Source organism: Klebsiella sp. CD33, from assembly GCF_051992865.1.
GTDB lineage: Bacteria > Pseudomonadota > Gammaproteobacteria > Enterobacterales > Enterobacteriaceae > Klebsiella > Klebsiella pneumoniae.
Genome location: NZ_CP197023.1, coordinates 4,029,902 through 4,144,022, shown reverse-complemented (window position 1 = coordinate 4,144,022; position 114,121 = coordinate 4,029,902). Strand labels below are relative to the sequence as shown.

Genomic DNA, 114,121 nt, shown 5'->3' with positions numbered 1-114,121 from the left:
CATCACTTTAGTCAGGTCGTAGACATGCGGCAGGAGCTTCTTACCGGCGGCGGTGAGACACATCCGCCGGCCGATTTTCTCAAATAGCGGGATGGCAAGCTCCTGCTCCAGCTGCTGGATATGAAAAGTCACGGTGGACTGAGTGCAGCATAGTTTCTGCGCCGCGCGCAGAAAGGAACCTTCTTCGACAACAGTTTTGAAGGTGATGAAGCGTCGCAGATCCATATTTCCTCTTTGTATCGATGTTATCGAAGCGAGAATGAAAAAATATTCATTTTTTTAAATTATCAGCTTCGGGTAGTGTCTGCCAGACAAGAGGAGAAAACCCGTGACACCTACCCTGATTAGCGCCTTTTTAACTTACACTTTGATCACCGCCCTGACACCCGGGCCCAACAATATCCTGGCGCTGAGCAGCGTCACCTCCCATGGTCTACGCCGCAGCCTGCGGGTGCTGGCCGGGATGAGCGTCGGGTTTATTATCACTATGCTGATTTGCGCGGCTTTAACCTTTTCGCTGGTTGAACTCGACTCACGCTTTACCCTGGTATTGGGATGGATTGGCGCGGCGTACATCCTGTGGCTGGCCTGGCAGATTGCCAAAAGCAAACCGGCGACAGGGACGCCGAGTGCAGAACCGGTAGGCTTTTGGGCAAGTCTGGGGCTACAGTTCGTCAACGTTAAAATTATTCTGTATGGCATCACCGCGCTTTCTACCTTTGTTCTGCCCGTTACTCGCGAGCCTGTTTGGCTTATCAGCGTGAGTCTGCTGCTGGCGGCGATTGGCGCGCTGGGAAATCTGTGCTGGGCGCTGGCGGGGCATCTGTTTCAGCGCCTGTTTTTGCTGTACGGGCGGCAACTGAACTGGATGCTGGCAGCGTTATTGGTCTACTGTGCTGTGCGGATCGTGGTGGAATAAAAAGGGAGCGCAGCGGCTCCCGAAGGGTGATTAGCCGATCGTGAAAGGATCGGCATCGCGCCAGGCGGGGAATTTTTCACGATATTCCTGAAGGGCGCTCAGCGACAGCTCGGCATCAAGACGAGTGGCCTGATGCGGATCGGCGGTGGCGATAATCTCCCCCTGGGGATTGATAATCCGACTATCGCCGCGGTAATGATGGCCGTTGCCGTCAGTGCCAACCCGGTTACAGCCGGCGACATAGGCCTGGTTTTCAATCGCGCGGGCGATCAGCAGCGACTGCCAGTGCAGCGAGCGCGGCGCCGGCCAGTTGGCGACATACAGCGCCAAATCATAGTCGTTCTGATTACGCGACCATACCGGAAAGCGCAGGTCGTAACAGACCAGCGGCAGGATCCGCCATCCACGCCATTCAAAGACCACGCGCTGGTTTCCGGCCTCATAGTGATGATGTTCATCGGCCATACGGAACAGGTGCCGTTTATCATAATGGTGCACCGTACCGTCAGGCTCGACCAGCAGGAAGCGGTTAACGGCGCCGTGTTCAGTTTGCAGCGCAGCGCTGCCGGCAATCAGCGCCTGGGATTGCGCGGCCCGGGCATGCATCCACTCCACTACGTCGGCCTCGGGTAAAGACTGTTTTGCCGCTTCCATGGCAAAGCCGGTGGTAAACATCTCTGGTAAAACAATCACATCGCGCCCGGTAATTCCTTCCAGTTGGCGATCAAAATGGCGCAGGTTGGCAGGGCCGTCCATCCAGACCAGCGGTTGTTGCAACAGCGAAATTTTCAGGCCAGGCACAATGGTCAACTCCATTCTCATGAGGGGGTTAGGTTAACTGTAACACCATATCAGCCGCGCGGCGGTCCGCGGAATATTTTGTTAAAAAAATGCTACTGATGGAAACGAAAGGGGAGGAGAGGGCGAAAAAAAGGCGGGGAAAGTTCCCCGCCCGGCGTGTGATGTGGTAGTGGTTTTATTATGCAGCTTCAACTTTACGAACTTTTTCCGGCAGCTTTACCGGCTTTGTCGCCAGCTCCTCTGGCGCAAAGTCGTCGACGTTAATGCTGCGCAGACGGCTATGCTCTGCACGGATAAGAATGGCGGCCTCATCCTGACTGATTAATCCTTTGGCCAGCGCGTTGTGGGCCAGCTCATCCAGACGGGTGAACGGCAGATTTTTACCCAACTCTTTGCAGATCCGCTGGTGGATAGGATCGGCCGCCATCACTTCCAGCAGGGCCTCTTCCAGCAGGCCTACCGGGTTATGCTCGCTCGGCGTCAGATACTGACCGCGACCGATGCGGGAGCGCGTGGCGCTGGGCACCTGCAGAATTTTGGCGACCTGGTGGTCCAGCCTATCCGACGGCGCATGATGATGACGGCCGGTCGGGAAGATGACCAGGCGCATTACGCCTGCCACCAGACGGTTCGGGAAATTGTCCAACAGATCGTCAATGGCTTGCTCGGCCTGGTGCAGCGCGTCCTGTACCCCCCAGTGAACCAGCGGCAGATCGGCTTCATTGCGTCCTTCATCGTCATAGCGTTTCAGCACCGCCGAGGCCAGGTACAGCTGGCTTAACACATCCCCCAGACGGGCGGAGATACGTTCGCGTCGCTTGAGGCTGCCGCCGAGCACCGCCATTGAGACGTCTGACAGCAGTGCCAGGTTGGCGCTCAGACGGTTCATTTGCTGATAGTAGCGACGGGTGGCGTCACGGGTCGGCGCGCTGCTGGTGCGCCCGCCGGTCAGGCCCAGCCAGAAACTCCGCACTTTATTACTGCCGACATGGCCGATGTGTTTGAACAGCAGCTTGTCATAGGCGTTCAGGTCATTATTCTGCGCGGCGGCCATCTCCTCCAGTACGTACGGATGGCAGCGAATCGCCCCCTGACCGAAGATCATCATGCTGCGGGTCAGAATGTTTGCGCCTTCCACGGTGATGGCGATAGGCGCGCCCTGATAGGCCCGGGCGAGGAAGTTGCCTTCGCCCAGCATAATGCCTTTCCCGCCGGTAATATCCATCGCGTCGATAATGGAGCGCTGGCCGCGGTGGGTGCAGTGATATTTCACGATAGCGGACAGCACTGCAGGTTTCTCGCCGAGCATGATGCCGTAGGTGATCAGCGACGCCGCAGCGTCCATCACATAGGCGTTACCGGCGATACGCGCCAGCGCCTCTTCAATCCCTTCCATTTTTCCGATGGAGATTTTGAACTGGCGGCGAATATGGGCGTAAGCGCCAGTCGCCATGGCAACGGATTTCAGACCACCGGTGGCGTTGGACGGCAGAGTAATACCGCGGCCGACCGATAGACATTCAACCAGCATGCGCCAGCCCTGACCGGCCATGCTTGGGCCGCCGATGATGTAATCGATAGGCACGAAGATATCTTTGCCGCGGGTTGGACCGTTCTGGAACGGCACATTCAGCGGGAAGTGGCGACGGCCGATTTCCACGCCCGGGGTGGAGGTGGGGATCAGCGCGCAGGTGATACCCAGCTCTTCTTCTCCGCCCAGCAAACGATCCGGGTCAGAGAGTTTGAAAGCCAGCCCCAGCACGGTGGCGATAGGCGCCAGCGTGATATAACGTTTGTTCCAGGTCAGGCGCATCCCCAGCACCTGTTGACCCTGCCAGTCGCCCATGCACACCACGCCGGTATCCGGGATGGCGCCGGCATCAGAGCCCGCTTCCGGGCTGGTGAGAGCGAAGCAAGGGATTTCCAGGCCGCGTGCCAGACGCGGCAGATAATGATTCTTCTGTTCTTCGGTACCGTAATGCTGCAGCAGTTCGCCCGGACCCAGCGAGTTCGGGACGCCGACGGTGATCGCCAGGATGCCGGAGACGCCAGAGAGTTTCTGCAGTACTCGTGCCTGAGCGTAAGCGGAGAACTCAAGTCCGCCATACTCTTTCTTAATGATCATCGCGAAGAAGCGGTGCTCTTTCAGATAGGCCCACAGCTCCGGCGGCAAATCGGCCATTTCGTGGGTGATGGCGAAGTCGTTAGCCATCCGGCAGGCTTCTTCAACTGGGCCGTCGAGGAAAGCTTGCTCTTCGGCGGTCAGCCGCGGCTGCGGATAGTTATGTAACTTTTGCCAGTCAGGATTGCCGCGAAACAGATCGCCTTCCCACCAGGTGGTGCCGGCGTCGATGGCTTCTTTTTCCGTGCGCGACATCGGCGGCATCACCTTGCGGAATGTGCGAAACGCCGGTGCGGAAATCATGGATTTACGCATAGGCGCAAAGTTAAACGGCAACAGTATGATCGCCAGCGGCAGCAGCAGCCAGATATTCCACACTCCGGCCGCGCCGAGCGCCGCGGTCCAGGCGAGCAAAATCACGCTGCTGAGCAGCAGGCTGACCCGGTGATAGAAGAGCGCGCCGAGTAAAACGACGGTTGCAACAATACTCAAAATCATCATAGAGAAATGCTCCCTGAGCTTGTAGGAGGTCTGACCACTTGTGATGTATTGGTTGTAGTGCATGCGTTTTTATTTAGCAATGTGTTTACAAAATAATTACAACCTTGCTCACATTGTTGTATGCAAAAGCGGCACATAAAATCAAAAGAGCGAGGGATAACGCTGCCTGCTGCTTCTCGCTTCGACGGCTATCCGGTACACTGCCGGGGTTATTCCACTCATACTGAAGGATTATCCTCATGTACCAGGATCTTATTCGTAACGAACTGAACGAAGCCGCGGAAACGCTGGCTAACTTTCTGCAGGACGAAGCCAATATCCATGCTATCCAGCGTGCCGCTGTCCTGCTGGCGGATAGCTTTAAGGCGGGTGGGAAAGTGCTGTCCTGCGGTAACGGCGGTTCCCATTGCGATGCGATGCATTTTGCGGAAGAGCTGACCGGACGTTATCGCGAAAACCGCCCGGGTTACCCGGCCATCGCGATCTCCGACGTCAGCCACCTCTCCTGCGTGAGCAATGATTTTGGCTATGAGTATGTGTTCTCCCGCTACGTTGAATCCGTTGGCCGCGCAGGCGATGTGCTGCTCGGTATCTCCACGTCTGGCAACTCCGGCAACGTGATTAAGGCCATTGAGGCCGCGCGGGCGCAGGGGATGAAAGTGATCACCCTGACCGGTAAAGACGGCGGTAAAATGGCCGGTAGCGCTGATGTGGAAATTCGCGTGCCGCACTTTGGCTACGCCGACCGCATCCAGGAGATCCATATCAAAGTGATCCACATTCTGATTATGCTGATCGAAAAAGAGATGGCGAAAGGCTAACAGGCAGGTGAGTGTGTACTGTTGACGGTGGCCTCGCTCCGGCGCCGTCGTGATTTGTGAGGGTGAGGTGATCTATGTGCGAACTGCTCGGGATGAGCGCCAATGTGCCAACCGATATCTGTTTTAGCTTTACCGGGCTGGTGCAGCGCGGCGGCGGGACGGGGCCGCATAAAGACGGCTGGGGCATCACCTTCTATGAAGGTAAAGGCTGTCGCACATTCAAGGATCCCCAGCCGAGCTTTCAGTCGCCGATCGCGAAACTGGTTCAGGATTACCCCATTAAGTCCTGTTCCGTCGTCGCCCATATTCGTCAGGCCAACCGCGGGAGGGTGGCCCTGGAGAACACCCATCCCTTCACCCGCGAACTGTGGGGGCGCAACTGGACCTATGCGCACAATGGGCAGCTAAAAGGCTATAAGTCGCTGAAAACCGGTAATTTTCATCCGGTAGGTGAAACCGACAGTGAAAAGGCGTTTTGCTGGCTGCTGCACCGTTTAACCGAGCGCTATCCGCGCACGCCGGGCAATATGCTGGGCGTTTTCAAGTATATCGCCACCCTCGCGGGTGAACTACGTGAGAAAGGGGTGTTCAACATGCTGCTGTCGGACGGGCGCTACGTAATGGCGTTCTGCTCGACCAATCTGCACTGGATAACCCGGCGAGCGCCGTTCGGCGTGGCAAAACTGCTGGACCAGGATGTGGAGATCGACTTTCAACGCGAGACCACACCCAACGATGTGGTCACGGTTATCGCCACGCAGCCGCTGACGGCCAATGAAACCTGGCATAAGATCATGCCAGGCGAGTGGGCGTTATTTTGTCTCGGGGAGCGTGTAGTTTGAGGCCAGCTGCGGCTGGACAACCTCGTGGCTGAGCGGCTTGCTCACCACATAGCGGCCGTCGGTCACTGATACGACCGGCGGTTTGTGGGTCTGCTGGAAATAGTCATAGCCTGGCTTGAGCTGTTTCCAGAAATCCGCGTAGTAGGAGTATTTGTGGCGTTCCATGTTGGCGTTGGTCATGCGGAACGGATAGATACTCACCTGCACGCTTGGCTGGCCGAAGACTAAGGCGCCGGTCACGAACTGGAAGATCTCATCGATACCGCTGTCGGTCATGGCGTAGCAGCCGACTGAGACGCAGTCGCCGTGGATCATCAGGTATTTCCCTTCATAACCATGGGCGCGATCGTAGGCGTTCGGGAAGCCGATGTTAATCGCTTTATAGAAGCGGCTGTCAGGTTTGAGCTGGCTGCGGGTGACGTTATAGAACCCTTCCGGACTCTTGAAATCGCCCTGGCGCTGTTTCGGACCGAGGCCACCGGAGTAGTTGCAGATCCGGTAGCTGTCGAGGAGCTGGTAGGTTTCACCCATTTTGACGTAAAGGTCGAGCATGCGCTCTTCTTTAAAGATCTCAATGTAAACCGGTGAACCCATTAATTGCTGCTTATATTCTTTGCTAACCGGCGTCGTCGGGCTGTTGCTGCTGAGCAGCCCGGCAAATGACACGCACGGCAACAGAAGCATCGCAATAAATAATGCGATTTTGCGCATACTGCTTGTTCCTTGATAAAACAAAATAGCCACATTGCCAGGACGGCAAGAGAGACCCGAAATCAGAGTTTTCTGGATTTAGAGCGCTCACATTAGCATCACGGCATTTTTTCGCAAGGGCGACGTGGCGGCGTTTACAAATCAGCCTCACTTTATACCCTGCCAGCGACGAAAACACAGTGAGAACTTTGCGCAATAGCTCGCATTTTAGAAGCACTTATCGCCCCTTGCGCTACAGCCGCCGCTCACGAAATGTTACACTTGCGCCGGTTCATCATCAGAGTAAGAAAGGATGCTTCTCTTCCGTCCTGAGCGCTACTGGCGCCGTTTCGCCCTTTCTTCTCTGCCATTCTGTCAATAAGCTGGCCCTGACCTGCGTCGGGGTTGAGGTTACGGATACCTGCTAACGATATGATTAAAATCACGAAAGGGCTGGATTTGCCCATAGCTGGCATGCCATTACAGCAGATTTCTCCCGCGCCAGCGGTGAAGCGCGTCGCGCTACTCGGCGAAGAGTACGTTGGCATGCGTCCCGCGATGGCGGTTAAAGAAGGCGATCGGGTCAAAAAAGGTCAGATCCTGTTCGAAGATAAAAAGATCCCTGGCGTCTGCTTTACCGCCCCGGCGAGCGGGATCGTCAGCGCGATCCACCGCGGCGAACGGCGCGTGTTGCAGTCGGTGGTGATTGATATCGAGGGCAATGACGCGGTGGCGTTTACCCGTTACGCCGCGGACGCGCTGGCCGAACTGCCGCGCGACACCGTACAGCAGCAGCTGCTGGCGTCGGGCCAATGGACGGCGCTGCGTACCCGACCGTTCAGCAAAACGCCGCTCCCGGGGAGCACGCCCGCCGCTATCTTTGTTAACGCCATGGACACCAATCCGCTGGCGGCGGAGCCGCAGCCGATTATTCTGGCCGAACGTGCCGCCTTCGACGCCGGTCTTACCGTGCTCACGCGCTTGACCGACGGGAAAGTGCACGTCTGCCAGCCCAGCGGCGGCAAGCTGGGCGGTCATCCTCTCGGCCAGGTCTGTTTCAATCAGTTCAGCGGGCCGCACCCGGCGGGGCTGCCGGGAACGCATATTCACTTTCTGGAGCCGGTGAGCCTGAATAAGCAGGTCTGGCACCTCAATTATCAGGACGCGATCGCCATTGGTAAGCTTTTCCTCGACGGGGAGCTCTACTGCGAACGGATAATTGCGCTCGGCGGCCCGCAGGTAACATCTCCGCGGCTGGTCAAAACGACGCTCGGCGCCAGCCTGGAGGATCTGCTGGCAGGTGAGTTGCAGGAGGGGGAAAACAGGGTCATTTCCGGCTCGGTGCTTAGCGGCGCCCGCGCCCATGGCCCTCACGCCTTCCTGGGGCGCTTCCATCTGCAGGTGAGCGTGGTTAAAGAAGGGCGGGAAAAAGAGCTCTTCGGCTGGGTGATGCCGGGCAAAGAGAAATTCTCGATTACCCGCACCACGCTGGGCCATTTCTTCAAGCGCAAGCGCTTTCATTTTTCCACCGATACCAACGGCGGCGAGCGGGCGATGGTGCCGATCGGCAACTACGAGCGGGTGATGCCTCTGGATATCCTGCCGACCATACTGCTGCGCGATCTGCTGGCCGGAGACACCGACAGCGCTCAGGCGCTGGGCTGTCTGGAGCTGGATGAAGAAGATCTGGCGCTGTGCACCTATGTATGCCCTGGAAAGTATGAATATGGCCCGGCGCTGCGCAGCGTGTTAACCCGGATTGAGCAGGAAGGATAAGAGATGGGCTTAAAGCACCTGATTGAGAAACTTGAGCCGCATTTCACGCATGGCGGCAAGCTGGAAAAATATTACCCGCTGTATGAGGCGGCGGCGACCATCTTCTACACGCCGGGCCAGGTAACCCGCGGCGCGGCGCACGTGCGCGACGCCATCGACCTGAAGCGGATGATGATCCTCGTGTGGTTTGCCGTATTCCCGGCGATGTTCTGGGGCATGTACAACGTTGGGCTGCAGACCATTCCGGCGCTGCACAAGCTATACGGCGCCGAACAGCTGCAGCAGGCGATCGCCAACAACTGGCACTACAGCGTCGCCCAGTGGTTAGGGGTGAGCTTCAGTGCCGACGCCGGCTGGCTGAGCATGATGACCCTGGGCGCGGTATTTTTCCTGCCTATCTACCTCACCGTCTTTATCGTCGGCGGCTTCTGGGAGGTGCTGTTCGCGATTGTGCGCAAGCATGAGATTAACGAAGGTTTTTTCGTTACCTCTATTCTCTTCGCGTTGATTGTGCCGCCCACGCTGCCGCTGTGGCAGGCGGCGCTGGGGATCTCCTTCGGCGTGGTGATCGCCAAAGAGATTTTCGGCGGCACCGGGCGCAACTTCCTCAACCCGGCGCTGGCGGGGCGCGCGTTCCTGTTCTTCGCCTATCCGGCGCAGATTTCCGGCGATCTCGTATGGACCGCGGCGGACGGTTTCTCCGGCGCCACGCCGCTCTCCCAGTGGGCCAGCGGCGGCGGTGAAGCGCTGGTGAACGTGGCGACTGGCGTGCCGGTGAGCTGGATGGACGCCTTCCTCGGCAATATTCCCGGCTCAATTGGCGAAGTGTCAACGCTGATGATCTTCATCGGCGGGGCGATCATCCTCTTTGGCCGCGTCGCGTCCTGGCGCATCGTCGCCGGGGTAATGATCGGCATGATCGCCACCGCCACCCTGTTTAACGTTATCGGCTCCGACACCAACCCGATGTTCGCTATGCCATGGTACTGGCATCTGGTGCTCGGCGGTTTCGCCTTCGGGATGATGTTTATGGCGACGGACCCGGTATCCGCCTCGTTTACCGATAAAGGGAAATGGAGTTACGGCGTGCTGATCGGCGTGATGTGCGTGCTGATCCGCGTGGTGAACCCGGCTTATCCGGAAGGGATGATGCTGGCGATCCTCTTCGCCAACCTCTTCGCACCGCTGTTCGATTATCTGGTGGTGCAGGCCAATATTAAGCGGAGGAAGTCGCGTGGCTGAGAAGAAAAGTAACGATAGCATCGGCAAAACGCTGCTGGTGGTGCTGGTGCTTTGTCTGGTCTGCTCCATCGTGGTGGCGGGCTCGGCCGTGGGGCTGAAATCCCGCCAGCAGGCGCAGCGGGCGTTGGATAAGCAGCGCAATATCCTGGCAGTGTCAGGGCTGATGCACCCCGGTATGGATGCGGATGCGGTAGCGGACACCTTCGCGGCGCGCATTACCCCGCGACTGGTGAATCTGGCCACCGGCGAACTGCTGGAGAAAGACCCGGGTAAATTTAATCAGGCTCAGGCGCTGAAGGATCCGCAGCAGAGTATGGCCCTGGATGCCAGTCAGGATCCGGCTGGTATAAAGCGACGCAGTAATCTGGCGGAAATTTACCTGGTGCGCGACGCGCAGCAGAAGATTGAGCAGGTGGTGCTGCCCATTTATGGCAACGGCCTGTGGTCGATGATGTATGCCTTCGTGGCGCTGGACGTCGATGGCCGCACGGTAAAAGGCATTACTTACTACGATCAGGGCGAAACGCCGGGGCTGGGCGGCGAGGTGGAAAACCCGAACTGGCGCCAGCAGTTTGTCGGCAAGCAGGTGCTGGATGACAACGGCATGCCGGCGCTGAAGGTGGTGAAAGGCGGCGCGCGCGCAGACGATCTCCACGCGGTTGACGGTTTATCCGGCGCCACGCTGACGTCCAATGGCGTACAGCATAGCTTTGATTTCTGGATGGGCGAACTGGGCTTTGGTCCGTTCCTGAAAAAGGTTCGTGAGGGAGAGCTGAATAATGGCTGAACAGAGCGATATGAAAGAGGTGAAGCGCGTGCTGGTGGGGCCGCTCATCGCCAATAACCCCATCGCCCTGCAGGTGCTGGGCGTCTGCTCCGCACTGGCGGTAACCACCAAACTGGAAACCGCCTTCGTGATGACCATTGCGGTGACCCTGGTGACGGCGTTCTCCAGCATGTTTATCTCGATGATCCGCCACCATATTCCCAATAGCGTGCGCATCATCGTGCAGATGGCGATCATCGCCTCGCTGGTGATCGTGGTGGATCAGCTGCTGCGGGCTTTCGCCTATGAGACCTCCAAACAGCTGTCGGTATTCGTCGGGCTTATCATCACCAACTGCATCGTGATGGGCCGCGCCGAAGCCTACGCCATGAAGTCGCCGCCGCTGGCGAGCTTTATGGATGGTATTGGCAACGGTCTCGGCTATGGCGCGATCCTAATTATCGTCGGCTTCCTGCGCGAGCTTATCGGTAGCGGCAAGCTGTTCGGTATCACGGTGCTGGAAACGGTGCAGAACGGCGGCTGGTATCAGCCGAACGGCCTGTTCCTGCTGGCGCCGAGCGCGTTCTTCATTATCGGTTTGCTGATCTGGGCCCTGCGTAGCTGGAAGCCTGAGCAGCAGGAAAAGGAGTAATCGGTGATGGCTCATTACATCAGCCTGTTTGTCCGCGCGGTGTTCGTTGAGAACATGGCGCTGGCCTTCTTCCTCGGGATGTGCACCTTTCTTGCGGTGTCGAAAAAGGTCTCCACCGCCTTCGGCCTCGGCGTCGCGGTGACGGTAGTGCTGGGGCTTGCCGTGCCAATCAATAACCTGGTCTATAACCTGGTGCTGCGCGACGGCGCGCTGGTTGAGGGGGTGGATCTCAGCTTTCTTAACTTCATCACCTTTATCGGAGTGATCGCCGCGCTGGTGCAGATCCTCGAGATGATCCTCGATAAGTATTTTCCGGCACTGTACAACGCGCTGGGCATCTTCCTGCCGCTGATTGCGGTTAACTGTGCGATTTTCGGCGGCGTGTCGTTCATGGTGCAGCGCGATTACAACTTCCCGGAGTCCATCGTCTACGGCTTCGGCTCCGGCATTGGCTGGATGCTGGCGATCGTGGCGATGGCGGGGATCCGCGAAAAAATGAAGTACGCCAACGTGCCTGCCGGTTTGCGCGGGTTAGGGATCACCTTTATCACCACCGGACTAATGGCGCTGGGCTTTATGTCCTTCTCCGGCGTGCAGCTATAAGGGCGAATAAGTATGGAAATTATTCTTGGCGTCGTGATGTTCACGCTGATTGTGCTGGTGCTGTCGGGGCTTATCCTGGCAGCGCGCTCAAAGCTGGTGAACGCGGGCGACGTGGTTATTGAGATCAATAACGAAGCGGATAAACAGATCCGCACCCCTGCGGGTGACAAACTGCTGAACACGCTGTCCAGCAACGGGATCTTCGTCTCCTCCGCCTGCGGCGGCGGCGGCTCCTGCGGCCAGTGTCGGGTAACTGTTAAAGAGGGCGGCGGGGATATCCTGCCGACCGAGCTTTCGCATATTACCAAGCGGGATGCCAAAGCCGGTTGCCGTCTGGCCTGTCAGGTGGCGGTGAAGCAGAACATGAAGATTGAACTGCCGGAAGAGATTTTCGGCGTCAAAAAATGGGAGTGTGAAGTTATCTCTAACGATAACAAAGCCACTTTCATTAAAGAGCTCAAGCTGCGGATCCCGGAGGGGGAGGTGGTGCCGTTTCGCGCCGGGGGCTATATTCAGATTGAATGCCCGCCGCATAAAGTGGCCTATGCAGATTTTGATGTTCCCGATGAATACCGTTCAGACTGGGATAAGTTCAACCTGTTTCGCTATGTCTCTGAGGTGAAAGAGCCGACCCTGCGCGCCTACTCAATGGCTAACTATCCGGAAGAGAAGGGCATCATTATGCTCAATGTGCGCATCGCGACGCCGCCGCCGAAGGTCCCGGATGCGCCGCCGGGGATCATGTCATCCTATATCTGGTCGCTGAAGCCGGGCGATAAGGTGACGATTTCCGGGCCGTTTGGCGAGTTCTTTGCTAAAGAAACCGACGCCGAGATGGTGTTTATCGGCGGCGGCGCCGGGATGGCGCCGATGCGTTCGCATATTTTCGACCAGCTCAAGCGCCTGCACAGCACGCGCAAAATCAGCTTCTGGTACGGCGCCCGTTCGCTGCGCGAAATGTTCTACGATGAGGAGTTTGAACAGCTGGCGCGCGACAATCCAAACTTTACCTTCCACGTCGCGCTCTCCGATCCGCTGCCGGAAGATAACTGGACCGGGCATACCGGCTTTATCCATAACGTTCTGTACGAGAACTATCTACGCGATCACCCGGCGCCGGAAGACTGCGAGTTCTACATGTGTGGGCCGCCGGTAATGAACGCCGCGGTAATTAAGATGCTCAAAGATCTGGGCGTCGAGGACGAGAATATTCTCCTCGACGACTTTGGAGGCTGACGATGCTGACGGTATTTATCGCGACCTTTGTGATTTTTGCGCTGGTGATCTTCGGCATGTCGCTGGGCTACCTGGTGAAGCGCAAGAGCATCCAGGGCAGCTGCGGTGGGATCTCCGCGCTGGGGCTGGAGAAAGTCTGCGATTGTCCGGAACCGTGCGACGCGCGTAAAAAGCGCCTCGCCCGCGAGGCGCAGCGTCAGCAGCGGCGTATTTTGTAATGCCCGGCGGCGCTGCGCATGCCGGACCTGCTGCTTCAGTTTTGTAGGCCGGGTAAGGCGCCAGCCGCCACCCGGCATAAAGCGGCTCCGTGCCCGGCGGCGCTGCGCTTGCTGGGGCTGCTGCTTCGGTTTTGTAGGCCGGGTAAGGCGCCAGCCGCCACCCGGCAACAACATGCCAGCAATGTGAGGCCGCTTTCGCGGCCTTTTTAGCCGTTGACTCCCTTACTGCCAGCTTTTCGCCTGCGCCGGAGAATCCACCATCACCCCGTCGGCGCCCAGTTCTATCGCCGTGCGGTAGTCTTCCGCACTGTTGATGCCGAAGAAGATAATGTGCGCTTTATCCTGCGAGCGGAAGCAATCCATTGCCTCTTTATCCCAGGTGAGCGTCGCCGGGGAGATCCCTTCGCCAAGGGTGAATTTCTCCACCACCTCGACTTTGCGCTTCAGCTCCAGTCCATACCACTGCTCACCATCGCGTTGACTCGCTGGCTGGCACTGATGGCTGAGCGAAATATTGGCAAGCCTGGTGCGGGTTTCACTGCGAGTGACAAAGCGAGGGATGGCTGGCGGCAGGGCGGCGATATAGCGGTCTTCGGTGGAATAGACCCGCACGCGATCGAGGCTATCGGTGGTTTTTAACACTTCAAGCAGGCGCTGGCCCATCACGGTCGGATCGGCATCCGGAGATTTGATATCAATATAGAAAAAAGTTTGCGGCCATTGCTGTAAAACGCTTTGCAAGGTCGGAATGGTGGCCTGCTTACCGCGCCACGGGTGGCTGTCATCCCCCCATTTCCAGCCGGCGTCGACTTTCGCCAGCTCGGCGGCGGTCAAACTGGAAACTTTGCCCTCGCTATTGGTCAATGCGGAAAGATCGCTTGACCGGTAGAGCACCGGTACGCCGTCGCGGCTTAACTGCACCGTGACCCAGATGGCTTCGGCGTTATTCTCCAGCGCCAGCTTAATGGCCGGCAGGGTATTTTCCGGCGCATCGCCGGTGCCGCCGCGGTGGGCTATCAGCTGTGGAGCGGCCCAGGCGCCGGCTGTGGCCAGCAGGCAAAGCGCGGTAAGTATTTTCTTCATGATTATATCTTCCTGATTTATCTTTTAACTCAATGAAAATAAACATGATTTATTGCAGATTTATGTTTTAACCGCTTTTTTAGCCGATGAAATAAAAAAAGCATAAAATTCGCATCTGTTTTTGCTATGCTGTATGGGTATACAGTGTTGAGTCTGACGATGCGTAAAATTATCCATGTCGATATGGACTGTTTCTTTGCGGCGGTGGAGATGCGCGACAACCCAGCGTTGCGCGATATTCCCCTCGCGATAGGCGGCAGTCGGGTACAACGTGGCGTGATTAGTACCGCGAACTATCCTGCGCGTAAGTTTGGCGTGCGCAGCGCCATGCCGACGGCGACGGCGCTCAAGCTGTGCCCGCATCTCACGCTGCTTCCCGGCCGCTTCGATGCCTACAAAGAAGCCTCGAACCATATCCGCGAAATTTTCTCCCGCTATACCTCGCGCATTGAGCCGCTGTCGCTGGATGAAGCCTATCTTGACGTCAGCGACAGCGAGCATTGTCACGGGTCAGCCACCCTGATAGCCCAGGAGATCCGCCAGACCATCGAACGGGAGCTGCGCCTCACCGCCTCGGCGGGGGTGGCGCCGGTGAAGTTTCTCGCTAAAATCGCTTCAGATATGAATAAACCCAACGGCCAGTTCGTTATCGCCCCCCATCAGGTGGCAGAGTTTGTGCGGGCGCTGCCGCTGGCGAAAATACCCGGCGTCGGGAAGGTATCGGCAGCGAAGCTGGAAAATATGGGCCTGCGAACCTGTGGCGATGTGCAAAACAGCGATCTGGCCATGCTGCTTAAGCGCTTCGGTAAATTCGGGCGTATTCTGTGGGAGCGCAGCCACGGGATTGATGAGCGGGAAATTCATAACGATCGGCAGCGTAAATCGGTGGGCGTGGAGCGCACCTTAGCGGAAGATATCCATGAATGGCCGGAGTGCGAAGCGATTATCGAAAACCTCTATCCCGAGCTGGAGAGGCGACTGGCGAAGGTCAAACCTGATCTGCTGATCGCCCGCCAGGGCATTAAACTGAAATTCAATGATTTCCAGCTGACCACCCAGGAGCACGTCTGGCCGCGGCTGAACAAAGAGGATCTGATCGCCACCGCGCACAAAGCCTGGGATGAGCGCCGCGGCGGACGGGGCGTGCGCCTGGTTGGGCTCCACGTGACGTTGCTCGATCCGCAGCTGGAAAGGCAGCTTTTATTAGGGATTTAGCCATGCATATTCGTGCTTACCGCGACAGCGATTTGCCACTGCTCTGCCAGATCTTTCTGCGCGCGGTGCGGGAAACCGCCAGTCGGGACTATACCCCGGGGCAGATCGCGGCCTGGGCGCAGGTGGATGAGACGCGCTGGCGACAAAAGCTGGCCGACTCAATCGGCCTGGTGGCCGTGGTCAACAGCCAGCCGGTTGGCTTTATCACCGCCATCGGGACGCATATCGATTTGCTGTTCGTCTCGCCGGATCGTGCCCGCCAGGGTATCGGCGGCGCGCTTATCGAGGCGCTCTGCGTTCAGTATCCAGCGCAAATCCTGACGGTAGACGCCAGCATTACCGCAAAGCCCTGTTTTACGGCCCATGGTTTTAAGGTGGTGGCTGAGCAGCGGGTGGCGGCGCGCGGGGAGTGGTTTATTAATTACCGGATGGAAAAACGCGTGGCGCTAAGGTGATGCGGGGTAAAACCGGCGGCGGGCCGCCGCCGGTTGTGGGGCTTATTTAGCCGGAATGGCTTTCAGCAGCTCGGTCAGCAGCGTCCAGTACTGACCGACGCTCTCGATATGGACCTGCTCATCCGGGGAGTGCGGACCGGTAATGGTTGGCCCGATGGAGACCATGTCCATCTCCGGATACGGTTTTTTGAACAGACCGCATTCCAGACCGGCGTGAATGATCTGGATGTTCGGCGTCTTATTGAACAGACGCTGGTAAGTCTCGCGCACCAGGTGCATCACCGGCGAATTGGCGTCCGGTTGCCAGCCAGGGTAAGCGCCTTTGGCTTCGGTTTTCGCCCCCGCCAGCTTACCCAGAGAATCCAGCATGCTGACCACGTAGTCTTTGCCGCTGTCGATCAGCGAGCGGATCAGGCAGTGGATCTGTACGTTGTCATCGGTCATGGTGACGACGCCGACGTTCAGCGAAGTTTCCACTACGCCTTTCGCCACGTCAGAGTTGCGGATAACCCCGTTCGGCGTGGCGTTCAGCAGACGGATGAAAGTGTCGCGGGAAGCCTGAGTCAGCGCCGCTTTGTCGTTATCGACCGCTTCCACGAGCACCACCAGGTTCTTCTCTTTGGCCTCCAGCTCGTTTTTCAGCAGCGCCTGGTAAGTATTCACCAGCGCTTTCAGCGCATCGGCTTTATCCGCGGCGACGGCGACAGTAGCGTAAGCTTCACGCGGGATGGCGTTGCGCAACGTGCCGCCGTTGAAATCGACCAGACGCAGATCCAGCTCATCGGCGTGGCCGGCGAGGAAGCGCGACAGCAGCTTGTTGGCGTTACCCAGACCAAGGTGAATATCACCGCCGGAGTGGCCGCCTTTCAGCCCTTTTAAGGTGACTTTAAAGCTCTGGAACCCGGCGGGAATCGCTTCGCGGGTCAGCGCCAGGTTAGAGGTGAAATCGATCCCGCCGGCGCAACCCATGTAGATTTCGCCTTCTTCTTCGGAGTCGGTGTTGATCAGGATATCGGCCTGTAGCCAGTTGGCCTGCAGACCGAACGCGCCGTCCATGCCGGCTTCTTCGGTCATGGTCAGCAGCACTTCCAGCGGGCCGTGAGCGACGCTATCATCGGCCAGTACCGCCAGTGCGGACGCCATTCCGATACCGTTGTCCGCGCCCAGCGTGGTGCCGCGCGCTTTCACCCATTCGCCGTCAATGTACGGCTGGATCGGATCTTTAACGAAGTCGTGGACGGTGTCGTTATTTTTCTGCGGCACCATATCGAGGTGCGCCTGCAGCGCTACCGGCTTACGGTTTTCCATACCGGCAGTCGCGCCTTTACGAATCAGAATGTTGCCAACCTGGTCGCGTTCCGCATGTAAGCCTTTTTCTTTTGCCCAACCCATAATGTGCTCGGCGAGCTGTTCTTCGTGATAGGACGGGTGCGGGATGGAGCAAATCTTGGCAAAAATATCCCAAAGCGGCTGCGGGGATAGTTGAGACAGTTCAGACACGGTAAGTCTCCTTACAGACTCCTGCATACAGCGGTTGCAGGACGAGGGTTAGCGTTAAAATACACAACAAGCCCGGGCTTGCGCGATGGGATTGAGAATACCACTTTCCACCGCCGCAGGTAGTGTAAACAACGCAAAAAGCGTTGCGCAAACCGCTTAACACTGGTTTTTAGTGCGTCAGATCTCTATAATCTCGCGCAACCATTTTCCCCCTCGAACATTATTTAAGCCGTATTACACAGGCTGGGACACTTCACATGAGCGAAAAATACGTCGTCACCTGGGACATGTTGCAGATTCACGCCCGCAAACTGGCCAGCCGTCTGCTGCCGGTTGAGCAATGGAAAGGCATTATTGCCGTTAGCCGCGGCGGACTGGTACCGGGAGCCTTACTGGCGCGTGAACTGGGCATTCGTCATGTTGATACCGTATGCATCTCCAGCTACGACCATGATAACCAGCGCGAGCTGAAAGTGCTGAAACGTGCGGAAGGCGATGGCGAAGGCTTTATCGTCATCGACGATCTGGTGGATACCGGCGGTACCGCCGTGGCGATCCGCGAAATGTATCCCAAAGCGCACTTTGTCACCATTTTCGCCAAGCCGGCAGGCCGCCCGCTGGTGGACGATTACGTTGTGGATATTCCGCAGGATACCTGGATTGAACAGCCGTGGGATATGGGCGTGGTGTTTGTACCGCCTATCGCAGGTCGTTAATTCTTCAGGACAGTGCTATTTACCACGCCCGGCTTGCCGGGCGTGGTTTTTTTTATCCTTTAGCAGGTTACAATATCCGGAGTGGCACTACGACGGAGACTGCACATGTCACAGGCTAACCTCAGCGAAACGCTGTTTAAACCTCGCTTCAAACATCCCGAAACTTCTACGCTGGTGCGTCGGTTTTCTGCCGGAAAACCCCAGGCGATGCAGTCGGCGCTGAGCGGCAATCACGTCGATCACTGGTACCGTCTGATCAACCGTTTGATGTGGATCTGGCGCGGCGTAACTCCGCAGGAGATCCTCGATGTGCAAGCGCGCATTGTGATGAGCGAGGCCGAACGAACCGATCCTGAGCTGTTCGATACCGTCATCGGCTATCGCGGCGGCAACTGGATCTTCGAGTGGGCGAAAGAAGCCATGCAGTGGCAGCAAAAGGCCGGGCAGGAAGCCGATCCTTTGCTGAGCGGCCGCCACTGGCTGCATGCCTCGAACCTGTATAGCATTGCCGCTTATCCGCATATTAAAGGCGATGAGCTGGCGGAACAGGCGCAGGCTTTAGCCAACCGGGCGTATGAAGAAGCCGCCCAGCGGCTGCCGGGCTCGCTGCGCGAGCTGGAGTTCACCATCCCTGGCGGCTCGCCGATAACCGGCTTTTTGCATATGCCGAAAGGCGAGGGGCCGTTTCCGACGGTGCTGATGTGCGGGGGGCTGGACTCGCTGCAGACCGATTATTACAACCTGTATGAGAACTACTTCTCACCGCTCGGCATTGCCATGCTGACCATTGATATGCCCTCCATCGGCTTCTCGTCAAAATGGACGCTAAATCAGGACACCAGCCTGCTGCATCAGCACGCGCTGCGCCATCTGGAAAATGTGCCGTGGATTGACCATACCCGGGTCGCCGCTTTCGGCTTCCGCTTTGGCGCCAATATCGCGGTGCGTCTGGGCTATCTGGAGCCGCAGCGGCTGAAGGCTGTAGCCTGTCTGGGCCCGGTCGTTCATGGTCTGCTGGTGGATCCCCTGCATCAGGGGCGCGTGCCGGAGATGTATCTTGACGTGCTGGCTTCGCGGCTGGGCATGCATGACGCGTCCGATGAAGCGCTACGCGTGGAGCTCAACCGCTATTCGTTAAAAACCCAGGGACTGCTGGGGCGCCGTTGCCCGACGCCGATGCTCTCCGGCTTCTGGAAGGACGATCCGTTCAGCCCCGAAGAGGAGTCGCGGTTAATCACTTCGTCATCTGCCGATGGCAAACTGCTGGAGATCCCGTTTAACCCGGTGTATCGCAATTTTGATCACGCATTGCGACAGATCGCCCGCTGGATCAATCATAGATTTGGTTAATTTATTGCTAAATTCTATTGGTTTGGTAAAACAGTTGCATCACTAAAGGAGATCGCAATGACGTTACCGAGTGGACACCTGAAAAGTAAGTTGATCAAGAAATTCACGGCGCTGGGGCCTTACATTCGCGAAGAGCAGTGCCATGACAACCGTTTCTTTTTCGATTGCCTGGCAGTTTGCGTCAATGTTAAGCCCGCACCGGAGAAGCGTGAATTCTGGGGCTGGTGGATGGAAATGGAAGCACAAGAGTCACGTTTCACCTATAGCTACCAGTTTGGCCTGTTCAATAAGGAAGGATCATGGCAGGCGGTCGACATTGGCGACCCGGAAGTGAGCGACAGGCTGGAAAAAACGCTGCGCGAGTTTCACGAGCGCGCAGCAGCGCTGCTGACCACCTTTAATCTGAAGCTGGAACCGGCCGACGATTTCAGCGAACCGGTTCGCCTGCGGGCCTGATTGATCTACGGATACGATTTCTCCACGCCCGTGCGGCGTGGAGGAGCGTGACGCCATACCCGTAATTTCAACCCCACCATCTGACTCACCCTGCCTGCGGCGACAGCTTGCCAGCCATCGCCTGTTGAATAATCGGGATCGGAGTCAGTAAGTGCTCACGCATCAGCGCGCTGGCCTGTTCGGCGTCGCGCGCCAGAATAGCGTCCACCAGGGTCTGATGCTGGACATGCTTATCTTCCAGCATCTCCACCGACAGCACGGTGGTGCGCAGCCAGATGAAGCGGTAGCGCGCCGCCAGATCGAACAGCCGTTCGCGCATCTGCAGCAGATACTGCGAACCGCAGCCGGCGACGATGGCGGTGTGAAACGCCTGATGGCGCTGGTCCCATTCATCGAGTAGGTGCTCACTCGCTTCGCACGACTCCAGCTTGTTGAGCAGGTGGGCGCGGGCCAGCAGCTCGGCTTCCCACTCGTCGCCGCCGCGTTCAATGGCGAGACGCACCAGCATGGCCTCCATGTTGGCGCGCGCGTCGAAGATATCGAGAAGCTCCTGTTCCGACATGGGCGCTACCCGATAGCCTTTCTGATTGACCACCGTCACCAGCCGCTCGGCCACCAGCTGCGAAAGCGCCTCGCGCAGCGGACCGACCCCCAGGGCATAGCGCGAGGTCAACAGGCTCATCCGCAGCTTCTCATCGGGGTGGTAAACCCCGCGGATGATGTCGTTTTTTAACCAACGGTATCCGTCAATGGCCGTCGCCTGGGGAATGGCGGTCATGTTCTTACTCCTGAATACTCTTCCCGGCGGGCGCCGGGAACAGGGTTAACGCGTATTTTGCAGCGGCAGTTTTTGCCACAATACCAGCTTTTTCCAGCGTGACATAATCGGTACCGTACAAATAATTCCCAGAGCTAACAGGCCGGTAGAGATCACCTCCAGCTGCTGCGCCGGACGAAACAGCATCACCACCAGCACGAAGGTGATAAAGGCGATCACCAGCCAGGTCAGGTACGGATAGAGCCACATTCTGAGACGGATCTCGCCGCCTTGCGCCTGAAGGATTTTGCGCATCCGCAGTTGTGAAACGGCGATCACCAAATAGACCAGCAGGGCGATGGCGCCAGAGCTGTCGATGAGAAATTTAAACACCTTGGCGGGGGCATAGTAGTTCACCACTACGGTGAGGAACGCCGCGCCGGTAGAGAGCAGCACCGCCACGTATGGCGTTTTGCTGCGGTTGGTCCGGCCCATAATGGCCGGCGCATCGCCGCGACGGCTCAGGGAGTAGAGCATCCGCGAGGCGGTATACAGCGCCGAGTTCAGACAGCTGGTGACCGACAGGAGGATCACGCCGTCCATAATCAGCTTGGCATAGGGAATATGCAGCAGCTCGAGCACCGAGCGGTAGGAGCCGATGCTCTTCAGCCCCGGCATATTCCATGGGATGAGGGCGACGACGATAAAGATCGAGCACAGATAAAAAATAGAGATACGCCAGATCACCGAGTTGGTGGCGCGCACGATATGTTTATCCGGGGTATCCGATTCGGCGGCGGCAATGGTGACGATCTCCGCGCCCATAAACGAGAACATGGTGATCAGCATCGCGCTCAGCACCGCGCCGAAGCCGTTAGGCATAAAGCCGCCGTGATCCCACAGCCGCGAAATGCCGCTCACTTCGGCATAGGGATAAAAGCCGGTAATGGCGACCGCGCCCAGTACGATAAACGCCAGAATAGCGATCACTTTGCACAGCGCCAGCCAGAACTCGAATTCGCCGTAGTTCTTGACGCTCAGCAGGTTACTGCCGGTGAGGGCGAGAGTGATGACCAGGGAGAACAACCACACCGGGACGCCCGGCACCCACGAATGCAGAATAATCGCCGCGATATTGGCTTCCAGCGGAATAACCAGGACCCAGAACCACCAGTACAGCCAGCCGATGGTATACCCCGCCCAGCGGCCGATGGCTTTATCGGCGTAGGTGGAAAAGGAGCCGGTATCCGGCGTGGCGACCGCCATTTCGGCCAGCATACGCATAATCATCACCACCAGCAGCCCGGCAAACAGATAGGCCAGCAGCACCGCCGGGCCTGCCTCGGCAATGGCGACGCTGGATCCGACAAATAAACTCGCGCCGATCACCCCGGCGATAGATAACATCGTGACGTGGCGCGACTTCAGCCCCGCCCCTAAATCCTGTGATTGCGACAGTTGCCCCATCATTTACCCTCTCGAAGTGTGTCACCTGGGAGAGCGCCCCGACGTTCCCGCGCCGGGGCACGCGTATTATTGTTGTTTTGCAGGTCTCGTCTTCATTCCCTTACGAACGTACTTCGCTTCCGCATGTGTTCTGTTCTATGCCTGTTTCGCCTCGCTAAAGCAGTCGGCGATGATCTTGAGCCCCTGCTCGATCTGCGCCTCTTCGATGGTCAGCGGCACCAGGATGCGCAGCACGTTGTAGTACGGCCCGCAGGAGAGCAGGATCAGGCCTTTGTCGCGGGCGCGGGCGACGATATCCGCCGTCAGCCTGGCGTTCGGCCTGCTGTGGTCGCCCTCTTCAAACAGCTCAATGGCGATCATCGCCCCCAGACCGCGCACGTCGCCGATCTCCGGATGATCTTCGGCGATCGCCAGCAGGCCCTGGCGTAGGGTGTCGCCGAGCTGGTTGGCTTTTTCCAGCAGATTCTCCTGCTCGAAAATCTGTAATACCGCCAGGGCGGCGGCGCAGGCGATGGGGTTGCCGGCGTAGGTGCCGCCCAGTCCGCCGGGGGCGATGGCGTCCATCACCTCCGCGCGGCCGGTGACGCCCGCCAGCGGGAAACCGCCGGCGATGGATTTGGCGAAGGTGGTGATATCCGCCGCGACGCCCATCTGCTCCATGGCGAACAGGGTACCGGTGCGGCCCGCGCCGCTCTGGACCTCATCGGCGATGAGCATAATGCCGTGCTCGTCGCACAGGGCGCGCAGGCGCTGCATAAAGGCCGGGGAGGCGGCATAGAACCCGCCTTCACCCTGCACTGGCTCAATAATGATGGCGGCGATATCTTCCGGCGCGGCATCGTTTTTGAAGATGCGATGGATGCTGGCGATCGCCTCGTCATCACTGACGCCGTGCAGCGCGCACGGGTAGAGGGCGCGATAGACATGGCCCGGCATTAAGCCCATACCGGCGGAGTAAGGATTCACTTTGCCGGTCAGCGACAGGGTGTAATGGGTGCGGCCGTGATAGGCGCCGGTGAAGGCGATAGCGCCGCTGCGCCCGGTTGCCGCGCGGGCGATCTTCACCGCGTTCTCCACCGCTTCCGACCCGGTGGTGACCAGCAGGGTTTTCTTGGCGAAATCACCGGGCACCTTTTGATTCATCTTTTCGCACAGCGCCAGATAAGGCTCATAGGCCAGCACCTGGAAGCAGGTATGCGACAGCTTTTTCAGCTGGTCTTCGACGGCGGCGACAATCTGCGGATGCAGATGGCCGGTATTGAGCACCGCGATACCGCCGGCAAAATCGAGATATTCCCGGCCTTCCACGTCCCACACCCGGCAGTTCTCCGCGCGTTCGGCGAAGATAGGGTGGATCTGGCCGACGCCGCGCGGGACCGCGTCGCTGCGACGCGCCATCATTGCTTTATTGCTGTTCATCCGTCGCTCCTGTTAAAGGCCAATGCACATATATTTGATTTCTAAGTAATCTTCGATGCCGTACTTCGACCCTTCGCGGCCGAGGCCGGAGGCCTTAACGCCTCCGAACGGCGCGACTTCGGTGGAGATAATGCCGGTATTGATGCCGATTATGCCGTACTCCAGCGCTTCGCCGACGCGGAAGACGCGGCTCAGATCACGGGCGTAGAAATAGGCGGCGAGACCGAACTCGGTATCGTTGGCCTGGGCAATGACGTCGGCTTCATCTTTAAAGCGGAACAGCGGGGCCAGCGGGCCGAAGGTCTCCTCTTTCGCCACTTTGGCGCTGTCGGGAACGTTGACCAGGATGGTCGGCTGGAAGAAGTTGCCACCCAGGGCGTGCGGTTTGCCGCCGGTGACCACCTTCGCGCCTTTGGCGATGGCATCGGCAATGTGTTCTTCAACTTTGGCCACGGCTTTCTCGTCGATCAGCGGGCCGGTGGTGACGCCGTCCTGCAGGCCGTCGCCAATGCGCAGTTTTTCCACCGCCTGCTGCAGCTTCTCTGCGAAACGGTCATACACCCCGTCCTGGACGTACAGGCGGTTGGCGCAGACGCAGGTCTGCCCGGCGTTGCGGAACTTCGACGCCAGCGCCCCCTCGACGGCTTTATCGAGGTCGGCATCGTCAAAGACGATAAACGGCGCGTTGCCGCCCAGCTCCAGGGAGACTTTTTTGATGTCTTTCGCGCACTGCTCCATCAGCTGGCGGCCAATCTCGGTAGAGCCGGTAAAGGAGAGCTTGCGCACCAGCGGGTTGCTGGTCAGTTCGCCGCCGACCGCGCCGGCGGAGCCGGTGACCACGTTGAACACTCCGGCGGGGATCCCGGCGCGATTCGCCAGTTCGGCCAGCGCCAGCGCGGAAAACGGCGTCTGGCTGGCCGGTTTCAGGACCATGGTGCAGCCGGCGGCCAACGCCGGGCCCGCTTTGCGGGTGATCATCGCCGCCGGGAAGTTCCACGGGGTGATGGCGGCGGTAACGCCGATGGGCTGCTTAATCACCAGCAGGCGCTTGTCGGCCTGGTGGCCCGGAATGGTGTCGCCGTAGATGCGCTTACCTTCTTCGGCGAACCACTCAATAAAGGAGGCGGCGTAGCTGATTTCGCCTTTGGCTTCCGCCAGCGGTTTTCCCTGCTCGAGGGTCATCAGGCGAGCGAGATCGTCCTGGTTCTCCATCATAAGATCGAACCAGCGGCGCAGAATGTTCGCCCGCTCTTTGGCGGTCAGGGCGCGCCAGGCGGGTAGGGCGCGATTGGCGGCTTCAATCGCTTCGCGGGTTTCATCGGCGCCCATTTTCGGCACGCTGCCGAGCTGCTCGCCGTTGGCCGGGTTGGTGACCGCAATCACGTCGCCGTTGGGCGCATCGCGCCACTGGCCATCGATCAGCGCCTGCTGGCGAAACAGTGTCATATCGTTGAGTTGCATAATTGCTTCCTGTCTTCAGGGGGGGTTAACGGGTAAAAGCGGCGTGTAGTGTCTCCACGCTACGTGCCGCACGCAGCGTGCGTCCGGGATTGCTCTGGCTGGCCAGCAGGCTCTGCACCTTGCTGACGATATGCGCGCCGATCGGGATAGCGGAGGTGGCCGCTGGCGATGGCGCATTGCAGGTATGTATCGAACGCGCGGTGGTAACGAAGAGAAAATCGTCGATCAGCTTGCCCTGCGGGGACACGGCCTGCGCCCGCACGCCGGCCGGCCACGGGCGTAAATCGCTCAGCGTCAGGCTCGGGCAGTATTTTTGCACCAGCCGCAGATAGCCGCTTCTGCACAGCGAATTCTTCATTTCGCCCAGTCCGGAGCACAGGTTGTTTTGCAGTACCCGGCGGATGCCGGGCGAGGTGAGGATCTCCAGGGTATCGGCCAGCGAGATATCGCGCTTGCGGTAGCCTTCGCGCTTCAGAGCCAGCACGGCGTTGGGGCCGACGGTGACGCTGCCGTCGATCATGCGGGTCAGGTGGACGCCGAGGAACGGCATCGCCGGATCGGGGATCGGATAGATCAAATGGTTGACGATCTGGTTGTGCTGCGGTGCCAGCTGGAAATACTCGCCGCGGAACGGACAAATGATAAACCCGGGGTCGACGCCGAGCATTTTTACCAGCCGATCGGCCATCAAGCCCGAACAGGCGATCAGCGTCGAGGCCTCATATTCTCCGCCCTGGCGGGTGCGGATCACCACGCCGCTGGCATGTTCTTTCAGGGCGCTGACTTCGGCGTTGTAGACGATCGTTCCGCCTTTCGCTTCGAAGTTCTTCGCCATTGCCGTCGCCACTTCGCGGTAGCTGACGATGCCGCTGGAAGGGACGAAGATCCCGCCGAGCCCGGTAATGTTCGGTTCGCGCTCGCGTAGCTCCCCGGCGCTTAGCCACTCGCGCTGCAGGCCGTTGGCGGCGGTGCGATCCCACAGGGCGCGCATCCGCTCCATCTCCAGCGGTGAGGTGGCGACCAGCATTTTGCCGCAGACGTCATAGCGGATGCCGTTCTGCTCGCAAAAGGCCTTGGTGGCGCGGTTGCCGGCGAGGCAAAACTGCGCCTTGAGGCTGCCGGGCGTGTAATACACCCCGGCGTGGATCACGCCGCTGTTGTGGCCAGTCTGATGGCAGGCCGGGCCGGCCTCTTTTTCCAGCAGCGCAATGCGGGCGTCTGGGTAAATCTCAATTAACTGCATGGCGGTCGACATGCCGATGATGCCGCCGCCGATAATCACGAAATCATACATCCGCTCAATTCCTTCGCCTGAAAACCCTTATTGATGAGTCTGGTAATGATTCGTGGAATACGCAAAGTAGCCGCGCTGGCGCATCAGCTCGCGGCGCAGGTCCGGGTGCGGCGTAAAGCGGTCGCGGCCGTGCAGCCAGAACAGGTTGTTAATGAGCAGAAATTTGCCCACCGGCACCGGTATGGAAAGGATGTTTTTGCTGGTCTCCAGCGCGTCGGAGAGGCGGCTCAGCCAGGTGCCTTCTTCGAAATCTTTCGGCTGGACGAACTGGTCGATATAGCGCATTACCGGGCGGCCCAGCGAATCGACGTCGAACACCGGGTGGAAAACATCCTTGCTGACGTTTTTGCTCGGCGGCGCGGCCCAGCGCATTGGGCGGCGAGCCAGCGGGTCGCGGAAAAATTCGTCGAGATGCTCCCAGTCGTCGAGATGCAGCAGCAGGGAATTGCCGCCCTGTATGTTCTGCTCGTCGATCTTCATCATTAATACGTAGTCGGTTTGCTCTTCGACGTAGGTACCGTCGTTGTGCAGCTCCATCACCCGGTGCGGCTGGCGCAGGTAGCTGTCGGAGTTATCGACATTTTTCACCACGAAGCGGGCGTAATACTGACCGCTCATGGCGTCGAAGTTGGAACGACCAATCAGGTGGGCGACGGCGGTGGCCAGCTTGACCATCTCCTCGGCCTGGCTGACGTGATCGATCCCTTCGCCGTTGATAAGCAGCGCGCCTTCCGCGCGATCGAGCAATGTTTTGATCAGCAACGGCTGCAGCTGATTGCCACACAGATCGTCGAGGATCTTGCCGACCTGGAAGCGTAAGAAAGATTTGTACTCCAGCGCCTGCACCGGCCACTGCGCGACCTGCTGCAGGAACTGCGTGGTCGTTTCGGCGGAAAAGGTGAGCTCCAGCAGGCGCGGCGACTGGGCGGAAGGGGTGAAAGAAAAGCCAGGGTATTGCTGGGCTACCGGCGCGGGTGTCGGTTTTACTGCGGTCAGGGCGTTCATCAGGATCGTTCCTCGCTGTAAGGTCAGGGTGATGTTCATTTCGTAGCCATAAATTAAAAATATCTACATTTTTATAAAATGCGTACGAAATGGCTTTTTTGTTTCCATTTTGTGATCTGACAACAATTATTTAACAATGCGGAAGGGGGGATAAGGTGGTGGTGAAAGTTGCGGAACAGAGCGGGTGGCGTATAGCGCAAAATGGGGATAAGGCCGAGGGAAATCGTAATACCGGTCACAGTTTTTAATCTGCACAATATCCTTACCAGATGAAGGTGTTAATATTCAGCCGGTAAATACCTTTCAATGCTCACTGAGGCTTCGATGCTGGAGAATGTCATTATCAGATAATCAGTTTCCCGACCTGCCCAGGCCGGACTGATTATCGCTGCGCTTAAACCTTACGCACACACCTGCGGGTGTAGGCATGTTTTCGCACATGATAATGAACAGGTTTCAGTATGAATTTATCCCGTCAGGAACAACGGACCTTACACGTTCTCGCCAAAGGTGGCCGTATTGCGCACGTCCGCGATACCTCCGGCCGCATTACCGCCGTTGAATGCTACACCCGCGAAGGGCTGTTGCTGAGCGACTGCACCCTTGCGGTCTTCAAAAAGCTCAAAACCAAAAAGCTGATTAAGTCGGTGAACGGCCAGCCGTACCGGATCAACACGACCGGTTTGAATAACGTTCGCGCGCAAGCGGACAACCGCTGAAATAGCGACCCGGGCAGGGTCGCTGCCCGGGCGTATGGCTCTCAAGGAGAAAACCTCATGATCGATATCCCTCGCATTTTTACCATCAGTGAAAGCGAGCACCGTATCCATAACCCTTTTACCCCGGAAAAGTACGCCACGCTGGGACGGGCGCTGCGAATGGCGCCGGGCACCACCATTCTTGACCTCGGCAGCGGCTCCGGCGAGATGCTCTGTAGCTGGGCGCGCGATCATCAGATAGTCGGCACCGGCGTAGACATGAGCCTGCTGTTCAGTCAGCAGGCGGCCGCCCGGGCAGAGGAGCTCGGGGTAAGCGACCGGGTAACCTTTGTGCACCAGGATGCCAGCGGATATGTCGCCAGCCAGCCGTGCGATGTTGCCGCCTGCGTGGGGGCCACGTGGATCGGCGGCGGGGTGGCAGGCACAATCGAGCTGCTGAAGCAGAGCCTTATCCCAGGCGGCATGTTGCTTATCGGCGAGCCATGGTGGCGCAAACGTCCGGCCACGGCAGAAGAGGCGGTTGCCTGCGGCGCGCAGTCACCCGATGACTTCCTGACGCTACCGGCGCTGGTCGCCCACTTTGGCGAACTGGGCTATGACGTGGTGGAGATGGTGCTGGCCGACCAGGAGGGCTGGGATCGTTATGAAGCGGCGAAATGGCTGACAATGCGCCGCTGGCTGGAGGCCAATCCGCACGATGACTTCGCACCGGAGGTTCGCCAGCAGTTGACCACCGCGCCGCTGCACCACGTCACCTGGACCCGGGAATATCTCGGCTGGGGCGTGTTTGTCCTGATGGCGCGTTAACCGGTATGTCGGTAGCGTCAGGAGGCGCTACCGACCACCTTCAGACCTTCAGTTCGTCGTAGCTGACCATGACGTGTTCTGGGGTATCACAACGTACGGTCAGGAGAGTAGGGGCACAATAGCGATGAGTCGCCTGGTGGTGGATGAGCTGTGGGGGCTGGCTAGCCTTGCGTTAACGCAAATTCATCCCTACAAAGGTATAATGACCATCAATATGGCGCTTGTATAAAATAATGCAGCAATTATCTTTGAACGAGAATAAGGCGCGGGAGTGGAAACGTTAGTTATTCTGGCCGTAGTCGTATGGGTACTTTTCAAACTGGTACAAAAGGTTACGAGCAAACTCTATCCTCCAGACTCGGTGAAGGTACAGGAGAAGCCCGACACAACGCCAGCGACGGATGCCTGGGGAAATTACCCTAAAGCTGAAGGGCATGTCGTTTTATTCGAGCAGTACCGGCGTGAGCAGGCGCTGCGGCAGCAAGCTGCTAAAGAGGCTGATACGTTTTACCGCTCAAGGGAGTGGCGGCGTTTACGTTACCAGGCGTTCCAGCGCTACGGCAATAAATGTTGCGTATGCGGGCGCGGCGCCAGTGACGGGATGGTGATGCACGTTGATCATATTAAACCGCGTTCTCTTTACCCGCATTTAGCCCTCGATATTGCCAATCTGCAAATCATGTGCAACGAGTGCAACGTCAGTAAGGGCAACAGAGATGAGGTTGAGTGGCAATAATAAGGATAAGATGCAAATATCGCAGCAAAACGAACCATTTACTTTCAGACATTTTCCCGCGTACAAATATATGCTTTGAGCGGAGCGTGAATTGCACAGACCGCGCCAGATAACCGCCATAACTGCCATCTGCAATAGAGTGGCAGAAGAGTGAGGCTTCTGATTCACTTTCGGTAATAAAAAATGGCGCTCAAATTTCTTTATCCATAATGGTTGCGGTATAGGTCCGCCAGTTCCCCGAATCATTAATCACCGCATAGTCTACTGTTGACCCCACCGCTGGCATATTAGAAAGCGCGACATCGCGCTGTTCATAGGGCGCGAGCATGATGTTACCGATACTTATTCCCTTTATCGGCGCGACAGCCAGGCTCATATACCACGGGGTCGGATTGGTTATCGTGATGCCCTGCGAAGCGATACTGAAGCGTAATTTCCGCTCATCGTTGCTGGTGGGGGCCTTTAAGCCGTGCGGACGAATAAATACCTTTAACCGTAATCGCAGGGGTAACACTAATTTGCGAGTGACGCTGTCTGTTGCATTCTGCTCGGGGGGGATCTGGTAAATATTAAGCCAGAAAAGGCTTTCCCGATCCCCTGGCAAACTACGGCGCGAGCTCAGCATCACACGAAGCGTTCTCAACTCATCCGGCTGCATTTTAAAGACAGGGGGCAAGACCACCAGCGGCGTGCGGCTACTGTCTGGTGAAGAGGCCGTCTCTCCGGCATCGGTCCAGACCTGTAACAGCATCGGCGTCACGCTATCGTTTGTGAGCGTCAGCGACTGGACAACATCGTTAGCAGCGAAGACGATCCGGGTTCGATCAACGTTAACCGCAGCAAACGGCGCCGGAGTGATGCCTGCCAGCAACAATAGCGCTAACAAAGCCTTACTGAAAACTAACCACTGCCTGTAACTGCGCATTCACGCTCCCTACCGTTACCGTTTGTCCTCCAAGCGCCTCAAGGGAGGCCGTAAAATCACCGTGCCAGATTTCCACCGAACCATGATCTTTTTTGCCGGTTTGTACCGTGAGCTCCTTATACCCATACCAGCCACGGGCATTGCCCGTTCCCGTACTCGTTTTGTCTGGTAACAGGTTAAGCGGCGCACCGCGCTCATCGTAAATCCGTATTCCTACTCCGGAAGCCACGCCCTTTTCGCCATAATGCGTATCCAGTAACCAGGTTAATCCGCCACCGGTGGTCGTCAGGCCCAGGCGGCGCGCGGCGGCAACAGCCGCAGGCTGGTTGACCAAAAAGCCCATGGCGACATTAGCTACCTGGGTTGTGGGGTGAGTTGAAGACATCGCGCCGGCTTCGCACTCAAGCGTTATACTGAAAGGCGCTTCGCTGCTTTCGCCAGAAGTAAGCGCTTCTGCTGATATGGTGGGGAGCAGCACTGTCGCAGGATAATCTTCAATGGTGCAAGCTGCGCCGCGAATATAGGTAACCTGATTATAGCTACTCCATGCACCGGGCCAATAAGCAGGCCAACCATAATAGCTTGAAGCATGATCCATACCTGGCTGAATAGCGGATGTTATTAAGCCCGGCCCTTTAAAGGCGATATAACCGCGCGGCTGGGTATAAAGGTCTTTGTTGATTCTGTCCGAATAAATATACTGATCCGAGGCGGCGATTTTAATCATCTCATACAGGACATTACTAAACGCGCCTGCGGGAATATAGATTGCGTGATCGTCCTGAAACCAACTATCCGCAGTAAGCTGGCGCTGCTTCCAGTAGCGGCTATAGTATTCGCCAGTACTCAGGTTAGTCATCCGTACCGCGACGTTACGTTCCGCGTCATAGTAGGCCCCTTCAACTTCTTTCGCCCGGCGTCCTCCAACAAAAGGGTTATCGGCATTGGTAGAATATAATTCGTACAGTTGCCCGGCATCCTTCAAATCACAGCGGTAAAGCACCTGTTTTGCCGAGTAGGGTGTCTGAACGCCGGCGGTAAGGAAATTAGCCACTGCGCTGGCAAGCACAGTACCTGAAGGCTGGAACTTGTTATTGGCGCTAACGCTAATGACTGACGGCAGACCAAGATGACCGATATTGTCATCATAGGCGCCGCGCCAGTAGCGCGCGGTATAACCCGCTTTAATCGCAGCCTCAGAAAGGAAACTATTATCCGTGACCTTAACGCAGTTAGCCCAGGGCGCGGTGCTGAAAAGCAGGCCAGCTGCAAACAGCAGCGTTCGGCGAAGATGACACATGAGACTATTTCCTCTCGCAGGTAGTCGTGAGATAAATCACGTTTTCAGGAGAATGCATATCGAACTGGTAAGGCACACGGCAACGTCGGTTGGCTCCTTTTCCCCAACGCACCAGTAATGAGCCAGAGGGTGTGCTGATCCGGGCATACACCTGCCCGCCTTGCCCGACCATCCCAATGACGGCCCCTTCGCTGTTCATGACCTCGGCGCCCATTGGCGGTATGCCGCCATCTGCCATTTTCACCGCGATGAGCACCGCTTTGCCGGTAATCGTTGAGAAGTTCACCCGTGCGATCGCGCCAGCATAGGGAACCACCTGTTGACTTCCCCCGGTCAGCTCAGCATCGCTGCGCATCTGCCGGGTATCGAGTGAGACGTTGTTGCGACGATAGGGAGATAGCGAGGGCAAAATGGCATACCCAAAACGGTCGATTACCGCCCCCTGACCGTTCTGTACGACGGCGCCCTGTGCGCCATCGGCGTGAATTAATGCAAACGTGTCGCTGGCGTAGGGGCCGAACGTCACGCCACCGGAATGCAACACCACGGTTCCGGAGGAGCCTAGCGCCACCTGACGATAGTCTTTTCCCTGATCGTAGCCCACGCGCAGCGCGCCAAAACGGGTGTTTTGCTGGACGTTGCCGCCAAAAGTCGTTGCTGTCCCTTCATCCCCATTGCGATAGCGATCATAGCCGCCGTAGACCGACCAGGAGAGTTCGCTCTGCTCGCCACGGGTTCCGTTCATCGACAAGGTTGAGGATCGGTTCGCGCGCGACTGGTTATAATTCATTGCCACGGAGGTCGGATTGTCGCCCCAGTTAAAGGGAATGGATAAAGTGAACGATAGCGTCGTCTCGGTATATTTTTGCCGCTGGTTCAGATCCTGCGGTTCGTTAACGCTGTGGTAGAAGCGGCCATCGTCCCAGGTGGAGCGCTGCCTGGCAAGGTTGAATCCATAACTCACTTTTCGCCACTGGTTGCTATAGCCCAGCTGCAGTTGCGTGATCCGCGACCGGTTATTGTAATAATCAGCGGTACTGGCGCTAAGATTTAGCGTCCCCAACCGACCTAACGGCTGGCTGACGGTTGCAGAAAGACGTTGGCGTTGGTGTAGGGTATCGGAGTAGTAAACAATGCTGTTGTGCTCCTGTTGCCGGACGCCAAACACATCTTCTAAATCGCGGAATCCGCCGGTTGAGTAGCGATAAGCCGCCAGTACCAGATTAGTGCCTGTGGAAAAGGTCTTGCTATAGCTGAACTCCGCGCGCCAGCCCTGCTGCCGATCGTTATGTTCCACTTGTGCGCCAGACCAGGTGGCATTCATCCCGAACGCGCCCAGACGGGTTGCCAGAACGCCGCCAGCCAGCCAGGCCTGATAATCATGCGCCAACCGCGATCCAAGATTAAGCGTGAGATGATTATTCACCCCGTGCTGCAGCGTCCCCTCAAGAAAACGGTTGTCGATGCGGTAATATTGGCGGACCTTGCCTAGAGCAAAAGCGTAGTGCCAGTTACCAGGGCGCACTGAGTCGGGAACGGCGGAATAGGGAACGGTAAAACGAGAAACCTTTCCGTTAGCCTCAATCACCTTAACCTGCAAATCCCCCTGATAGTGGGTGTTGTAAAGATCATCTATATAGAACGGGCCAGGTGGAACATGGGTTTCATAGATAACTTTGCCTAGCTGTTTGATGACCACCCGTGCGCTGCTTGACGCCACGCCATGCACCTCCGGCGCATAGCCGCGTTTGCCCTGCGGCCACATGCGCTCATCCGTGGCGAGTTTAATACCATTGAATGACAAGCTGCCGAATAAACTGGAGTCGGTATAGTTATCGCCAAATGCCATGATGCTGTCGATTGCGGTGAGTGGCCGCTGTACCCAGGTGCGCACGCGATTATAATGCCAGGCGCTACCGCTTTGGTTACTGTCGGCATAGCGCAGATTCCCCTGATGGCGGAGCTGCCACAGGCCAATATTGCTGCCAACGTTGATGCCGCTCCACAAATAGTGGTAGCGGAAGTGCTGGCTGGTGTTGTCTGTGTGGGTCCAGTTGGTGTTATGGCGTAAAAACAGCGCCAGCGCGCCGCTGTCCCACTGCGAAGGCGGGATATAGCCGCGCGGCCTGTGCATCAGCTCGCTCATCGGCAGCGTAAGCCGGAGCTGTAGCGTCGCGCTATCAAATTGCCATTCACCGCGGGATACCCAGCCCCTTAGCGGACGGCAGCTATTTTGCAGCGCGTTGTCCGGGAGCGATTTAACCTGAGCGGCCTGCATCAGCGATAACGGAAGGCAGGGCTCGGTGCGCTGTCCGCCATTGACTGGATTAAAGCGGATTTTTACGCCGGATTTTATCAGCGTTCCATTGACGATAACGTCAACCAGATACTCTCCGGCGGGGGTGTCGGGTCCGTTAACGCTCGCCATACCTTGTCCGTAAGCTGTTCCCTGCAATAGAGAGGGGTCGAAATAATATTCTTCACCGAAAGCCTGGCCAACGCAGGCTACGGCTAAGATAACGAAGATATTTTGGCGTGAGAATTTAACCTTCAGCGACATGATAACGCTCGCTTATCCTTGCACCCTGGTCGTTAACCACCGTCACAGTGACGGTACCGTTAAGTGAATTGGCGCTGACGTTTCCCGGTATCCAGAAAGTGCGACTGGAAAAAGGGGGGACCATGTCGACATTAAGCTCGCGTGAAGTACCATTTACTTTCACGCTCAGATTACTGAGGGAGGCATACCAGGGTTGCGGATTGCTGATGACAATACCGGCGCCTTTTCGGGCATTACGCACCACGGTGATGTGCAGTTTTTTCGCCAGATTACCTGGTGAACCAATGCCTTCCGGCCGATAGAAGAGTTTGATCCGCGTCCTTAGCATCACCAGCACTTTATTTTGCTGGCGGCCACCTATATTGGCTGGCGGTACCTGCAACGCGTTGAACCAGAAAACTGATTCACGATCGTGCGGCAGCGCTTTACGCTGGTTATAGACAACGCGGACGATCTGCCCTGATTTCGGTTGGATTCGAAATACTGGCGGCGTAGAGATAAAAGGAATGCCGCTCGCGTTCTCCGGCCCAATATGCAGATCGCCATTGTCAAACCAGGTTTGTACGATATAGGGAAAGTCATCGTTATTTTTTAGCTGTACATCGACTGAGGCGACGGTCGATGGATAAATAATCCGACTGCCTACAATGGTAACGCTGGCCCAGGCCCCGGTAACGGGAAAGAACAGGGCTATCAGCAGCACCAGATAGCGTAGCCCTGAACGGGGGGCATCCTTTTTCATCGCAACAACTCCATTGCTATCAAAAAGGTCCGACGGCAAGCACCGGACCACGGAGAGTTTTACAGGTAGGAAACGGCGTACTGGAGAGTGGCTTCGACCGTACCAGCCGATGCTGCTCCTGTGGCGTAATACTGCGCAGTGTAGGTGGCGCTGGCTTCCGTCTCTCCAGGCTTCAGTTGTAGATCGCCTTCACCTTTGAAGCCGTTGGTCAAATTGATAACTTTATTTGCGGTATCAAGGAGTTGTACTTCAACGTTGGTCGCGTCTCCCGTATTCCCAAGATTACCGTTGCTGGTCACCTGGTTACCAACGAAGACGGTAGAGATTTTGGTCGCTCTATCGGTATTACCCGTGCAGCCGGTGAGACCAATATCAAATGTCACCTGACCTGCGACATCTTCGCCTTTCGCCAATTCCTTGGCACTCACCGTCGGCAGAATAACTACCGGTTTTGCCTGATTGCCGTTAATCGCCACAGAACAGGTTTCATCGGAAACTTCACCGCGAAAGGTAATAGTATTATTAGATATGGCTAGCGCGCTGGTGGAAATAAAAAGTGAGGCTGTTAATAAAGCCAGTGTGGTTTTCTTGAACATGGTTTTTTATTCCTTTGTTGCTATTCATTTATATATGATGAGGCTCGCTCTGCAGCTAGGGCAGATAAAGACAACGTCCTTTAGTTGATGCAAAACAAAATAGCGTCTCGCCAGGTGATTTTATTGTGCGGTTCCCGGTGATAAGGTTGCATAGCGACGTGGTCAATCGCCGGGCGGCGCCATCATGTTTTAAAGGCAAGATTACGAACCATTTTCTGAAAAGAGCTTACTGATGTGCTGAATATTCCTTAAATTTATCTTACTTGACTGGTGTGTTGATATTCAAAAAAGGTAAGAAAAATTCATAAAGGAAGCTAATCTATTGATTTGGTGAAGAGTAAGCAATAAGGGTAGCAGAGTTGATGTTAGTGACTGTGTTTTGTGAAAAGATTGCGAATGTTAAGGTGGGTGAAATCATTTCACCCTGTGTTAATATGACAGGCGACAGAGTAAGTGTATTGAAGAACGGATTTTCCATGGATGAAGAGTTGTTGTTAATCGCTAAAAAGGTGATATTTGATAGTGCCAGAATGACATTGGCTAATGGTAATAAGATTATTAAAATCTCTGAGTCGGAGACAAACCTACTTCTTGCCTTCCATCGCGGTATATATAAAAAAGAAGATATCATTGATTTCGTCTGGAAGAATCGTGCGGGTTGTGTTTCAGAATCGAGTTATTACAAGCTTATTAATCAAATGCGGAATAATTTTTCGCTCGTTGGTTTGAAAGCGGACGATATTGTTACCCGTCCACGAATTGGTGTTTCGTTGTCACTGCCATTAGAACCGTTCAAAAAACAACGTTCGGAAGCAGGCGAACAGACCAGCGATACAGCGCGGGGTAAAGACAGTCGTCAGACTCATCTCGCGGAGGGTAAAAAATTTACCGCCAAAATACGTCTTCTGGTGCTGACAATGTTGTTGATGCTGTTAACGGCTATAGCGATGCTATTTCAACATGCACCTGTGCAAAATAAACACAAAAGCACCTTCAGGATGCTTGGTGATAAGGATGGCTATATCTTCTTCAAAATGGCGAGCGATAAAGTGACATTTAAGGAGGTGGTTTCGGCCTATAACACCCTGACGCTACCGCTATGTCGCCAGAACGGACATTATCTTTATTACCTCCGGGAGCCGAACATGAATCTTTTTTTGCAGTGCCTGAATCCTGTTGAAACGGCGGTACCAAAATGCATTACCATCAAAGAGCGTTACTAATTATCCTGTGTGGTCTGCTCTGCGCATGTATGGTGCTGGCAACGCAGGTGTATCGGGGAGCCAGACGCGATACGGAAGAAGTGAATAACCTTATTTGCACTGCTAAATCAAATGTTTATATAAAGTCGCGAAAATTAATTTTGAGCGGAACATTGGTGCTGGACTTGAAATCCAATCGGATTGCTATTCATTACGCCGTGCAGGATCAACAGCGGGAGCAGCGGTTATTCTTTCAGGACATCACCATCAGTGCGCCTAACCGCATTGGCCCGAAAACCTACACTTTCCGGATTGAAGCCGTACACAAATTTGATTCGGATACGACGGGGGAGATGTTTTCCTGGCTGCGTCTCCTGCAACCGGCAACCGTGAATGAGCTGACGATAAACAAAGTCGGTCAGCGAACCTATCTTTTTTCACTAAACCGGCAGATCTATAATTTTTGCACAACCAGCGGTAGCACCAAGGCATAATGGGGCTTGCGGTCAGCTATACCACCGCACATCCATTCGTGAATGAGAGGCGCAACCAGTGAAGCTAAAACTATCGTATATAATTTGTGCAGTGCTGGTGCCGCTGGTCATGATGCTTACGTTAGCACTGCTGGTCAGTGTCCTGCAGTTTAAACAGGATGTCGCCCTGAGTGCGAAAACCTTATTACGTTTTAGTGAAGATGTCTCAACTGCTTCGTGGCGGGTCACCGGGCAAGCCGTAAAATTAGCGGACAGGCCCTGCGCTGAAATTTTGTCGGAGCTTAACCGTACCCGCGCCTTTACTCCTTATATTCGTGATATTGGTTTGCTGGAAAAGGGCAATCTGCTCTGTTCCTTTGTTAGCAGAGAGCAGGCGCATCCTTTTCCTCTGCCACCAGGTAAAACGCTCCCAACGCCGCTACCTGCCAGGTGGGTTCGCTCATTTAGCTGGATGGCCGGTGGGCCTGGCAGGCCCGCGGTGGTTTACACACAGCAAGTCGCGGCGGATAAAGCGGCGTTTGTTATCGTCGATTCTCGGTATGTCCAGGAGCTGATGGATGTACTCTCAGAGGAGAGAGAGGCCGTTTTCAGCCTGAGATTTGGCAAAGGCGATGCCATTATCAGTCAACCAGCACAGTATGATCGAATAGTGATGACCCAGAATTACGTCACTGATGACGGAAAGATTTCTCTTACCGTCGCTGCGCCTCTTGGCACATTGACGGCAGTTTGGATGAAATCTCTGCTCATTTTTATCCCTCTCTCGTTTTGCTTCTCATTTTTGACCCTGGTACTTTACCGGCATTGGTCGAAAATGCGGATGTCCATGGCGCGAGAAATTATCCGCGGTATAAAAAATGCGCAGTTCACGGTGCATTATCAACCAGTATTTAACGTCAACCGCGGTAATTGTGGTGAGGTAGAGGCATTAATGCGTTGGCCTCTTCCCGATGGTCGTTTTATTACACCCGACATTTTCATCACCGCCGCAGAAAACGAAGGTATGATCGTTCCGCTTTCGCGGCATCTGTTTAAGCTCATCGCCGAGGATGTCGAAAGGTGGCAGGTCGCCGAAGGCTTTTATATCAGTGTTAATATTTCGCCTGAACACTTGGTGCATGAGAGCTTTATTGAAGACGTTGAGTTGTTACAGGCAAGATTAGGCAATCTGCGTCTGATGCTGGAGCTCACCGAACGCAGCCTCATTGTACAACCAGCACTTGTGTCAGATAAGCTGATACGGCTACGTGAGAAAGGCATATTGATAGCGATAGACGATTTTGGTACCGGCTACTGTTCGCTTTCTTACCTCCAGCAGCTACCCGTTGATTATCTGAAAATCGATCGTACTTTTGTCGATACGATTGATACCAGCGGTAGCGACGTGCCCATTCTGGATACCATTATCATGCTTAGCCATAAACTCGGTCTTAATATCGTTGCGGAAGGCGTGAGTTCAGAACATCAATTGAGCTATATTCTCGATCATAACGTAGGATTTATACAGGGCTATCTTTACGCAAAGCCTATGTGTTCATCTGATTTTACGCGCTGGCTTGATACGCGTGCCAATGAGCAAAATGACAGGATTAAATGCAAAAAATGTTCAATAAATCAGTAACCACTGAGGTAACATAATGGTTTAACCTGAACGACGCATTCTTAACAGAAGGTCTTATGAGTAAGAAAAAATACCTAATTGATAAGAAAGTCATTCTTGATTGCGAAAAGATGACGCTGTCGTGCGATCGCGAAAGCTTGAGAATTTCTGAATCCGAATGCAATTTGCTTATTGCTTTCCATGAAGGGTTATTTAAGAAGGATGACTTAATTGCCTGGGTATGGGGACGAAAAGGCGTTGTGGTTTCCAGTGCGAGCTATTATAAATTAATCAACCAGTTACGCGGTTCATTTGAAAAGGTCGGCCTTCCCCCTTCAGCGGTATTAACGCGTCCTAAGGTCGGCGTAACGCTCTCGGTATCCATCGAATCATTGCCTGATGCTTCAACACCCGCAATGCAAAATATCGCCAGCGATACCGTTGCGCCAGTTGCAGACGCGTCGCCAGAACCAACGCAAATTTCTCAGTTTACCATCAGGAAAGAATGGTTTTTTTTAATCGGCGCAACGTTATTCTTGCTGGTAATGATTTATATATACCACAACAGTAAGCCAGATTATTTTTCTGAATTGGGAACCTATAACGGATATACCTTTTACGGTGTTACAGAGGATAACCGTACTCTTGAGGATGCGGTGGGGGCTTTTTCCGAGTTGAGCCCGCAAGTCTATAAGCAAAATGGCAATTTTATTTATTATATTCGTGTCCCTAATACCAATATTTTTGTTCAGTGTCTGAATCAACTGAATGTTTCGGAGCCCAAATGCATCACTATCAAAGAACGGTACTGAACAGCATTACGCTGCTTATCCTGGCGGTATCCTTCGCGTTACTGATTTTACATGTACGTCAACAACGCTACCCTTTATCAGATTTGAACGCTTTTTTATGTACTACCAGGACGGTAACCTCAGTTCAACCGGGTAATTTTCACGCTGATGGCAATATCGTCCTTGATTTCAAAAATAAACGCATTACGCTTCAATATGACATCATCACCGCACAGCAGATAAAAAAAGTGTTGTATCGCGATGTATATATAAAAAACCTGAAGATGCCGGGGGCCGGAATTTATACATTTGATGTTGATTCGGTAAAGGTGTTTTCTACTGATACTGCCGGTGATTTTTTAGCACATTTTCGCTTGCTGCACCCCGGTGCCGCTAATGAAATAAGAGTCACCAGAGTCGGTAATAGCACCTATTTGTACTCAATAAATCGTAAGATATATAACGTTTGTACCTTGCAGTGAACCTGGGTTTGCGTTGCTAATAGGTTTTTATCTAGTAATATCAATATCTTACTAAATCATACTTTTTCTGAAAGTGACGGTAAAATATATGTAAGACTAATTTCATAATTTTCTCTCGATTTTTATGGTTATATTGCTGCCGCAATCGGTCTTCTACGGTGATTGCTTGTTGATAAGCATTGAGTTATTTACCAGTAAGGAGCTTTACATGCAGCGTATTTTTTCACCATGGATTATGGCAGCACTATTATTTTCGCCCGCATTAGCGGTAGCGATGGAAAATCATACCCTCTCGGTTGGCTATGCCCAAACGCACCTTAGTACGTTAAAGAACTCTGCCAGTAAAGATCTTCGTGGCCTCGCACTAAAATATCGTTATGAGTTCAATTCTGACTGGGGGGTATTAACCTCTCTTACCGCCACTCGTCATGAAGTACAAAATTACAAGTGGGACGCGGGGAAGTTACATAAAGATGGGGATAATACTACCAGCTATAGTTCGTTAATGATTGGACCGACCTATCGGTTTAATGACTACATTAGTTTGTATGGTAATGTCGGCATGGCAGAAATGAAGATAAAAAACCGGGATAATCATTCCTCTTCAGAAAATGCTTTTGCCTATGGAGCAGGCGTTATTTTTAATCCATTAACCAATCTTTCCCTTGGCCTCTCATGGGAAACGGCCAAATTACTTTTCGTTGATACAAATACATTTGGTGTGAGCGTAGGTTATCGTTTCTAATACCTAAAACGCCTCTGTTTATGGCAAGGAATACATTATCTCAAAAAAATAAAATATCATGACGACGATAAGAGATATTATGGACCCTTAAGATAGTTATACTTGATGGTTGTTTAAAACTTAAATCTCCCTGGAGTTCCCTGGGAGGTGTATTTTATTGCCAGCACAATGCGCCTCAACATTCGACTGGTTTCGCAACTATTGGATTATTTTTAGCAGAATTGATTAAGGTATTAACATGAACAAAAAAATGGTCTTTCTGGCCGCTTTTATGCTAACAGCTTGTAGCGCTAACTCCTTACAACATGGCGCTGAAGGAGTACGTATAACACATAACGAACCTGATGCTTCGTGCACCTATTTAGGGGACGTGACTGGTAGCCAGGGTAATTTTTTCACGGGAGGATGGACGTCAAATAGCAACCTCGAGACGGGGGCCCGAAATGATCTAAAAAATAAAGCGTGGAAAATGGGGGGGAACGTCGTGGTACTGTTAACCCAAAGAGCGGGTCAGACCGGTAGCGTCTATCATGGCACAGGTTCAAGCCAGCAAACAAACGTTACATTAAGCGGCACGGTTTATCGGTGTCGGTGATAATTTCTCTATCTTGATAACCTCCTGAGGATAATGCAGGTAGTAAAGTTTAAACTATGCTGCCTGTTCAACTCCCCTTTCTTTATAACTATATAGCGAAGTGGTTAGTAGCGGTGTCATTGATCCATCATTTCTGTCGGGGAATGTTGGAGTGACCACGCTCCGGTAGACAGTTTCTGTCCTCACTGCGAGGCCTTTTCGAAGGCCTCCGGGCTGACGCCGCCGAGATGACTGTGGCGCCGGGCCCGGTTGTAGAACACTTCAATGTAATCGAAAATATCCGCCCGGGCCATGTCCCGGGTTTTGTATATCCGCTTCCTGATGCGCTCTTTTTTGAGTGAACTGAAGAACGATTCTGCCACTGCATTATCCCAGCAGTTGCCGCGACGGCTCATGCTCGGTACCAGATTATTGGCCCGGCAGAACCGCTGCCAGTCATCACTGCCATACTGACTGCCCTGATCGCTGTGCACAATGACGTTTTCTTCAGGTTTACGTCGCCAGACCGCCATCAGCAGCGCATCCAGTGCCAGCTCGCGCGACAGTGTCGGCTTCATCGACCAGCCCACCACATTACGGGCAAAAAGATCGATAACCACTGCCAGGTACAGCCAGCCCTGCCAGGTGCGGATGTAGGTGATGTCGGTGACCCACACCTGATTGGGCTTCACTACAGTAAATTCACGCCGCACGTGATTAGGCGCTATCAGTGACGGTCATCCCCGGCTCCCGCGTGGCACTTTATAACCATGTATAGCCTGAATCCTGTTTTTCCTCATGATTTTGGCAACCCGGTTTCTGCTGCACACTTCGCCAATTTCGCGAAGATCGCCATGAACCCTGCGATAACCGTAAACTCCACCACTCAGCGTATAGGTGTCGCGGATGAGTTCCAGCAGTCGCTGGTTATTCTTTTCTCCGGCAGATACAGGGTTATGGAGCCAGACATAAAATCCGGCACGGGCAACCTTAAGGACCCGACACATTGTAACGATCGACCAGATTTCACGGTGATCGTTGATAAAGCGATACTTCAGTCGGGCTCCCTTGCAAAGTACCGCGCTGCCTTTTTCAGAATATCCCGCTCTTCCTCAGTGCGTTTAAGCTGTGCTTTCAGCCTGAGAATTTCTGTTCTGGCATCCAGTAAATCCTGTGCCTGCTGTCCACTGTTGTCAGGCTTAACAGCCCGGAGCCATTTATATAGGCTGTGCGCCGACACGCCGAGCCGTTCAGATACTTCAGCAATAGAATAGCCCCGCTCGGTGATCTGGCGGACGGCCTCTTCCTTAAATTCAGGGGTAAAACGTGGTGTGCCCATAGACTCCTCCTATGCTCAAACTATAGGGCAGATTTGTCTACGGGCTCGGGGTCACTCCAAACCACCTAGAAGGATGACTACCAAAACAGTGGCAATTCAAATCGTTTACTTTGAGATGAATCACTTGAATGACCAAGGTTGTTTCACTATCAGTGTTCATCACATGGCTATGAATAGTAGAATCCAAGCATAAATTAACGCTTAGAAAAGTTGAGCTTATGAGATTCCACCCTGAAGGGCCTTCCATACCCGATATCCTCTTAGAACGCTGTGATACAGGTCGAGTTGTATTTCTCTGTGGCGCTGGGGTTTCATTACCTTCAGGGATGCCAAGCTTTGTAGAGCTTACCCAGCATGTAATTGAATACTTTGACCCTCCATACGATTCAGAAATCATGGCAGCATTTCGCCCATGGCTTCACGACCAATCTTCGGCAAATGTCCCTCTCGACCAAATTTTCAACCTCCTACATCTGGAATATGGCAAGGATGAGGTGAATGCTTTGGTATCAAAGCGTCTGGGTACTGCAAGAACTGATATAGAGGTTGGACGTGAGCATGCCCTGATTAAAAGAATTTCCTCAAATCAGAGTGGAGTTCCACAGATTGTCACAACGAACTTTGACCGACTGTTCGAGGTTAACCAAGCGCAAGATAATTTAACTCGATATGTGCCGCCAGCTTTCCCAAATCTGAATTTCGGTTCGACAATTGAGGGAATTACATATCTTCACGGTCGCCTGGTCGACGAAAATGCTGTAAACCATCCTTATGTGCTGAGCAGTGCAGACTTTGGACGAGCATATCTTTCAGAAGGGTGGGCGACCAATTTTATTAAGCTTCTTCTGGAACGATACATCGTTGTTTTGGTCGGTTATCAGGCAGAAGACCCACCAGTTAAATACCTCCTTCAGGGTCTCAATCATGATGGCCAGTATGATCGTTCCAGACTTTATGCATTTGATCGCGGCCTTGCTGAGGATATCGAAGCCAAATGGCGTGACAGAGGAGTTACAGCCATAGCCTATTCCGATCATCCAGCTCTTTGGAAGACTTTGGAAGCATGGGCTGAGCGAGCAGATGATCCACGCCGATGGCGAGCTTCTATTATCGCTAAAAGCCAGCAAGATCCGAAAGTTCTAGCACCGTATGAACGTGGTCAACTTGCCCATATACTTCGCACTACACAAGGTGCGAAATTGTTCTCTGAAGCTGTTCCTCTTCCCCATCCAGAGTGGCTTTGTGTGATGGATGCAAATATTCGGTCAGCCAAACAGAAGAAAAGATACTACGAACTTGATGACAATGATGCAGAGACCTTCGATCCACAAGAAGCTTATGGGCTTGATGACGATCTGCAAGATATCTCTGAAGATGAATATAAACGTGGAGTGGTGAGTAACGATAATCTCCTTGAATGGCGCGACGAAGATGATAATCCGTCAGATTACCATCGCTTGGCTGGATGTTTGGAGACAATGCCGAAACGATTGAGCCATCTCATGGCCTGGTTCTGCAAATCTCTTGATAGCCCCGTGATGGCTTGGTGGGCTATCCGAAAAATCAGCATTCATCCTCTACTACTACAAAATATTGAACGCAATATTGAGCATTCAACATCAATCCACAAACGCGCCCGTCAACTGTGGAGCTTAATTCTTGAACATCATAAAGATCCCCGCAATCGTCGTTATGACGTCGATTGGTACGACTTAAAAGATCGAATTACAAACCAAGGCTGGACAACTTGTGTTTTACGAGAGTTTCGTAGAGTAATGACACCCCGATTGGAAATGAAATTGCCGTATGGATTGGGTGAAGTCAGACCGCCAAGCGGCTCCTGGGAGGAAATTCAGTTCAGCGAATTAGGCCAATTTGAAGTTGTGTTCACCGAAAGACATGATGACGATTTAGACGTACCTGATAATGTATTACTACAAGTATTTAGTGCTTTAGAAGCGCAAATAATAATTGCCTCCGGGATGTTAGACGATATTGATACGTACTACTTTCCAAGCCCAAGTTGTTATCCAGAACGTGCGGTTGAAGGAGAAGAACATTTCGCGAAAGGTGCGGAGATATTGACATGGTTTGTCCACCTTTTAGACCGAGTTGTTATGAAGTGGCCAGAATTGGCTAAGGCAAACGTAACAACTTGGCCAGTAAAGGAGCCGTTTTTCTTCCGAAAGCTTAGACTTTATGCATTCAGTAAAACAGGCGTCTTTGAGGCTGACCGTGTTGCCGAAGAGCTTTTGTCTTTGGATCAAAGTGGATTTTGGGACACAAATGTTACCCGCGAACTTCTTTTTCTGCTCACTGATCGTTGGGAAGAATTCTCGCAAGAAAATCAGAATCGAATTAAAGAGCATATTTTAACCGGCCCGAACCATTTACTTTATTTTCCCGAGAACAACATTCCAAAACAAAGGGAGATACTGGCAGCTAGATACGCTCGCTATCTCGAACTAAGCGGCTGTAAAATGTCCACTATTCATCGTGACCAACTAACTGCGATGATTAAAAGAATTCCTGACTGGAATGATGGCTGGGCTACATCTGTTGTCATCAATTGGGGTTCACGGACAGGTTGGGTTCGTACAGACGAAAAGCCAGATATAATCTTAGATCTTCCAGCAAACGAAATAATCCCAAAAGTAAAAGAGATGCTTAAACGAGAAGATGACAGCTTTACTAGTAGGCAACCCTTTGTCGGATTGATAAAAGAAAACCCGCGTAAGGCTTTGTCTGCACTAGCTATTGCAGGGAGAGGCGGTGATTACCCTAAGGAATTTTGGTCGCCAATGATAAGTGAGTTACCTAAAGATCTTAAACCAAGGGTGAGACGAGTATTCCTGAACCGAATTGTGCGGTTGCCAGTTACAGCTTTGGTCGAGTTACGACATACATTAAGTAACTGGCTTGAACAAAATTTAGCTGCGACTCTTGAATTCGATGAGGATCTCGGATGGGCAGTTTACGATCATGTCATAGAGGGTATACTGAGCGGTGGGGCTGATGCAACACGGAGTGGTTTCGGAGAAGTTATCCGAAATGGTGAGGTTGTAATACAGTCTCGGCGTACATTCAGCCATGCAATCAATGGTCCTGTCGGTAAATGTACTCAAGCGCTTTTTCAAGTAATGCCAAGTGAAGAAAAAAAAGCTGGTTCGCTTATTCCGTATTCTATTAAGTCTCGTATTGAACGTCTTTTTACTGCACCAGGAGAAGGTGCGGACCACACTATAGCTATAACGACTCGCAATCTAAATTGGCTAATGTTTGTTGATCCTGCATGGGCAAAAGAATGGCTTATACCTATTTTGGACTTAAAACATCCTGCAGCAGAACCAGCATGGAATGGTTATCTTCATTGCAATGATATGCCTTCGATTGCAGTAGCTGAACTTATTAAACCCTATTTTCTTAACCTTATACCTTGGATCGAATTTCTTTCGTGGGAAAAAAATTATTCAGTTCGAGCTTCGCAATGGCTTGGTTTAATGAGAATGTTTCACCCTGATGAGCCCTCCAGTCCTTCCAGGAATGAAATGCGCTCCATATTACGAGAATTATCTGACGAGGCTCGAAATCGTTTTATTTCCTGGTTAGGATTGGTCGGGCAGAAAAACGAGAGTGGCTGGGTTAAGTATGTGATCCCATTAATCAGAGAGGACTGGCCTAAAGAACGCCAATATAGAACCACGAGCTCTGTAAAAGCATGGGTTGGTTTACTTGACGATACTGGCGATAAGTTTCCGGAGGTTTACGATTCAGTAAAAACATACTTAGTACCAATCGAGACAATTGATCACTTGTTCTACAGATTCACTAGGGAGCTCGGTGGTAAAGAAGCAATTGCAGCTATTTTTCCAGAAACCACACTTGATTTAATGGACAAAATAACACCACAGATATTCACGCGTACATCAGGAGAGCTGCAGAAGATTCTTGAGCTAATTGGAGATACAGATACAAGTCTGATCAAGGATTCTCGGTACTTACGGCTTATTGCACTGGTTGAGAAAAATTAGCATTTATGGTTTTTTACCGTTGTTGATTACTCAGCAATACTTTTCGACATGCCGTAGCGCTTACCGCCTGTTCTTGACTAAGATGAGAAGCAGGCGTTAAAGTTTGGTTAAATGATAACCTCTAACCATTCCTTCTGGTAGAAATAATCTTTGGAGTATTATTGAAATTGCTCAAATATACCATGTAACCCAATAAATTTTATTTTTAGTGCAGGATCATGCCTTAGAACAGTCTCAAGTGAGTTCCGCTCATAAATTATTGATTGTGCTTGTAAGGAGCCGTTCCATGATGGCAAAAGCAGTAAAGCAGATGTTTCCAAATCAATACCCCACCAATCGTTAACATAGCAATTTAAAAAATCAACAAGAGCCTTAATCGCAATAAAAGCATCTTTTTCAGTATATGTTTCGGGATCGAGGGATATACCTGATATATTACTTTTAGCTTGTTCGGAATTAATATTAGACTGGTGTTGATAAGCAATTTTTCCTTCACCCGGTTTAGTTTCTATTGTATCAGTGAAAATTTTAATCTTAGGATGCACCAATGCATTTCGTTGTGCTATTAATTCTTTTATTATTTGTGTTTGAGCGGTCCCACGAGGTAAAGATATGTCTTTATGCCATTGAAGAGTATAGTCAAATTTATCAACTGAAGAGAGCCTGTCAATTTCATCTTTTAACTTTTTCGTTATTTCTATAGAAGATAAAAATGAGTTAGCTGCAGCCTCAATAGCGTAGTTAATTGAAAGTACACTTGATTTGGCAAGTGTTTTTTTGATGTGTGATTTTTTTGTTGCAGCTGATAATTCATAAAGAGTTATTGCATCAGAAAAAAGCTCAAAAAAGCTGTTCTTGGTTATTTCAACTTTTCTTTTCACACGCAGCCCTCTGCATAAAAAATAAAATCATATAGACAGAATACAATTTCCTATAATCTTTATATTCTACTGATTGTTGATATAAATGGCTATCGAGAATAAGAACTGGGTTTAGGGAAACCACCTCTGACGACGACAACAACAATTGCAACTTGAGATTGACCTGTTGGATGTGTGAATACTTCAATATCATCCTCTATTACTCCCACCGGCGCTGATTTTGACGTTGATTCCAGAACAACCAAAATACCGATACGCTTACCTAATCCAATGGCATAAGCTGCTGTTTGATCGAAATATTTTTGAAAATCCTTGGGGAAAAGAACCTTATTATTTTCAACTTTTAGTTCTATCGGAATGTCTTCAAATGTGAGATCCGTTATCCCGCCAGCAGCCTCTGGATGGCCTTGTAAGTTCTCGCCAATCTCATTCCTACTTCTAAGCATTTCGGCTATTTTACGCTGAAATTTTTGCTCTGATGTGCCAGCAATAAATAAACTAGCTTTAAGAGCTTGTGCTGCAACATTTCCTAAGCCGCCAAGTATAACCATTGTATTAGCAATGTCATCTGAGTGTAATCCAGGGAAAGCTCGTAATATGTTACGAATTTTTATAAGATGCCTATCGACGTTTGAAAATCCAGTTAATGGAGCTTGAGCGGAATCACTCCCTTCAAGTAGTAAGCGCCTATGTCCTACGATAGCAAGATTTTGGCAATTACTTAAATTGTCAAACTCGGCAGCATATAGGAATTCGTAAGGTCTCGAGCCAAATGAATTTGCCACTTCCAAGACGACACGACCGATCCCCTTCAGTGTGAAGGGGCCTTCCCCCTCTGGTTTCTCAAATCTAAAATCAGGCAACCAGTCTCGCTCACGAGCATCAATTGTCACTGGCTTTAATGAGAGGAAATTTGCACTTTTTGGCCAATTTGAAACCCTGACCTCTATGTTAAGGTCATAAGCCGTACCCGGTTTAAGATAATTCCATTGCTGAGCTGGTTCCCCATCAATATCAAACTTTAAAAATGCAACTGTTGATTCTTGTGTTTTATTCTCTTTTGTCCCTTTACTAGATATTCCTTGCCTAATCTCCTCAATATTTTTATCGCGAAGATTTGCGAATAAGAGTAGTGGCAATGACCAGCTTGTTAACTGGTCTTGTATTTGTTTTAATGAATCTAATTTACTGATTGAACGGACTTGCTCTATAAATTCATTAAATTGTTTGTTCTCCGAGAGACTCGGCGTCATGTCGATCTCTGATGCTTTTAATTGTGCTGAATTTAAAAACCTTTGAGCATCAGTCTCAGCATTACGTATAGCATGTTTCCACTCAGCTAGAGATACAAATATAGTCATTGCTATGTAATATGCACGATATTGATCTTCAACATATCCCTGACCGAGCTCATCGAGCGTTTCATTGAGCTTTTGACACGCTTCTTTAAGTTTCACCAAGTCATTCGGAATGGACTTGAGTGCACCATCCAACGCTGCTGCAATCTCAACTCTAGGAGAAAAAGCTTGGCGGAAAATCTCGAAATTTGGCTCGTTCTTCATATTCTTTCTCCAACTCAGCCGTAAGGCCATTCCATTTTTCAATTAAGCCATTATAGGGTTCGCAAACACTTATGGCATGTTCAATGCTAGTTGCTTCTGTAACTAAAGCAGCCTTAAGTTTCCATTGTGTATTTCTTTCATCATTTGGAATTTCTTCCAGTAGTTCCTTTAAACAAACATTTGCAGTTACGTTATCACCACACTTACTTAACGCAGCCACGTACACTAATGCTTCAATAAATTGTTGAGGTTTAAATGGTTTCAGAGCATTGAATGCTTTTTGGAGTTCGTCTTTACAATTTCGAAGCTCATCATGTGGCGCTCTTAATATCACTGAGATGCAGTCATCAATAGAAATACTGCGAGTATACTTATCCTGAATTGCTTTGAGTGCGACTTTGACAAAACCGGGAATATCATCAAAATGAAAACGCAATCGATTGATAGCATCATAAAGTGCACTTCCTTCTAAAATTAATAATATATTAGAGAGAAGCAATCCAATTTTTCCCTTTCTATCTTCATCTGATAAGCAAAGAGAAGCAAAAACGTCAATGCATTCTACAATGAAATTATCTTTTTTATCTTGTTGAGTATAATAGCAAATTAGATTCCATAGCCGGGTTCTCACAAGTCCCCGTTTATCCTCAGGAAAAGATCTACGGCTCAAAGCGCGAACAGCATACTGATGCACCATAACATATTGATCTAATAGCAAGACTGAATATGCTTCGAAGAATAAATCTGGGAAATTCTTCACTAAATCATAGGGAACATTTTCCCAAGCTTGTACGGCACGGGCTCGAATCAATGTACTCTCATCCATAAGAGCACGATACCAATCAGAGAGCACTAGTGTTAGGCTGTCAATACCAGTTAATAACTTAGAAACATGGGCAATCATGTTCCCACGCATTTGAGTTTGTTCTTCTGGTAAGCTTCTATAGAGCTGAAGAAAATCATCGATTCCTTCGCTCCCTCTAGATTTAGCTCCAATCGCAGCCCATTCAATCAATGCACCCTGTAAGCCATCAATAGCATTACGCTTATTACTTTTATCTAAATGATCTAGAAAACTCTCATTTATTTCTATGACTTTTTCTTTATTCAACGCCTCAAATTTCTCGCTTAGCGTTGCAGCCGCTCCGATCAAATCGTCAAAATTATCAACTGCAAGCTCAGCAAATTCGTCCCAAGAGTGTCTAAAGAATTGTCCTGCATCATCCATGCTATCCTCTGGATTTTCCACTGCAGCCCAGAGCAAACGCCTAAAAGCTATTTTTTGCGTCTTTCCTATTTTACTTTTTTTTCTATAGTTATTTCGCAGTACAGATCTGTAAGCTCTATTGGCCTCATGTCTCCCAATATCATCTTTGTCAGCAAGATAGGATTGAATAACTTTATCGCTTTCATCGGGAAATCTATCTAAGCATTTCGTAGCAGCCTCCCGAAGAAAGAAAAGAATGCTGCTATCTCTCCGCTCCTCCGGGAGTAGAGTCCGTCGACGCATCAGCTTAGCAAATATACTTCTAATATGTCTTAGAAGCAGCTCATCATCATCCGATGCAATAATTATCTCAATAGCAAATTGAAATTTTCCCCGATGAGTATCTTTTATGTATTCATCAACCACATCACAGATATCAGCTTGTCTTTTTTTAAAAAGTGACTGAATCGGGCCTTTATTAAGTACTTTTCGCTCAAATGTGCCAATCATCATTCCAGGAGGAGATTCAACAGCCATTCTCACAAAGTGGTAAAGGACTTTTAAGAAATCATCTTCAGACAGATTCTCTGCTTCCAAGAGGATTGCTTCTATAGCAGGTGGACAATATTCGAAGTTGTTTATTAAATATACTGAAATTGCCAGTTTTTCCGCTTGTGATAATTCAGTTCTTATTAAAGCTTTTGCTGCTGGCATTGAATATGGTAATTTCTCATGTAACACTGCGGGCAACAAGTGTTCAATTATTTTACTTGTAAATGTCTCAGGTGCCAGATTAGCAAGTTGTTCCAAACGGGGATCGTTGTTCTCTATATCCTCTTGATCGAGTTCATCAAGCAAATCAAGCACAAACGTTTCTTCTAGAGTAAGGGAAAGACGTAATACTGCTCGTTCTTGTTGTCTATTGAGCTGCTTCTGCTTTCTCTGCCTTTCTTCTTCTTTGCGAGCCAAATTTCGTTCTTCGGCAGATTTTTCTCTTGGGCCTACAAACTCTAAAATATTGGGAAATCCCACCGGAACCCGTTGATTACAATGTTTACAGTTCTGTTTATAGAAGCTGTAAACCGAGTCTTCCAGCAGCCAGCTAAGCATTGAACTTTGCTTAACAAATTTGCATTGAACTCCCATGTGACCAATGGGTAACCCTGTTTCAGCCTCAATCATGCCTCTCCCCTCTGATCGAATGAATTCAGAGTGAGAACACCAGTTACTAAGTAGGTGTACAGCACGGAGATTTCGTTGACCAGCTTCGATTGCCTCTTCAAATCTTTTTTTATCTTCAAAATCATCCATTTAGATAACACCCTTATAAGGAACATGTACTCATCTAAAATGCTGTAACCGGATTATTATACCTAAAACAATGAATGCTGTGTATTATGAAATGTGATATAAGTCAATTAGTTACATATAAAAACCAACTCACATCCAAAAGGATAGTATTTCAAGGTTTGTAGCATCATTAAATGTGAACTTATTTATCGCCCCCTCAAGTTAACTAATAAATAAGTTATTATTTACATATACTTCTGGAATTTAGAAACCTTATATTTAATAGTTGAGGAAGTTAATAATCAACTTGAGTGTGATTCATAAAAAAATAATTATTATTTTCAGCCCCTCCATTATGGAGGAGCAATAATAGTATTGTTTTCCTGTATTCCTTACGATCCAGTTAGGCTTAGAGAAATCTAATTATGAAGCACTCCTGAGAGCAACCCTTCCAATTTTATCAATATAATCCGCATACCACTGCATCATCTCTCTCCTGCCTTCCAAATACAGCGCATGGTTGTACATCCCACGAATCGCATTCTTATCGACATGCGCAAGCTGGGTTTCAATCCACGCTGTATTGAACCCTTTCTCATGCAAAATTGTACTCATCGTGTGCCTAAAACCATGCCCTGTTACCTTCCCCGTATATCCAATCCGCTTGAACACCTGATTTATACTCGCTTCGCTCATCGTTTTGCGGGGATCATTTCGCCCTGGGAATACCAGTGGATATTGCCCAGTCATCACTTTGAGCTGCTGTACGATTTCCAGCGCTTGGGTAGAAAGGGGGACAAGATGGGGTCGTTTCATCTTCATACGCTCAGCAGGTATTTCCCACACCGCTTTTTCAAGATCAAACTCACTCCAGGAAGCACCTCGGAGCTCGCCAGTGCGAACTCCCGTAAGGATCAGCAGACGTGCTGCAAGAACAACTAACGGGCTTCCTGTGTAGCCTGCGAGGGCTTTAAAGAAGTCTGGTAGCTCCTCAACAGTCAGGAAGGGATAATGCTTTGATTCATGCCCTGACATCGCGCTGGTTAGATCTGCTGCAGGGTTGTATTCCGCACGGCCAGTAACGATGGCGTAACGAAAAACTTCGCTGCAGCGCTGGCGAACCTTCTTAGCCTTCTCTGTCGCACCACGGCTTTCCATTCGACGCAGCACATTAAGCAGAACCAGCGGTTTGATTTCATTAACCGGTTGTTGGCCGATATAGGGAAAAATATCTTTATTAAAGGCTTCGATAATGTCCGAGGCATAACCTTCTGACCATCGGCTCACCTTCGTTCCATGCCATTCAAGTGCCACAGACTGAAACGTGTTGTTGAGTTGCACATCGCGAACCAGCTTTTCTTCTTTCTTGGCAAACGATGGATCGATACCTTCGGCCAGTTTTTTCTTGGCTTCATCACGTAGCGCCCTCGCTTGTGCAAGAGATACTGCCGGATAGACTCCAAAAGCCAGACGCTTCTCTTTTCCATTGAAGCGATATTTCATTCGCCAGTATCGAGAACCAGAGGGCACAACCTCAAGATACAAACCAGCACCATCTGCCAGCTTGTAGGCTTTCTCTCTGGGTTTAGCAGCATCTACCTGCCGCGCATTTAACTTCATTGGGGGCATCTCCCTGGACCGAACACAGAATGCCCCCACTTATGCCCCCAACTGTAACTTGATTCCGGTTGAGTCCAGTTGATAACAGGAGATAAAATACGGGCCAGAAACCGCAGTATACGGGCTTTAAGTTGATTTCGGTAGACTTGGGAAGAGTTTGAAATGGTGCCGATAATAGGAGTCGAACCTACGACCTTCGCATTACGAATGCGCTGCTCTACCAACTGAGCTATATCGGCCCTGCAAGAGGTGTTCACGAGCGTGAATCACGAGGCAAAAGGTTAGAACTTAGCGGGCGATGCGTCAATAGCCAGTGGAATCAACTGCCTATTTTTGCATCGCCCGTTCTCATTTACGCACGAATGGTATCGTCGCCGAAACCAATCCACTTATAGGTGGTTAACGCTTCCAGCCCCATCGGGCCGCGGGCGTGCAGCTTCTGGGTGCTGACCGCCACTTCCGCGCCGAGGCCGAACTGGCCGCCGTCGGTGAAGCGCGTGGAGGCGTTCACATATACCGCGGAAGAGTCCACTTCATTGATAAAGCGGTTGGCGTTACGCAGGGTGCGGGTCAGGATGGCGTCGGAGTGCTGGGTGCCATGTTCGCGGATATGGGCGATAGCCTCATCCATATCAGCCACCACTTTGACGTTCAGATCCAGCGACAGATACTCGTCGTCATACTGCTCCGCTTTCACCGGCTCGACCTTCGCTGGGCCGTTTTGCAGCGCGGGGAGGGCGGAAGAGGCGGCGTGCAGGGTGACGCCGCTCTCGGCCATCTGCTTGCTCAACGCCGGCAGGAAGGTATCGGCGATGTTGCGGTGCACCAGCAGCGTTTCCACGGTATTGCAGGTGCTCGGCCGCTGGGTCTTGGCGTTGACGATGATCTTCAGCGCGGGGGCGATCTCGGCGGTTTCATCCACGAAGATATGGCACACGCCAATCCCGCCGGTGATCACCGGGATCGTTGACTGCTCACGGCACAGCTTGTGCAGGCCCGCGCCGCCGCGAGGGATCAGCATATCGATGTATTTATCCATCTTCAGCATTTCGCCCACCAGCGCGCGATCCGGGCTCTCGATAGCCTGTACCGCGGCGGCCGGCAGACCGCACTCCTGCAGCGCCTGCTGGATCACCTTCACCGTGGCGGCGTTGGTGCGCCAGGTCTCTTTCCCGCCGCGCAGGATCGCCGCGTTGCCGGTTTTCAGACACAGGGAGGCGACGTCGACCGTCACGTTAGGACGCGCTTCATAAATCACGCCAATCACCCCCAGCGGGACGCGGCGACGTTCAATACGCAGACCGCTGTCCAGCAGCCCGCCGTCGATCACCTGGCCGACTGGATCGGCCAGATTGCACACCTGGCGCACATCGCTGGCGATGCCGCTCAGACGCGCCGGGGTCAGCGCGAGGCGATCGAGCATCGCTTCACTCAGGCCATTGGCGCGAGCTTCGGCTAAATCTTCCGCGTTGGCGCGCAGAATATCGTCGGTCTGCGCTTCCAGATAATCGGCGATCTTTTCCAGTACCTGATTCTTTTCCCGGCTGGAGAGTAACGCCAGCTGCCAGGAGGCCGCTTTGGCGGCAATGCCCATTTGTTCCAGCATTTTCAGCTCCTTAACGGATGATCATATCATCGCGGTGGACGGCCACCGGGCCGTATTCATAGCCCAGAATGGCATCGATTTGCTGCGAGTGCTGGCCGGCGATAAGGCGCAGCGCATCGCTGTTGTAGCGGCTGACGCCGTGAGCGATGTCGCGTCCTTCGCTATTGCGGATGCGGATCACTTCGCCGCGGGAGAAGTTGCCGCTGACGATTTTGATCCCTTTTGGCAACAGCGAGCTGCCTCTTTCGAGGATCGCCTGGGTCGCGCCCGCATCGACGGTGATTTCCCCCGCCGGCGGCGCGCCGAAGATCCAGCGCTTACGGTTCTCCAGCGGAGACTCCTGGGCGTGGAAGCAGGTACCTACCGGCAGGCCTGCCATCGCATGGCCGATGACGTCCGGACGGTTGCCTGCGGCGATGATGGTATCAATCCCCGCGCGGCAGGCGACGTCCGCGGCCTGCAGCTTGGTGCCCATGCCGCCGGTGCCGAGTCCGGAGACGCTATCGCCGGCGATGGCGCGCAGCGCGTCGTCGATGCCGTAGACGTCTTTAATCAGCTCCGCCTGCGGGTTGCTGCGCGGGTCGGCGGTGAACAGGCCTGGCTGGTCGGTTAACAGCAGCAGCTTATCCGCCCCGGCGAGGATCGCGGCCAGCGCGGAGAGATTGTCGTTATCGCCCACTTTGATTTCCGCGGTAGCGACGGCGTCGTTTTCGTTAATGACCGGGACGATGCTGTTATCCAGCAGCGCGCGCAGAGTGTCGCGGGCGTTGAGGAACCGTTCTCTGTCTTCCATGTCGGCGCGGGTCAGCAGCATCTGGCCAACGTGAATGCCATAGATAGAAAACAGCTGTTCCCACAGCTGGATCAGACGGCTTTGTCCCACCGCCGCCAGCAGCTGCTTGGAGGCGATGGTGGCGGGCAGTTCCGGGTAACCAAGGTGCTCGCGCCCGGCGGCAATGGCCCCGGAGGTCACGATGACAATACGGTGTCCCATGGCGTGCAACTGTGCGCACTGGCGCACAAGCTCGACGATATGGGCGCGGTTCAGGCGACGGGACCCGCCTGTTAAAACACTGGTGCCCAGTTTTACCACCAGCGTCTGGCTTTCACTCATGATTCTCTGCCGTTCAAAAGGAATATCGATATCGAGCTGATGTTGTAGCAGGAGTCGGCCCGCTTGCCAACACCCGGGGCGGCGGGCGCGCCATTTTATTGCGCGGGATCGGGCATTCTGGAGAGGGAATGTGACAAAAATATGTCAGATACATTTAAATACCCTTTTTTATAAAAAGTTCCATCTTGTCATAAATATTTAATATCCCGGCGTTAAAAAACCTCCAGTTTTTGATGGGCGAGCGCCCGCAATTGAATAGCGCGTATAAATAAATCACCAGGACTGAATAATGAAAAAGAGTACTCTGGCATTAATGATGATGGGCTTTGTGGCTTCAACAGCGACGCAGGCAGCGGAAGTTTATAATAAGAACGCGAACAAGCTGGATGTGTACGGCAAGATCAAAGCCATGCACTATTTCAGCGACTATGACAGCAAGGATGGCGATCAGACCTACGTGCGTTTCGGTATTAAAGGCGAAACGCAGATTAACGACGACCTGACCGGCTATGGCCGTTGGGAATCTGAATTCTCCGGTAACAAAACCGAGAGCGACTCCAGCCAGAAAACCCGTCTGGCGTTCGCCGGCGTGAAGCTGAAGAACTACGGCTCCTTCGATTACGGTCGTAACCTTGGCGCCCTGTACGACGTGGAAGCCTGGACCGATATGTTCCCGGAATTCGGCGGCGATTCCTCTGCCCAGACCGATAACTTTATGACCAAGCGCGCCAGCGGCCTGGCGACCTACCGCAACACCGACTTCTTCGGTCTGGTGGATGGCCTGGATCTGACCCTGCAGTACCAGGGTAAAAACGAAGGCCGTGAAGCGAAGAAACAGAACGGCGACGGCGTCGGCACCTCGTTAAGCTATGATTTCGGCGGCAGCGACTTCGCCGTCAGCGCAGTCTACACCAGCTCCGACCGTACCAACGATCAGAACCTGCTGGCCCGCGGCCAGGGTTCGAAAGCGGAAGCCTGGGCGACCGGCCTGAAATATGACGCCAACAATATCTACCTGGCGACCATGTACTCTGAAACCCGCAAGATGACCCCGATCAGCGGCGGCTTTGCCAACAAAGCGCAGAACTTTGAAGCGGTGGCGCAGTATCAGTTCGACTTCGGTCTGCGTCCGTCCCTCGGCTATGTGCTGTCGAAAGGGAAGGATATCGAAGGGGTGGGGAGTGAAGATCTGGTTAACTACATCGACGTGGGCCTGACCTACTACTTCAACAAAAACATGAACGCCTTCGTGGATTACAAAATCAACCAGCTGAAAAGCGATAACAAACTCGGCATCAACGATGACGACATCGTCGCGCTGGGTATGACCTACCAGTTCTGATTAACCGCAGAACCACCCGCCGCAGCCCTGGCTGCGGCTTTTTTTTAGCGGCGATTCTTCGCCAGATGCAGGGTGTCGCTGTTCATGGTGATCTGCGCGTTATACTCCTTCGGCAGACGACGTGCCTGATAGAACGCCGATTCCCAGTAAGGGTTGTCCAGCGAAGAGCGCATCACGCCCTGGCTGCTCGAGGCGTGAAGGAAATTATGATCGGTATCGTAAAAGCCAACGTGCATCCCGGCCCGGGTGCGGAAGAACACCAGATCGCCGGGACGTAAATCCCGCTTATTGACCCGCACGCCCATGTGCAGCAGCTCGCGGGTGGTGATCCGCTCCATCGGCAGGTTAAAGCGATCCTTCAGCGTGCGCCAGACGAAACCCGAGCAGTCGACGCCGCTTTGTTCAGTACCGCCCCATTCATAGGGGGTTCCCTGCCAGGTGTGCATCTGATCATGCAGGGCCGCCACCACCGGGATCAGATCGTCCGATCCGCTATCAATGGTCATATCCGCATGAGATTTTGTGTTCTTTGCCTGTTTCGGTGAGGAGGAGCATCCTGCCAACAACAAAAAAGGAATTAAAAAGAGAGCATGCGTCAGTTTTGGCTTCATATCGTTATTTTCGAAGTAGCAAGCAGACTGCTTTGTTTTATAGCCGATTAAAAACCACGGCTGAATAAGCCGAGGCCGCCTTTACGTTTATTTACGATTAAAAATAAACAACCTCGGGCTGGATCAGCCATAAAGGGCAGTTGTCACTCCGCAACGGTCTGTGCCAGGATGCTGACAGGAACATTTCACGAGGCATTCCATGACGCATTACGCCATCTCTAGCGAGACTTTGCCCGGCGCCGCTTTCGACGCGGGGTGGATGACGTCTGCGCCTCATCATCGCTTCGCCACGCTCTGCCCACCGCCTCCCCCTCCAGACCGGGTAGTTTTCGGCGCTTAACGCCGTCTTTAGCAGGCGCTTACCTGCCGGTATGACGCTTGATACCTTGTGTTTGACGTTCTGGAGCATGCTATGCACGTTCGCTATTCTCTGCTCGCCTCGCAGGCGACAACGGCCCTTTTTGTGCTGCTGTGGGGCAGCGCGGCCATCTTCACCCGCTGGGGACTGGATAACGCCTCGCCGATGGCGCTGCTGGTCTTTCGTTTTCTGGTTGCCCTGGTCGCGCTGGCGCCGCTGGCTATCGTCCGTCGGCGCTGGCTGCCCGCGCCGGGCACCCGCCTGCAGACAGCTGCCACCGGTCTGATGCTAATTGGCGGCTATTCGGTCTGTTACTTCGAGGCGATGGCCAACGGCGTGACGCCGGGACTTATCGCCACCATCATGGGGATTCAGCCCATCCTTACGCTTTGCGTGGTGGAGCGCCGCCTGCAGGGGCGGCGGCTGTCAGGACTGCTGCTTGCCCTGGCGGGGCTGGTGCTATTGGTGTGGCGCAGCCTGGCGGCCTCACCGATGGCGACGGTGGGGATCCTGTTTGCGCTGGCGGCTCTGCTGCTGATGACCTTTGGCGCGCTGTGGCAAAAGCGCAACCGTCAGGCGCCGGCGGATGTCCTGCCGCTGCAGTACGCCGTCAGTCTGGGGCTGTGCCTGCTGATCGCCCCGGTCAGCGGCTTCCAGTTTACCGTTAACGCCGGGTTGATTATTCCGGTGCTGTTTCTCGGGCTGCTGATTTCGGTGGTCGCCCAGCTGCTGCTGTATCGTCTGCTGAGCGCGGGAAATATTGTTAATGTCACCAGCCTCTTTTATCTGGTGCCAGTGATCACGGCGCTGCTGGATTATCTGCTGCTGGGCAACCGGCTGCCGGCGGCGGCGATGGTCGGTATGGTGGCGATCATCGGTGGGATCGTGCTGGTGTTCCGCACCGCGAAGATCCGCGCCGGCTGATGGCGAGCCGGGCGCTGCGGCGTCCGGTTCATTTTCCTGTCATCTTTTTTACGCATGCTCCCGGCAGCTTATTTTGACCAGTAAGGGAAAGTACCATGGGCAACACGCTGACGATTTTTGATCTCGATAACACCCTGATACAGGGCGATAGCAGTACGGTCTGGAGCCAGTTTATGGTTCGCGAAGGGCTGGCGACGCAGAAGGGGTATCTTGCCCGCGAGGCGCGGCTAATGGCGGATTATGACCGGGGAGAGATGAATATCGCCGATTATGTGGCCCTGATTCAGGCGCCGTTGGCCGGAATACCGAAATCGGACGTTGACGCGCTGGTGGCCCGCTGCGTGCGCGAGGCGATCCTGCCCCGGGTCTATCCGCAGGCGTGGGAGCTCATTCGTCGTCTGCGGGCCGAGGGAGAGCAGATGCTGATTATCTCCGCCTCGGTTAGCCTGCTGGTGCAGGCGGTGGCCGCCGCGCTGGAGATCGATCAGGCGCTGGGTATTGACGTGGCGATGGTCGACGGCGGCTACAGCGGTGAAATCACCGGGATCCCCAGCTATCAGCAGGGGAAGGTGGCGCGTCTGGCGCAGTGGCGCGAGGCGCATCCGCAGTATGACGGCGAGGTGACGTTCTATACCGATTCCATTAACGATCTGCCGCTGTGCCTGCATGCGGATCGCGTGCGGCTGGTCAATCCCTGTCCGCAGCTGCAGGCGGCCGGTGCCGGATACGGCTGGCCGGTGCTGAGCTGGCGGCTGGAATAGCGGAGCGGATAAATTTTTCTACAGGCCTGTGGGTTCAGTCGTCCCAGTCCGGATAAACCCTGTAGGCCGGGTAAGGCGCCAGCCGCCACCCGGCATAAACGCAGCTCCGTGCCTGATGCCATCGCCCGGCGGCGCAGTTGCTTGCCGGGCCTACAGACAGTCGGAGCCGGACGAGTAGGCCGGGTAAGGCGCCGCCGCCACCCGGCGAAATATCGGCGCAACCGGAAATGTCCCTGCCCGCGCTGCGCTTAGCAGGGCTACAGCTTCTATGTTACTTCCGGGCCGATTGCGCTCCCGGTTAATTGTCTGCGTTATGGCAGTCATGGCGCTGGGAGCGCACAGGGGGCGGCCAGTCGCCGCCGCCCCCTGTACCCCCGGGCTCCGGCCAGCAACATCGCCGCTGCGCGGTGCCTTCGACTTATCCCTGCAGGCTTCGGGTCGGGCCGAGGCAGCGTCCCTGCAAAACACGGCCCTCAGCCCGCATCCATGCGGGCTGCCCCGGCCTTCCGGGAACGTCTCAGCGATGTTGAGGCCGCCAGCACCGGCAGTTTCAGCAGCCCCTGCGCCAGCGGTGATTTGGGGTTGTAGGCCGGGTAAGGCGCAGCCGCTACCCGGCATAAACGCAGCTCCGTGCCTGATGCCATCGCCCGGCGGCGCCGTTGCTTGCCGGGCCTACAGACAGTCAGAGCCGGACGAATAGGCCGGGTAAGGCGCAGCCGCCACCCGGCATAAAAGCAGCTCCGTGCCTGATGCCATCGCCCGGCGGCGCCGTTGCTTGCCGGGCCTGGAGACAGTCGGAGCCGGACGAGTAGGCCGGGTAAGGCGCAGCCGCCACCCGGCATAAAAGCAGCTCCGTGCCTGATGCCATCGCCCGGCGGCGCCGTTGCTTGCCGGGCCTGGAGACAGTCGGAGCCGGACGAGTAGGCCGGGTAAGGCGTAGCCGCCACCCGGCATAAAAGCAGTTCCGTGCCTGATGCCATCGCCCGGCGGCGCAGTTGCTTGCCGGGCCTGGAGACAGTCAGAGCTGGACGAGTAGGTCGGGTAAGGCGTAGCCGCCACCCGGCGCAAAGGCGCGCTAGCGTCCGCCCTGATACAGCGGTACCGCGGCGCCGCCGATATAGCGACGGCGCAGCCAGGCGGAGAGGGTGTCCATGATCATTACCACCGCCACCAGCAGCAGGGTGATAAACATCACCACATCCCAGTTCCACAGACGCATATTCTCGGCATAGATAAGCCCGATACCGCCGGCGCCGACGAAGCCCAGCACCGCCGCGGAGCGGGTGTTGGATTCAATCTGATACAGGCTCAGCGCGAGGAAGGTCGGGAACGACTGGGTAAAAATGCCAAAGCGATGCTTTTGCAGGCCGTTCGCGCCCACGGCGGTCAGCCCGCGCCCGGGAGATCGGTCCACGGCTTCGTGTCCTTCCGCGTACAGCCTTCCCAACAGGCCGGTATCCTGCATGATGATCGCCAGCACCCCTGCCAGCGGCCCGAGGCCGACCGCACGCACGAAAATCAGCCCCCAGATAGCCATGTCGATCCCGCGCAGCACATCAAACAGGCGGCGCATCAGCAGGGCGAGGGTCCCCAGCACCACGCCGCGCATGATGTTGCGGGCGGCGAAGAAGGAGAGCAGCAGCGCCAGCACCGTGGCGGTCAGCGTCCCGGCGAAGACGATGGCCAGGGTGACGCCGATTTGCGTAAAGTAATAGCCGAACGGCCAGTTCCAGAAGTCGTGCCAGACGAACATCCGCGCCAGGTAGCGGCCAATCTGCTGCAGGCCGGTGGTCAGCTGTTCGCCGCTGACGCCGAACTGCAGAAAAAACCAGACGTAATAGAGCAGGCAGGCTAGCGCCACCAGCCCGACGTAGCGCAGGTAGCGCCCCTGGACCTGATAGAGCTGCTTATGTTGCCGCCGGCTGGCGGCGATATCCGGTTGCATGTGCCAGACGCTCATTTTTTCCCCTCCAGTACCCACAGGCGCAGACGACCGGACAGCATGTCCAGCGCCGACACCACCAGAATGATCAGCAGCAGGGTGATGCTCACCTGATCGTAGCGGTCGAGCTTGATGTTGGTCATCAGTTCCTGGCCGATGCCGCCCGCGCCCACCAGCCCGAGAATGGTCGACGAGCGGAAGTTGATTTCAAGCCGCATAAAGCCATAGGAGAGAAACAGCGGTTTCACTTGCGGCCAGAGGGCGAAGCGAATTTTCTGCAGCGGGGACGCGCCGCAGGCCGCCAGGCCGCGTACCGGTTTGTTTTGCGCGCTTTCCACCGCCTCGTAGAACAGTTTGGTCAGGCTGCCGACAGTATGCAGCATCAGCGCCAGAAAGCCCGGGATCGCGCCGATGCCGAACGCCATCACAAAGATCACCGCCCACGCCAGCTCGGGCATGGTGCGTAAAAACGCCACCAGCACGCGAATGGCAAAGCGCACCGGCGCCGGGGACCAGGCGTTATTGGCGGCAAGAAACGCGAAAACCGTGGCGATGGCGACCGCCACCAGGGTCGAGGCCAGCGCCAGCTGCAGGGTTTCCCAGATCAGCGGCAGCTGGATCGGCAGGCGATAGCCCCACCAGGCCAGCGACCCTTTGGTCTGCACATCGGCGAACAGGTTACCAGCGCTCAGGGGCGGAATGGTCTCTGCCATATAGTCAAAGAAGTGGGGCAGCGAGTGCCAGATAGTCAGCAGATTAAATTCCGCGGCGCTGCCGGCGGCAAAATAGAGCGCCAGCAGCAGCAGCGACCAGCAGACGGCATCGCGCTTTTGCCGCGAGCGTACCTGCTGGTAATAGCGTTCAAATTCGGTGTGGGTTGTCTTCATGCGTCGGGGATCTTCAACGTAGCGCCGCCGCTTACCCTGGGGCAAGCAGGCGGCGTTGAGGCAGGATTAACGCGCGCTCACCAGCTCGCGTTTCATATCAATAATCTGCTGGAAGTCAGCCACGCTGCCCGGGCCGATGTGCTGAGTACCGCCCATCGCTTTGATAAAGCAGGCGTGATCCTCGGTGTCCAGCTTTTTCACTGCCGCCACGACCTTCGCCTTAAAGTCCGCCGGCAGCGCATTGCTCACCAGGATCGGGCCGTTCGGGATCAGCGGCGATTGCCAGATAATGCGGATCTGCTTCATCAGATCCGGATGATCCATGCGAATCAGGCGGTTGAACGCGCCGGTAGTGTAGCCGGTGTTGTAATCGCCAACCATCGAGGCCCACGTGACCGCGCCCGCGAACTGGCCATTCAGCACGCCGAGGATGTCCTGCTCATGGCCGCCGGAGAAGGTGACGCTGGAGAAGGTGTTGTTGTATTTGTTGTCGGCGTTACCGCCAAATTTTTCTTTAAACGCATGGTTAGGGATCAGATACCCGGAAGTGGAATCCGGATCGGCGAAGCCGAAGGCTTTGCCTTTTAAATCGTCCAGCGTTTTGTACGGGGAGTCGGCTTTGACAATCACCACCGAGTGATAGCCGCGAGACTGATCTTTGTCGTCCACGGCGATGCCGACGATATCCACCGCTTTCGGATTATTGAGATAAACCGAGGCGTAGGAGGAGGGGGACATGCTCAGCACCACGTCGACTTTCCCTCCCAGCAGGCCCTGGATCACCCCGGAATAGTCGGAAGAGTTGCGCAGTTTGGTATCCACGTTCAGCTCTTTATCGAGGAAGGCCTTCACGCACTGGTTATCGCCGATTTGCTGGGTGGCGTTCTGGCCGCCGAGAATGCCCAGATTGAGCTCTTTCGGCTGCGCCGCCGCTGCCTGCCATGCCATCATCATGCCCGCGACCATTGCGGATAAACGAACTGCGCCAGTCATATATTTTTTCATTATGTTGCCCGTGTGAGTGAAATTAATGCAATTGGCTAACTTCATCGCCGTACAGCCGCTGCAGCACATCCTGCGTCAGCCGGGAGGGGTGATCGTCAAAAATAAGCTGGCCGCTGGCGACGCCGATAACCCGGGTGCAGTAGGCCCTGACCAGCTCCACCGAATGCAGGTTTACCATCACGCTGATGCCCTGCTCGCTAATCTCGCGCAGCACATCCATGATGCGCTGAGTGTTTTTCGGATCCAGCGAGGCGACAGGCTCGTCGGCCAGCAGGATCCCGGGGTTTTGCATCAGCGCCCGGCAGATCGCCACCCGCTGCATCTGCCCGCCGGAGAGGTTCTCCGCCCGCTGCAGCGCGTGCGGCAGCATGTTCATCCACTCAAGCAGCGCAATGGCGCGCGCCCGGTCGGCTGCGGGAAAGATTTTAAACAGCGATTTCAGGGTTGAAGTCTGGCTGAGGCGGCCCAGCAGGACGTTGGTGAGCACGTCGAGGCGCGGCACCAGGCAGAAGTCCTGAAAAATCATTCCGCAGTGGCTACGCCAGGCATTGAGCGCACGGCCTTTCAGCTGTGAGACATCGTGCGGGGTACCGACTTCCGGGTAGCTAAGAATTTCTCCGCCGCTGGCGCTGTGGGTGCCGTTGAGGACATGCAGGAGCGTTGATTTACCGGCGCCGGAGCGGCCTATGATGCCAACCATTTCGCCAGCGTGCAGATCAAAGCTGATGCCGTCCAGCACCTTGTGCTGGGCTTGATAAGCTTTACTCAGATTACGCACGCTTAAGACCTTCCGCTGCCGGCCGGCAGCGAGATCGGTGAACGGTTGGAAATCAGTTTCGGCCACCGCGGCAAGAGAGCTGTTCATAAGAGTGTCCAGGTTCGTCATTAACTGGCCACTATTAATAGGTCTTTATATGAAATTTCGATGACGGTATTGCGAACAAAGCGTGAACTGGCGTGAAAGAGCGACGGCCAGCGGCTCAACGCGTGCGGCATGCTGGCGGCTGGCGAAGCGCCGAAAAGCCGCTATGCTTTGGAGGACGCGGAGGCAGACCGGTTCGTGGGCGTAGGCAGCCTTCGGCAATCTTCGCTTAATCTTGATGAAGAAGACCGTTTAATCGAATAGATAATGCGTCTGCCTTTGTTTAGCATTCAACATCCCGCATGTATTAACATATACATAACTATTTTGTGCGGCAGGTTAATCTATTCATGAGTCTTATGTGTTGGTGAATCATCCTGGTTTTTGTTTATTTGTAGATTTATATCCTTTCTTTTGTGCTAAATCCGGTTTATTTGATAAGCCATTCAAGAGTCCCATTAAGAATATTCCTAACATAATAGGGCGAAGATCCTGGGTAATATAAAGCGCAGATAAGAATTGACGGTTATATTACCAATAACCGTATGAAAATAAATGTCTTTTTCTGGCGCTCAAAAATTTGATATTTTCAGTTTTTGTAAATATTGACCTGGGCGCGAAATTCATTGCCTTTCCGCATGTTGACACTCCATAGGAAAAAACTTAAATTCAACGCCAAGCAGAAAATAATTATAGTTTAATCCCCCGCTTATCCAATATTGATAAGTAATGCGTGTCTTATTTAATGGCGATTTATTAAAGGAAACGAATACGCCAGTAAACTTTATAGGCCTGGCAAGCAGTGACGTTTTAAAAATGATTACTTCAAGGACTATGAGGTTAAAAACTATATGGAATATAAAAGCTGTTCCGATAAGTATATTTGGTCTGCCGATGACTCCTATTTCTATAAAGGACTGTCCGAACTGATTGTAGACATCGACGAATTAATTTATCTCTCACTGGAGAAAATCAGAAAAGATTTTGTGTTTATCAATCTCAATACGGCTTCATTAAACGAATTTATCAGGCGCGACAGCGAATGGCTATCCGCGGTAAAGGGGAAACAGGTCGTATTGATTGCGGCCAGGAAATCAGAGGCCTTAGCGAACTACTGGTATTACAATAGCGATATTCGCGGGGTGGTATATGTTGGTCTGAGTCGCGATATTCGAAAAGAACTGGCCTATGTAATTAATGGCAGGTTTCTCCGCAAAGATATTAAGAAAGATAAAATTACAGATCGGGAAATGAAAATTATCCGCATGACCGCCCAGGGCATGCAGCCGAAATCGATCGCCAGAATTGAAAATTGTAGCGTGAAGACAGTGTATACCCATCGGCGTAATGCTGAGGCCAAACTGTATTCCAAAATATATAAGTTAGTTCAGTAACACCCAGGCAATTCTGTTTTTTAAATGGTTCACCGGGACATCATGTCCTTAATTCAACTCAGGATGAAAAAGCGATGAAAAAAAAGGTTCTGGCAATAGCTCTGGTAACGGCGTTTACCGGTATGGGCGTGGCGCAGGCTGCTGACGTAACGGCTCAGGCTGTAGCGACCTGGTCTGCGACCGCTAAAAAAGACACCACCAGCAAGCTGGTTGTGACCCCGCTCGGCAGCCTGGCGTTCCAGTACGCCGAAGGCATTAAAGGCTTTAACTCGCAGAAAGGTCTGTTTGACGTGGCGATTGAGGGGGACACAACGGCGACCGCCTTTAAGCTGACCTCGCGTCTTATCACCAACACCTTAACCCAGCTGGATACCTCCGGCTCCACGCTGAGCGTGGGCGTGGATTATAACGGCGCCGCGGTGGAAAAAACTGGCGATACCGTGATGATCGATACCGCCAACAATATTATGGGCGGCAACCTCAGCGCGCTGGCTAATGGCTACAACGCCAGCGGCCGTACCACCGCGCAGGATGGTTTCACTTTCTCCATCATCAGCGGCACCACCAACGGCACCACCGCCGTGACCGATTACAGCACTCTGCCGGAAGGGATCTGGAGCGGCGACGTCAGCGTACAGTTCGACGCCACCTGGACCAGCTGATCCTTCTGATGCACCAGCAGGGGGATCCCCCCCTGCTTTTTTCACGGACGGAATTGTTATGAAAAAGCACCTTCTGGCCCTCGGGCTGCTGCTTGCCGGGGTGTCGCCGGCGCAGGCGCTGGATGTCGGCGATATTTCATCCTTTATGAACAGCGGCAGCAGCACGCTGAGCAAAACGATCAAGAACAGCACAGACAGCGGTCGACTGATCAATATCCATCTCGAACGGCTCTCTTCCCCGCTGGACGGCGGGCAGGTTATCCCAATGGACAAACCGGATGAGGTATTGCTCACTCCCGCCAGCCTGCTGCTACCCGCCCAGGCCAGCGATGTGATCCGCTTCTTCTACAAAGGCCCGGCGGATGACAAAGAGCGCTACTACCGCATTGTCTGGTTCGATCAGGCGCTCAGCGATGCCCAACGCGATAACGCCAACCGCAGCGCGGTGGCCACTGCTTCCGCTCGCATCGGCACCATCCTGGTGGTGGCGCCCCGGCAGGTGAACTATCGCTTTCAGTACGCCAACGGCTCTCTGACCAACACCGGGAATGCGACGCTGCGGATCCTCGCCTACGGCCCCTGCCTGAAGGCCGCCGATGGTAAGGAATGTAAAGAGAATTACTACCTGATGCCGGGTAAATCGCGCCGTTTTACGCGCGTGGACACGGCGGATAAAAAAGGACGGGTGGCGCTTTGGCAGGGTGAGCAGTTTGTTCCCGTGAAATAGACAGCTGTGCAGATGGATAACGACGATGCCTCAACGATGGATTACCCCAGGACTGAAAACGCGGCTTGCCTTCGGCATGATCTTTTTGTTCGTTCAGCCCGACGTCAGCGCTGCCGCCGCAGGCGCGCAGCAGATTGGCGGGGTGATTATTCCGCAGGCCTTCAGCCAGGCGCTGCAGGACGGCATGAGCGTCCCGCTCTATATTCATCTCGCCGGCAGCCAGAGCACCCGGGACGATCAGCGGATCGGCAGCGCCTTTATCTGGCTGGACGGCGGCCAGCTGCGCGTCCGGCAGATCCAGCTGGAGGAGAGCGAAGGTAACGCCAGCGTTAGCGAACAGACCCGCCAGCAGCTGATTGGCCTGGCCAACGCTCCGTTCAATGAGGCGCTCACCATTCCCCTGACCGACAGCGCACAGCTGGATCTCAGCCTGCGCCAGCTGCTGCTGCAGCTGGTGGTCAAGCGCGAGGCGCTGGGCACCGTCCTGCGCTCGCGCAGCGAAGATATTGGTCAGTCCAGCGTGAACACCCTCAGCAGCAACCTGAGCTATAACCTCGGCGTCTATAACAACCAGATGCGTAACGGCGGGAGCAACACCTCCAGCTACCTGTCGCTGAACAACGTCACGGCGCTGCGGGAGCATCACGTGGTGCTCGACGGCTCGCTGTACGGCATCGGCAGCGGTCAGCAGGACAGTGAATTATATAAGGCCATGTATGAGCGCGATTTCGCCGGCCACCGCTTTGCCGGCGGGATGCTTGACACCTGGAACCTGCAGTCCCTGGGGCCGATGACCGCTATTTCGGCCGGTAAGATTTACGGCCTTTCCTGGGGGAACCAGGCCAGCTCCACCGTCTTCGACAACAGCCAGTCCGCCACGCCGGTGATCGCCTTTCTGCCGGCGGCGGGCGAGGTGCATCTCACCCGTGACGGTCGGTTGCTGAGCGTCCAGAACTTCGCTATGGGCAACCATGAAGTGGATACCCGCGGCCTGCCGTACGGTATTTACGACGTGGAAGTGGAGGTGATCGTCAATGGTCGGGTGGTCAGCAAACGCACCCAGCGGGTCAATAAGCTGTTCAGCCGGGGACGCGGCGCCGGCGCGCCGCTGGCGTGGCAGGTATGGGGCGGCAGTTTTCATATGGACCGCTGGTCAGAGAGCGGGAAAAAGACCCGGCCGGCGAAAGAGAGTTGGCTGGCAGGCCTTTCGGCCTCCGGGTCGCTCAGCACCCTGAGCTGGGCGGCTACGGGCTATGGCTACGACAACCAGGCGGTGGGGGAAACCCGCCTGACGCTACCGCTGGGCGAGTCGATCAACGTTAACCTGCAAAACATGCTGGCCAGCGACAGCTCGTGGAGCAGCGTCGGCAGCATCAGCGCCACGTTGCCCGGGGGGTTCAGTTCAGTGTGGGTTAACCAGGAGAGAACCCGCATTGGCGATCAATTGCGGCGCAGCGATGCCGACAACCGAGCGATCGGCGGCACCCTCAACCTGAACGCGCTGTGGTCGAAGCTGGGGACGTTCAGCGTCAGCTACAACGATGACCGTCGCTACAACAGCCATTACTACACCGCGGATTACTATCAGACGGTCTACAGCGGCGCCTTTGGCTCGCTCGGCCTGCGGGCGGGGATCCAGCGCTATAACAATGGCGACAGCAGCGCCAACACCGGGAAATATATCGCCCTCGATCTGTCGCTGCCGCTGGGCAACTGGTTCAGCGCCGGGATGACCCATCAGAACGGCTACACCATGGCTAACCTCTCAGCGCGCAAGCAGTTTGATGAAGGCACTATTCGCACCATCGGGGCCAATCTGTCGCGGGCCATCTCCGGCGATACCGGGGATGACAAAACCCTCAGCGGCGGCGCGTATGCCCAGTTCGACGCCCGCTACGCCAGCGGCACGCTGAACGTCAACAGCGCGGCGGACGGCTACGTCAACACCAACCTCACCGCCAGCGGCAGCGTCGGCTGGCAGGGCAAAAACATCGCCGCCAGCGGACGAACCGACGGTAACGCCGGGGTGATTTTCAACACCGGGCTGGAGGACGATGGTCAGATTAGCGCCAGGGTTAACGGGCGGATCTTCCCGCTCAGCGGCAAGCGTAACTACCTGCCGCTCTCTCCCTATGGTCGCTATGAGGTGGAGCTGCAGAACAGCAAAAACTCGCTCGACAGCTACGACATCGTCAGCGGGCGCAAGAGTCATCTGACCCTTTATCCGGGCAACGTCGCGGTGATTGAGCCAGAGGTGAAGCAGATGGTCACCGTCTCCGGCCGTATTCGTGCAGAAGATGGCACGCTGCTGGTGAATGCGCGGATTAACAACCATATCGGCCGTACCCGCACCGATGAAAACGGCGAGTTTGTCATGGACGTGGATAAGAAATACCCCACTATCGATTTCAGCTACGGCGGCAATAAAACCTGCGAAGTGGCGCTGGAGCTCAGCCAGGCGCGCGGCGCCGTCTGGGTCGGGGATGTGGTCTGCAGCGGCCTCTCGTCGTGGGCGGCGGTGCAGCAGTCAGGAGAAGAGAATGAAAGTTAATGCACTGATGGCGCTGGCGATCCTCGCGCTGCTCTGGCCGGCAGCCGCGCTCAGGGCGGCGGTGACCAAGACCACCTGGTCGGATGCGCCGGCGCGCGAGTTTGTGTTTGTGGAAAACAACTCCGACGACAACTTTTTCGTCACCCCCGGCGGGGCGCTGGATCCGCGTATGACCGGCGCTAACCGCTGGACCGGCTTAAAATACACCGGCTCAGGGACCATCTATCAGCAGAGTCTCGGCTATATCGATAACGGCTACAACACCGGGCTCAATGCCAACTGGAAGTTTGATATGTGGCTGGAAAACTCACCGGTTTCACACCCCTTAACCGGCCTGCGCTGCATCAACTGGTACGCCGGGTGCGATATGGCTACCAGCCTGATCCTGCCGCAGACCACCGACGCCAGCGGGTTTTACGGCGCGACGGTGACCAGCGGCGGCGCGAAGTGGATGCACGGCATGATGTCGGACGCCTTCTATCAATATCTGCAGCAGATGCCGGTCGGCGGCAGCTTTACGATGACCATCAATGCCTGTCAGACCTCGGTGAACTACGATGCCAGCAGCGGCGCGCGCTGTAAGGATCAGGCCTCCGGTAACTGGTATGTGCGCAACGTCACCCACACCAAAGCCGCGAACCTGCGGTTGATTAATACCCACTCGCTGGCGGAGGTGTTTATCAACAGCGATGGCGTGCCGACCCTCGGGGAAGGGAACGCCGACTGCCGGACGCAGACCATCGGCAGCCGCGCAGGATTAAGCTGTAAGATGGTCAACTATACCTTGCAGACCAACGGCTTAAGCAACACCTCGATCCATATTTTCCCGGCGATCGCCAACTCGTCGCTGGCCTCGGCCGTCGGGGCGTACGATATGCAGTTCAGCCTCAACGGCAGCTCATGGAAGCCGGTGAGCAATACCGCTTATTACTACACCTTCAACGAGATGAAGAGCTCAGACTCGATCTATGTTTTCTTCTCCAGCAACTTCTTTAAACAGATGGTGAATCTCGGGATCAGCGATATCAACACCAAGGATCTGTTCAACTTTCGCTTTCAGAACACCACCTCGCCGGAGTCAGGCTGGTATGAGTTTTCCACCTCCAACACGCTGATTATCAAGCCCCGTGATTTCAGCATCAGCATTATCTCTGACGAATATACCTCGGCGCCGTCGCGGGAGGGGTATGTCGGCAGTGGTGAACCGGCGCTCGATTTCGGCTACATCGTCACTACCAGCGGTAAAACGGCCGCCGACGAAGTGCTGATCAAAGTGACCGGACCGGCGCAGGTGATTGGTGGGCGCTCCTACTGTCTCTTCAGCTCCGATGACGGTACGGCGAAAGTGCCGTTCCCGGCGACGCTCTCTTTTATCACCCGCAGCGGTGCGACGCAGACCTACGACGCCGGGTGCGATGACAGCTGGCGGGACATGACCGATGCGCTGTGGCTGACCACGCCGTGGACCGATATCTCCGGCGAAGCGGGGCAGATGGATAAGACCACGGTGAAATTTTCGATTCCGATGGATAACGCCATTTCGCTGCGGACGGTAGACGATAACGGCTGGTTTGGCGAAGTCAGCGCTTCAGGAGAGATTCATGTCCAGGCGACGTGGCGCAACATTAACTAAGGCCCTGCTGACGGTGGGCTGCCTGCTGGCAGCGCCGCTGGCGCAGTCGATCTCGGTCGGCAACCTGACCTTTTCCCTGCCGGCTGAAGCGGATTTCGCCAGCAAACGGGTGGTCAACAACAATAAAAGCGCGCGGCTGTACCGCATCGCCGTCAGCGCCATCGATCGCCCGGGCGGCAGCGAAGTCCGCTCCCGGCCGGTGGATGGCGAACTGCTGTTCGCCCCCCGCCAGCTGGTGCTGCAGGCAGGTGAGAGCGAGTATTTTAAATTTTACTATCATGGGCCGCGGGATAACCGCGAGCGCTACTATCGGGTCTCGTTTCGCGAAATCCCCACCCGCAACCTGACGAGGCGCAGCCCGACCGGCGGCGAGGTCAGCATGGAGCCGGTGGTGGTGATGGATACCATTCTGGTGGTGCGCCCGCGCGAGGTGCAGTTTAAATGGTCTTTCGATAAGGTGGCCGGGACGGTGAGCAACACCGGCAATACCTGGTTTAAGCTGCTGATTAAGCCCGGATGCGATTCGACCGAAGAGGAGGGGGACGCGTGGTATCTGCGTCCCGGGGACGTGGTTCGCCAGCCGGCGCTGCGCCAGCCGGGGAACCACTATCTGGTCTATAACGACAAATTTATTAAGATCAGCGATACCTGTCCGCTGAAGCCCCGTCCCGCGGAGTGAGCCTTATCTGGTGGTCGCGCGGCGGGTAAAGCGCCGGCTGGCCAGCAGGCTCAGACCGCAGCACAGCAGGTAGTACACCGCGCCGGTGAAGACGAAGATCGCCAGGGGATAGATCTGCACCCGGTTGTTGACCTGGCCGGCCACGGTGGTCAGCTCCGGGACGTTGACGATAAACGCCAGCGACGTGTCCTTCAGCAGGCCGATAAAGATCCCCACCAGCGACGGCTGAACGTTGCGCAGCGCCTGCGGGAGCAGCACCAGGCGCAGCGTTTGCCCGGGAGCGAACCCCTGGGTCAGCGCCGCCTCATACTGTCCTTTCGGCAGCGACTGCAGCCCGGCCAGCACCGAGTGCATCACCGAGGCGGCGGTAAACCACGCCAGCGCCAGGGTCACGGTCACCGCGCCGGGCAGATCGCCGCCGGTCAGCATCGGCAGCAGATACCACAGCCAGAAGATGACAAATATCAGCGGGATGCCGCGGATAATTTCCGCCCACAGAAACAGCAGACGCCGCACCAGCCCGCCGTAGCGCCAGGCCAGGCCCGCCAGCGCAATGCCTCCCGGCAGCGCCAGCAGGGTGGCGCCGATGGCCATCAGCAGGGTCAGCGCCACGCCGCCGGGCTGGCCCTCCGCCAGCCGGCCCCACAGCAGGTAATCGAGGTTATCGGCGATCACCGCCAGATTAGCGTTCATGTCGGGCGCTCCGTTGCAGTTTTCTTCCCGGGCCGAGACGCGTGAGCGCCACGCCCATCGCCACCCCCAGCGCCAGGTACAGCGCGGTGCCGACGGCAAACGCCTCCAGGGCGTGCGCGTTATAGCTCTCAATCTGCCGCACCTGATAGGTCAGTTCCGCAAAGCCGATGCCGCTGGCCAGCGATGAGAGTTTCATCAGGTTAAGATACTGGCCGACAATCGGCTGCCAGGCGTTGGCCAGCCCCTGCGGCAGGAGGATAAAGCGCAGCTCCTGCCACGGCGTAAAGCCCTGCGACAGCGCGGCTTCCCGCTGCCCGGGGCTGACGGCGCGCAGTCCGGAGGCGATCTCTTCCACCAGAAAGGCGGAGGTAAAGACCCCCAGCCCCCACATTGAGCAGAGGAACTCCGGCGTCAGCCACCAGACGTTGCCCGGCAGAATGGACCAGGCGTGTTCGTCGTTCACCACCTCCTTCACCGCCAGCGGCAGCAGGTTCCAGGCGGCAAAGTACCAGAATAGCAGCTGGACCAGCAGCGGAGTGTTGCGAAACAACGAGACCCACGCGGCCACCAGTCCGCGCCCCGCGCGTCCGCCGCCGAGGCGCAGGGCCAGCAGCAGGACCGCCAGCAGGGTGGCGAGCAGGATCCCGGCGACGCTGACCCAGACGGTGGTGAGAAAACCAGAGATAATCCATTGCAACGGCTGCCCGCTCAGGACGCCGTGCCAGTCAAGCATCGGCGTCACTCGAGGCTCTCCTGGTGCAGCGGATCCAGCACCTTCTGCAGAAAACGCCGCGCGCGGGCATGCTGCGGATGGGCGAAAAACTCAGCCGGCGGGGCGACTTCGAGGATGTCGCCGCCGTCGATAAACACCACCCGGTCGGCAATTTCGCGGGCAAACTGCATCTCGTGGGTCACCACCAGCATGGTGATCCCGCTGTGGGCGAGGGTTTTCATCACCTGCAGCACTTCGCCGATCATCTCCGGGTCGAGCGCCGAGGTGGGCTCATCGAACAGGATAATCTGCGGCGAGGAGGCCAGGGCGCGGGCGATGGCCACCCGCTGCTGCTGGCCGCCGGAGAGCTGCGCCGGCATCTGCTGCGCTTTTTCTTCCAGTCCGACCTGACGCAGCAGCGCCAGCGCCCGCGCCTGAGCCGCGCTTTTTTCCCAGCCATGAACGCGCTCCAGCGCCAGAGTGATGTTCTCCTGCGCCGTCAGGTGGGCATAAAGGTTGAACTGCTGGAAGACAAAGCCGACGCGGCTGCGCAGCTGGCGCAAGGCGCTGCCGCTCAGCCGGCTGGTGGGTTTGCCGTCGATCAGGATCTCGCCGCCGCTTAAGGATTCGAGCTGGTTGATCAAGCGGATCAGCGTCGATTTTCCCGAACCGGAAGGGCCGAGGATCGCCACCACTTCGCCGGGCTCGACCTGCAGGTTGATGGCGTTTAGCACCTGATGATCGCCGTAGCGCTTGGCCACATCACGGAACGTAATGCTGGCGCGCTGCAGACGTGAAAAATCCGCGGCCGGGGCCGCGGAGTGGGAGAGTAAACCCGAGAACATATTATTTCGCTTCTATGGTAAAGGCGCGCGGCTGCGGCGTTTTAGTGGCAGGGCCAAACCAGACATCATAGATTTTCGCGGCTTCGCCGGTTTTCTCCAGCTTCACCAGCTCATCGTTAACGGCTTTCAACAGGGCCGGTTCGCCTTTCTTCACGCCCACGCCAATCTCTTCTTTGCTGAGCAGGTCGGGCAGAATTTTAAACTTGGCTTTATCCGGCGCTTCCGCCAGCAGACCGGCGAGGATGGTGCTGTCCTGGGTGATGGCCTGGACGTTGCCGTTGCGCAGGGCGGTCAGGGCCAGCGGAATATCGTCATAGGAGAGGACGCGAGCCTGCGGGAAACGCTGGTGCAGGGCCTGTTCGCCGGTGGTGCCTTTCACCGCGCCGATGCGCGCTTTGCTGTACTCATCGAGCTTATCCGGAGAGCCGGCCGGCACGAGGAACTGCTGGCCGGTGACGAAATACGGCGTTGAGAAATCAATAACCTGGGCCCGCTCCGGGGTGATGGTAATGTCGGCGACGATCAGGTCGGCTTTGCCGGACTGCAGCAGCGGAATACGGTTGGCCGGGTTGGTGGCCACCAGCTCGAGTTTGACGCCGAGCGCTTTCGCCAGCGCCTGGGCAAAGTCGACGTCGTAGCCGACGATATGGTGGGTTTTGGCGTCCACAGAACCGAACGGCGGGTTGGCGTCGAAGGTGGCGACTTTTACGACGCCGGCGGCTTTGATGTCAGCCAGCTGGTCCGCCTGTGCCTGCGAGGCGAGCAGCAGCATACCCAGCGCCAGTGCGATTTTTGTGGTTTTATTGCGCATAGTTTTTCCCCTGAATCCCTGTTTTGTTTTGTGGACATCACGCTCCCACAAATTGCCCGTCGGCGGCAAAGAAGAAAAAATTCTTATCTATAACCAAAAAGAACTTAACAAACCTATGGGTATTCTTTATGCGCCGCTGGCTTTTACCAGGACGGCAACGACTGCCGGGCGGTCCCCTCTCCCTCAGGGAGAGGGCCAGGGAGAGGGTGATAGGACCGGGGGTAATATGCGCCAGCCAGGATTGCAAATTCGGAATTAATATTTCCCGCGCCCGGCCAACTGTGGTTGAAATAGACCCAGGCGATTCGCTTCCCGACAGAGGAGAAAACGAAAGTGGCATTGTGGCAACGGTTAACGGGCTGGCTGGCTTTTTTGTCCAACGGTGAAGCCGGACAGCAGGATACCCAGCGCGTCATGGAGGCGATCCTGCCGGTAGCCAGCCTCTACGGCGTGGACATTGGCAACGTGGAAACCCGGTGGTTCCGTCATGATAAGACATACTGAGCGACGCAGGACGCGAGAAGCCTACTGGAACGAGGTGTGCTTTGTGTAGCAAGAGACTGCCTGAGGTTGCGGCATCGCGGGAGGCGCCGCCGCAGCCCAGGCAGTTTTGACCATGCCTATCCCCCCAGATACATCCGCTTAATTTCCGGATTAGTCAGCATCTCCCGCGCCGCGCCTGACAAGGTGATCCGGCCATTCTCCAGGACATACGCCCGATCGGCGATCGCCAGCGCGGCCGTCGCATTCTGCTCCACCAGCAGCACCGTCATATTCTCTTCGCGCAGTTGCTTAATGATGCCGAACAGCTCGCCGACAATTTTCGGCGCCAGCCCGAGGCTCGGTTCATCCAGCATCAATAACACCGGCTCGCTCATCAGCGCCCGGGCGATGGCCAGCATCTGCTGCTCGCCGCCGCTCATGGTGCCCGCCATCTGATGGCGCCGCTCCTTGAGCCGCGGAAAGAGGGCGTACATGCGATCGCGCAGGCGGGCGTAGCCGGCGAGATTATTGTAAGCGCCCATGCGCAGGTTCTCTTCGATGGTCAGGTTGGTAAAGACGCGCCGTCCCTCCGGCACCAGCGCCAGCCCGCGACGCACGATCTGGTGGGTCTGGCTGCGTGAGATATCGTCGTTGAGGAAGCTGACGCGCCCACTGGAGCGCACCAGGTTGACGATCCCGTTCAGGGTGGAGGTTTTACCGGCGCCATTGCTGCCGATCAGGGTGACGATTTCCCGGTCATAGACGTCGATATCGACGCCCTTCAGACCCTGGATCACGCCGTAAAAGACCTTCAGTTCCCGGGCGTTAAGCATAATTGGCTTCTCCCAGATAAGCGGAAATGACGTCCGGATGCTGGATCGCCTCGGCCATCAGGCCGCTGAACAGCGGCTTACCGTACTCCAGAACCATCACCCGCTCGCACAGGCGGTTGACGAAGGGCATATCGTGCTCGATTAACAGGACGCTTAGCTGATAGTCATGGCGCATGCGGAAGATCAGCTCCGCCAGATCCTCGGTCTCCTTCGGGTTCATCCCGGCGGCCGGCTCATCGAGCAGGAGCAGCTTCGGCGCGGTGGCCAGCGCGCGGGCGATCTCCACTTTGCGCTGGTTGCCATAGCTTAGGTTTGTGGCCTGCATATGGGCGAAGTGGGCGATGCCGATATCCTCCAGGATGGCCATCGCTTTGGCTTTCGCCGCCCGCTCGGCCGGAAAGTAGCGACCAATATGCAGGGCCGCCTCCAGCAGCGAGTAGCGGCTGGCGCGGTCGAGTCCGACCATCACGTTCTCCAGCACCGTCATGGAGTTAAACAGGCGGATATTCTGGAAGGTGCGGGCGATCCCGGCGTTCACCACCTGGTTGGGCTTCAGCCCCTTCAGCGACGTGCCCGCCAGGGTGACGCTGCCGCTGGTGGGTTTATAGTTGGCGGTAATGACGTTAAACAGGGTCGTTTTGCCCGCGCCGTTAGGGCCGATAAGGCCAAAGATCTCCGCCTCGTCAACATGGAAGCTGACGTTGTCGATGGCCCGCAGGCCGCCGAACTGCATGGTGACGTCCTGCACCTGCAGGATAACGTTATTTTCCGCCATAGCCGCCGCTCCTTCTTCCGGTCTGCCAAATCTCTTTTTTCCCCAGCAGCCCCTCGCGGGCGAAGAGCATGATGATCAGCAACAGCAGGGAGAAGACCACCATTCGCAGGCCCGGGTACGCGCCGAGATCGTGACCGAAGAACTGCAGCGGCTGATCGAGGAAGCGCAGCCACTCGCCGCTGCCGACCACCAGCACGGTGCCGAGCAGGGCGCCGGTGGTGCTGCCGAGCCCGCCGAGGACGATAATAATCAGCAGCTGGAAGGTGAGCATAAAGTCGAACAGCCCCGGGGAAATGGTGGTCAGCAGGGAAGCCAGCAGACCGCCGCCGATCCCTTCGAAGAAGGCGCTGGTGGCGAAGGCGCAGGTTTTAATGCGGAAAGTGTTGACCCCCATGGCGATCGCCGCATCTTCATCGTCGCGAATAGCTTTCATCATCCGGCCATACTTCGACCACACCAGCTGGAGGATCATGCCGGTGGCCAGCAGGGCGAACAGCCCGCACCAGAACAGGAGATGCGGCTGCTGCGGAATATCGTTCAGCCCGATGGCGCCGTTGGTGATTTGCGGGTTGTTAATGGCGAGGATCTTGATGATAAACCCAAAGCCGAGGGTGACAATGGCCAGGTAGTCGCCACGTACCCGGAAGACCGGCACGGCGAGGCACACCGCCAGCGCCGCCGCGCACAGGCCGCTTATCAGCAGGGCGGGGAGGAAGCCCGCGTGCAGGCTGAGGATCCACGGGCTGGGGGCGGCCATTTCAAACATGTCTACCTTGCTGTCGCTGGAGAGGATCAGCAGGGCAGTCACGTAGGCGCCCACCGCCACGAAGCCGTTCGGCTCCAGCGACAGCTGGCCGGTCACGCCGTTGATCAGGTTGTAGCTGACCGCGAGGATCATAAAGATAAAAATGGTGCTGATGACACGAACAATGTAGTCATTGAAAACCACGTTGATTCCGGCCAGCAGCGCGATACAGATGACAATAATGACCAGGTTGCGCAGCTGCGCCCCGGCGGTCGTCGTCGCGTTGAGCATCAAAAACGGCTCCTTTCCAGACGTTCGTCGCCCATAATGCCGACCGGGCGGAACAAGAGGACCAGAATCAAGAACAGGAAGGCGAAAGCGTCTTTATAGCCGCCCAGTTCGGGGAAGATCGCCACGGCGACCACCTCGGTAAAACCGAGGATAAAGCCGCCCAGCACCGCGCCGGTGACGCTGCCGATCCCGCCCAGCACGGCGGCGGCGAAGGCCTTCAGGCCGATAAGCACGCCCATCAGGGGATCGATCGTCGGGTAGCTGATGGAGTAGAACACGCCGCCGAGCGCCGCGAGACTACTGCCGAGGGCGAAGACCAGGGAGATGATCCGGTTGGCGTCAATGCCCATCAGGCGCACGGTGTTGACGTCAAAGGCCACCGCGCGGATCGCCATCCCATAGCGGGTGCGGTACAGCAGCCAGAGGATCGCCAGCAGCAGCAGGACGGTGATCAGCGGCACAATCCACGCCACGTTGGTAATGATGACGCTGCCGAAGGCCCGGGTCTGGTTGAAAAAGTCAGGGGCGGAGAAGAAGCGCGAGCTGCCGCCAAACAGTACGTTAAACAGGTTTTCGAGAAAAAAGCTGACGCCGATGGCAGTGATCAGCATGGAGATTTTCGAGGCCTGACGCAGCGGACGATAGGCGACCCGGTCAATCAGCATACCAAACAGGCCGCACAGCCCGAGGGTCAGGAAAACGGCTACCCCGAAGGGTAGCCCAACCGAAGAAAATAAAAACAGCGTACTAAACGCGCCGACCATCATCACGTCCGCATGGGCGAAGTTGATCAGCCGCAGCACGCCATAAACCATCGTATAACCGATGGCAATCAGGGCGTACATGCCCCCAAGACTCATTCCATTGACCACTTGCTGGAGAAAAATGGCGCCGTCCATTTTGTAGCCTCGTCACAACTTAAGGGTTAACCACGGTACGAAACGCCAGCTTGCCATCTTTCACTTCGTTGATGACCGCGCTGCGAATGGCGTCGCCGTTCTGTAACGTCAGCGTGCCGGTCACCCCCTGGAAATCTTTGGTGGCGCGGATTTTTTCATTTACGCAGACCCGATCGTGGGGATCGCTGCACTGGTTCATGGCGTTGACGATGACGTTATAGGCGTCCGCCGCCATTGCGCCCCAGGTATGGGTCGGCTGCTGGTATTTGGCTTCCCAGGCTTTGATGAAGGTTTCCCCCGCCGGGGTCTGCTCTTTGGCGTTCGGCGAGTAATAATCGGTGGTCATATAGCCGTTGACCGCGTCTTTACCGACATCGAAGAAGACCTGATCCGCGGCCAGACCGTCGCCGCCCACCACCGGTTTGTTGAGCCCCAGCTGTTTAGACTGCACGGCAATCAGCGCCCCTTCGGTGTAGTAGATCGGCATGTAAATCATGTCGACATTCTTCGCCTTGACGCTCGCCAGCTGGGCTTTAAAGTCCTTGCTGCCGCCCGGGGCCTGGACCTCGATGGGAATGGTGCCGCCGTTTTTCAGGAACTGGGTGCGGAACGCTTTCGCCAGGCCGACGGAGTAGTCGTTGCTGCTGTCAAACACGATGGCGGCGGTTTTGGCTTTCAGATCGCGGGAGGCCAGATTGGCCCCGACCACCCCCTGGAAGCTGTCCGAGAAGCAGACCCGGCTGACGTAGGGATGGTTGCGGGTGACGCGGTCGTTGGTGGCGGTGGAGGAGACCAGCGGCGTTTTGCTGTCGTCGGCGATTTTGGTCATCGCCAGGGTGTTGGAGGAAGTGACTTCCCCGATCACGGCATCCACTTTATCGCTGGAGACCAGGCGCTGCATGGCGTTGGCCGCTTCGACTTTGTCGCTTTTATCATCGATAACGATAAGCTTGATGGTATCGCCATTTTTTAACGTCGGGGTAATGGCCTGAATAATGTCCAGCCCTTTCTGCGACGGCTGGCCATAGCCGCTGAGGGCGCCGCTCAGGGGTAATACCACCCCGATTTTAATTTCCCCTGCCTGCGCGCTGCTGGCGCCGACCAGCGCGGCAACCAGCGTGGCCATTAAAGACGCTTTCCCGGAAAACGATTTCATTGGTATTTCTCCGTCGGTCGATTATTTATCTTTAACCATCAATGACTGCATAACATTGAGGAATAATGCGCCAGCGTATCCGGCGAATTATTGGCTGTTATGTTGAATAGATAACGAGATATATACCCTAATTAATTCGAGTCGCATGAAGGCGGCAAGTAAGCGAGTCCCCAGACGCTTACAGAAGTAAGTGACTGGGGAGAGAACGCAGCCAACGCACATGCAACTTGAAGTATGACGGGTATTTTTAATGCGCTGATTTACCTTACAACGTCCGTTTCGTTTTTACTCATGCAATATTCTTATTACCTGCAGGGAAGGGCATAAGGCTGGCGACAACACGGTTTTTGGTACGGTGAAAGCATTTTGCCGGGGGGCGACTGGCGCCTTACCCGGCCTGAAAAATAAGCCATATAAACCGCTGGCACGGCTTCCGTAGACCCGTACCAGCGAAGCGCCGCCGGGCAATTTCAGCACGCGGCGGAATATAAAGTCAGGTGCACAAGATAATATTAAAAATCTATTCTGCTGCTCGCGTGACTTATTATTTTAAAGGGGGCAACGGTTTTATTTTACCATGCAGCGCCGGATTATCGCTTTCATCTTTCAGACCCACCCCGGTAAGCCGGCGCAAAAAAGCCTGCTCCAGCAGCCAGGCCAGTTTAAAGGCGGCGGCGTCATGGCTTAATCCCTCCGGCCGAATATTGGAGATACAGTTGCGCTCAGACTCCAGGCGCTGACGATGGGGCTGCCAGGTGAGGTAGACGCCGAGGCTGTCCGGCGAGGAGAGACCCGGTCGTTCGCCAATCAGGATCGCCACCGCGCGGGCTTTCAGGGTTTCGCCAATATCATCCCCCAGCGCCACCCGTGACTGATGCGCCAGCACCACCGGCGCCAGGCCGATACCCAGCGTCCGCAGATAGGGCAGCAGGGCGCGGATCAACGGCACCGCCTGGCGCTCTACCGCCCAGGAAGAGAGGCCGTCGCCGATCACCAGCAGCAGGTCGGCGGGGCGGACGCCGCTGGCGGCGAGGTCGGCGCGACTCTCATCGGCGAGCTGCCGCCCGAGATCCGGGCGCCGCAGATAGGTATGACGGTCCGGCGCGGCGCTGTGCACCGTCAGGGCCTCGAGGCCGAGCGCCGCCAGCGGCGCCACCAATTGTTGGCTGGCGAACGGCTGATGAATGGCATCCCGCGCTCTGGCGTGGGCCAGACCAAAGTTGAGGACTTCGCGGGTCGGCAGACTGGCGCCGCTGCGCCCCAGGGCGATCCGCGCATCGGTAAATTCACGCAGCGGGTTCCAGGCATCGGGACGGTTCATACGGAGGCTCCTTGCGGCAGGACGGACAGCAGCGGATGGCGGGCGTCGGTGAGCCGCAGCGCGCCGTGCGGATCGATAATCTGCATCTTCGCCAGCCAGTCGGCGAACTCCGGGGCATGCTTTAAGCCCAGCAGACGACGGGCGTACAGCGCGTCATGGAACGAGGTGCTCTGGTAATTGAGCATGATATCGTCCGCTCCGGGCACGCCTATCAGGAAGGTGAGCCCGGCGGCGCACAGCAAGGTCAGCAGGGTGTCCATATCATCCTGATCCGCTTCCGCGTGGTTGGTATAGCAGACGTCGCAGCCGATCGGCAGGCCCATCAGCTTGCCGCAGAAATGATCCTCCAGCCCGGCGCGAATAATCTGCTTGCCGTCGTAGAGATACTCCGGACCGATAAAACCGACCACGGTATTGACCAGTAGCGGTTCAAAGTGGCGGGCGACGGCGTAGGCCCGCGCCTCACAGGTTTGCTGATCGACGCCGTGGTGGGCGTTGGCCGACAGGCAGCTTCCCTGGCCGGTCTCAAAATACATCACATTGCTGCCGAGGGTACCGCGCCTGAGGCTCAGGGCCGCCTCGCGGGCCTCCTGCAGCATGGCAAGATTGATGCCGAAGCCGCTGTTGGCCGCTTCGGTACCGGCCACCGACTGGAACACCAGATCCACCGGCGCGCCGCGCTCAATCAGCTGCAGCGTATTGGTCACATGGGTCAGAATGCAGGACTGGGTAGGGATGGCGAAGCGCTGAATAATATCGTCCAGCATGACGTTCAGCTGCGCCAGCACCGGTAAGCTGTCGCTGGCCGGGTTGATGCCGATCACCGCGTCCCCGGCGCCGTACAGCAGCCCGTCGAGCATACTGGCGGCGATGCCTTTCAGGTCGTCGGTAGGATGGTTGGGCTGCAGGCGTACGCTGAGGTGGCCGGGCAGGCCGATGGTGTTGCGAAAGCGCGTCACCACCTGGCATTTGCTGGCGGCAAGGATCAGATCCTGATTGCGCATCAGCTTACTGACCGCCGCCGCCATCTCCGGGGTGATGGCGCGGGCGACCCGCTGCAGCGTGGCGGTATCGGTAGCATCATCCAGCAGCCAGTCGCGAAAATCGCCGACCGTCAGGTGACGCAGGGCGGCAAAGCCCTGCGCATCATGGGTGTCGAGGATCAGGCGAGTCACTTCGTCCTGCTCGTAAGGGATAAGCGGGTTGTCGAGAATGTCGGTCAGCGGCACCTCGGCGAGGGCCATTTTCGCCGCCATCCGCTCTTCGGCTGAGGTGGCGATAATCCCTGCGAGGGCGTCGCCGGAGCGGGCTGGCGACGCTTTCGCCATCAACGTTTTCAGACTATCAAAGCGCCATACCTGGCCCGATAGCGTGGTTTTATACATGCCGCCTCCTCAGGAGACCGTGCGCAGTTGAGGATCCACTGGCGCCCGTTCACGGGCCGCTGCGGTTTTGCGGAACCACAGGTAGCCGCCGAGCATCATCGCCGCGAAAATCAGCGCCAACAGCAGGTTATACCAGACCATCGCCACCAGGCAGAGCACCGCCATGCCGAGGGCAAAGGCCGGCGCCAGCGGGTAGAGCGGGGCGCGGAACGGACGGATCAGCTTCGGCTCGCTACGGCGCAGTTTGAACAGCGCCGCCATGGAAGTGATATACATAACAATAGCCCCAAATACCGACATGGTGACGATGCAGGCGGTCAGCGGCATGCCGCTGATGGTGATCAGCGAGTCGGAGAAGATCGCGGCGATCCCCACCACGCCCCCGGCAAGGATCGCCAGATGCGGGGTGCGGGTGCGGCGGTTGAGGGAGGCCAGCCCGGCGGGCAGATAGCCGGCGCGGGCGAGGGAGTAGATCTGCCGCGAGTAGCCCATAATGATGCCGTGGAAGGAGGCGACGAGGCCAAACAGCCCCAGCCACACCAGCATATGCAGCCAGCCGCTGCCGTTGCCCACCACCGTCTTCATCGCCTGGGGCAGCGGATCGTTAATATTGGACAGCGCGCGCCAGTCGCCGACGCCGCCGGCGAAGACCATCACGCCGATCGCCAGCACCGTCAGCGTCAGAATGCCGCCGCCCAGGGCGCGGGGAATGGTGCGCTGCGGATCTTTGGCCTCTTCGGCCGCCATGGAGGCCCCCTCAATGGCGAGGAAGAACCAGATGGCGAACGGAATGGCGGCGAACATCCCCGGCAGCGCCAGGCCGCTGAAGCTGTCCGCGCCCGCCCAGCCGTTAGTGGTGAAGTGGCTCCAGGAGAAGCCGGGGGCGACCACGCCCATGAACACCAGCAGCTCGAAGATGGCCAGCAGAGTGACGATCAGCTCGAAGGTGGCGGCGATGCCGACGCCGAGAATATTGAGCGTCATAAAGATCACGTAGGCCCCGCAGGCGACCCATTTCGGATCCAGCGCCGGAAACTGCACGTTGAGGTAGGCCCCGATGGCCATGGCGATGGCCGGCGGGGCGAAGACGAATTCAATCAGGGTGGCAAAACCAGCGATAAAGCCGCCGGTGGGCCCGAAGGCGCGGTAGGCATAGGCGAAAGGGCCGCCAGCGTGCGGGATGGCGGTGGTCAGCTCGGTAAAGCTGAAAATAAAGGCGCAGTACATGGCGGCGACCGCCAGGGCGACGACCATAAACCCCATCGTGCCCGCCTGCGACCAGCCGTAGCTCCAGCCGAAGTACTCCCCGGATATCACCAGTCCGACGGCGATCCCCCATAAACGAAAACTACCGAGCGTTCTTTTTAAGGTGGTGGTTTGCTCTGTCATACGTATTGCCTCGCCAGATAGAAAGGTGCTGAACGACAGGCTGCAAAGAGAGTGCCAGAACGTTGCCTGCCGCGATAAGGCGTCAGTCCGTGGCGCGCCCGCTGGCGCTGCGCAAAAATGGGGCAGGCTGCACGCTGTCGGCGCGCCCGCTGGTGCAGCGGCTTTGCTTTTTCAGCGGCGGCACGGTATAACACTTCTTCTTTTGGATGTTTAGATGTCTATACGTTTATACGCAGCATGACCCGGGCAAGCGGGCTGGCGTGAGAAAATAAAATGCAAAGCACAACACAACAACAAGGTGGGCAGCTGAAGCGCACCATGAAAACGCGCCATCTGATCATGCTGTCGCTCGGCGGCGTGATTGGCACCGGCTTATTCTTCAATACCGGCTATATCATCTCCACCACCGGCGCGGCCGGGACGCTGCTGGCGTATCTGATTGGCGCCCTGGTGGTCTGGCTGGTGATGCAGTGCCTTGGCGAACTGTCGGTGGCGATGCCAGAGACCGGCGCTTTCCACGTTTACGCGGCGCGATATCTTGGCCCGGCGACGGGCTATACCGTGGCGTGGCTCTACTGGTTAACGTGGACGGTGGCGCTGGGGTCGAGCTTCACCGCGGCGGGATTCTGCATGCAGTACTGGTTCCCGCAGGTGCCGGTCTGGATCTGGTGCGTGGTGTTCTGCGCAGTGATCTTCGGCCTTAACATCATTTCGACGCGCTTCTTCGCCGAAGGCGAGTTCTGGTTCTCGCTGGTGAAAGTGATCACCATCGTCGCGTTTATTATTCTCGGCGGCGCGGCCATTTTCGGCATCATTCCGATGCAGGATGGCTCCCCGGCGCCGGGCCTGCGCAATATCACCGCCGAAGGCTGGTTCCCGCACGGCGGCCTGCCGATCCTGATGACCATGGTGGCGGTGAACTTCGCCTTCTCCGGGACGGAGCTTATCGGCATTGCCGCCGGAGAGACGGAAAACCCGCATAAGGTTATTCCGGTTGCCATCCGCACCACCATCGCCCGGCTGATTATTTTCTTTATCGGCACCGTGTTTGTGCTGGCGGCGCTGATCCCAATGCAGCAGGCGGGAGTGGAGAAAAGCCCCTTCGTGCTGGTGTTTGAGAAGGTGGGCATCCCTTATGCGGCGGACATGTTCAACTTCGTGATCCTGACGGCGATCCTGTCGGCGGCTAACTCCGGCCTGTACGCTTCCGGGCGGATGCTCTGGTCGCTATCGAACGAGAAGACGCTGCCGGCCTGCTTTGCCAAAGTCAATAAACGGGGCGTGCCGGTGACCGCCCTGTCGGTGAGTATGCTGGGCGGCGTGCTGGCGCTGTTCTCCAGCGTGGTGGCGCCAGATACGGTGTTTGTCGCGCTGTCGGCGATCTCCGGTTTTGCGGTGGTGGCGGTGTGGTTGAGCATCTGCGCCTCGCACTTTATGTTCCGCCGCCGCCATCTGCAGCAGGGTAAGGCGCTGAGCGATCTGCAGTATCGCGCTCCCTGGTATCCGGTAGTGCCCGTTCTGGGCTTTGTGCTGTGCCTGGTGGCCTGCGTGGGCCTCGCTTTTGACCCGAGCCAGAGAATTGCGCTGTGGTGCGGGATCCCCTTTGTGGCCCTGTGCTATGGTGCCTGGTATCTTACTCGTTCACGGAATATGACTCAGGAGCCCCAACATGTCGCAGACTAATCCGTTTACCGCCCTGCTTGCCGCCCAGCCTTTCGTGCTGCTGGACGGCGCCATGGCCACCGAGCTGGAGGCCCGCGGCTGCGATCTGGCCGACAGCCTGTGGTCGGCGAAAGTGCTGCTGGAGAACCCGCAGCTGATCCGCGATGTGCATCTCGACTACTTTCGCGCCGGGGCGCAGGTGGCGATCACCGCCAGCTATCAGGCCACTCCGGCGGGCTTTGCCGCGCGCGGGCTGGATGAGGCGCAGTCCCGGGCGCTAATCGGCAAAAGCGTCGAGCTGGCGCGCAAAGCGCGCGAGGCGTACCTCGCCGAGAACCCGCAGGCCGGTACGCTGTTGGTGGCCGGTTCGGTGGGGCCGTATGGCGCGTTTCTCGCCGACGGCTCGGAGTATCGCGGCGATTATCAGCGCAGCGCGGCAGAGTTCCAGGCCTTCCACCGCCCGCGCGTCGAAGCGCTGCTGGATGCCGGCGCCGACTTGCTGGCCTGTGAAACCCTGCCGTCATTCGCTGAGATCCAGGCCCTGGCGGCCCTGCTGCAGGAGTATCCCCGCGCCCGCGCCTGGTACTCCTTCACGCTGCGCGACGCCGAACATCTCAGCGACGGCACGCCGCTGCGCGAGGTGATGGCCGCCCTGGCGGATAACCCGCAGGTGGTGGCGGTGGGGATCAACTGTATCGCCCTGGAAAATACGCCCGCGGCGCTGGCGCATCTGCACAGCCTGACGGCCCTGCCGCTGGTGGTCTATCCTAACTCCGGCGAACATTATGATGCGGTGAGCAAGACCTGGCACCATCATGGCGAAGCCTGCGCCAGCCTGGCGGATTATCTGCCGCAGTGGCTGGCGGCCGGGGCGAAGCTGATCGGCGGCTGCTGCCGCACCACGCCGAAGGACATCGCCGCGCTTAACGCGAAGCGCTAAGTTTTTGCCGGGTGGCGCTGCGCTTACCCGGCCTACATATTGCGCGAACCGTCGCCGCCGCCCGGCGCCAACCATCTGCCACTAACTCACCGCACAAAACCAACTATCCTTTCCCGCTTTTGTTCTAAAAACGATTCGCTATTAGCCAGAATTTTTAATTACTTCATCTCCATCCTGATGCCGGAAATACTGCACCTATAACAACTCAGGGGAAGCAGACATTATGGCATTCACATCGCGAATTACTCTTCTGGCGGCGCTGGCTGTTGCCGCCTTCCAGGCGCAGGCGGTCAACGTTACCGTGGCGTATCAAACCTCCGCTGAGCCGGCGAAAGTCGCCCAGGCGGACAACACCTTCGCCAAAACCAGCGGGGCGACCGTCGACTGGCGGAAATTTGACAGCGGCGCCAGCGTGGTACGCGCCCTGGCCTCCGGCGATGTGCAGATCGGTAATATTGGCTCCAGCCCGCTGGCGGTGGCCGCCAGCCAGCAGGTGCCGATTGAAGTGTTCCTGCTTGCCTCAAAGCTCGGCAACTCCGAAGCGCTGGTGGTGAAGAAAAGCATTACCAAACCGGAAGATCTGATCGGCAAGCGCATCGCCGTGCCGTTTATCTCCACCACCCACTACAGCCTGCTGTCGGCGCTCAAACACTGGGGCATCAAGCCGGGCCAGGTACAGATTATTAACCTGCAGCCGCCGGCGATTATCGCCGCCTGGCAGCGCGGGGATATCGATGGCGCTTACGTCTGGGCGCCAGCGGTTAACGAACTGGAAAAAGAGGGCAAGGTGCTGACCGATTCTTCTCAGGTTGGGGAGTGGGGCGCGCCGACCCTTGACGTCTGGGTGGTCCGTAAGGACTTCGCCGAGCAGCATCCGGAGATCGTCAAAGCGTTTGCTAAAAGCGCCATCGACGCCCAGCAGCCCTACATCGCCAACCCGGAGGCATGGCTAAAACAGCCGGACAACATCAGCAAGCTGGCGCGCCTGAGCGGCGTGCCGGAAGCCGATGTCCCCGGGCTGGTGAAGGGCAATACCTATCTCACCGCCGCTGAGCAGGCGCAGGCGCTGAACGGGCCGGTCAATCAGGCCATCGTCGATACCGCGCGCTTCCTGAAAGAGCAGGGCAAAGTGCCTGCGGCGGGAACCGATTATCGTCAGTACGTTACTGACCGCTTTGTGAAGTAAAGGAGGCGGCGATGCTGCAAATCTCGCATCTTTCCGCCGACTACGGCGGTAAACCGGCGCTGGCGGATATCAACCTGACGCTGGAGAGTGGGGAGCTGTTGGTGGTGCTGGGGCCTTCGGGCTGCGGTAAAACTACCCTGCTGAACCTGATTGCCGGATTCGTGCCCTATCAGCACGGCAGCATCACCCTCGAAGGTCAGCGGGTGGCCGGGCCGGGCGCAGAGCGCGGGGTGGTCTTCCAGAATGAAGGTCTGCTGCCGTGGCGCAATGTGCAGGATAACGTGGCGCTGGGCCTCCAGCTGGCGGGCGTGGATAAAGCGCAGCGCCGGCAAGCGGCGGCGCAGATGCTGAAGAAGGTGGGGCTCGAAGGGGCGGAAAAGCGCTTTATCTGGCAACTGTCCGGCGGTCAACGCCAGCGGGTGGGCATCGCCCGGGCGCTGGCGGCGAATCCGCAGCTGTTGCTGCTGGACGAGCCCTTCGGCGCGCTTGACGCCTTTACCCGCGAGCAGATGCAGACGCTGCTGCTGAAACTGTGGCATGAGACCGGCAAACAGGTGCTGCTGATCACCCATGATATTGAAGAGGCCATTTTTATGGCGACCGAGCTGGTGCTGCTGTCGCCGGGGCCGGGACGAGTGGTGGAGAGGCTGCCGCTTGATTTCAGCCGTCGCTTTGTCGCGGGCGAATCCTGCCGCAGCATCAAATCCGACCCGCGCTTTATTGAACAGCGGGAATACATTCTGAGCCGGGTGTTTGATCAACGGGAGGCTTTCTCATGAGCGTGGTACTGAACGACAAACCGCGTCAGTCGACGCTGAAGTGGCGCTGGCCGCTCTCCCGCCAGCTCACCCTCAGCGTGGCGACCCTGGCGGTATTGCTGGCCGTCTGGTGGGCGGTCGCGGCGCTGCAGCTGATTAGCCCGCTGTTTCTGCCGCCGCCGGGCCAGGTGCTGCAGAAGCTTATCACCATCGCCGGGCCGCAGGGCTTTATGGATGCGACGCTCTGGCAGCACCTGGCGGCGAGCCTGACGCGGATCGTTATCGCCCTGCTGGCGGCAGTGCTTATTGGCGTACCGGTGGGGATCGCCATGGGGCTCAACTCGACGGTGCGCGGGATCCTCGACCCGCTGATCGAACTCTATCGTCCGGTACCGCCGCTGGCCTACTTACCGCTGATGGTGATCTGGTTTGGCATCGGTGAAACCTCGAAGATCCTGCTGATCTACCTGGCGATTTTCGCGCCGGTAGCCATGTCGGCGCTGGCAGGGGTAAAAAGCGCGCAGCAGGTGCGGATTCGCGCCGCCCGTTCGCTGGGCGCCAGCCGGGCGCAGGTGCTGTGGCTGGTGATCCTGCCCGGCGCGCTGCCGGAGATCCTCACCGGGCTGCGCATTGGTCTCGGGGTGGGCTGGTCAACGCTGGTGGCCGCAGAGCTGATCGCCGCCACCCGCGGATTAGGATTTATGGTGCAGTCTGCCGGCGAGTTTCTCGCCACCGATGTGGTGCTGGCGGGGATCGCGGTGATTGCCATTATCGCCTTTTTACTGGAACTGGGTCTGCGCGCGCTGCAGCGGCGCCTGACGCCCTGGCATGGAGAAGTACAATGAGTGAACGTCTGAGCATTACCCCGCTGGGGCCGTATATTGGCGCGCAGGTGAGCGGGGCAGATTTAACCCGTCCGTTGAGCGACAACCAGTTTGAACAGCTGTATCACGCGGTGCTGCGTCATCAGGTGGTATTCCTGCGCGAGCAAAATATCACCCCGGCGCAACAGCGCGACCTGGCGCTGCGGTTTGGCGACCTGCATATCCATCCGGTCTACCCTCACGCCCCTGGCGTGGAGGAGATTATCGTCCTCGATACCCACAACGATAATCCGCCGGATAATGACAACTGGCATACCGATGTCACCTTTATCGACACGCCGCCCGCCGGCGCCATTCTGGCGGCGAAAGAGCTGCCGACGACCGGTGGGGACACCCTGTGGACCAGCGGCATCGCCGCCTGGGAAGCGCTGTCAGAACCTTTCCGGCAGCTGCTGAGCGGCCTGCATGCCGAACACGATTTCCGCAAATCGTTCCAGGAGTATAAGTACAACAAGACCGAAGCCGAGCATCGGCGCTGGCAGGAAGCGGTGGCGAAGCATCCGCCGCTGCTGCACCCGGTGGTGCGTACCCACCCGGTGACCGGCAAGCAGGCGCTGTTCGTTAATGAAGGCTTTACCACGCGAATTGTCGAGGTGAGTGAGAAAGAGAGCGCAGCGCTGCTGAACTTCCTGTTTGCTCATGTCACTAAACCGGAGTTTCAGGTGCGCTGGCGCTGGCAGCCGAACGATGTCGCTATCTGGGATAACCGGGTGACGCAGCATTACGCCAACGCCGACTATCTGCCGCAGCGGCGGATCATGCACCGGGCGACGATCCTCGGCGATAAGCCGTATTACCGGGCGGGGTAAGGCTTGTAGCCGGTTAAGGCATCAGCCGCGAGCCGCGGAGAACATTGCCCGCTGCTTTCCGGAGGCGTCGCCTGACGCGCCTTTTCCGGGCTACCGAACCGTCGGAAACGGTGAACCATAGCCCGGCTAAGGCGCAACGCGCCGCAAGCCGGGAAAAAGCGTTTATGCCGATTTTTGCGCACCCAGATGCGCGCCAATATAGCGCTGGTAGCGATTGGCCTTCAGGTAGGTGAGATCCACCAGCACCAGACCATCCACGCAGTTGTTGAAATCCGGATCGCTGCCGAAATCGATAAACTGCACGCCGCCCGGCTCGCACACTTCCGAGTACTGCTTATACAGCGGGGGGATCGCGCAGCCGAGATTGCCGAGCAGGGACTTCAGCCGGGCCAGATCGTCGTTGTAATCCTCCCCGCCAAACTGCGCCAGCACGTCGGGCAGCGACGCCGGATAAGGTCGACGCGACTCCGCCAGCGGATGCGTCGCCGGGAACCACAGCCGGTAGAACGCCACCAGCAGATCGCGGGCGGCGGGCGGCAATCCGCCAGAAATCGACACCGGACCAAACAGATAGCGATAGTGCGGATAGCGCGCCAGATAAGCGCCGATGCCGGACCACAGGTAGTCCAGCCCGCGACGCCCCCAGTAGCGCGGCTGGATAAAGCTGCGCCCCAGCTCAATGCCGTGCTGCAGGACATCGTCCATCCGCCCGTCGTAATGGAACAGACTGTAACTGTAGATCCCCTCCAGGCCGCGCTTTGCCAACTGGATAGCCGTCGGCATAAAGCGGTAAGCGCCGACGATCTCGAGGTCTTCTTCATCCCACAGGATCAGATGCAGATAGTCGTCGTCATACCCGTCGATATCCCGCCTTTTGCCGCTGCCTTCCCCGACCGCGCGGAAGGCGATTTCCCGCAGGCGTCCCAGCTCGCGCAGCAGCGGCGCGTCCTCCTGGCCGTTGCGCTGCCAGAGGTAAATCACTTTGCCATCGGCGGTGCGGCCCAGGCATTCGGCCTTGTGCAGTTCGCGTTTGAGCAGCGCCCGGTCTTCCGGACGGGCGATGGCGCTTTCTGTTTTAAACCGCCCCGGCAGCCCTTTGCGCAGCTGTTCAAGGTGCTGATAGCAGCGGCCGGTAAGCTCGCGAGCGCTGGACTGCGCATCGAACCAGTTCGACCAGGGGATCTGCTGGCCGATACGCACCGGCAGGCTGCTGTTGCGCCGGCGAAACATCTGCTGCATCAGCAGGAGTAGCGGCAGGTCGTCGGAGACCAGCGTGCTGGCGTAAAACAGGGCGCTGTTGCGGGCCTTAATCCACGCCGGCAGCAGCGGGGCGCGATATTTTGCCGCCAGCTTAATAAAGCCGGAGTGCCATTTTTTATCGCGGATACCGTGGCGGGTCAGACGGGAGACTTCCCCCGCCGGGAAGAAGATCAGCACCCCGCCGGCCTGCAGCTGCTGGTCCATCTGCTGCAGCGCCGCTTTAGCGGTGCGGCCATGAATATTGTCTACCGGGATAAACAGCGAGCTCAGGGGCTCAAGGTGGGTGAGCATGCGGTTGGTGACCACTTTGACATCGCGGCGCACGCGGGATACCGCATACAGGAGCGCCAGGCCGTCGAGGGTGCCGGTGGGGTGGTTGGCGATAATGACCAGCGGGCCATATTCGGGGATTTGTTCGAGATCGTGCGCCGGGATGGCACAGCGGATATTGAGGTATTCCAGCACCTGTTCGACCGTATCAAGCCCCTTCAGGTGGCGGTGACGGTCGGCAAATTGTTGAAACTCTTCCTCATAAAATAGCTTTTTTAACAGTTTCTTTTGCCAGGGGGCGGGCCTCGCCTGAGGCCACAGGTCATCGAGTACGTTGTCGAGACTAAACATAGTGGCTCCTCCTCCGTCCTGCCCAGACAGTAGAAGGTGGAGATGTCGTTCAGATTACAGTTGGGTGAAGTTTCGGTCGCAGCGGGGGAGACGACGAATAGGGAGACGTTTTTGTGCCGGGTGGCGGCTGCGCCTGACCCGGCCTACATGCGGGATGGGACTGCGGGCCCGGCAATCTCGTAGGCCCGCGCAAGCGTCAGCGCTGCCGGGCAATGGCAACGGGTAGGGAGACGTTTTTGTGCCGGGGGGCGGCTGCGCCTGACCCGGCCTACATGCGGGATGGGACTGCGGGCCCGGCAATCTCGTAGGCCCGCGCAAGCGTCAGCGCCGCCGGGCAATGGCTACGAGTAGGGCGCCGTTTTTGTGCCGGGTGGCGGCTGCGCCTGACCCGGCCTACATTCGTGATAGGCCTGCGGGCCCCGGTAAGGGGGTAGGCCCGCGCAAGCGTCAGCGCCGCCGGGCAATGGCAACGGGTAGGGAGACGTTTTTGTGCCGGGTGGCGGCTGCGCCTGACCTGGCCTATATGCGGGATGGGACTGCTGGCCCGGCAAGCTCGTAGGCCCGCGCAAGCGTCAGCGCCGCCGGGCAATGACAACGGGTAGGGAGACGTTTTTGTGCCGGGTGGCGGCTGCGCCTGACCCGGCCTACATGCGGGATGGGACTGCGGGCCCCGGTAAGCGCAGCGCCACCGGGGAGGGGCGGGTTTAACGGAGGATCTTTTTCTCGGCCAGATCGAGGGCGAAATAGCTGAAGATCAGGTCGGCGCCTGCGCGTTTGATAGCGCCGAGGCTTTCCAGAACCACTTTCTCTTCATCGATAGCGCCCGCCCGGGCAGCGAATTTGATCATCGCGTACTCACCGCTGACCTGATAGGCGCCGAGCGGCAGATCGCTGCGTTCGCGGATATCGCGCAGAATATCCAGGTAGGCGCCAGCCGGTTTCACCATCAGGCAGTCGGCGCCCTGGGCTTCATCGAGCAGCGACTCGCGAATGGCCTCCCGGCGGTTCATCGGGCTCATCTGATAGGTTTTCCGATCGCCCTTCAGCGCGGTACCGGCCGCTTCGCGGAACGGACCGTAGAAGGAAGAAGCGAACTTGGTCGAGTAGGACATGATCGCCGTATTGGTGAAGCCGGCGGCGTCCAGCGAGCGGCGAATCGCCTGCACCTGACCGTCCATCGCGGCGGAAGGAGCGATGAAATCCGCCCCCGCGGCGGCGGCGACAACGGCCTGTTTGCCGAGGTTTTCCAGGGTCGCGTCGTTATCCACCCCGTGGTCGCACAGCACGCCGCAGTGGCCGTGGGAGGTATATTCGCAGAAGCAGGTATCGGACATGACGATCATCTCCGGCACCGTGGACTTACAAATCCGCGACATACGCGCCACCAGACCATTTTCATTCCAGGTATCGCTGCCGGTGGCATCGGTGTGATGAGAAATACCAAAGGTCATCACCGAGCGGATCCCGGCGTTGGCGATGCGTTCGATCTCGCGCGCCAGATATTTTTCCGGAATGCGCATCACGCCGGGCATGGCCTCTATCGCTTTGTAATCATCAATTTCTTCTTCAACAAAGATCGGCAACACCAGGTCGTTCAAACTCAGTGTTGTCTCTTCAAACAGGGCGCGCAGCGCAGCGGATTGACGCAGGCGGCGGGGGCGAGTGATTAAATCTGTCATGGTTTGCCTGATTTTGTGAAATGAAAGACGATAGTGTAACTGAAATGGCAGCGGGATGTTTCGCCAAAACGATCGTTATGGCGCATCGGCGAAACCTTCCCCGGGCTTACTGGCTGGCCGTCTGCATGTTGGGCTGTGCGCCGCTCAGCTCGCTGACCAGGTCGTTGATGCCATCGCTCATATTGTTGAAGCGGGTTAACGGCGAGCGGGTTACCACTACAAAGGCGCCAACGTTAGCCTGCGGATTCATCGCCATATAGGTGATAAACCCGCCGCCGCCGCCGGTTTTCTGAATAATCCCCGGATGGCCGTTCTTCGGCTTCATATACACCCAGCCGAGGCCCAGCGCGTCTGCGCGGCCCGGCACGTCCATACCAATCACCCGGGTCAGCTGGTTACGCTGATAAATCAGCGTCTGCATCCGGTCGGCCTGCTGGCTGCGGGTATAGAAATCGGATGACAGGAACTGCTGCATCCAGCGCATCATATCCCCCGGCGTCGAGTAGACTCCGCCGCTGCCGATCGCCGCCAGGGTGTTGTTGCATGGGCTGGCGCCTTTTTCCGGGATCATCAGCCGCTGGCACTGATCCGGTGACGGGGTAAAGGTGGTGTCCTTCATCCCCAGCGGCCGGGTGATCTGTTCTTCAAACAGCTGCGGATACGGTTTGCCGGCGGCGGTGGAGAGCGCGTCCGCCAGTAAATCGAAGGCCAGATTGGAGTAGGCGGCCTGCGAGCCCGGCGCGGTCTTCAGGGTCGCGGTAGAGAGCCAGTTCCAGCGCTGCTGGCGGGTCGGCCAGACAAACACCGGACGATGAGCGGCGCCGCCAGGCTGCTCGCGCGGCAGGGCGCTGGTATGGGTCGCGAGGTTAACCAGGGTGATTGGTTTTCCCTGCCAGTCAGGCACCCGGGCGCCCGGCGGGGCGTATTTACTCAGCGGATCGTTGAGTTTCACCACCCCCTGGTCGAGCAGCTTCACCAGCATCTCGCTGGTCATCAGTTTGCTGAGGGAGGCGATACGGATCACCGAGTCGAGCTGCGGGTGCTGATTATTCCCCGGGCGGGTTTCGCCAAAGCTGCGAAAAACACGCTGATTGCCATCGATAACCACCAGCGCCATGCCGGTGGCGCCGCTGCCGTAGTAGATATGATTGGCGTAACGATCGACCACATCCGAGGCGAAAACCGGGTCAACGGTAGGCTGTGCGGCCTGCACCGAGGTCCACGACGCCGCGCACAGCGCAGCAAAAATGAGCAAACTACGTTTCAACGGAGATCATCCATTAAATAAATAAAAAGAAGAGGGTATTTATACTACGAAGTGGCGCAGAACAAAGCGGGATTCACGACATTCCTGCAGGAAAAAGGTAACTGTGCGTAAAAAAGACTTTTTTACGCTTTCGGATACCGGCTTTTTTCGCCGGCGCGTATGATGACCGTTTGGCTGAAGGTTCGTGGGAGAGAACAATGACGGCTCAACGGGTAGTGATGGTCGTGGATATGCAAAACGGCGTGTTCGCCACGCCGCGTCTGGCGCGCGAGCGCTGCGTCGCGCAAATTAATCGTCTGGTGCGCGCGGCGGACAAGGTTATTTTCATTCAGCATGATGAAGCCGGCGGCCTCGAAGCCGGCAGCGAAGGCTTTGCCCTGCTTCCTGAGCTGGAGCAGCCGGCTGGCGCGCTGTATGTCACCAAAACCGCCTGCGATGCCTTCTATCACACCTCGCTGGCGCAGGTGCTGGACGAACACGACATTCAGCAGTTCGTCATCTGCGGCTGCGCCACCGACTACTGCCTCGATACCACCATTAAAAATGGCGCCAGCCGCGGGTACGGTATTGTTATTGCGGAAGATGCCCACACCACCGCCGACCGCCCCGCCGCGCAGGCCGCGACGCTTATCGCCCACTACAATGAGGTGTGGCGTACGCTGACCATTCCTGGCAATCCTTTACAGGTGAAACCCACAGAAACAATTCTGCACGCATGGCAGCAGAACTAAGCTGTTGATATCCGGTCTTATCATTCGTCTGTCCCGCGAGGGCTCATCCACGCGGCGGCCGACGTATGCGTCGTACACAGCAATAGCAGAACGATAAGAAGTTAGCAGGAGACAATGATGTTTAAATCTTTTTTCCCCAAACCGGGGCCGTTTTTTATTTCTGCCTTTATCTGGTCGCTGCTGGCCGTGATCTTTTGGCAGGCGGGCGGCGGCGACTGGCTGCTGCGGGTCACCGGGGCATCGCAAAATGTGGCGATCAGCGCGGCGCGCTTCTGGTCGCTCAACTATCTGGTGTTCTACGCTTACTATCTGTTTTGCGTCGGCGTGTTCGCGCTGTTCTGGTTTGTCTACTGCCCGCACCGCTGGCAGTACTGGTCGATTCTCGGCACCTCGCTCATCATCTTCGTCACCTGGTTTCTGGTGGAAGTCGGGGTGGCGATCAACGCCTGGTATGCGCCGTTCTACGACCTGATCCAGAGCGCGCTGGCCACCCCGCATAAGGTCAGCATCAACCAGTTTTATCAGGAAATCGGCGTCTTTCTCGGCATCGCGATCATCGCGGTGATTATTGGCGTGATGAACAACTTCTTCGTCAGCCACTACGTCTTCCGATGGCGCACGGCGATGAACGAGCACTATATGGCCCACTGGCAGCATCTGCGCCATATCGAAGGCGCCGCGCAGCGTGTGCAGGAAGATACCATGCGTTTTGCTTCCACCCTCGAAGATATGGGCGTGAGCTTTATCAACGCGGTGATGACCCTGATCGCCTTCCTGCCGGTGCTGGTGACGCTCTCCGAACATGTTCCCGACCTGCCTATCGTCGGCCATCTGCCGTATGGCCTGGTGATTGCCGCTATCGTCTGGTCGCTGATGGGTACCGGCCTGCTGGCGGTGGTGGGGATTAAGCTGCCGGGCCTGGAGTTTAAAAACCAGCGCGTGGAAGCGGCCTATCGTAAAGAGCTGGTTTACGGCGAGGACGATGAAACTCGCGCCACGCCGCCGACGGTGCGCGAGCTATTCCGCGCGGTGCGTCGCAACTATTTCCGTCTCTATTTCCACTATATGTATTTCAATATCGCCCGCATCCTCTATCTGCAGGTGGATAACGTTTTCGGCCTTTTCCTGCTGTTTCCGTCGATCGTTGCCGGTACGATTACCCTCGGGCTGATGACGCAAATTACCAACGTCTTCGGCCAGGTGCGCGGCTCGTTCCAGTACCTGATCAGCTCGTGGACAACGCTGGTGGAACTGATGTCCATCTACAAACGTCTGCGCAGTTTTGAACGCGAGCTGGACGGCAAACCGCTGCAGGAAGCGATCCCGACATTACGTTAATCAAGACAAGGAAGCATAATGGCCGCACGTTTATCGCGCATTATTCCCGTTTCATTGACGCTGCTGGCGGCCATGGCGCTGAGCGCCTGTACCAGCCAGCAGGCTCCGGCGCTGAAAGAGGGCGAGAAGCCTGTTGACGTGGCGTCGGTGGTGCGGCAGAAAATGCCAGCCAGCGTCAAGGATCGGGAGGCCTGGGCGCAAGCCATCGCCACCGCGTTTGACAGCCAGAAGCTGGCGCCGACGGAAGAAAACGTCTGCTCGGTGCTGGCGGTCGCGCAGCAAGAGTCTAACTATCAGTCCGATCCGGTGGTGCCGGGGCTGAATAAAATCGCCTGGCAGGAAATTGACCGCCGGGCGGAAAAAATGCACATTCCGCCGTTTCTGGTCCATACCGCGCTGAAGATCACCTCGCCAAACGGTAAAAGCTATAGCGACCGTCTGGACAATGTGAAGACGGAAAAGCAGTTGAGCGCCATTTTTGATGACTTTATCGGGATGGTGCCGATGGGGCAGAAGCTGTTCGGTTCCCTTAACCCGGTGCACACCGGGGGGCCGATGCAGGTCAGCATTGCTTTTGCCGAGCAGCACACCTCCGGCTACCCGTGGAAAATGAACGGCACGGTGCGCCAGGAGGTCTTCAGTCTGCGCGGTGGCCTGTGGTTTGGCACCTATCATCTGCTGAACTATCCGGCCAGTTATAGTGCGCCATTGTACCGCTTTGCCGACTTCAACGCCGGCTGGTACGCCAGCCGTAACGCCGCCTTCCAGAACGCGGTGGTGAAAGCCAGCGGGGTAAAACTGGCGCTCGACGGCGACCTTATCCGCTACGACAGCGAGGAGCCGGGCAGCACCGAGCTGGCGGTGCGTCGCCTGGCGAGCCAGCTGGGGATGAGCGACAGCGAGATCCATCGTCAGTTGAAAAAGGGCGACAGCCTGGCGTTTGAGAAGACCGATCTCTATCAGCAGGTTTTCCGTCTCGCCGAGAAAAAGGCGGGCAAAACCCTGCCGCGGGAGATGTTGCCAGGGATCCAGCTGGAGAGTCCAAAAATCACCCGAAATCTGACGACGGCGTGGTTTGCGAAACGGGTTGATGAGCGGCGGGCAAACTGTATGGCGCGGCGTTAACGGCGCTGACGCCAGCGCACGATAAGCGCCAGTACCCCGATGAACGTGCAGCCGATCAGGAAAGGGATCAGACCAAAGAGGGTACCCACGGCGAGGCTGATGTCGACTTGCGGACGGCTGGCGTCCTGGGCTTGCATCAGGCGTTCAAATACCCCCGGGGCGTGGATCAGCATGCTGAGCATCTGCGCGCCGGCCCAGCAGCAGATCAACACGAACAGCCCGTAGGCGACATGGCTGCCGGTCAGCGCGCCCCTTTTTTTATTTCCCAAAAGCGATTTTGAAAAACTGAATTCAGCCATAGGCCCTCCCACATCTGCGCTGCTGGTTTTTTCTCCAGCTCTATGTCAGGTATTCTGGCAGTCAGGGGCCATCATCAGTATCAGATTGCTGGTAATTGCCGTCCAGGAATAATCCTGTTTTCGCCGTTGTGTTAACCGCGCCACAGGAGCACAAAAGGGAGAGCGGCGTCGCAATCCAGCAACATTCTCCATATCGCTACAGACCGCCGCGGGCGGCTATGCGAAGATGCGTTTTTTGCTGTTGGAGGCCGCATGAAGCTCACTGATAAAATTCGCCGCGATTGGCACTACTACGCCGTGGCGCTGGGGTTGATTTTTATTCTTAATGGCGTGGTGGGGCTGCTGGGGTTTGAAACTCAGGGGTGGCAATCCTACGTCGTCGGTCTGATCACCTGGGTCATTAGCTTCTGGATTGCGGGCTTTGTGATCCGCCGCCGCCCGGCAGAAGAGGCCTGAGGCCGCCGCTGCCAGGCGGGGTAAAACGCGTTTTAGTTCATGGAGGTTTTCAGCGCCCGGTCCGCGGCATGGCGCTCCAGCGCCAGCTCAATCAGGCGGGTGATCAGGCTGGTGTAGTCGAGACCGCTGGCCTGCCACAGCTTCGGATACATGCTGATGTTGGTAAAGCCCGGCAGGGTGTTGATCTCGTTGATCACCACCTCGTTGTCGGCGGTGAGGAACACGTCGACACGAGCCATGCCGCTGCAGCCCAGGGTCTGGTAGGCCTGCACCGCGATAGCGCGAATTTTGTCGTGGATCTCAGGGGCGATAGCGGCCGGGACTACCACCTGCGCGCCCTGATCGTCGATATACTTGGTGTCGTAGGCGTAAAACTCGCTGTTGAGGACGATTTCACCGCAGGTGCTGGCCTGCGGGTGGTCGTTACCCAGCACCGCACACTCAATTTCCCGCCCTTTAATGCCTTGCTCCACCACCACTTTATGGTCAAATTCGAAGGCCAGGGCCACCGCCTGATGGTACTGCTCTTCGTTTTTAACTTTGCTGACGCCAACCGACGATCCCTGATTAGCCGGCTTAACGAACAGCGGCAGGCCCAGCTTCGCTTCGACATCGGCAAAGCTGAACTGCGCGCGGTTGGCGCGGGTGAGTGTGATAAACGGGGCGACGGCGAGCCCGGCGTCGCGCAGCAGACGTTTGGTCACGTCTTTGTCCATACAGGCCGCAGAGCCCAGCACATCGGAGCCGACGAACGGCAGATTCGCCATGCGCAGCATCCCCTGCAGGGAGCCATCTTCACCCAGCGTGCCGTGGACGATCGGGAAAATCACATCGATGGCCGCCAGCGGTTGGCCGCTTTCGGCGTTAATCAGCTGCTGCGCTTCGCGGCCCGGGATCTGCGCCAGAGTCACCGTGGAAGGGCGCAGGGCAATGCGGGCAGGATCCTGTGCGTTGAGCAGGTAGTTGCCGGCGTCGTTGATGTGCCACAGCCCCTGTTTATCAATACCCAACAGAACCACATCGAAGCGCGATTTATCAATCGCTTCCACGATATTCTTCGCTGACTGCAGCGACACTTCATGCTCCGCCGACTTGCCGCCAAAAACGATCCCAACCCTCATCTTTGCCATTTCAACTTCCATCCAGATAACATCAAAGGGCATAACATACCATGTGAAACCGCTGCCTGGCTGCCATAATATTTACCTGATCAATTGACGGGAGTGGGCGTGAGAGGAAAGACGCTGCTGGTGCTGGCCGGGCTGCTCGGCGCGGGCCTGTTGGGATACCGCAATCTGCCGCCGCACCTGAATCCGCTGGCGCCGCTGGCGCTGGACGATCCCCCGGGCTGGCTGACGTCGTTTAAGCTGCGCAGGCTGACGGCAGACCAGTGCGCCTCCCTGCTGGCGGAAGCCAATCGCCGGCGGCTTATCGCCAGCCGGCCGGTGGCCGACAGCGAGGGAAGCTGCCCTCTGCGTAACGTGGTGCGGGTGGCGAATTTTGGCTCGGTGCAGTTGAGCAGTAGTTTTCTCGCCAGCTGCCCGCTGGCGCTGAGCAGCGCGCTGTACATCGAGCAGCAGGCGAAGCCGCTGACCCGGCAGCTGATGGCGAGCGACCTGCGTCAGATCGATCATCTCGGCAGCTTTGCCTGCCGCAATATTTACCATCGTCAACAGGCGCGGCGCAGTGAACACGCCACGGCGGACGCGCTGGACGTCAGCGGTTTCCGTCTGGCGGACGGTAGACGCGTTAGCGTCCTGCAGGGCTGGCGGAGCGAGACTTCGCGCCCCTGGCTGGCGGCGCTGTTGAACAGCAGCTGCCATTACTTCGGTAACGCGCTGGGGCCAGAGTACAACGCGGCTCACGCCAACCATTTTCATTTCGGCATGCGCGGCCAGGGCTTCTGCTTTTGAGCATAAAGCGCTATGAGCAGTCTAAATGACCAGAAAATGCTTCGTCAGGCTCTCATCCGCAGCCATAAAACACCAAACTCACCGCCAGCGCATCTATGGTAGTACACCAGTGGGATGAAATTGCTAAGCTAGATAATAATTGGCAAATCATTAATGAATACGCGTAGTTATGGAATCCTGGAAGGTTAATCTCATCTCCGTCTGGTTTGGTTGCTTTTTTACCGGCCTGGCGATCAGTCAAATTCTCCCCTTTTTACCCCTCTACGTCTCCCAGCTCGGCGTCACCTCGCATGAAGCGCTATCGATGTGGTCGGGGCTGACCTTCAGCGTCACTTTTCTTGTCTCGGCGATCGTCTCGCCAATGTGGGGAAGCCTGGCGGACCGTAAAGGCCGCAAGCTCATGCTGCTGCGCGCCTCGTTGGGGATGGCGATTGCCATTTTACTGCAGGCTTTCGCCACCAACGTCTGGCAGCTGTTTATCCTGCGGGCGATCATGGGCTTAACCTCCGGTTATATTCCCAACGCCATGGCGCTGGTGGCCTCCCAGGTGCCGCGCGAGCGCAGCGGCTGGGCGCTAAGCACGCTGTCGACGGCGCAAATTAGCGGGGTGATCGGCGGTCCGCTGCTGGGCGGTTTCCTGGCGGACCACGTCGGGCTGCGGATGGTCTTTTTTATTACGGCGATCCTGCTGACCATCAGTTTTCTGGTGACCCTGTTTCTGATTAAAGAGGGCGTTCGCCCGCAGGTCAGCAAAAGCGAGAGTCTCACCGGGAAACAAGTCTTTGCCTCTTTGCCCTATCCGGGGCTGGTGATCAGCCTGTTCTTCACCACCCTGGTGATCCAATTGTGCAACGGCTCAATCGGCCCGATTCTGGCGCTGTTTATTAAGTCGATGGCGCCGGACAGCAACAATATCGCTTTTCTGGCCGGGATGATCGCCGCGGTGCCCGGCGTGTCGGCACTGATTTCTGCGCCACGGTTGGGTAAGCTTGGCGACCGCATCGGCACCTCGCGGATCCTGCTGGCGACGCTCTGCTGCGCGGTGGTGATGTTCTTCGCCATGTCCTTTGTCACCACCCCGCTGCAATTGGGTACGCTGCGTTTTCTGCTCGGCTTTGCCGATGGCGCGATGCTCCCGGCGGTGCAGACCTTATTGCTGAAGTACAGCAGCGACAGCGTCACCGGGCGTATCTTTGGCTATAACCAGTCGTTTATGTATCTGGGCAACGTCGCCGGGCCGCTAATTGGCGCCTCTGTGTCAGCCATGGCCGGCTTCCGCTGGGTGTTTATTGCCACCGCCATTATCGTTTTCATTAACCTCTGGCAACTGGCGTGGATGCTGCGCCAAACCCGCCGGGCTAACGCCTGAACCTCTGCTGGCGGTATTTATTGCGATACCGTCAGCATTATTCGCCGTCAGCGGATTTACTATTACTTTTTGTTATCGTCATGGCGTGAACGCTATTCCATTTTATTATTTTCCAGGCAATCTGGTTATAAGCAACCCCGGTCATGATTAAACAATACTATTTATAGTGGTATTTTATTGTGGTAAAACGTTTCGCTGTATATTGGGTGTTGCGATGATTCTTAATTTAAGTAATTCTGAGGTCCGTCATCGCGTATGACATCCCAATCAAAACAGGCCTCGCATAAGGAACTGGTGCTATGAAGAATCTCATTGCTGAGTTACTGGTTAAACTGGCGCAAAAGGAAGAAGAAGCAAAGGAACTGACGGTGCAGGTTGAAGCGCTGGAGATCGTGGTCACCGCATTATTGCGCCATATGGAGCATGATGCCCAGCAGGCATTGATTCAGGATATAGAACAGGCGATTGACCAGGTGACGCCCTGTCCGCCGGTCAACGACCATGATGCGATGCTGCTGCAGCAATATCTAAAGAAGCTGTTGCGGCATCCTCGTAGCTAGTCTTTGTGACACGACAAGGATGCCGTCATTTTTCTGTCATCTCCCTTTTATAAAGTCTCCCTCGTTTTGTTTTTTTAAGTATTTTTTACATGGAGATGACAAAAGTGAAATTAAGCGCCCTGTTTATTGCCCTGATTCCTCTACTGGGCTCGCCGGTTATTCATGCAGAAACTACTGCTGCGCCGGTTCTGGAAAATCGCGCTGCGCAGGGAGATATCACCACTCCTGGCGGCGCGCATCGTTTAACAGGCGATCAAACCGAAGCGCTGCGCGCCTCGTTAATCAATAAGCCAGCTAAAAACGTTATTTTGCTGATTGGCGATGGCATGGGTGATTCGGAAATTACCGCTGCGCGAAACTATGCCGAGGGGGCGGGCGGTTTCTTTAAAGGAATTGATGCTCTGCCGTTAACCGGGCAGTACACGCATTATTCGCTGGATAAAAAAACCGGGAAACCGGACTACGTGACCGACTCGGCGGCCTCCGCCACCGCCTGGACCACCGGCGTGAAGACTTATAACGGCGCGCTGGGCGTCGATATTCATGAGAATGCGCATCAGACCATCCTTGAGCTGGCGAAAGCGGCGGGGCTGGCTACCGGCAACGTTTCCACCGCCGAGCTGCAGGACGCCACCCCCGCGGCGTTGGTAGCGCATGTGACATCGCGTAAATGCTACGGCCCGACGGTTACCAGCGAAAAATGCCCTAGCAATGCGCTGGAAAAAGGGGGCAAAGGCTCCATTACCGAACAGCTGCTGAACGCCCGACCGGATGTCACCCTGGGCGGCGGCGCGAAGACCTTTGCCGAAACGGCGACGGCGGGCGAGTGGCAGGGCAAAACCCTGCGCGAGCAGGCGCAAGCGCGCGGCTACCAGATTGTGACCGACGCGGCTTCTCTTGCCGCCGCGACGGAAGCCAGTCAGGATAAACCGCTGCTGGGACTCTTTGCCGATGGCAATATGCCGGTACGCTGGGAAGGGCCGAAGGCGTCTTATCACGGTAATATCGATAAGCCGCCGGTGACCTGTACGCCAAACCCGAAGCGTGACGCCTCGGTGCCGACGCTGGCGCAGATGACGGAGAAAGCGATTGACCTGCTCAGTCGCAACGAGAAAGGTTTCTTCCTGCAAGTCGAAGGCGCTTCCATCGATAAGCAGGACCATGCGGCGAATCCGTGCGGCCAGATCGGCGAAACGGTTGATCTTGACGAAGCGGTGCAGAAGGCGCTGGAATTCGCGCGAAAAGACGGTAATACCCTGGTGATCGTCACCGCCGACCATGCGCATGCCAGCCAGATCATCCCGGCGGATAGCAAAGCCCCGGGGCTGACCCAGGCTCTGAACACGCACGATGGCGCGGTGATGGTGATGAGCTACGGCAACTCTGAGGAAGAGTCGATGGAGCACACCGGCACCCAACTGCGCATTGCGGCCTACGGTCCGCATGCGGCTAACGTCGTCGGCCTGACCGATCAGACCGACCTGTTCACGACCATGAAAGCTGCCCTGAGTCTCAAATAAGTTGCTGCCGGTGGCGAAATTGCGTCACCGGCTGGTTTTTTTTCTATCTGCGTCCAGACTTACAACGTTCCACTCACAGAAGGATGGTGCGATGAAAATAACTTTATTGATGACCCTACTGTTTGGCTTGATCTTTATCAGCGCGGTTGGCGCGGCAGAAAAAACGCCCACTCCTCAGCAGCAAAGGATGACGGACTGCAATCAGCAAGCGTCAGCCAAAATGCTGAAAGGTGAGGAGCGCAAAACCTTTATGAGCCAGTGTCTGAAAAAAGAGACCACGACCTCGCAGGGAAAGGCGCTCACCCCTCAGCAGCAGAAAATGAGCGACTGCAGCAAAGCGGCCACGGCGAAATCACTGAAGGGCGATGAACGCAGTACCTTCATGAGTAGCTGCCTGAAGAAAGCCTGAAAAAAAGGGAGCGCTCGCGCTCCCTTGTTCTTTAACCTCTCAGGGCTTGAAGCCCGCCAGCTCAGCTTCAGGAGCGGCTCAGTTTCTCTGATTTTTCCATACACTGGGTGATGGCTTCGATTACCGCCGAGCGGAACCCTTTCTCTTCCAGCACGCGCACGGCTTCGATGGTGGTCCCGCCAGGGGAACAGACCATATCTTTCAGCGCCCCTGGGTGTTCTCCGCTCTCCAGCACCATTTTGGCGGAGCCCATCACCGCCTGGGCGGCGAATTTATAGGCCTGAGCGCGCGGCATTCCGCCGAGGACGGCGGCATCAGCCATCGCTTCGATAAACATAAAGACATAGGCCGGCGCCGAACCGCTTACCCCCACCACCGGATGGATCATCGGCTCGGCAATTTGCTCCGCCTGGCCAAAGCAACGGAAAATAGTCAGCACTTCGGCAACATCTTCGCTGCTCACCAGGGCGTTAGGCGTGACGGAGGTCATACCGGCGTTAACCAGCGACGGCGTATTCGGCATCGCGCGAATGATTTTGCGATCGTGGCCAAGGGCGCGCGCCAGCTGCTCAAGCGTAACGCCGGCGGCGATAGAGACCACCAGCGACTCTTTATTCAGGCTGGAGGCGATATCGCCCAGCACTTTGGTCATGATCCCTGGTTTAACCGCGCCGAAGACGATATCGGCAATCTGCGCCACTTCCTGGGCGCTGCTGGCGGCGTTGATGCCATACTGGTCGCGCAGAGCTGCAACCTTGTCCGGCGACGGGGTGTAGACCCAGATTTGTCCCGGCTGTACCTGACCGCTGGCGATCAGCCCGCCCAGAATGGCCTTACCCATATTGCCGCAGCCGATAAAGCCAATTTTCTTATCCATCACCATTCCCCTCTGCTTTTTTCGTTACGATCTGATTAGCTTACCATCCTGGCGCTTTCCTGGGGGAGAAAAGCAGGTAACATTGGCGTCACTTATTGCAGGTACCAGGAGCTGGCATGGCCATTTGGGTGGATGCGGACGCGTGTCCGAACGTGATTAAAGAGATTTTGTTCCGCGCGGCAGAGCGGACCCAGACTCCGCTGACGCTGGTGGCGAACCAGCCGCTGCGCGTGCCGCCGTCGCGTTTCATCCGCACCCTGCGGGTTGAGCAGGGTTTTGACGTGGCGGATAACGAAATCGTTCGCCAGTGCGCGGCGGGAGATTTAGTGATCACCGCCGACATCCCGCTGGCGGCGGAGGTGCTGGCGAAGGGCGGGGCGGCGCTGAATCCGCGCGGGGAACGTTACAGCGAGGCGACGATCCGCGAGCGGCTGACGATGCGGGATTTTATGGAGACATTACGGGCCAGCGGCGTTCAGACCGGCGGCCCGGATAGTTTATCGCAGCGCGATCGGCAACAGTTTGCCGCCGAGCTGGAGAAGTGGTTGCTGGCGGTTAAGCGTCGCCAGGGTTAAACCCAGCTATCGTCATCGCTGCCAAAATCATCGTCGCCAAAGCCGGCGTCGAAGTCGTCGTTCCAGGTATTGTCGGCAAGGAACTGATCGTCTCCCTGGCGGAACGGATCGTCACCTGCGGTGGTGTCCTGCGCGATGCTGTCCTGCGCGGAGGCGGCATCAGGCTGCGGCTTCTCTTCGATGATATTGACTATCTCCTGCGGGTGCGAGCCGCTGAACATATTGGTCAGCATATTGCCCAGCACCACGCCGCCTGCCACGCCAGCGGCCGTTTGCAGCGCGCCCGCCATAAAGCCGCCGCCGCGTGCGGCAGCCTGCGGGGCATAGTTCTGCTGCGGTGGTGGCGTATACTGCGGCTGAGCGCTGGCCTGCGGGCGACCATATTGCTCCGCGCCCGGGATAGGGTCAGAACCGCGTGACGAGCCGCCACCGCCAAACAGGCCGGAGAGGAAGCCGCCGCTGCTGGGCTTTGCCGCCTGCAGTTGGCTGACCTGACTCTCCAGCGCCTGGATGCGATCGTTAAGCTGTTTAATCGCGGCTTCCTGGATAAGAATGGTTTGCGCCATATAGTAGGGGGCCGCCGGCTGCGCGCTCACGTGTTGGGCAATCCGCTCCTCGGCGCTGGCATCGCGCGATGCGCTGTGCGCCTCAGCCTCTTTCAGCCGGGAAAACAGTCCATCCATAAGGCGTTGTTCTTCAGATTGCATGTTACATTCCTCTGTCACACTGTCGAATAGGCATCAGGGTGCTTCTGAAACATGATGTTGTAAATATGTTGCTTCGTAAAGCTATGCATAAATGTGTTACCGTTTACGCCAGCGGTGGATAAAAAATAACGCCAAGCGGAAAGTAAAGCTGGTTAAACACTAAATGCAATGATAAGTTTACATTAATAGCCCCTCTTCTCACCGTGGTAATGGGGTGTAAAGAAGTTGTGTAATTTTTTCTTTACGTATGCATTGCGGGACAGACAGCGATAATACGTGCTTTCGTTTTCATTTTTTGCGACAGACGGAACCAGGGGGTCTTCGGTTATGACACAGCCTATCTTTCTTATTGGGCCACGCGGCTGCGGTAAAACCACCGTCGGCCATGCGCTGGCGCGAGCGCGGCATTTTCAGTTCTCCGATACCGATCATCGGCTACAGGCCCATGAGCAGCGGACGGTGGCTGAGATCGTGCAGGCGGAAGGGTGGGCGCGTTTTCGCGAACTGGAGACCCTGTCGCTGAAGGCCGTGACCCTGCCGAATACGGTAATCGCCACCGGCGGCGGCATTGTGCTGGCGGAAGGTAACCGTCAGTTTATGCGGGAGAATGGCGTGGTGATTTATCTGCAGGCCTCGGTGTCGGCGCTGATTGACCGTCTGGAAGCCTACCCGAAAGCCGAACAGCGGCCGACGCTGACCGGAAAACCGGTGCGCGAGGAAGTGGGCGAGGTGCTGGCGCAGCGCGAAGCGTTATACCGGGACGCTGCCCACCATATTGTGGATGCCACGGCCTCGCCGGATCGGGTGGTGGAGCAGATTATGTCCATGCTATGCAGCGCGACGGCAACCCCGGTAAGTTAAGAATTTACTTACATTAAGGCGGCGAGGGGCGCCTATACTTAATAGTTCTGCTACCAGAAGAAGGAAGAACTATGCCAAACAGGCCCCCATATCCGAGAGAAGCGCGCGTGGTTGCGGTAGAGAAAGGTCCTCAGGGTCAGACGGTGACCTGGTATCAGCTCCGTGCGGATTATCCTGAGCCTGATTCGCTTATCAGCGAACATCCTACCGAGCAGGAAGCCGTGGATGCCAAACGGCGTTATGAAGATCCTGACAAGTCGTAATCCCCTGAGCCCGAATTGCCCGCCATGCTGGCAATATCGGGCGTATCTCACATTTTTTATTTATCAGTCGTACTAATGAATATCTAACACACGGATTTTTCAGGCACGGCGCCGCCGCCCGGCAATCTTTACATTCAACCGCAGCGTGGAGCTGCTACGCTTCTCGACGGTTGATTTTTACTCACCAGGGGGGCGGATGCTGTGTGTGGAAAGCCTGTGTTGAAGCAGTGGTTGTGAAAAGGTACATGATATGAGTAGTGCAACGATGGCAATTTTGACCATCGGCGTTGTGCCGCTGGCGGGAGTATTGCCGCTCCTGACCGAACATATCAGGGAAGAACAGATCGCCCACATCAGCCTGCTGGGCGAGATGACGCCTGACGAGGTAATGGCCGAGTACGCCGTAGGTGACGGCGAGAAAGGACTCCTGACCTTGCTCAGTAATAACCAGTTGGTGATGGTGTCGCGACAGAAAATTGAACGCGATGTCCGCAGCGCGATCGCGATGCTGGATCGACAACATTATGATGTGATCCTGCTGCTCAGTTCCGAACAGCTGACCGGTTTTACCACCCACCACGCGATCCTCCTCGAGCCGCAGCGGATCATCCCGCCGCTGGTGGCATCGATCGTCGATGGGCACCAGGTAGGGGTGATCGTGCCGGTGGAAGAGATCATGCCCATGCAGCGGCAAAAGTGGCTCTCGCTGGAAAAGTCGCCATACTACGCGCTGGCCAATCCGTTTACCGGCAGCGACAGCGAGCTATTAACCGCCGGCAAAACGCTGCTGGAGCAGGGCGCCGACGTGCTGGTCCTCGACTGTCTCGGTTACTATCAGCATCATCGCGATGTGTTACAAAAAGCCCTCGATGTTCCGGTTTTGCTGTCGAATGTGCTGGTTTCCCGACTGGCGGCAGAACTATTGGTCTAATGTGTTAATTTCGCGTGACAGGGGCAAGGAGCGCCCCCTATATTGAGCCTTTAACCGACGATCAGAAGGGCTTGTTTATGCTTCAAAGCAATGAATACTTTGACGGAAAAGTGAAATCCATTGGCTTCACCAGCAGCAGTACCGGTCGCGCCAGCGTTGGCGTGATGGCGGAAGGGGAATACACCTTTGGTACGGCGCAGCCGGAAGAGATGACGGTAGTCAGCGGGGCGCTGAATGTCCTGCTGCCGGGTGAGACTGAGTGGAAAGTTTACGCTGCCGGCGAAGTTTTCAATGTGCCAGGCAACAGCGAATTTCATCTGCAGGTGGCTGAGCCAACCTCTTATCTGTGCCGCTATCTGTAAGCCAGCGTGACGCCCGGCGTCTGCCGCCGGGTTGTTTTTTCCTTCCTGCCCGGCAAGAAGGAAAGCGGCGCTTAGCGCTGCGCTTCGCCGCCGAGCCCTTCCACCAGGCTTTGGATCAGGGCAGCCAGCTCGCCGGTCATTAAGATAAAGTCGGCGTCAAAGCGCTGGGCGAAATCTTCCCGATCGATATCTTCGTTTTGGTCGCGCAGTTCATCGCAGAACTTGAGGCGCTTAATTGACGCGTCGTCGCAGATCACAAACTGAATACGCTGCTGCCAGTCCAGCGCCAGCTTGGTGACGACCTTCCCGGCCTCAATGTGTACAGCGATTTCGTCGCTAACCAGATCCTGCTTCTTGGCGCGGATCACGCCGCCATCTTCCAGCATCGCTTTCAGCTCGGCTTCGTCCAGCAGCTGGAAGCCCTGCGCCACGGTGCCGGAGCGGACCCACTCGGTCAGCGTTAGCTCAATCGGATTCTCCAGGGTCAGCGGCACCACCGGCAGCGAGCCGAGGGTTTTACGCAGCAGGGCCAGAGTATCTTCCGCTTTCTTCGCGCTGGCGCAGTCGACCATGATCAGGCCGTTGACGGTGTCGATCCACATCATTGTCTGGCTGAAGCGGCTGAAGGCGCGCGGCAGTAGCGAGTGCAGCACTTCATCTTTCAGGGAATCTTTCTCGGTCTTCTTCAGCTTGCGGCCCTGATCGGCTTCCAGCTTCTGGATCTTTGCCTCCAGCGCCTGCTTAATCACCGGCGACGGCAGGATCTTCTCTTCTTTACGCGCGCAGATAATGATCTGGCCGTTTGCCGTATGCGTCAGCGCGTCGCTGTGCGATCCCATCGGCGACACCCAACCGGTTTTCGCCATATCCTGGCTGCCACAAGGGGTAAATGTCAGCTCGGCCAGCTGTTTTTCCATCTCCTCGGCGCGCAATTCGATATCGCGGCTGAGACGGTAAACCATTAAATTTTTGAACCACAGCATGATAATTTCCACGGCTTTGTCGTTAAATCAGGCGGGCATGATAGCGAATTGTCGCTATGCTTGCATTGTTAATCGGGGTGAGGAGCTGAGCGTGCGTATTGGTATTGATTTAGGTGGAACAAAAACCGAAGTGATAGCCCTGAGCGACCAGGGAGAGCAGCTGTTTCGCCACCGGTTACCCACGCCGCGGGAGGACTACCGGCAAACCATCGAGACCATCGCCACCCTGGTGGCGATGGCCGAGCAGGCGACCGGACAGCAGGGTACCGTGGGGATGGGCATTCCTGGCTCAATTTCGCCTTATACCGGGGTGGTGAAAAACGCCAACTCGACCTGGCTCAACGGCCAGCCCTTTGATAAGGACCTCAGCCTGCGCCTTGAGCGGGAAGTCCGGCTGGCTAACGATGCCAACTGTCTGGCGGTGTCGGAAGCGGTGGACGGCGCGGCGGCGGGGGCGCAAACGGTATTCGCGGTGATTATCGGCACCGGCTGCGGCGCCGGGGTGGCGCTCAACGGGCGGGCGCATATCGGCGGCAATGGTAACGCTGGCGAATGGGGACATAACCCATTGCCGTGGATGAACGACGATGAGCTGCGCTACCGTGCGGAAGTCCCTTGCTACTGCGGCAAACAGGGGTGTATCGAAACCTTTATCTCCGGCACCGGTTTCGCCACCGACTATCAGCGGCTGAGCGGCAAAGGGTTAACCGGCAGCGAGATTATGCGCCTGGTGGGAGAAGGTGACGAAAAGGCTGAACTGGCGCTGAGCCGCTATGAACAGCGGCTGGCGAAATCGCTGGCCCACGTGGTGAATATCCTCGACCCGGACGTTATCGTGCTGGGCGGCGGGATGAGCAACGTCGAACGGCTGTATCAGACGGTGCCGGACCTGGTGAAGCAGTGGGTCTTCGGCGGCGAGTGTGAAACGCCGATCCGCAAAGCGATGCACGGCGACTCCAGCGGGGTACGCGGCGCGGCCTGGCTGTGGCCGCTCCAGGGGACCTGAACCGCTTCCCCGCACCCGGACCCTCTCCCTCGGGAGAGGGTCCGGGTGCGGGGACATCGCCATAATTCAGACCTCACTCCACCGCAAACGCTTTGTCCAGCCGGCTATAGCCCAGGCCGTTAATCTTCTTCACTTTGATCTGCACCGGAATGCGGTCTTTCATCGCCTCCACGTGGCTGATCACCCCGATAATCTTACCGCTGGCGTTAAGGGCATCCAGGGCGTCCAGCGCCGTGTCCAGCGTTTCGCTGTCGAGGGTGCCGAAGCCTTCATCAAGAAACAGGGAGTCAATCCGTGTCTTATGGCTCACCAGGTCTGACAGCGCCAGGGCCAGCGCCAGGCTGACGAGGAAACTTTCGCCGCCGGAGAGGGTGCGGGTGTCGCGCACGGCGTCGGCCTGCCAGGTATCGACAACCTCCAGCTCCAGCGCCTCGCTGGCCTTGCGCTGTAGCAGATAGCGGCCATGCAGGCGGTTGAGCTGCTGGTTTGCCAGCCAGACCAGATTATCCAGCGTCAGCCCCTGGGCGAATTTGCGGAACCGGTCGCCGGTGCTGGAGCCGATCAGCGAATTGAGATAGCCCCAGTCGTCCGCCAGCTGCGCCGCCTCTGCAATCTGCTGCCCCAGCGCCTGCTGCTGTTGACGGCTCTCTGCGTCCTGCCTGAGCTGCTGGCGGATCTCACCCTGGCGGGTAGTGTTATCCCGCAGCCGCTGGGCCAGGGCGTGCAGCTGGGTTTGCAGGGTGGGGACGTCAGCGTCCACCCCTTGCGGACGCAGCGCCAGGTGCGCCTCATGTTGCCGGGTCGCCTGCTCGCAGAGCGCAGCCGCCTGCTGAAGCTGCTGCTCCAGCGTCTGTTTTAACTGCGTCAGCCGCTGGGCGGTCTCGTCATCCAGCAGCGCGGCGAGGAACGCCTCCCGATCGCTAAAGCGGCTGGCGGCCAGGGCGGAGGTGAATTGCGCCTGCGACTGGTCCAGACGCGCCTTTTCCTGGGTTTCCTGCTGCTGCTGGGCGACAAGCTGGCTGTGCAGCGACAGGCATTCCTCGTGGATTTCGCGCCAGTTGTCCGGGATGGCCGACTCAGCTTCAACCTCTGTCTCGTCGCTGGTCGGCAGCGTCTCCAGCAGTGGCCGCAGAGCAGCGATTTGCTGCTGAATGGCATCATGTTGGGTCTGTTGCGCCTGCCACTGGGCAAATTCGCTTTCGCGAGCGTGCAGCCAGGCGGCTTCTGTCCCTTCTGCCGGCAGGCTCAGGGCCAGGGCCTGCAGGGCGCTCTCCAGTCCCTGGCGCGAGGCCGCCAGCTGCTGCTCGGCCTGGCGCTCCAGCGCCTGCTGATCGTTAAGCTGACTCTGCAACATCAGGCGCTGGCTGAGCTGATAGAGCTGCTGCTCGTAGCGCTCCTGCTCCTGCATCCAGTCGTTTATCTCTTGCGCAATATCCCGCGCGATGTGCAGAGAGGCGCAGGTCTCCTGCCACGCTTTAGTAAGCGCTTGCTCTTCCTCTGCGAGCCGCCCGGCCGCTTCGGTGTCACGCTGGAGCTGTTGCGTCAGGGCCTTGACCTGCCCGAGGATCAGCAGGCCTTCTTCTTTCAGCGCGGCGACCTCCTTTTCCAGCGCATCGCGGCGGCGCTGATTATCCGTGAGCGTCAACGAGGCGTATTGTTCAATCGCCGGGTGTTCACAGGCGCCGCACAGCGGACAGGGCTTACCCGCCTCGAGCCGGTCGCGGTAGCTTTCCAGGTCTTTAATCGTTTCTTCCCGCTGGCAGAGCGCCTTCAGGTCGAGATAGTGCTGGTTTTTGTCTTTATA

Annotated in this window: 109 protein-coding genes, 1 tRNA gene and 1 pseudogene (2 of these 111 cut by a window edge); 59 read left to right on the top strand and 52 right to left on the bottom strand. The window is 56.4% G+C overall.

What is annotated here, in order from left to right:
* A protein-coding gene (locus ACR809_RS20400) for a LysR family transcriptional regulator (protein ID WP_122051543.1) crosses the window boundary here: on the bottom strand, window positions 1-225 show its beginning. Its footprint begins 657 nt before the window's first position; the window shows 225 of its 882 coding nt (coding positions 1-225); its start codon is at window positions 223-225; its stop codon lies beyond the left edge, outside the window.
* Between the two features lie 103 nt (window positions 226-328).
* Between ACR809_RS20400 and eamB the strand changes: the two genes are divergently transcribed.
* A complete protein-coding gene (gene eamB, locus ACR809_RS20395) occupies window positions 329-919 on the top strand; it encodes a cysteine/O-acetylserine transporter (protein ID WP_004177339.1) in 591 nt (196 codons plus the stop codon).
* Window positions 920-949: 30 nt separating this feature from the next.
* Here eamB and ACR809_RS20390 read toward each other — a convergent pair whose 3' ends face one another.
* Both ACR809_RS20390 and fadE read right to left on the bottom strand, forming a co-directional pair.
* Entirely contained in the window at window positions 950-1,720 is a 771-nt protein-coding gene (locus ACR809_RS20390) for an amidohydrolase (RefSeq protein ID WP_002889689.1), read from the bottom strand.
* A 178-nt stretch (window positions 1,721-1,898) separates the two neighbouring features.
* A complete protein-coding gene (fadE, locus tag ACR809_RS20385; protein WP_122051542.1) occupies window positions 1,899-4,343 on the bottom strand; it encodes an acyl-CoA dehydrogenase FadE in 2,445 nt (814 codons plus the stop codon).
* 239 nt (window positions 4,344-4,582) lie between these two features.
* Here fadE and lpcA point away from each other — a divergent pair, with 239 nt between their 5' ends.
* Both lpcA and ACR809_RS20375 read left to right on the top strand, forming a co-directional pair.
* Window positions 4,583-5,164 (top strand): D-sedoheptulose 7-phosphate isomerase, encoded by a 582-nt coding sequence (gene lpcA, locus ACR809_RS20380; RefSeq protein WP_004145825.1) that lies wholly within the window; start codon window positions 4,583-4,585, stop codon window positions 5,162-5,164.
* Between the two features lie 74 nt (window positions 5,165-5,238).
* Window positions 5,239-6,006 (top strand): class II glutamine amidotransferase, encoded by a 768-nt coding sequence (locus ACR809_RS20375; protein ID WP_002889696.1) that lies wholly within the window; start codon window positions 5,239-5,241, stop codon window positions 6,004-6,006.
* On the opposite strand, the gene dpaA is transcribed toward ACR809_RS20375, so the two are convergent.
* Entirely contained in the window at window positions 5,977-6,717 is a 741-nt protein-coding gene (gene dpaA / locus ACR809_RS20370) for a peptidoglycan meso-diaminopimelic acid protein amidase (protein WP_002889699.1), read from the bottom strand. The two genes, ACR809_RS20375 and dpaA, sit on opposite strands and share 30 nt — an antisense overlap.
* A 411-nt stretch (window positions 6,718-7,128) precedes the next feature.
* Between dpaA and ACR809_RS20365 the strand changes: the two genes are divergently transcribed.
* From ACR809_RS20365 to nqrM, 7 genes are read left to right on the top strand one after another with little or no spacing between them, the layout of a single operon-like run.
* Window positions 7,129-8,472: a Na(+)-translocating NADH-quinone reductase subunit A gene (locus ACR809_RS20365; RefSeq protein WP_002889702.1), complete on the top strand. Its 1,344-nt coding sequence runs from the start codon at window positions 7,129-7,131 to the stop codon at window positions 8,470-8,472.
* Window positions 8,473-8,475: 3 nt separating this feature from the next.
* Window positions 8,476-9,714, top strand: a complete 1,239-nt coding sequence (locus ACR809_RS20360; protein WP_002889703.1) for an NADH:ubiquinone reductase (Na(+)-transporting) subunit B — start codon at window positions 8,476-8,478, stop codon at window positions 9,712-9,714.
* Complete coding sequence (locus ACR809_RS20355) at window positions 9,707-10,501, top strand: Na(+)-translocating NADH-quinone reductase subunit C (RefSeq protein WP_040153387.1); 795 nt, start codon at window positions 9,707-9,709, stop codon at window positions 10,499-10,501. Before ACR809_RS20360 ends, ACR809_RS20355 begins: the two co-directional genes overlap by 8 nt.
* Window positions 10,494-11,132 (top strand): NADH:ubiquinone reductase (Na(+)-transporting) subunit D, encoded by a 639-nt coding sequence (locus ACR809_RS20350; RefSeq protein WP_002889716.1) that lies wholly within the window; start codon window positions 10,494-10,496, stop codon window positions 11,130-11,132. The genes ACR809_RS20355 and ACR809_RS20350 overlap by 8 nt, the downstream gene beginning before the upstream one ends.
* A 6-nt stretch (window positions 11,133-11,138) precedes the next feature.
* Window positions 11,139-11,735 (top strand): NADH:ubiquinone reductase (Na(+)-transporting) subunit E, encoded by a 597-nt coding sequence (gene nqrE / locus ACR809_RS20345; RefSeq protein WP_004177335.1) that lies wholly within the window; start codon window positions 11,139-11,141, stop codon window positions 11,733-11,735.
* Window positions 11,736-11,747: 12 nt separating this feature from the next.
* Window positions 11,748-12,971, top strand: a complete 1,224-nt coding sequence (nqrF, locus tag ACR809_RS20340; protein WP_002889720.1) for an NADH:ubiquinone reductase (Na(+)-transporting) subunit F — start codon at window positions 11,748-11,750, stop codon at window positions 12,969-12,971.
* A 2-nt stretch (window positions 12,972-12,973) separates the two neighbouring features.
* Window positions 12,974-13,189 carry a (Na+)-NQR maturation NqrM gene (gene nqrM, locus ACR809_RS20335; RefSeq protein WP_004178678.1) on the top strand — a complete coding sequence of 72 codons (216 nt, stop codon included), beginning with the start codon at window positions 12,974-12,976 and terminating at the stop codon, window positions 13,187-13,189.
* 222 nt (window positions 13,190-13,411) lie between these two features.
* Here the strand turns inward: nqrM and ACR809_RS20330 are convergent, their stop codons facing one another.
* Complete coding sequence (locus ACR809_RS20330; protein WP_087775227.1) at window positions 13,412-14,272, bottom strand: glycerophosphodiester phosphodiesterase family protein; 861 nt, start codon at window positions 14,270-14,272, stop codon at window positions 13,412-13,414.
* 159 nt (window positions 14,273-14,431) lie between these two features.
* Here ACR809_RS20330 and dinB point away from each other — a divergent pair, with 159 nt between their 5' ends.
* Window positions 14,432-15,487 (top strand): DNA polymerase IV, encoded by a 1,056-nt coding sequence (dinB, locus tag ACR809_RS20325; protein WP_002889726.1) that lies wholly within the window; start codon window positions 14,432-14,434, stop codon window positions 15,485-15,487.
* Between the two features lie 2 nt (window positions 15,488-15,489).
* On the top strand, window positions 15,490-15,942 hold the full coding sequence (locus ACR809_RS20320; protein ID WP_002889727.1) for a GNAT family N-acetyltransferase: 453 nt from the start codon (window positions 15,490-15,492) through the stop codon (window positions 15,940-15,942).
* A 42-nt stretch (window positions 15,943-15,984) separates the two neighbouring features.
* Here the strand turns inward: ACR809_RS20320 and pepD are convergent, their stop codons facing one another.
* The gene (gene pepD / locus ACR809_RS20315; protein ID WP_004152033.1) at window positions 15,985-17,442 is read right to left on the bottom strand and encodes a cytosol nonspecific dipeptidase; all 1,458 of its coding nucleotides are present in this window, start codon (window positions 17,440-17,442) and stop codon (window positions 15,985-15,987) included.
* A gap of 257 nt (window positions 17,443-17,699) precedes the next feature.
* Here pepD and gpt point away from each other — a divergent pair, with 257 nt between their 5' ends.
* From gpt to crl, 3 genes are all read left to right on the top strand, one after another.
* Window positions 17,700-18,158: a xanthine phosphoribosyltransferase gene (gene gpt, locus ACR809_RS20310; RefSeq protein ID WP_002889733.1), complete on the top strand. Its 459-nt coding sequence runs from the start codon at window positions 17,700-17,702 to the stop codon at window positions 18,156-18,158.
* A 105-nt stretch (window positions 18,159-18,263) separates the two neighbouring features.
* Window positions 18,264-19,508, top strand: a complete 1,245-nt coding sequence (gene frsA, locus ACR809_RS20305; protein WP_002889742.1) for an esterase FrsA — start codon at window positions 18,264-18,266, stop codon at window positions 19,506-19,508.
* Window positions 19,509-19,565: 57 nt separating this feature from the next.
* Window positions 19,566-19,964 (top strand): sigma factor-binding protein Crl, encoded by a 399-nt coding sequence (crl, locus tag ACR809_RS20300; protein ID WP_004177332.1) that lies wholly within the window; start codon window positions 19,566-19,568, stop codon window positions 19,962-19,964.
* Between the two features lie 85 nt (window positions 19,965-20,049).
* Here the strand turns inward: crl and csiR are convergent, their stop codons facing one another.
* The 6 genes from csiR to glaH all read right to left on the bottom strand — a co-directional run bounded on the left by csiR (window position 20,050) and on the right by glaH (window position 27,367).
* Entirely contained in the window at window positions 20,050-20,742 is a 693-nt protein-coding gene (csiR, locus tag ACR809_RS20295; RefSeq protein ID WP_109233005.1) for a DNA-binding transcriptional regulator CsiR, read from the bottom strand.
* Between the two features lie 45 nt (window positions 20,743-20,787).
* A complete protein-coding gene (gabP, locus tag ACR809_RS20290) occupies window positions 20,788-22,188 on the bottom strand; it encodes a GABA permease (protein ID WP_002889795.1) in 1,401 nt (466 codons plus the stop codon).
* A gap of 135 nt (window positions 22,189-22,323) precedes the next feature.
* Complete coding sequence (gene gabT / locus ACR809_RS20285) at window positions 22,324-23,607, bottom strand: 4-aminobutyrate--2-oxoglutarate transaminase (protein ID WP_117043206.1); 1,284 nt, start codon at window positions 23,605-23,607, stop codon at window positions 22,324-22,326.
* A gap of 12 nt (window positions 23,608-23,619) precedes the next feature.
* Window positions 23,620-25,068, bottom strand: coding sequence for an NADP-dependent succinate-semialdehyde dehydrogenase (gene gabD / locus ACR809_RS20280; RefSeq protein ID WP_002889845.1), 1,449 nt, complete (start codon window positions 25,066-25,068; stop codon window positions 23,620-23,622).
* A 25-nt stretch (window positions 25,069-25,093) separates the two neighbouring features.
* Window positions 25,094-26,362, bottom strand: a complete 1,269-nt coding sequence (gene lhgO / locus ACR809_RS20275) for an L-2-hydroxyglutarate oxidase (RefSeq protein WP_122051541.1) — start codon at window positions 26,360-26,362, stop codon at window positions 25,094-25,096.
* Between the two features lie 27 nt (window positions 26,363-26,389).
* Entirely contained in the window at window positions 26,390-27,367 is a 978-nt protein-coding gene (glaH, locus tag ACR809_RS20270) for a glutarate dioxygenase GlaH (protein WP_117157421.1), read from the bottom strand.
* A 461-nt stretch (window positions 27,368-27,828) separates the two neighbouring features.
* Here glaH and ACR809_RS20265 point away from each other — a divergent pair, with 461 nt between their 5' ends.
* The 3 genes from ACR809_RS20265 (at window position 27,829) to ACR809_RS20255 (ending at window position 29,629) form a co-directional block, all read left to right on the top strand.
* Window positions 27,829-28,086: a YjhX family toxin gene (locus ACR809_RS20265; RefSeq protein WP_002889848.1), complete on the top strand. Its 258-nt coding sequence runs from the start codon at window positions 27,829-27,831 to the stop codon at window positions 28,084-28,086.
* 57 nt (window positions 28,087-28,143) lie between these two features.
* A complete protein-coding gene (locus tag ACR809_RS20260) occupies window positions 28,144-28,893 on the top strand; it encodes an SAM-dependent methyltransferase (RefSeq protein ID WP_023279832.1) in 750 nt (249 codons plus the stop codon).
* Window positions 28,894-29,164: 271 nt separating this feature from the next.
* The gene (locus ACR809_RS20255; RefSeq protein WP_009309774.1) at window positions 29,165-29,629 is read left to right on the top strand and encodes an HNH endonuclease; all 465 of its coding nucleotides are present in this window, start codon (window positions 29,165-29,167) and stop codon (window positions 29,627-29,629) included.
* A 190-nt stretch (window positions 29,630-29,819) separates the two neighbouring features.
* Here ACR809_RS20255 and ACR809_RS20250 read toward each other — a convergent pair whose 3' ends face one another.
* The 5 genes from ACR809_RS20250 to ACR809_RS20230 are packed head-to-tail and all read right to left on the bottom strand — an operon-like array spanning window position 29,820 to window position 35,752.
* Complete coding sequence (locus tag ACR809_RS20250; protein ID WP_023158074.1) at window positions 29,820-30,554, bottom strand: fimbrial assembly chaperone; 735 nt, start codon at window positions 30,552-30,554, stop codon at window positions 29,820-29,822.
* Window positions 30,520-31,854: a fimbrial usher protein StbD gene (gene stbD / locus ACR809_RS20245; protein ID WP_004183084.1), complete on the bottom strand. Its 1,335-nt coding sequence runs from the start codon at window positions 31,852-31,854 to the stop codon at window positions 30,520-30,522. Before stbD ends, ACR809_RS20250 begins: the two co-directional genes overlap by 35 nt.
* A 4-nt stretch (window positions 31,855-31,858) precedes the next feature.
* Window positions 31,859-34,414 (bottom strand): fimbrial outer membrane usher protein, encoded by a 2,556-nt coding sequence (locus ACR809_RS20240; RefSeq protein WP_122051540.1) that lies wholly within the window; start codon window positions 34,412-34,414, stop codon window positions 31,859-31,861.
* Window positions 34,398-35,156 (bottom strand): fimbria/pilus periplasmic chaperone, encoded by a 759-nt coding sequence (locus tag ACR809_RS20235; RefSeq protein ID WP_075394606.1) that lies wholly within the window; start codon window positions 35,154-35,156, stop codon window positions 34,398-34,400. The genes ACR809_RS20240 and ACR809_RS20235 overlap by 17 nt, the downstream gene beginning before the upstream one ends.
* A gap of 59 nt (window positions 35,157-35,215) precedes the next feature.
* A complete protein-coding gene (locus ACR809_RS20230; protein ID WP_122051539.1) occupies window positions 35,216-35,752 on the bottom strand; it encodes a fimbrial protein in 537 nt (178 codons plus the stop codon).
* Window positions 35,753-36,228: 476 nt separating this feature from the next.
* Between ACR809_RS20230 and ACR809_RS20225 the strand changes: the two genes are divergently transcribed.
* From ACR809_RS20225 to ACR809_RS20195, 7 genes are all read left to right on the top strand, one after another.
* Entirely contained in the window at window positions 36,229-36,975 is a 747-nt protein-coding gene (locus tag ACR809_RS20225) for a winged helix-turn-helix domain-containing protein (RefSeq protein WP_023282208.1), read from the top strand.
* Complete coding sequence (locus ACR809_RS20220) at window positions 36,948-37,448, top strand: hypothetical protein (protein WP_026005907.1); 501 nt, start codon at window positions 36,948-36,950, stop codon at window positions 37,446-37,448. The genes ACR809_RS20225 and ACR809_RS20220 overlap by 28 nt, the downstream gene beginning before the upstream one ends.
* 58 nt (window positions 37,449-37,506) lie before the next feature.
* A complete protein-coding gene (locus ACR809_RS20215; protein WP_122051538.1) occupies window positions 37,507-39,069 on the top strand; it encodes an EAL domain-containing protein in 1,563 nt (520 codons plus the stop codon).
* A 56-nt stretch (window positions 39,070-39,125) separates the two neighbouring features.
* The gene (locus ACR809_RS20210) at window positions 39,126-39,860 is read left to right on the top strand and encodes a winged helix-turn-helix domain-containing protein (protein ID WP_023282211.1); all 735 of its coding nucleotides are present in this window, start codon (window positions 39,126-39,128) and stop codon (window positions 39,858-39,860) included.
* Window positions 39,833-40,321, top strand: a complete 489-nt coding sequence (locus ACR809_RS20205) for a hypothetical protein (RefSeq protein WP_122051537.1) — start codon at window positions 39,833-39,835, stop codon at window positions 40,319-40,321. The genes ACR809_RS20210 and ACR809_RS20205 overlap by 28 nt, the downstream gene beginning before the upstream one ends.
* A 208-nt stretch (window positions 40,322-40,529) precedes the next feature.
* A complete protein-coding gene (locus tag ACR809_RS20200) occupies window positions 40,530-41,066 on the top strand; it encodes an Ail/Lom family outer membrane beta-barrel protein (protein ID WP_106482303.1) in 537 nt (178 codons plus the stop codon).
* 238 nt (window positions 41,067-41,304) lie between these two features.
* Window positions 41,305-41,661 carry a DUF4156 domain-containing protein gene (locus tag ACR809_RS20195; protein ID WP_011977699.1) on the top strand — a complete coding sequence of 119 codons (357 nt, stop codon included), beginning with the start codon at window positions 41,305-41,307 and terminating at the stop codon, window positions 41,659-41,661.
* Window positions 41,662-41,843: 182 nt separating this feature from the next.
* Here the strand turns inward: ACR809_RS20195 and ACR809_RS20190 are convergent.
* Window positions 41,844-42,979, bottom strand: a pseudogene (locus ACR809_RS20190) (IS3-like element ISEc15 family transposase).
* 218 nt (window positions 42,980-43,197) lie between these two features.
* Here ACR809_RS20190 and ACR809_RS20185 point away from each other — a divergent pair.
* On the top strand, window positions 43,198-47,010 hold the full coding sequence (locus ACR809_RS20185; protein WP_122051536.1) for an SIR2 family protein: 3,813 nt from the start codon (window positions 43,198-43,200) through the stop codon (window positions 47,008-47,010).
* A 158-nt stretch (window positions 47,011-47,168) separates the two neighbouring features.
* On the opposite strand, the gene ACR809_RS20180 is transcribed toward ACR809_RS20185, so the two are convergent.
* The 7 genes from ACR809_RS20180 to proB all read right to left on the bottom strand — a co-directional run bounded on the left by ACR809_RS20180 (window position 47,169) and on the right by proB (window position 56,290).
* Window positions 47,169-47,891: a hypothetical protein gene (locus ACR809_RS20180; RefSeq protein ID WP_162992559.1), complete on the bottom strand. Its 723-nt coding sequence runs from the start codon at window positions 47,889-47,891 to the stop codon at window positions 47,169-47,171.
* Window positions 47,892-47,980: 89 nt separating this feature from the next.
* Window positions 47,981-49,453: a hypothetical protein gene (locus tag ACR809_RS20175; protein ID WP_122051535.1), complete on the bottom strand. Its 1,473-nt coding sequence runs from the start codon at window positions 49,451-49,453 to the stop codon at window positions 47,981-47,983.
* Entirely contained in the window at window positions 49,404-51,971 is a 2,568-nt protein-coding gene (locus ACR809_RS20170; RefSeq protein WP_122051534.1) for a hypothetical protein, read from the bottom strand. Before ACR809_RS20170 ends, ACR809_RS20175 begins: the two co-directional genes overlap by 50 nt.
* 402 nt (window positions 51,972-52,373) lie before the next feature.
* Entirely contained in the window at window positions 52,374-53,570 is a 1,197-nt protein-coding gene (locus tag ACR809_RS20165) for a tyrosine-type recombinase/integrase (protein ID WP_122051533.1), read from the bottom strand.
* 163 nt (window positions 53,571-53,733) lie between these two features.
* Window positions 53,734-53,809: transfer RNA gene (locus ACR809_RS20160), tRNA-Thr, on the bottom strand.
* 113 nt (window positions 53,810-53,922) lie between these two features.
* Window positions 53,923-55,176, bottom strand: coding sequence for a glutamate-5-semialdehyde dehydrogenase (proA, locus tag ACR809_RS20155; protein WP_122051532.1), 1,254 nt, complete (start codon window positions 55,174-55,176; stop codon window positions 53,923-53,925).
* 10 nt (window positions 55,177-55,186) lie between these two features.
* On the bottom strand, window positions 55,187-56,290 hold the full coding sequence (proB, locus tag ACR809_RS20150) for a glutamate 5-kinase (protein WP_004144574.1): 1,104 nt from the start codon (window positions 56,288-56,290) through the stop codon (window positions 55,187-55,189).
* A 289-nt stretch (window positions 56,291-56,579) separates the two neighbouring features.
* On the opposite strand from proB, the gene phoE reads away from it, so the two are divergent.
* Window positions 56,580-57,632, top strand: a complete 1,053-nt coding sequence (gene phoE / locus ACR809_RS20145; RefSeq protein ID WP_122051531.1) for a phosphoporin PhoE — start codon at window positions 56,580-56,582, stop codon at window positions 57,630-57,632.
* A 44-nt stretch (window positions 57,633-57,676) separates the two neighbouring features.
* On the opposite strand, the gene ACR809_RS20140 is transcribed toward phoE, so the two are convergent.
* Entirely contained in the window at window positions 57,677-58,243 is a 567-nt protein-coding gene (locus tag ACR809_RS20140) for a C40 family peptidase (RefSeq protein WP_004191825.1), read from the bottom strand.
* Between the two features lie 412 nt (window positions 58,244-58,655).
* On the opposite strand from ACR809_RS20140, the gene ACR809_RS20135 reads away from it, so the two are divergent.
* A complete protein-coding gene (locus tag ACR809_RS20135; protein ID WP_122051530.1) occupies window positions 58,656-59,525 on the top strand; it encodes a DMT family transporter in 870 nt (289 codons plus the stop codon).
* A 95-nt stretch (window positions 59,526-59,620) separates the two neighbouring features.
* Window positions 59,621-60,286 (top strand): HAD family hydrolase, encoded by a 666-nt coding sequence (locus ACR809_RS20130; protein ID WP_004177299.1) that lies wholly within the window; start codon window positions 59,621-59,623, stop codon window positions 60,284-60,286.
* Between the two features lie 473 nt (window positions 60,287-60,759).
* On the opposite strand, the gene ACR809_RS20125 is transcribed toward ACR809_RS20130, so the two are convergent.
* From ACR809_RS20125 to phnC, 5 genes are all read right to left on the bottom strand, one after another.
* Window positions 60,760-60,930, bottom strand: a complete 171-nt coding sequence (locus tag ACR809_RS20125; protein ID WP_085386411.1) for a LysR family transcriptional regulator — start codon at window positions 60,928-60,930, stop codon at window positions 60,760-60,762.
* 431 nt (window positions 60,931-61,361) lie between these two features.
* Entirely contained in the window at window positions 61,362-62,246 is an 885-nt protein-coding gene (gene phnE / locus ACR809_RS20120) for a phosphonate ABC transporter, permease protein PhnE (protein ID WP_016531458.1), read from the bottom strand.
* Window positions 62,243-63,115: a phosphonate ABC transporter, permease protein PhnE gene (gene phnE, locus ACR809_RS20115; RefSeq protein ID WP_002890001.1), complete on the bottom strand. Its 873-nt coding sequence runs from the start codon at window positions 63,113-63,115 to the stop codon at window positions 62,243-62,245. Before phnE (ACR809_RS20115) ends, phnE (ACR809_RS20120) begins: the two co-directional genes overlap by 4 nt.
* A gap of 66 nt (window positions 63,116-63,181) precedes the next feature.
* A complete protein-coding gene (phnD, locus tag ACR809_RS20110) occupies window positions 63,182-64,120 on the bottom strand; it encodes a phosphonate ABC transporter substrate-binding protein (protein ID WP_002890002.1) in 939 nt (312 codons plus the stop codon).
* A gap of 22 nt (window positions 64,121-64,142) precedes the next feature.
* On the bottom strand, window positions 64,143-64,985 hold the full coding sequence (gene phnC / locus ACR809_RS20105; protein ID WP_020802579.1) for a phosphonate ABC transporter ATP-binding protein: 843 nt from the start codon (window positions 64,983-64,985) through the stop codon (window positions 64,143-64,145).
* 848 nt (window positions 64,986-65,833) lie between these two features.
* Here phnC and ecpR point away from each other — a divergent pair.
* The 6 genes from ecpR (at window position 65,834) to ACR809_RS20075 (ending at window position 72,628) form a co-directional block, all read left to right on the top strand.
* Window positions 65,834-66,376 (top strand): ECP biosynthesis operon DNA-binding transcriptional regulator EcpR, encoded by a 543-nt coding sequence (ecpR, locus tag ACR809_RS20100; RefSeq protein WP_004144585.1) that lies wholly within the window; start codon window positions 65,834-65,836, stop codon window positions 66,374-66,376.
* Between the two features lie 74 nt (window positions 66,377-66,450).
* Entirely contained in the window at window positions 66,451-67,038 is a 588-nt protein-coding gene (gene ecpA / locus ACR809_RS20095) for a common pilus major fimbrillin subunit EcpA (protein WP_002890053.1), read from the top strand.
* A gap of 58 nt (window positions 67,039-67,096) precedes the next feature.
* The gene (locus tag ACR809_RS20090; protein WP_004144586.1) at window positions 67,097-67,765 is read left to right on the top strand and encodes a fimbrial chaperone EcpB; all 669 of its coding nucleotides are present in this window, start codon (window positions 67,097-67,099) and stop codon (window positions 67,763-67,765) included.
* Window positions 67,766-67,790: 25 nt separating this feature from the next.
* Window positions 67,791-70,316 carry a fimbrial biogenesis outer membrane usher protein gene (locus ACR809_RS20085; protein WP_122051529.1) on the top strand — a complete coding sequence of 842 codons (2,526 nt, stop codon included), beginning with the start codon at window positions 67,791-67,793 and terminating at the stop codon, window positions 70,314-70,316.
* Window positions 70,306-71,949, top strand: a complete 1,644-nt coding sequence (gene ecpD, locus ACR809_RS20080) for a fimbrial adhesin EcpD (protein WP_122051528.1) — start codon at window positions 70,306-70,308, stop codon at window positions 71,947-71,949. Before ACR809_RS20085 ends, ecpD begins: the two co-directional genes overlap by 11 nt.
* On the top strand, window positions 71,918-72,628 hold the full coding sequence (locus ACR809_RS20075; RefSeq protein WP_040238519.1) for a fimbria/pilus periplasmic chaperone: 711 nt from the start codon (window positions 71,918-71,920) through the stop codon (window positions 72,626-72,628). Before ecpD ends, ACR809_RS20075 begins: the two co-directional genes overlap by 32 nt.
* A gap of 3 nt (window positions 72,629-72,631) precedes the next feature.
* Here the strand turns inward: ACR809_RS20075 and ACR809_RS20070 are convergent, their stop codons facing one another.
* The 4 genes from ACR809_RS20070 to ACR809_RS20055 are packed head-to-tail and all read right to left on the bottom strand — an operon-like array spanning window position 72,632 to window position 75,689.
* Entirely contained in the window at window positions 72,632-73,321 is a 690-nt protein-coding gene (locus ACR809_RS20070) for an amino acid ABC transporter permease (protein WP_004178714.1), read from the bottom strand.
* A complete protein-coding gene (locus ACR809_RS20065) occupies window positions 73,311-74,063 on the bottom strand; it encodes an amino acid ABC transporter permease (protein WP_004177291.1) in 753 nt (250 codons plus the stop codon). The genes ACR809_RS20070 and ACR809_RS20065 overlap by 11 nt, the downstream gene beginning before the upstream one ends.
* Window positions 74,060-74,878: an amino acid ABC transporter ATP-binding protein gene (locus ACR809_RS20060; protein WP_004151355.1), complete on the bottom strand. Its 819-nt coding sequence runs from the start codon at window positions 74,876-74,878 to the stop codon at window positions 74,060-74,062. The genes ACR809_RS20065 and ACR809_RS20060 overlap by 4 nt, the downstream gene beginning before the upstream one ends.
* Before the next feature lies 1 nt (window position 74,879).
* Window positions 74,880-75,689: an ABC transporter substrate-binding protein gene (locus ACR809_RS20055; protein ID WP_002890106.1), complete on the bottom strand. Its 810-nt coding sequence runs from the start codon at window positions 75,687-75,689 to the stop codon at window positions 74,880-74,882.
* A 333-nt stretch (window positions 75,690-76,022) separates the two neighbouring features.
* Here ACR809_RS20055 and ACR809_RS20050 point away from each other — a divergent pair, with 333 nt between their 5' ends.
* Window positions 76,023-76,193, top strand: a complete 171-nt coding sequence (locus ACR809_RS20050) for a hypothetical protein (protein WP_002890108.1) — start codon at window positions 76,023-76,025, stop codon at window positions 76,191-76,193.
* 116 nt (window positions 76,194-76,309) lie between these two features.
* Here the strand turns inward: ACR809_RS20050 and ACR809_RS20045 are convergent, their stop codons facing one another.
* From ACR809_RS20045 to ACR809_RS20025, 5 genes are read right to left on the bottom strand one after another with little or no spacing between them, the layout of a single operon-like run.
* On the bottom strand, window positions 76,310-77,005 hold the full coding sequence (locus ACR809_RS20045; protein WP_002890126.1) for an ABC transporter ATP-binding protein: 696 nt from the start codon (window positions 77,003-77,005) through the stop codon (window positions 76,310-76,312).
* Entirely contained in the window at window positions 76,998-77,780 is a 783-nt protein-coding gene (locus tag ACR809_RS20040; RefSeq protein ID WP_004151354.1) for an ABC transporter ATP-binding protein, read from the bottom strand. Before ACR809_RS20040 ends, ACR809_RS20045 begins: the two co-directional genes overlap by 8 nt.
* Window positions 77,767-78,816: a branched-chain amino acid ABC transporter permease gene (locus tag ACR809_RS20035; RefSeq protein ID WP_004144594.1), complete on the bottom strand. Its 1,050-nt coding sequence runs from the start codon at window positions 78,814-78,816 to the stop codon at window positions 77,767-77,769. Before ACR809_RS20035 ends, ACR809_RS20040 begins: the two co-directional genes overlap by 14 nt.
* Window positions 78,816-79,715 (bottom strand): branched-chain amino acid ABC transporter permease, encoded by a 900-nt coding sequence (locus ACR809_RS20030; RefSeq protein WP_002890128.1) that lies wholly within the window; start codon window positions 79,713-79,715, stop codon window positions 78,816-78,818. Before ACR809_RS20030 ends, ACR809_RS20035 begins: the two co-directional genes overlap by 1 nt.
* A 19-nt stretch (window positions 79,716-79,734) precedes the next feature.
* Window positions 79,735-80,841, bottom strand: a complete 1,107-nt coding sequence (locus ACR809_RS20025) for an ABC transporter substrate-binding protein (protein WP_162992558.1) — start codon at window positions 80,839-80,841, stop codon at window positions 79,735-79,737.
* On the opposite strand from ACR809_RS20025, the gene ACR809_RS20020 reads away from it, so the two are divergent.
* Window positions 80,834-80,977, top strand: a complete 144-nt coding sequence (locus tag ACR809_RS20020; RefSeq protein ID WP_004144596.1) for a hypothetical protein — start codon at window positions 80,834-80,836, stop codon at window positions 80,975-80,977. The two genes, ACR809_RS20025 and ACR809_RS20020, sit on opposite strands and share 8 nt — an antisense overlap.
* A gap of 438 nt (window positions 80,978-81,415) precedes the next feature.
* Here the strand turns inward: ACR809_RS20020 and eutC are convergent, their stop codons facing one another.
* The 3 genes from eutC to eat are packed head-to-tail and all read right to left on the bottom strand — an operon-like array spanning window position 81,416 to window position 84,966.
* A complete protein-coding gene (eutC, locus tag ACR809_RS20015) occupies window positions 81,416-82,192 on the bottom strand; it encodes an ethanolamine ammonia-lyase subunit EutC (RefSeq protein WP_004147268.1) in 777 nt (258 codons plus the stop codon).
* Complete coding sequence (locus ACR809_RS20010) at window positions 82,189-83,577, bottom strand: ethanolamine ammonia-lyase subunit EutB (protein WP_004144598.1); 1,389 nt, start codon at window positions 83,575-83,577, stop codon at window positions 82,189-82,191. The genes eutC and ACR809_RS20010 overlap by 4 nt, the downstream gene beginning before the upstream one ends.
* A gap of 9 nt (window positions 83,578-83,586) precedes the next feature.
* Entirely contained in the window at window positions 83,587-84,966 is a 1,380-nt protein-coding gene (gene eat / locus ACR809_RS20005) for an ethanolamine permease (protein WP_021441262.1), read from the bottom strand.
* Between the two features lie 62 nt (window positions 84,967-85,028).
* On the opposite strand from eat, the gene ACR809_RS20000 reads away from it, so the two are divergent.
* The 7 genes from ACR809_RS20000 (at window position 85,029) to tauD (ending at window position 91,205) form a co-directional block, all read left to right on the top strand.
* On the top strand, window positions 85,029-85,157 hold the full coding sequence (locus ACR809_RS20000) for a hypothetical protein (RefSeq protein ID WP_021441263.1): 129 nt from the start codon (window positions 85,029-85,031) through the stop codon (window positions 85,155-85,157).
* Window positions 85,158-85,239: 82 nt separating this feature from the next.
* Entirely contained in the window at window positions 85,240-86,649 is a 1,410-nt protein-coding gene (gene mmuP, locus ACR809_RS19995) for an S-methylmethionine permease (RefSeq protein ID WP_002890161.1), read from the top strand.
* Entirely contained in the window at window positions 86,636-87,568 is a 933-nt protein-coding gene (gene mmuM, locus ACR809_RS19990; RefSeq protein WP_004144601.1) for a homocysteine S-methyltransferase, read from the top strand. The genes mmuP and mmuM overlap by 14 nt, the downstream gene beginning before the upstream one ends.
* Window positions 87,569-87,791: 223 nt before the next feature.
* Entirely contained in the window at window positions 87,792-88,754 is a 963-nt protein-coding gene (gene tauA, locus ACR809_RS19985) for a taurine ABC transporter substrate-binding protein (protein WP_002890192.1), read from the top strand.
* Window positions 88,755-88,765: 11 nt separating this feature from the next.
* A complete protein-coding gene (tauB, locus tag ACR809_RS19980; RefSeq protein WP_002890194.1) occupies window positions 88,766-89,533 on the top strand; it encodes a taurine ABC transporter ATP-binding subunit in 768 nt (255 codons plus the stop codon).
* A complete protein-coding gene (tauC, locus tag ACR809_RS19975) occupies window positions 89,530-90,357 on the top strand; it encodes a taurine ABC transporter permease TauC (protein ID WP_004144603.1) in 828 nt (275 codons plus the stop codon). Before tauB ends, tauC begins: the two co-directional genes overlap by 4 nt.
* Entirely contained in the window at window positions 90,354-91,205 is an 852-nt protein-coding gene (gene tauD, locus ACR809_RS19970) for a taurine dioxygenase (protein WP_004147277.1), read from the top strand. The genes tauC and tauD overlap by 4 nt, the downstream gene beginning before the upstream one ends.
* 162 nt (window positions 91,206-91,367) lie before the next feature.
* Here tauD and ACR809_RS19965 read toward each other — a convergent pair whose 3' ends face one another.
* From ACR809_RS19965 to ampH, 3 genes are all read right to left on the bottom strand, one after another.
* A complete protein-coding gene (locus tag ACR809_RS19965) occupies window positions 91,368-93,086 on the bottom strand; it encodes a lysophospholipid acyltransferase family protein (RefSeq protein WP_122051527.1) in 1,719 nt (572 codons plus the stop codon).
* Window positions 93,087-93,790: 704 nt separating this feature from the next.
* Entirely contained in the window at window positions 93,791-94,765 is a 975-nt protein-coding gene (gene hemB, locus ACR809_RS19960) for a porphobilinogen synthase (protein ID WP_040245734.1), read from the bottom strand.
* Between the two features lie 106 nt (window positions 94,766-94,871).
* A complete protein-coding gene (gene ampH, locus ACR809_RS19955; RefSeq protein ID WP_004178722.1) occupies window positions 94,872-96,032 on the bottom strand; it encodes a D-alanyl-D-alanine-carboxypeptidase/endopeptidase AmpH in 1,161 nt (386 codons plus the stop codon).
* Between the two features lie 218 nt (window positions 96,033-96,250).
* Between ampH and ACR809_RS19950 the strand changes: the two genes are divergently transcribed.
* From ACR809_RS19950 to ACR809_RS19940, 3 genes are all read left to right on the top strand, one after another.
* On the top strand, window positions 96,251-96,763 hold the full coding sequence (locus ACR809_RS19950; protein WP_072143249.1) for an isochorismatase family protein: 513 nt from the start codon (window positions 96,251-96,253) through the stop codon (window positions 96,761-96,763).
* A gap of 117 nt (window positions 96,764-96,880) precedes the next feature.
* Window positions 96,881-98,101 carry a peptide antibiotic transporter SbmA gene (gene sbmA / locus ACR809_RS19945; protein ID WP_002890204.1) on the top strand — a complete coding sequence of 407 codons (1,221 nt, stop codon included), beginning with the start codon at window positions 96,881-96,883 and terminating at the stop codon, window positions 98,099-98,101.
* A gap of 18 nt (window positions 98,102-98,119) precedes the next feature.
* The gene (locus ACR809_RS19940) at window positions 98,120-99,226 is read left to right on the top strand and encodes a DUF1615 domain-containing protein (protein WP_004183146.1); all 1,107 of its coding nucleotides are present in this window, start codon (window positions 98,120-98,122) and stop codon (window positions 99,224-99,226) included.
* On the opposite strand, the gene ACR809_RS19935 is transcribed toward ACR809_RS19940, so the two are convergent.
* The gene (locus tag ACR809_RS19935) at window positions 99,223-99,525 is read right to left on the bottom strand and encodes a YaiY family protein (protein ID WP_002890210.1); all 303 of its coding nucleotides are present in this window, start codon (window positions 99,523-99,525) and stop codon (window positions 99,223-99,225) included. The genes ACR809_RS19940 and ACR809_RS19935 overlap by 4 nt on opposite strands.
* A gap of 252 nt (window positions 99,526-99,777) precedes the next feature.
* Here ACR809_RS19935 and ACR809_RS19930 point away from each other — a divergent pair, with 252 nt between their 5' ends.
* Window positions 99,778-99,981 (top strand): DUF2754 family protein, encoded by a 204-nt coding sequence (locus tag ACR809_RS19930; protein ID WP_117079596.1) that lies wholly within the window; start codon window positions 99,778-99,780, stop codon window positions 99,979-99,981.
* Window positions 99,982-100,013: 32 nt separating this feature from the next.
* On the opposite strand, the gene ddlA is transcribed toward ACR809_RS19930, so the two are convergent.
* Complete coding sequence (gene ddlA / locus ACR809_RS19925) at window positions 100,014-101,111, bottom strand: D-alanine--D-alanine ligase (protein ID WP_004893950.1); 1,098 nt, start codon at window positions 101,109-101,111, stop codon at window positions 100,014-100,016.
* 99 nt (window positions 101,112-101,210) lie between these two features.
* On the opposite strand from ddlA, the gene ACR809_RS19920 reads away from it, so the two are divergent.
* From ACR809_RS19920 to ACR809_RS19900, 5 genes are all read left to right on the top strand, one after another.
* Complete coding sequence (locus tag ACR809_RS19920; RefSeq protein WP_014907985.1) at window positions 101,211-101,894, top strand: extensin-like domain-containing protein; 684 nt, start codon at window positions 101,211-101,213, stop codon at window positions 101,892-101,894.
* 169 nt (window positions 101,895-102,063) lie between these two features.
* The gene (locus tag ACR809_RS19915) at window positions 102,064-103,263 is read left to right on the top strand and encodes a multidrug efflux MFS transporter (RefSeq protein ID WP_080882632.1); all 1,200 of its coding nucleotides are present in this window, start codon (window positions 102,064-102,066) and stop codon (window positions 103,261-103,263) included.
* A gap of 299 nt (window positions 103,264-103,562) precedes the next feature.
* Window positions 103,563-103,823 carry an anti-adapter protein IraP gene (gene iraP / locus ACR809_RS19910; RefSeq protein ID WP_002890221.1) on the top strand — a complete coding sequence of 87 codons (261 nt, stop codon included), beginning with the start codon at window positions 103,563-103,565 and terminating at the stop codon, window positions 103,821-103,823.
* Window positions 103,824-103,912: 89 nt separating this feature from the next.
* Window positions 103,913-105,343, top strand: a complete 1,431-nt coding sequence (gene phoA / locus ACR809_RS19905) for an alkaline phosphatase (RefSeq protein ID WP_004222931.1) — start codon at window positions 103,913-103,915, stop codon at window positions 105,341-105,343.
* Window positions 105,344-105,434: 91 nt separating this feature from the next.
* On the top strand, window positions 105,435-105,752 hold the full coding sequence (locus ACR809_RS19900; RefSeq protein ID WP_002890225.1) for a PsiF family protein: 318 nt from the start codon (window positions 105,435-105,437) through the stop codon (window positions 105,750-105,752).
* Window positions 105,753-105,819: 67 nt separating this feature from the next.
* On the opposite strand, the gene proC is transcribed toward ACR809_RS19900, so the two are convergent.
* Window positions 105,820-106,629: a pyrroline-5-carboxylate reductase gene (gene proC / locus ACR809_RS19895; RefSeq protein ID WP_002890227.1), complete on the bottom strand. Its 810-nt coding sequence runs from the start codon at window positions 106,627-106,629 to the stop codon at window positions 105,820-105,822.
* 116 nt (window positions 106,630-106,745) lie between these two features.
* Here proC and ACR809_RS19890 point away from each other — a divergent pair, with 116 nt between their 5' ends.
* Window positions 106,746-107,204, top strand: a complete 459-nt coding sequence (locus ACR809_RS19890) for a YaiI/YqxD family protein (protein ID WP_002890230.1) — start codon at window positions 106,746-106,748, stop codon at window positions 107,202-107,204.
* On the opposite strand, the gene ACR809_RS19885 is transcribed toward ACR809_RS19890, so the two are convergent.
* Window positions 107,201-107,911, bottom strand: a complete 711-nt coding sequence (locus ACR809_RS19885; RefSeq protein WP_122051526.1) for a DUF2076 domain-containing protein — start codon at window positions 107,909-107,911, stop codon at window positions 107,201-107,203. The genes ACR809_RS19890 and ACR809_RS19885 overlap by 4 nt on opposite strands.
* A gap of 327 nt (window positions 107,912-108,238) precedes the next feature.
* Between ACR809_RS19885 and aroL the strand changes: the two genes are divergently transcribed.
* The 4 genes from aroL (at window position 108,239) to ppnP (ending at window position 110,328) form a co-directional block, all read left to right on the top strand.
* A complete protein-coding gene (aroL, locus tag ACR809_RS19880; protein ID WP_002890276.1) occupies window positions 108,239-108,772 on the top strand; it encodes a shikimate kinase AroL in 534 nt (177 codons plus the stop codon).
* Window positions 108,773-108,843: 71 nt separating this feature from the next.
* Entirely contained in the window at window positions 108,844-109,035 is a 192-nt protein-coding gene (locus ACR809_RS19875; RefSeq protein WP_002890278.1) for a YaiA family protein, read from the top strand.
* 250 nt (window positions 109,036-109,285) lie between these two features.
* Complete coding sequence (locus ACR809_RS19870; protein WP_004144619.1) at window positions 109,286-109,966, top strand: AroM family protein; 681 nt, start codon at window positions 109,286-109,288, stop codon at window positions 109,964-109,966.
* Window positions 109,967-110,043: 77 nt separating this feature from the next.
* Window positions 110,044-110,328 (top strand): pyrimidine/purine nucleoside phosphorylase, encoded by a 285-nt coding sequence (gene ppnP, locus ACR809_RS19865; RefSeq protein WP_002890284.1) that lies wholly within the window; start codon window positions 110,044-110,046, stop codon window positions 110,326-110,328.
* Between the two features lie 71 nt (window positions 110,329-110,399).
* On the opposite strand, the gene rdgC is transcribed toward ppnP, so the two are convergent.
* The gene (rdgC, locus tag ACR809_RS19860; RefSeq protein ID WP_002890285.1) at window positions 110,400-111,311 is read right to left on the bottom strand and encodes a recombination-associated protein RdgC; all 912 of its coding nucleotides are present in this window, start codon (window positions 111,309-111,311) and stop codon (window positions 110,400-110,402) included.
* Between the two features lie 91 nt (window positions 111,312-111,402).
* Between rdgC and mak the strand changes: the two genes are divergently transcribed.
* The gene (gene mak, locus ACR809_RS19855) at window positions 111,403-112,317 is read left to right on the top strand and encodes a fructokinase (protein WP_002890286.1); all 915 of its coding nucleotides are present in this window, start codon (window positions 111,403-111,405) and stop codon (window positions 112,315-112,317) included.
* Between the two features lie 73 nt (window positions 112,318-112,390).
* Here the strand turns inward: mak and sbcC are convergent, their stop codons facing one another.
* A protein-coding gene (sbcC, locus tag ACR809_RS19850; RefSeq protein WP_122051525.1) for an exonuclease subunit SbcC crosses the window boundary here: on the bottom strand, window positions 112,391-114,121 show its 3' portion. Its footprint extends 1,407 nt past the window's final position; 1,731 of the gene's 3,138 nt are visible here — the last part of the coding sequence; the start codon falls outside the window, past its right edge; its stop codon occupies window positions 112,391-112,393.

Bases quoted from the DNA above. Each gene is read 5' to 3' on its own strand.
- fadE (WP_122051542.1), bottom strand. From the start codon at position 4,343: ATGATGATTTTGAGTATTGTTGCAACCGTCGTTTTACTCGGCGCGCTC.
- lpcA (WP_004145825.1), top strand. From the start codon at position 4,583: ATGTACCAGGATCTTATTCGTAACGAACTGAACGAAGCCGCGGAAACG.
- ACR809_RS20375 (WP_002889696.1), top strand. From the start codon at position 5,239: ATGTGCGAACTGCTCGGGATGAGCGCCAATGTGCCAACCGATATCTGT.
- dpaA (WP_002889699.1), bottom strand. From the start codon at position 6,717: ATGCGCAAAATCGCATTATTTATTGCGATGCTTCTGTTGCCGTGCGTG.
- ACR809_RS20365 (WP_002889702.1), top strand. From the start codon at position 7,129: ATGATTAAAATCACGAAAGGGCTGGATTTGCCCATAGCTGGCATGCCA.
- ACR809_RS20360 (WP_002889703.1), top strand. From the start codon at position 8,476: ATGGGCTTAAAGCACCTGATTGAGAAACTTGAGCCGCATTTCACGCAT.
- ACR809_RS20350 (WP_002889716.1), top strand. From the start codon at position 10,494: ATGGCTGAACAGAGCGATATGAAAGAGGTGAAGCGCGTGCTGGTGGGG.
- nqrE (WP_004177335.1), top strand. From the start codon at position 11,139: ATGGCTCATTACATCAGCCTGTTTGTCCGCGCGGTGTTCGTTGAGAAC.
- nqrF (WP_002889720.1), top strand. From the start codon at position 11,748: ATGGAAATTATTCTTGGCGTCGTGATGTTCACGCTGATTGTGCTGGTG.
- nqrM (WP_004178678.1), top strand. From the start codon at position 12,974: ATGCTGACGGTATTTATCGCGACCTTTGTGATTTTTGCGCTGGTGATC.
- ACR809_RS20330 (WP_087775227.1), bottom strand. From the start codon at position 14,272: ATGAAGAAAATACTTACCGCGCTTTGCCTGCTGGCCACAGCCGGCGCC.
- dinB (WP_002889726.1), top strand. From the start codon at position 14,432: ATGCGTAAAATTATCCATGTCGATATGGACTGTTTCTTTGCGGCGGTG.
- ACR809_RS20320 (WP_002889727.1), top strand. From the start codon at position 15,490: ATGCATATTCGTGCTTACCGCGACAGCGATTTGCCACTGCTCTGCCAG.
- gpt (WP_002889733.1), top strand. From the start codon at position 17,700: ATGAGCGAAAAATACGTCGTCACCTGGGACATGTTGCAGATTCACGCC.
- frsA (WP_002889742.1), top strand. From the start codon at position 18,264: ATGTCACAGGCTAACCTCAGCGAAACGCTGTTTAAACCTCGCTTCAAA.
- crl (WP_004177332.1), top strand. From the start codon at position 19,566: ATGACGTTACCGAGTGGACACCTGAAAAGTAAGTTGATCAAGAAATTC.
- csiR (WP_109233005.1), bottom strand. From the start codon at position 20,742: ATGACCGCCATTCCCCAGGCGACGGCCATTGACGGATACCGTTGGTTA.
- gabP (WP_002889795.1), bottom strand. From the start codon at position 22,188: ATGGGGCAACTGTCGCAATCACAGGATTTAGGGGCGGGGCTGAAGTCG.
- gabT (WP_117043206.1), bottom strand. From the start codon at position 23,607: ATGAACAGCAATAAAGCAATGATGGCGCGTCGCAGCGACGCGGTCCCG.
- gabD (WP_002889845.1), bottom strand. From the start codon at position 25,068: ATGCAACTCAACGATATGACACTGTTTCGCCAGCAGGCGCTGATCGAT.
- lhgO (WP_122051541.1), bottom strand. From the start codon at position 26,362: ATGTATGATTTCGTGATTATCGGCGGCGGCATCATCGGCATGTCGACC.
- glaH (WP_117157421.1), bottom strand. From the start codon at position 27,367: ATGAACGCCCTGACCGCAGTAAAACCGACACCCGCGCCGGTAGCCCAG.
- ACR809_RS20265 (WP_002889848.1), top strand. From the start codon at position 27,829: ATGAATTTATCCCGTCAGGAACAACGGACCTTACACGTTCTCGCCAAA.
- ACR809_RS20260 (WP_023279832.1), top strand. From the start codon at position 28,144: ATGATCGATATCCCTCGCATTTTTACCATCAGTGAAAGCGAGCACCGT.
- ACR809_RS20250 (WP_023158074.1), bottom strand. From the start codon at position 30,554: ATGCGCAGTTACAGGCAGTGGTTAGTTTTCAGTAAGGCTTTGTTAGCG.
- stbD (WP_004183084.1), bottom strand. From the start codon at position 31,854: ATGTGTCATCTTCGCCGAACGCTGCTGTTTGCAGCTGGCCTGCTTTTC.
- ACR809_RS20240 (WP_122051540.1), bottom strand. From the start codon at position 34,414: ATGTCGCTGAAGGTTAAATTCTCACGCCAAAATATCTTCGTTATCTTA.
- ACR809_RS20235 (WP_075394606.1), bottom strand. From the start codon at position 35,156: ATGAAAAAGGATGCCCCCCGTTCAGGGCTACGCTATCTGGTGCTGCTG.
- ACR809_RS20230 (WP_122051539.1), bottom strand. From the start codon at position 35,752: ATGTTCAAGAAAACCACACTGGCTTTATTAACAGCCTCACTTTTTATT.
- ACR809_RS20225 (WP_023282208.1), top strand. From the start codon at position 36,229: ATGGATGAAGAGTTGTTGTTAATCGCTAAAAAGGTGATATTTGATAGT.
- ACR809_RS20220 (WP_026005907.1), top strand. From the start codon at position 36,948: ATGCATTACCATCAAAGAGCGTTACTAATTATCCTGTGTGGTCTGCTC.
- ACR809_RS20210 (WP_023282211.1), top strand. From the start codon at position 39,126: ATGAGTAAGAAAAAATACCTAATTGATAAGAAAGTCATTCTTGATTGC.
- ACR809_RS20205 (WP_122051537.1), top strand. From the start codon at position 39,833: ATGCATCACTATCAAAGAACGGTACTGAACAGCATTACGCTGCTTATC.
- ACR809_RS20200 (WP_106482303.1), top strand. From the start codon at position 40,530: ATGCAGCGTATTTTTTCACCATGGATTATGGCAGCACTATTATTTTCG.
- ACR809_RS20195 (WP_011977699.1), top strand. From the start codon at position 41,305: ATGAACAAAAAAATGGTCTTTCTGGCCGCTTTTATGCTAACAGCTTGT.
- ACR809_RS20185 (WP_122051536.1), top strand. From the start codon at position 43,198: ATGAGATTCCACCCTGAAGGGCCTTCCATACCCGATATCCTCTTAGAA.
- ACR809_RS20175 (WP_122051535.1), bottom strand. From the start codon at position 49,453: ATGAAGAACGAGCCAAATTTCGAGATTTTCCGCCAAGCTTTTTCTCCT.
- ACR809_RS20170 (WP_122051534.1), bottom strand. From the start codon at position 51,971: ATGGATGATTTTGAAGATAAAAAAAGATTTGAAGAGGCAATCGAAGCT.
- ACR809_RS20165 (WP_122051533.1), bottom strand. From the start codon at position 53,570: ATGAAGTTAAATGCGCGGCAGGTAGATGCTGCTAAACCCAGAGAGAAA.
- proA (WP_122051532.1), bottom strand. From the start codon at position 55,176: ATGCTGGAACAAATGGGCATTGCCGCCAAAGCGGCCTCCTGGCAGCTG.
- proB (WP_004144574.1), bottom strand. From the start codon at position 56,290: ATGAGTGAAAGCCAGACGCTGGTGGTAAAACTGGGCACCAGTGTTTTA.
- phoE (WP_122051531.1), top strand. From the start codon at position 56,580: ATGAAAAAGAGTACTCTGGCATTAATGATGATGGGCTTTGTGGCTTCA.
- ACR809_RS20140 (WP_004191825.1), bottom strand. From the start codon at position 58,243: ATGAAGCCAAAACTGACGCATGCTCTCTTTTTAATTCCTTTTTTGTTG.
- ACR809_RS20135 (WP_122051530.1), top strand. From the start codon at position 58,656: ATGCACGTTCGCTATTCTCTGCTCGCCTCGCAGGCGACAACGGCCCTT.
- ACR809_RS20130 (WP_004177299.1), top strand. From the start codon at position 59,621: ATGGGCAACACGCTGACGATTTTTGATCTCGATAACACCCTGATACAG.
- ACR809_RS20125 (WP_085386411.1), bottom strand. From the start codon at position 60,930: ATGGCATCAGGCACGGAGCTGCGTTTATGCCGGGTAGCGGCTGCGCCT.
- phnE (WP_016531458.1), bottom strand. From the start codon at position 62,246: ATGAGCGTCTGGCACATGCAACCGGATATCGCCGCCAGCCGGCGGCAA.
- phnE (WP_002890001.1), bottom strand. From the start codon at position 63,115: ATGAAGACAACCCACACCGAATTTGAACGCTATTACCAGCAGGTACGC.
- phnD (WP_002890002.1), bottom strand. From the start codon at position 64,120: ATGAAAAAATATATGACTGGCGCAGTTCGTTTATCCGCAATGGTCGCG.
- phnC (WP_020802579.1), bottom strand. From the start codon at position 64,985: ATGAACAGCTCTCTTGCCGCGGTGGCCGAAACTGATTTCCAACCGTTC.
- ecpR (WP_004144585.1), top strand. From the start codon at position 65,834: ATGGAATATAAAAGCTGTTCCGATAAGTATATTTGGTCTGCCGATGAC.
- ecpA (WP_002890053.1), top strand. From the start codon at position 66,451: ATGAAAAAAAAGGTTCTGGCAATAGCTCTGGTAACGGCGTTTACCGGT.
- ACR809_RS20090 (WP_004144586.1), top strand. From the start codon at position 67,097: ATGAAAAAGCACCTTCTGGCCCTCGGGCTGCTGCTTGCCGGGGTGTCG.
- ACR809_RS20085 (WP_122051529.1), top strand. From the start codon at position 67,791: ATGCCTCAACGATGGATTACCCCAGGACTGAAAACGCGGCTTGCCTTC.
- ecpD (WP_122051528.1), top strand. From the start codon at position 70,306: ATGAAAGTTAATGCACTGATGGCGCTGGCGATCCTCGCGCTGCTCTGG.
- ACR809_RS20075 (WP_040238519.1), top strand. From the start codon at position 71,918: ATGTCCAGGCGACGTGGCGCAACATTAACTAAGGCCCTGCTGACGGTG.
- ACR809_RS20070 (WP_004178714.1), bottom strand. From the start codon at position 73,321: ATGAACGCTAATCTGGCGGTGATCGCCGATAACCTCGATTACCTGCTG.
- ACR809_RS20060 (WP_004151355.1), bottom strand. From the start codon at position 74,878: ATGTTCTCGGGTTTACTCTCCCACTCCGCGGCCCCGGCCGCGGATTTT.
- ACR809_RS20055 (WP_002890106.1), bottom strand. From the start codon at position 75,689: ATGCGCAATAAAACCACAAAAATCGCACTGGCGCTGGGTATGCTGCTG.
- ACR809_RS20045 (WP_002890126.1), bottom strand. From the start codon at position 77,005: ATGCTTAACGCCCGGGAACTGAAGGTCTTTTACGGCGTGATCCAGGGT.
- ACR809_RS20040 (WP_004151354.1), bottom strand. From the start codon at position 77,780: ATGGCGGAAAATAACGTTATCCTGCAGGTGCAGGACGTCACCATGCAG.
- ACR809_RS20035 (WP_004144594.1), bottom strand. From the start codon at position 78,816: ATGCTCAACGCGACGACGACCGCCGGGGCGCAGCTGCGCAACCTGGTC.
- ACR809_RS20030 (WP_002890128.1), bottom strand. From the start codon at position 79,715: ATGGACGGCGCCATTTTTCTCCAGCAAGTGGTCAATGGAATGAGTCTT.
- ACR809_RS20025 (WP_162992558.1), bottom strand. From the start codon at position 80,841: ATGGCCACGCTGGTTGCCGCGCTGGTCGGCGCCAGCAGCGCGCAGGCA.
- eutC (WP_004147268.1), bottom strand. From the start codon at position 82,192: ATGAACCGTCCCGATGCCTGGAACCCGCTGCGTGAATTTACCGATGCG.
- ACR809_RS20010 (WP_004144598.1), bottom strand. From the start codon at position 83,577: ATGTATAAAACCACGCTATCGGGCCAGGTATGGCGCTTTGATAGTCTG.
- eat (WP_021441262.1), bottom strand. From the start codon at position 84,966: ATGACAGAGCAAACCACCACCTTAAAAAGAACGCTCGGTAGTTTTCGT.
- mmuP (WP_002890161.1), top strand. From the start codon at position 85,240: ATGCAAAGCACAACACAACAACAAGGTGGGCAGCTGAAGCGCACCATG.
- mmuM (WP_004144601.1), top strand. From the start codon at position 86,636: ATGTCGCAGACTAATCCGTTTACCGCCCTGCTTGCCGCCCAGCCTTTC.
- tauA (WP_002890192.1), top strand. From the start codon at position 87,792: ATGGCATTCACATCGCGAATTACTCTTCTGGCGGCGCTGGCTGTTGCC.
- tauB (WP_002890194.1), top strand. From the start codon at position 88,766: ATGCTGCAAATCTCGCATCTTTCCGCCGACTACGGCGGTAAACCGGCG.
- tauC (WP_004144603.1), top strand. From the start codon at position 89,530: ATGAGCGTGGTACTGAACGACAAACCGCGTCAGTCGACGCTGAAGTGG.
- tauD (WP_004147277.1), top strand. From the start codon at position 90,354: ATGAGTGAACGTCTGAGCATTACCCCGCTGGGGCCGTATATTGGCGCG.
- ACR809_RS19965 (WP_122051527.1), bottom strand. From the start codon at position 93,086: ATGTTTAGTCTCGACAACGTACTCGATGACCTGTGGCCTCAGGCGAGG.
- hemB (WP_040245734.1), bottom strand. From the start codon at position 94,765: ATGACAGATTTAATCACTCGCCCCCGCCGCCTGCGTCAATCCGCTGCG.
- ACR809_RS19950 (WP_072143249.1), top strand. From the start codon at position 96,251: ATGGTCGTGGATATGCAAAACGGCGTGTTCGCCACGCCGCGTCTGGCG.
- sbmA (WP_002890204.1), top strand. From the start codon at position 96,881: ATGTTTAAATCTTTTTTCCCCAAACCGGGGCCGTTTTTTATTTCTGCC.
- ACR809_RS19940 (WP_004183146.1), top strand. From the start codon at position 98,120: ATGGCCGCACGTTTATCGCGCATTATTCCCGTTTCATTGACGCTGCTG.
- ACR809_RS19935 (WP_002890210.1), bottom strand. From the start codon at position 99,525: ATGGCTGAATTCAGTTTTTCAAAATCGCTTTTGGGAAATAAAAAAAGG.
- ACR809_RS19930 (WP_117079596.1), top strand. From the start codon at position 99,778: ATGAAGCTCACTGATAAAATTCGCCGCGATTGGCACTACTACGCCGTG.
- ddlA (WP_004893950.1), bottom strand. From the start codon at position 101,111: ATGGCAAAGATGAGGGTTGGGATCGTTTTTGGCGGCAAGTCGGCGGAG.
- ACR809_RS19915 (WP_080882632.1), top strand. From the start codon at position 102,064: ATGGAATCCTGGAAGGTTAATCTCATCTCCGTCTGGTTTGGTTGCTTT.
- iraP (WP_002890221.1), top strand. From the start codon at position 103,563: ATGAAGAATCTCATTGCTGAGTTACTGGTTAAACTGGCGCAAAAGGAA.
- phoA (WP_004222931.1), top strand. From the start codon at position 103,913: ATGGAGATGACAAAAGTGAAATTAAGCGCCCTGTTTATTGCCCTGATT.
- ACR809_RS19900 (WP_002890225.1), top strand. From the start codon at position 105,435: ATGAAAATAACTTTATTGATGACCCTACTGTTTGGCTTGATCTTTATC.
- proC (WP_002890227.1), bottom strand. From the start codon at position 106,629: ATGGATAAGAAAATTGGCTTTATCGGCTGCGGCAATATGGGTAAGGCC.
- ACR809_RS19890 (WP_002890230.1), top strand. From the start codon at position 106,746: ATGGCCATTTGGGTGGATGCGGACGCGTGTCCGAACGTGATTAAAGAG.
- ACR809_RS19885 (WP_122051526.1), bottom strand. From the start codon at position 107,911: ATGCAATCTGAAGAACAACGCCTTATGGATGGACTGTTTTCCCGGCTG.
- aroL (WP_002890276.1), top strand. From the start codon at position 108,239: ATGACACAGCCTATCTTTCTTATTGGGCCACGCGGCTGCGGTAAAACC.
- ACR809_RS19875 (WP_002890278.1), top strand. From the start codon at position 108,844: ATGCCAAACAGGCCCCCATATCCGAGAGAAGCGCGCGTGGTTGCGGTA.
- ACR809_RS19870 (WP_004144619.1), top strand. From the start codon at position 109,286: ATGAGTAGTGCAACGATGGCAATTTTGACCATCGGCGTTGTGCCGCTG.
- ppnP (WP_002890284.1), top strand. From the start codon at position 110,044: ATGCTTCAAAGCAATGAATACTTTGACGGAAAAGTGAAATCCATTGGC.
- rdgC (WP_002890285.1), bottom strand. From the start codon at position 111,311: ATGCTGTGGTTCAAAAATTTAATGGTTTACCGTCTCAGCCGCGATATC.